This window comes from Sphingomonas sp. (assembly GCF_035910975.1).
Classification (GTDB): Bacteria; Pseudomonadota; Alphaproteobacteria; order Sphingomonadales; family Sphingomonadaceae; genus Sphingomonas.
The window spans coordinates 1-115,343 of record NZ_JAMHWM010000007.1; the positions used below are offsets into that span (position 1 = coordinate 1).

General features: G+C 67.1%; 97 protein-coding genes and 3 pseudogenes (1 of these 100 running past the window's edge). 42 read left to right on the forward strand and 58 right to left on the reverse strand.

All coding sequences use genetic code 11. The annotated features are described in order from the left end of the window. Positions 1-59: 59 nt before the first annotated feature. Positions 60-1,180, forward strand: a protein-coding gene (locus tag VYI76_RS01665; RefSeq protein ID WP_168845128.1) for an IS3 family transposase whose coding sequence is annotated in 2 segments (ribosomal slippage) — positions 60-309 and positions 309-1,180 — 1,122 coding nt in all. Because the reading frame shifts where the segments join, the coding sequence is not laid out codon by codon here. Here the strand turns inward: VYI76_RS01665 and VYI76_RS01670 are convergent. Then, complete coding sequence (locus VYI76_RS01670; protein WP_326523037.1) at positions 1,161-3,992, reverse strand: TonB-dependent receptor plug domain-containing protein; 2,832 nt, start codon at positions 3,990-3,992, stop codon at positions 1,161-1,163. The genes VYI76_RS01665 and VYI76_RS01670 overlap by 20 nt on opposite strands. A gap of 456 nt (positions 3,993-4,448) precedes the next feature. On the opposite strand from VYI76_RS01670, the pseudogene VYI76_RS01675 reads away from it, so the two are divergent. Then, positions 4,449-4,690, forward strand: a pseudogene (locus VYI76_RS01675) (IS481 family transposase); the annotation flags it as partial. 80 nt (positions 4,691-4,770) lie between these two features. Then, a pseudogene (locus VYI76_RS01680) lies at positions 4,771-5,523 on the forward strand (IS5 family transposase). A gap of 75 nt (positions 5,524-5,598) precedes the next feature. On the opposite strand, the gene VYI76_RS01685 reads toward VYI76_RS01680, so the two are convergent. The 4 genes from VYI76_RS01685 to VYI76_RS01700 form a co-directional block, all read right to left on the reverse strand. Then, entirely contained in the window at positions 5,599-8,355 is a 2,757-nt protein-coding gene (locus VYI76_RS01685) for a TonB-dependent receptor domain-containing protein (protein WP_326523038.1), read from the reverse strand. Between the two features lie 230 nt (positions 8,356-8,585). Continuing rightward, positions 8,586-9,335 carry an SDR family oxidoreductase gene (locus VYI76_RS01690; RefSeq protein ID WP_326523039.1) on the reverse strand — a complete coding sequence of 250 codons (750 nt, stop codon included), beginning with the start codon at positions 9,333-9,335 and terminating at the stop codon, positions 8,586-8,588. 2 nt (positions 9,336-9,337) lie between these two features. Beyond that, positions 9,338-10,297 carry a 2-hydroxyacid dehydrogenase gene (locus VYI76_RS01695; protein WP_326523040.1) on the reverse strand — a complete coding sequence of 320 codons (960 nt, stop codon included), beginning with the start codon at positions 10,295-10,297 and terminating at the stop codon, positions 9,338-9,340. Between the two features lie 4 nt (positions 10,298-10,301). Further along, positions 10,302-11,024 (reverse strand): SDR family oxidoreductase, encoded by a 723-nt coding sequence (locus tag VYI76_RS01700; protein WP_326523041.1) that lies wholly within the window; start codon positions 11,022-11,024, stop codon positions 10,302-10,304. A gap of 216 nt (positions 11,025-11,240) precedes the next feature. On the opposite strand from VYI76_RS01700, the gene VYI76_RS01705 reads away from it, so the two are divergent. The 6 genes from VYI76_RS01705 to VYI76_RS01730 all read left to right on the forward strand — a co-directional run bounded on the left by VYI76_RS01705 (position 11,241) and on the right by VYI76_RS01730 (position 16,721). Then, positions 11,241-12,287 carry an L-idonate 5-dehydrogenase gene (locus VYI76_RS01705; RefSeq protein WP_326523042.1) on the forward strand — a complete coding sequence of 349 codons (1,047 nt, stop codon included), beginning with the start codon at positions 11,241-11,243 and terminating at the stop codon, positions 12,285-12,287. Beyond that, complete coding sequence (locus tag VYI76_RS01710; protein WP_326523043.1) at positions 12,284-12,619, forward strand: hypothetical protein; 336 nt, start codon at positions 12,284-12,286, stop codon at positions 12,617-12,619. The genes VYI76_RS01705 and VYI76_RS01710 overlap by 4 nt, the downstream gene beginning before the upstream one ends. Positions 12,620-12,659: 40 nt before the next feature. After that, complete coding sequence (locus tag VYI76_RS01715; protein ID WP_326523044.1) at positions 12,660-13,751, forward strand: LacI family DNA-binding transcriptional regulator; 1,092 nt, start codon at positions 12,660-12,662, stop codon at positions 13,749-13,751. After that, positions 13,748-14,629 (forward strand): NAD(P)-dependent oxidoreductase, encoded by an 882-nt coding sequence (locus VYI76_RS01720; protein ID WP_326523045.1) that lies wholly within the window; start codon positions 13,748-13,750, stop codon positions 14,627-14,629. The genes VYI76_RS01715 and VYI76_RS01720 overlap by 4 nt, the downstream gene beginning before the upstream one ends. A 14-nt stretch (positions 14,630-14,643) precedes the next feature. Further along, positions 14,644-15,126, forward strand: a complete 483-nt coding sequence (locus VYI76_RS01725; protein WP_326523046.1) for a gluconokinase — start codon at positions 14,644-14,646, stop codon at positions 15,124-15,126. A gap of 260 nt (positions 15,127-15,386) precedes the next feature. Further along, complete coding sequence (locus VYI76_RS01730) at positions 15,387-16,721, forward strand: spinster family MFS transporter (protein WP_326523047.1); 1,335 nt, start codon at positions 15,387-15,389, stop codon at positions 16,719-16,721. Positions 16,722-17,104: 383 nt separating this feature from the next. Here the strand turns inward: VYI76_RS01730 and VYI76_RS01735 are convergent, their stop codons facing one another. Together VYI76_RS01735 and VYI76_RS01740 are read right to left on the reverse strand one after the other, a co-directional pair. Then, entirely contained in the window at positions 17,105-18,133 is a 1,029-nt protein-coding gene (locus tag VYI76_RS01735; protein ID WP_326523048.1) for an isocitrate lyase/PEP mutase family protein, read from the reverse strand. 138 nt (positions 18,134-18,271) lie between these two features. Continuing rightward, positions 18,272-19,972: a carboxylesterase/lipase family protein gene (locus VYI76_RS01740; RefSeq protein ID WP_326523049.1), complete on the reverse strand. Its 1,701-nt coding sequence runs from the start codon at positions 19,970-19,972 to the stop codon at positions 18,272-18,274. A gap of 459 nt (positions 19,973-20,431) precedes the next feature. On the opposite strand from VYI76_RS01740, the pseudogene VYI76_RS16790 reads away from it, so the two are divergent. Continuing rightward, positions 20,432-20,779: pseudogene (locus VYI76_RS16790) on the forward strand (hypothetical protein). 225 nt (positions 20,780-21,004) lie between these two features. Here the strand turns inward: VYI76_RS16790 and VYI76_RS01750 are convergent. The 3 genes from VYI76_RS01750 to VYI76_RS01760 form a co-directional block, all read right to left on the reverse strand. Next, positions 21,005-21,907, reverse strand: coding sequence for an ROK family protein (locus VYI76_RS01750; protein WP_326523050.1), 903 nt, complete (start codon positions 21,905-21,907; stop codon positions 21,005-21,007). A 212-nt stretch (positions 21,908-22,119) separates the two neighbouring features. Further along, positions 22,120-23,673, reverse strand: coding sequence for an alkaline phosphatase D family protein (locus tag VYI76_RS01755; RefSeq protein ID WP_326523051.1), 1,554 nt, complete (start codon positions 23,671-23,673; stop codon positions 22,120-22,122). A gap of 33 nt (positions 23,674-23,706) precedes the next feature. After that, positions 23,707-26,895, reverse strand: a complete 3,189-nt coding sequence (locus tag VYI76_RS01760; protein ID WP_326523052.1) for a TonB-dependent receptor — start codon at positions 26,893-26,895, stop codon at positions 23,707-23,709. A 447-nt stretch (positions 26,896-27,342) separates the two neighbouring features. Here VYI76_RS01760 and VYI76_RS01765 point away from each other — a divergent pair, with 447 nt between their 5' ends. The 6 genes from VYI76_RS01765 (at position 27,343) to VYI76_RS01790 (ending at position 34,524) form a co-directional block, all read left to right on the forward strand. Further along, positions 27,343-28,536 carry a mandelate racemase/muconate lactonizing enzyme family protein gene (locus tag VYI76_RS01765; RefSeq protein ID WP_326523053.1) on the forward strand — a complete coding sequence of 398 codons (1,194 nt, stop codon included), beginning with the start codon at positions 27,343-27,345 and terminating at the stop codon, positions 28,534-28,536. A 52-nt stretch (positions 28,537-28,588) separates the two neighbouring features. After that, positions 28,589-29,041 (forward strand): GlcG/HbpS family heme-binding protein, encoded by a 453-nt coding sequence (locus VYI76_RS01770; RefSeq protein WP_326523054.1) that lies wholly within the window; start codon positions 28,589-28,591, stop codon positions 29,039-29,041. Beyond that, positions 29,038-30,336: an MFS transporter gene (locus VYI76_RS01775; RefSeq protein WP_326523055.1), complete on the forward strand. Its 1,299-nt coding sequence runs from the start codon at positions 29,038-29,040 to the stop codon at positions 30,334-30,336. The genes VYI76_RS01770 and VYI76_RS01775 overlap by 4 nt, the downstream gene beginning before the upstream one ends. Before the next feature lie 31 nt (positions 30,337-30,367). Next, positions 30,368-31,120, forward strand: coding sequence for an SDR family NAD(P)-dependent oxidoreductase (locus VYI76_RS01780; protein WP_326523056.1), 753 nt, complete (start codon positions 30,368-30,370; stop codon positions 31,118-31,120). Then, complete coding sequence (locus VYI76_RS01785) at positions 31,120-32,832, forward strand: GMC family oxidoreductase (protein WP_326523057.1); 1,713 nt, start codon at positions 31,120-31,122, stop codon at positions 32,830-32,832. Before VYI76_RS01780 ends, VYI76_RS01785 begins: the two co-directional genes overlap by 1 nt. A 108-nt stretch (positions 32,833-32,940) precedes the next feature. Further along, on the forward strand, positions 32,941-34,524 hold the full coding sequence (locus VYI76_RS01790; RefSeq protein ID WP_326523058.1) for an SMP-30/gluconolactonase/LRE family protein: 1,584 nt from the start codon (positions 32,941-32,943) through the stop codon (positions 34,522-34,524). Between the two features lie 5 nt (positions 34,525-34,529). Here VYI76_RS01790 and VYI76_RS01795 read toward each other — a convergent pair whose 3' ends face one another. Further along, positions 34,530-35,576: a LacI family DNA-binding transcriptional regulator gene (locus VYI76_RS01795; RefSeq protein WP_326523059.1), complete on the reverse strand. Its 1,047-nt coding sequence runs from the start codon at positions 35,574-35,576 to the stop codon at positions 34,530-34,532. Between the two features lie 288 nt (positions 35,577-35,864). Between VYI76_RS01795 and VYI76_RS01800 the strand changes: the two genes are divergently transcribed. The 5 genes from VYI76_RS01800 to VYI76_RS01820 all read left to right on the forward strand — a co-directional run bounded on the left by VYI76_RS01800 (position 35,865) and on the right by VYI76_RS01820 (position 42,543). Further along, a complete protein-coding gene (locus VYI76_RS01800; RefSeq protein ID WP_326523060.1) occupies positions 35,865-37,253 on the forward strand; it encodes an FAD-dependent oxidoreductase in 1,389 nt (462 codons plus the stop codon). Between the two features lie 250 nt (positions 37,254-37,503). After that, the gene (locus tag VYI76_RS01805) at positions 37,504-38,658 is read left to right on the forward strand and encodes a hypothetical protein (RefSeq protein WP_326523061.1); all 1,155 of its coding nucleotides are present in this window, start codon (positions 37,504-37,506) and stop codon (positions 38,656-38,658) included. An 89-nt stretch (positions 38,659-38,747) separates the two neighbouring features. Then, positions 38,748-41,018 (forward strand): TonB-dependent receptor, encoded by a 2,271-nt coding sequence (locus tag VYI76_RS01810; protein WP_326523062.1) that lies wholly within the window; start codon positions 38,748-38,750, stop codon positions 41,016-41,018. Further along, positions 41,015-41,815, forward strand: a complete 801-nt coding sequence (locus VYI76_RS01815; protein WP_326523063.1) for a hypothetical protein — start codon at positions 41,015-41,017, stop codon at positions 41,813-41,815. Before VYI76_RS01810 ends, VYI76_RS01815 begins: the two co-directional genes overlap by 4 nt. Positions 41,816-41,829: 14 nt before the next feature. Continuing rightward, on the forward strand, positions 41,830-42,543 hold the full coding sequence (locus tag VYI76_RS01820; RefSeq protein WP_326523064.1) for a VOC family protein: 714 nt from the start codon (positions 41,830-41,832) through the stop codon (positions 42,541-42,543). A 3-nt stretch (positions 42,544-42,546) separates the two neighbouring features. On the opposite strand, the gene VYI76_RS01825 is transcribed toward VYI76_RS01820, so the two are convergent. Both VYI76_RS01825 and VYI76_RS01830 read right to left on the reverse strand, forming a co-directional pair. Next, on the reverse strand, positions 42,547-42,996 hold the full coding sequence (locus VYI76_RS01825) for a MarR family winged helix-turn-helix transcriptional regulator (protein WP_326523065.1): 450 nt from the start codon (positions 42,994-42,996) through the stop codon (positions 42,547-42,549). Between the two features lie 53 nt (positions 42,997-43,049). Further along, the gene (locus tag VYI76_RS01830) at positions 43,050-44,675 is read right to left on the reverse strand and encodes a carboxylesterase/lipase family protein (protein ID WP_326523066.1); all 1,626 of its coding nucleotides are present in this window, start codon (positions 44,673-44,675) and stop codon (positions 43,050-43,052) included. A 78-nt stretch (positions 44,676-44,753) separates the two neighbouring features. Here VYI76_RS01830 and VYI76_RS01835 point away from each other — a divergent pair, with 78 nt between their 5' ends. Next, on the forward strand, positions 44,754-46,058 hold the full coding sequence (locus tag VYI76_RS01835; RefSeq protein WP_326523067.1) for a hypothetical protein: 1,305 nt from the start codon (positions 44,754-44,756) through the stop codon (positions 46,056-46,058). A gap of 11 nt (positions 46,059-46,069) precedes the next feature. Here VYI76_RS01835 and VYI76_RS01840 read toward each other — a convergent pair whose 3' ends face one another. The 6 genes from VYI76_RS01840 to ypfJ all read right to left on the reverse strand — a co-directional run bounded on the left by VYI76_RS01840 (position 46,070) and on the right by ypfJ (position 54,774). After that, positions 46,070-46,753, reverse strand: coding sequence for a TetR/AcrR family transcriptional regulator (locus VYI76_RS01840; RefSeq protein WP_326523068.1), 684 nt, complete (start codon positions 46,751-46,753; stop codon positions 46,070-46,072). Between the two features lie 44 nt (positions 46,754-46,797). Further along, positions 46,798-48,363: an AMP-binding protein gene (locus VYI76_RS01845; protein ID WP_443018886.1), complete on the reverse strand. Its 1,566-nt coding sequence runs from the start codon at positions 48,361-48,363 to the stop codon at positions 46,798-46,800. Next, the gene (locus VYI76_RS01850; protein ID WP_326523070.1) at positions 48,360-49,991 is read right to left on the reverse strand and encodes a carboxylesterase/lipase family protein; all 1,632 of its coding nucleotides are present in this window, start codon (positions 49,989-49,991) and stop codon (positions 48,360-48,362) included. Before VYI76_RS01850 ends, VYI76_RS01845 begins: the two co-directional genes overlap by 4 nt. Next, a complete protein-coding gene (locus VYI76_RS01855) occupies positions 49,988-51,319 on the reverse strand; it encodes a spinster family MFS transporter (RefSeq protein WP_326523071.1) in 1,332 nt (443 codons plus the stop codon). Before VYI76_RS01855 ends, VYI76_RS01850 begins: the two co-directional genes overlap by 4 nt. 4 nt (positions 51,320-51,323) lie before the next feature. After that, positions 51,324-53,624: a TonB-dependent receptor gene (locus VYI76_RS01860; protein ID WP_326523072.1), complete on the reverse strand. Its 2,301-nt coding sequence runs from the start codon at positions 53,622-53,624 to the stop codon at positions 51,324-51,326. A gap of 244 nt (positions 53,625-53,868) precedes the next feature. Further along, positions 53,869-54,774 carry a KPN_02809 family neutral zinc metallopeptidase gene (gene ypfJ / locus VYI76_RS01865; protein ID WP_326523073.1) on the reverse strand — a complete coding sequence of 302 codons (906 nt, stop codon included), beginning with the start codon at positions 54,772-54,774 and terminating at the stop codon, positions 53,869-53,871. An 88-nt stretch (positions 54,775-54,862) separates the two neighbouring features. Here ypfJ and VYI76_RS01870 point away from each other — a divergent pair, with 88 nt between their 5' ends. The 3 genes from VYI76_RS01870 to VYI76_RS01880 all read left to right on the forward strand — a co-directional run bounded on the left by VYI76_RS01870 (position 54,863) and on the right by VYI76_RS01880 (position 57,660). Further along, positions 54,863-56,008: a patatin-like phospholipase family protein gene (locus VYI76_RS01870; RefSeq protein WP_326523074.1), complete on the forward strand. Its 1,146-nt coding sequence runs from the start codon at positions 54,863-54,865 to the stop codon at positions 56,006-56,008. Between the two features lie 168 nt (positions 56,009-56,176). Further along, positions 56,177-56,962 (forward strand): 3-hydroxybutyrate dehydrogenase, encoded by a 786-nt coding sequence (locus VYI76_RS01875; protein WP_326523075.1) that lies wholly within the window; start codon positions 56,177-56,179, stop codon positions 56,960-56,962. A gap of 68 nt (positions 56,963-57,030) precedes the next feature. Continuing rightward, positions 57,031-57,660, forward strand: coding sequence for a DUF4893 domain-containing protein (locus VYI76_RS01880; protein ID WP_326523076.1), 630 nt, complete (start codon positions 57,031-57,033; stop codon positions 57,658-57,660). Between the two features lie 116 nt (positions 57,661-57,776). On the opposite strand, the gene pdeM is transcribed toward VYI76_RS01880, so the two are convergent. From pdeM to VYI76_RS01895, 3 genes are all read right to left on the reverse strand, one after another. Next, positions 57,777-58,445 (reverse strand): ligase-associated DNA damage response endonuclease PdeM, encoded by a 669-nt coding sequence (gene pdeM / locus VYI76_RS01885; RefSeq protein WP_326523077.1) that lies wholly within the window; start codon positions 58,443-58,445, stop codon positions 57,777-57,779. 52 nt (positions 58,446-58,497) lie between these two features. Beyond that, positions 58,498-59,454 carry an aspartyl protease family protein gene (locus tag VYI76_RS01890; protein ID WP_326523078.1) on the reverse strand — a complete coding sequence of 319 codons (957 nt, stop codon included), beginning with the start codon at positions 59,452-59,454 and terminating at the stop codon, positions 58,498-58,500. Between the two features lie 231 nt (positions 59,455-59,685). After that, positions 59,686-62,019: a ligase-associated DNA damage response DEXH box helicase gene (locus VYI76_RS01895; RefSeq protein ID WP_443018887.1), complete on the reverse strand. Its 2,334-nt coding sequence runs from the start codon at positions 62,017-62,019 to the stop codon at positions 59,686-59,688. A 277-nt stretch (positions 62,020-62,296) separates the two neighbouring features. Between VYI76_RS01895 and VYI76_RS01900 the strand changes: the two genes are divergently transcribed. After that, entirely contained in the window at positions 62,297-63,295 is a 999-nt protein-coding gene (locus VYI76_RS01900; protein WP_326523079.1) for a ligase-associated DNA damage response exonuclease, read from the forward strand. A 401-nt stretch (positions 63,296-63,696) separates the two neighbouring features. On the opposite strand, the gene VYI76_RS01905 is transcribed toward VYI76_RS01900, so the two are convergent. The 7 genes from VYI76_RS01905 to VYI76_RS01935 all read right to left on the reverse strand — a co-directional run bounded on the left by VYI76_RS01905 (position 63,697) and on the right by VYI76_RS01935 (position 69,324). Then, entirely contained in the window at positions 63,697-64,080 is a 384-nt protein-coding gene (locus VYI76_RS01905; protein WP_326523080.1) for a hypothetical protein, read from the reverse strand. Between the two features lie 43 nt (positions 64,081-64,123). Then, complete coding sequence (gene rpoN, locus VYI76_RS01910) at positions 64,124-65,587, reverse strand: RNA polymerase factor sigma-54 (RefSeq protein ID WP_326523081.1); 1,464 nt, start codon at positions 65,585-65,587, stop codon at positions 64,124-64,126. A 99-nt stretch (positions 65,588-65,686) separates the two neighbouring features. Next, a complete protein-coding gene (lptB, locus tag VYI76_RS01915) occupies positions 65,687-66,463 on the reverse strand; it encodes an LPS export ABC transporter ATP-binding protein (RefSeq protein WP_326523082.1) in 777 nt (258 codons plus the stop codon). A gap of 139 nt (positions 66,464-66,602) precedes the next feature. After that, positions 66,603-67,130, reverse strand: a complete 528-nt coding sequence (locus VYI76_RS01920) for an LptA/OstA family protein (protein WP_326523206.1) — start codon at positions 67,128-67,130, stop codon at positions 66,603-66,605. Continuing rightward, the gene (gene lptC / locus VYI76_RS01925) at positions 67,130-67,774 is read right to left on the reverse strand and encodes an LPS export ABC transporter periplasmic protein LptC (RefSeq protein ID WP_326523083.1); all 645 of its coding nucleotides are present in this window, start codon (positions 67,772-67,774) and stop codon (positions 67,130-67,132) included. The genes VYI76_RS01920 and lptC overlap by 1 nt, the downstream gene beginning before the upstream one ends. Next, on the reverse strand, positions 67,774-68,394 hold the full coding sequence (locus VYI76_RS01930; protein ID WP_326523084.1) for a ribonuclease D: 621 nt from the start codon (positions 68,392-68,394) through the stop codon (positions 67,774-67,776). Before VYI76_RS01930 ends, lptC begins: the two co-directional genes overlap by 1 nt. Positions 68,395-68,535: 141 nt before the next feature. Continuing rightward, positions 68,536-69,324: a TerC family protein gene (locus tag VYI76_RS01935; RefSeq protein WP_326523085.1), complete on the reverse strand. Its 789-nt coding sequence runs from the start codon at positions 69,322-69,324 to the stop codon at positions 68,536-68,538. A gap of 208 nt (positions 69,325-69,532) precedes the next feature. Between VYI76_RS01935 and VYI76_RS01940 the strand changes: the two genes are divergently transcribed. The 3 genes from VYI76_RS01940 (at position 69,533) to VYI76_RS01950 (ending at position 74,122) form a co-directional block, all read left to right on the forward strand. After that, positions 69,533-70,351, forward strand: coding sequence for a cold-shock protein (locus tag VYI76_RS01940; protein WP_326523086.1), 819 nt, complete (start codon positions 69,533-69,535; stop codon positions 70,349-70,351). A gap of 72 nt (positions 70,352-70,423) precedes the next feature. After that, a complete protein-coding gene (locus tag VYI76_RS01945; RefSeq protein ID WP_326523087.1) occupies positions 70,424-71,254 on the forward strand; it encodes a glutaminyl-peptide cyclotransferase in 831 nt (276 codons plus the stop codon). A 138-nt stretch (positions 71,255-71,392) separates the two neighbouring features. Further along, positions 71,393-74,122: a TonB-dependent receptor domain-containing protein gene (locus tag VYI76_RS01950; RefSeq protein WP_326523088.1), complete on the forward strand. Its 2,730-nt coding sequence runs from the start codon at positions 71,393-71,395 to the stop codon at positions 74,120-74,122. An 84-nt stretch (positions 74,123-74,206) separates the two neighbouring features. On the opposite strand, the gene VYI76_RS01955 is transcribed toward VYI76_RS01950, so the two are convergent. The 16 genes from VYI76_RS01955 to VYI76_RS02030 all read right to left on the reverse strand — a co-directional run bounded on the left by VYI76_RS01955 (position 74,207) and on the right by VYI76_RS02030 (position 91,278). Continuing rightward, positions 74,207-75,787, reverse strand: a complete 1,581-nt coding sequence (locus tag VYI76_RS01955) for a serine hydrolase domain-containing protein (protein WP_326523089.1) — start codon at positions 75,785-75,787, stop codon at positions 74,207-74,209. Between the two features lie 11 nt (positions 75,788-75,798). Further along, positions 75,799-77,337: an amidohydrolase family protein gene (locus VYI76_RS01960; protein WP_326523090.1), complete on the reverse strand. Its 1,539-nt coding sequence runs from the start codon at positions 77,335-77,337 to the stop codon at positions 75,799-75,801. A 96-nt stretch (positions 77,338-77,433) separates the two neighbouring features. Further along, entirely contained in the window at positions 77,434-78,324 is an 891-nt protein-coding gene (locus VYI76_RS01965) for a LysR family transcriptional regulator (RefSeq protein ID WP_326523091.1), read from the reverse strand. 46 nt (positions 78,325-78,370) lie between these two features. Beyond that, the gene (gene dgcA / locus VYI76_RS01970) at positions 78,371-79,321 is read right to left on the reverse strand and encodes an N-acetyl-D-Glu racemase DgcA (RefSeq protein ID WP_326523092.1); all 951 of its coding nucleotides are present in this window, start codon (positions 79,319-79,321) and stop codon (positions 78,371-78,373) included. An 8-nt stretch (positions 79,322-79,329) separates the two neighbouring features. Continuing rightward, complete coding sequence (gene dgcN, locus VYI76_RS01975) at positions 79,330-80,349, reverse strand: N-acetyltransferase DgcN (RefSeq protein ID WP_326523093.1); 1,020 nt, start codon at positions 80,347-80,349, stop codon at positions 79,330-79,332. A 120-nt stretch (positions 80,350-80,469) separates the two neighbouring features. After that, complete coding sequence (locus VYI76_RS01980) at positions 80,470-80,847, reverse strand: hypothetical protein (RefSeq protein WP_326523094.1); 378 nt, start codon at positions 80,845-80,847, stop codon at positions 80,470-80,472. An 82-nt stretch (positions 80,848-80,929) separates the two neighbouring features. Continuing rightward, on the reverse strand, positions 80,930-82,891 hold the full coding sequence (gene ftsH, locus VYI76_RS01985) for an ATP-dependent zinc metalloprotease FtsH (RefSeq protein ID WP_326523095.1): 1,962 nt from the start codon (positions 82,889-82,891) through the stop codon (positions 80,930-80,932). Positions 82,892-82,999: 108 nt separating this feature from the next. Continuing rightward, a complete protein-coding gene (locus VYI76_RS01990) occupies positions 83,000-83,368 on the reverse strand; it encodes a hypothetical protein (RefSeq protein WP_326523096.1) in 369 nt (122 codons plus the stop codon). A gap of 7 nt (positions 83,369-83,375) precedes the next feature. Continuing rightward, complete coding sequence (tilS, locus tag VYI76_RS01995) at positions 83,376-84,401, reverse strand: tRNA lysidine(34) synthetase TilS (RefSeq protein ID WP_326523097.1); 1,026 nt, start codon at positions 84,399-84,401, stop codon at positions 83,376-83,378. After that, positions 84,379-85,332 (reverse strand): tetratricopeptide repeat protein, encoded by a 954-nt coding sequence (locus VYI76_RS02000; protein WP_326523098.1) that lies wholly within the window; start codon positions 85,330-85,332, stop codon positions 84,379-84,381. The genes tilS and VYI76_RS02000 overlap by 23 nt, the downstream gene beginning before the upstream one ends. 94 nt (positions 85,333-85,426) lie before the next feature. Next, positions 85,427-86,407, reverse strand: coding sequence for a helix-turn-helix domain-containing protein (locus tag VYI76_RS02005; protein ID WP_326523099.1), 981 nt, complete (start codon positions 86,405-86,407; stop codon positions 85,427-85,429). A gap of 97 nt (positions 86,408-86,504) precedes the next feature. After that, positions 86,505-88,781: a phosphoenolpyruvate--protein phosphotransferase gene (gene ptsP, locus VYI76_RS02010; RefSeq protein ID WP_326523100.1), complete on the reverse strand. Its 2,277-nt coding sequence runs from the start codon at positions 88,779-88,781 to the stop codon at positions 86,505-86,507. A gap of 50 nt (positions 88,782-88,831) precedes the next feature. Next, on the reverse strand, positions 88,832-89,527 hold the full coding sequence (locus VYI76_RS02015) for a hypothetical protein (protein ID WP_326523101.1): 696 nt from the start codon (positions 89,525-89,527) through the stop codon (positions 88,832-88,834). Positions 89,528-89,595: 68 nt separating this feature from the next. Next, positions 89,596-90,027 (reverse strand): type II toxin-antitoxin system VapC family toxin, encoded by a 432-nt coding sequence (locus VYI76_RS02020; RefSeq protein ID WP_326523102.1) that lies wholly within the window; start codon positions 90,025-90,027, stop codon positions 89,596-89,598. Further along, positions 90,024-90,251, reverse strand: a complete 228-nt coding sequence (locus tag VYI76_RS02025; protein WP_326523103.1) for a FitA-like ribbon-helix-helix domain-containing protein — start codon at positions 90,249-90,251, stop codon at positions 90,024-90,026. Before VYI76_RS02025 ends, VYI76_RS02020 begins: the two co-directional genes overlap by 4 nt. Positions 90,252-90,291: 40 nt before the next feature. Beyond that, positions 90,292-91,278, reverse strand: a complete 987-nt coding sequence (locus VYI76_RS02030; RefSeq protein WP_326523207.1) for an NAD(P)H-dependent flavin oxidoreductase — start codon at positions 91,276-91,278, stop codon at positions 90,292-90,294. An 81-nt stretch (positions 91,279-91,359) separates the two neighbouring features. Between VYI76_RS02030 and VYI76_RS02035 the strand changes: the two genes are divergently transcribed. Then, positions 91,360-91,776, forward strand: coding sequence for a secondary thiamine-phosphate synthase enzyme YjbQ (locus VYI76_RS02035; protein ID WP_326523104.1), 417 nt, complete (start codon positions 91,360-91,362; stop codon positions 91,774-91,776). Between the two features lie 66 nt (positions 91,777-91,842). Next, positions 91,843-92,247, forward strand: coding sequence for a hypothetical protein (locus VYI76_RS02040; protein ID WP_326523105.1), 405 nt, complete (start codon positions 91,843-91,845; stop codon positions 92,245-92,247). A gap of 50 nt (positions 92,248-92,297) precedes the next feature. On the opposite strand, the gene VYI76_RS02045 is transcribed toward VYI76_RS02040, so the two are convergent. Then, positions 92,298-93,572 carry an aspartate kinase gene (locus VYI76_RS02045; RefSeq protein WP_326523106.1) on the reverse strand — a complete coding sequence of 425 codons (1,275 nt, stop codon included), beginning with the start codon at positions 93,570-93,572 and terminating at the stop codon, positions 92,298-92,300. A gap of 56 nt (positions 93,573-93,628) precedes the next feature. Here VYI76_RS02045 and ubiG point away from each other — a divergent pair, with 56 nt between their 5' ends. Next, on the forward strand, positions 93,629-94,378 hold the full coding sequence (ubiG, locus tag VYI76_RS02050; RefSeq protein ID WP_326523107.1) for a bifunctional 2-polyprenyl-6-hydroxyphenol methylase/3-demethylubiquinol 3-O-methyltransferase UbiG: 750 nt from the start codon (positions 93,629-93,631) through the stop codon (positions 94,376-94,378). Positions 94,379-94,519: 141 nt separating this feature from the next. Here the strand turns inward: ubiG and VYI76_RS02055 are convergent, their stop codons facing one another. Continuing rightward, on the reverse strand, positions 94,520-94,891 hold the full coding sequence (locus VYI76_RS02055; RefSeq protein WP_326523108.1) for a tRNA-binding protein: 372 nt from the start codon (positions 94,889-94,891) through the stop codon (positions 94,520-94,522). A 111-nt stretch (positions 94,892-95,002) separates the two neighbouring features. On the opposite strand from VYI76_RS02055, the gene VYI76_RS02060 reads away from it, so the two are divergent. From VYI76_RS02060 to VYI76_RS02075, 4 genes are all read left to right on the forward strand, one after another. Beyond that, on the forward strand, positions 95,003-95,824 hold the full coding sequence (locus VYI76_RS02060; RefSeq protein WP_326523109.1) for a hypothetical protein: 822 nt from the start codon (positions 95,003-95,005) through the stop codon (positions 95,822-95,824). A 32-nt stretch (positions 95,825-95,856) separates the two neighbouring features. After that, positions 95,857-96,540 (forward strand): uracil-DNA glycosylase, encoded by a 684-nt coding sequence (ung, locus tag VYI76_RS02065; protein WP_326523110.1) that lies wholly within the window; start codon positions 95,857-95,859, stop codon positions 96,538-96,540. A 104-nt stretch (positions 96,541-96,644) separates the two neighbouring features. Further along, entirely contained in the window at positions 96,645-98,111 is a 1,467-nt protein-coding gene (locus VYI76_RS02070) for a S41 family peptidase (protein ID WP_326523111.1), read from the forward strand. A gap of 141 nt (positions 98,112-98,252) precedes the next feature. Then, complete coding sequence (locus VYI76_RS02075) at positions 98,253-98,723, forward strand: vgr related protein (protein ID WP_326523112.1); 471 nt, start codon at positions 98,253-98,255, stop codon at positions 98,721-98,723. Here the strand turns inward: VYI76_RS02075 and VYI76_RS02080 are convergent. From VYI76_RS02080 to VYI76_RS02090, 3 genes are read right to left on the reverse strand one after another with little or no spacing between them, the layout of a single operon-like run. Continuing rightward, the gene (locus VYI76_RS02080) at positions 98,698-99,558 is read right to left on the reverse strand and encodes an energy transducer TonB (RefSeq protein ID WP_326523113.1); all 861 of its coding nucleotides are present in this window, start codon (positions 99,556-99,558) and stop codon (positions 98,698-98,700) included. The two genes, VYI76_RS02075 and VYI76_RS02080, sit on opposite strands and share 26 nt — an antisense overlap. Positions 99,559-99,603: 45 nt before the next feature. Next, the gene (locus VYI76_RS02085) at positions 99,604-100,035 is read right to left on the reverse strand and encodes a hypothetical protein (protein ID WP_326523114.1); all 432 of its coding nucleotides are present in this window, start codon (positions 100,033-100,035) and stop codon (positions 99,604-99,606) included. Between the two features lie 46 nt (positions 100,036-100,081). Next, positions 100,082-102,901 carry a M10 family metallopeptidase C-terminal domain-containing protein gene (locus VYI76_RS02090; RefSeq protein ID WP_326523115.1) on the reverse strand — a complete coding sequence of 940 codons (2,820 nt, stop codon included), beginning with the start codon at positions 102,899-102,901 and terminating at the stop codon, positions 100,082-100,084. A 289-nt stretch (positions 102,902-103,190) separates the two neighbouring features. On the opposite strand from VYI76_RS02090, the gene uvrA reads away from it, so the two are divergent. Then, positions 103,191-106,208: an excinuclease ABC subunit UvrA gene (gene uvrA / locus VYI76_RS02095; protein WP_326523116.1), complete on the forward strand. Its 3,018-nt coding sequence runs from the start codon at positions 103,191-103,193 to the stop codon at positions 106,206-106,208. Positions 106,209-106,329: 121 nt separating this feature from the next. On the opposite strand, the gene VYI76_RS02100 is transcribed toward uvrA, so the two are convergent. The 5 genes from VYI76_RS02100 to VYI76_RS02120 all read right to left on the reverse strand — a co-directional run bounded on the left by VYI76_RS02100 (position 106,330) and on the right by VYI76_RS02120 (position 108,261). Further along, on the reverse strand, positions 106,330-106,944 hold the full coding sequence (locus tag VYI76_RS02100; RefSeq protein ID WP_326523117.1) for an RDD family protein: 615 nt from the start codon (positions 106,942-106,944) through the stop codon (positions 106,330-106,332). A 90-nt stretch (positions 106,945-107,034) separates the two neighbouring features. After that, a complete protein-coding gene (locus VYI76_RS02105) occupies positions 107,035-107,358 on the reverse strand; it encodes a DUF5615 family PIN-like protein (RefSeq protein WP_326523118.1) in 324 nt (107 codons plus the stop codon). Further along, the gene (locus VYI76_RS02110) at positions 107,355-107,588 is read right to left on the reverse strand and encodes a DUF433 domain-containing protein (protein WP_326523119.1); all 234 of its coding nucleotides are present in this window, start codon (positions 107,586-107,588) and stop codon (positions 107,355-107,357) included. The genes VYI76_RS02105 and VYI76_RS02110 overlap by 4 nt, the downstream gene beginning before the upstream one ends. 135 nt (positions 107,589-107,723) lie before the next feature. After that, a complete protein-coding gene (locus VYI76_RS02115; protein ID WP_326523120.1) occupies positions 107,724-108,029 on the reverse strand; it encodes a BrnA antitoxin family protein in 306 nt (101 codons plus the stop codon). Further along, positions 107,989-108,261 carry a BrnT family toxin gene (locus VYI76_RS02120; protein WP_326523121.1) on the reverse strand — a complete coding sequence of 91 codons (273 nt, stop codon included), beginning with the start codon at positions 108,259-108,261 and terminating at the stop codon, positions 107,989-107,991. Before VYI76_RS02120 ends, VYI76_RS02115 begins: the two co-directional genes overlap by 41 nt. A 173-nt stretch (positions 108,262-108,434) precedes the next feature. Between VYI76_RS02120 and VYI76_RS16795 the strand changes: the two genes are divergently transcribed. Next, on the forward strand, positions 108,435-108,668 hold the full coding sequence (locus VYI76_RS16795) for a DCL family protein (protein WP_443018884.1): 234 nt from the start codon (positions 108,435-108,437) through the stop codon (positions 108,666-108,668). Between the two features lie 513 nt (positions 108,669-109,181). Here the strand turns inward: VYI76_RS16795 and VYI76_RS02125 are convergent. From VYI76_RS02125 to VYI76_RS02135, 3 genes are all read right to left on the reverse strand, one after another. Next, positions 109,182-110,150, reverse strand: a complete 969-nt coding sequence (locus tag VYI76_RS02125) for a tyrosine-type recombinase/integrase (RefSeq protein ID WP_326523122.1) — start codon at positions 110,148-110,150, stop codon at positions 109,182-109,184. Between the two features lie 329 nt (positions 110,151-110,479). Further along, positions 110,480-111,445: a nucleotidyl transferase AbiEii/AbiGii toxin family protein gene (locus tag VYI76_RS02130; RefSeq protein ID WP_326523208.1), complete on the reverse strand. Its 966-nt coding sequence runs from the start codon at positions 111,443-111,445 to the stop codon at positions 110,480-110,482. Then, entirely contained in the window at positions 111,393-112,163 is a 771-nt protein-coding gene (locus tag VYI76_RS02135) for a type IV toxin-antitoxin system AbiEi family antitoxin domain-containing protein (protein ID WP_326523123.1), read from the reverse strand. The genes VYI76_RS02130 and VYI76_RS02135 overlap by 53 nt, the downstream gene beginning before the upstream one ends. A gap of 259 nt (positions 112,164-112,422) precedes the next feature. Between VYI76_RS02135 and VYI76_RS02140 the strand changes: the two genes are divergently transcribed. The 4 genes from VYI76_RS02140 to VYI76_RS02155 all read left to right on the forward strand — a co-directional run. Next, positions 112,423-112,680 carry a hypothetical protein gene (locus VYI76_RS02140; protein WP_326523124.1) on the forward strand — a complete coding sequence of 86 codons (258 nt, stop codon included), beginning with the start codon at positions 112,423-112,425 and terminating at the stop codon, positions 112,678-112,680. Between the two features lie 18 nt (positions 112,681-112,698). After that, positions 112,699-114,315, forward strand: a complete 1,617-nt coding sequence (locus VYI76_RS02145) for a hypothetical protein (protein ID WP_326523125.1) — start codon at positions 112,699-112,701, stop codon at positions 114,313-114,315. Between the two features lie 108 nt (positions 114,316-114,423). Beyond that, entirely contained in the window at positions 114,424-115,161 is a 738-nt protein-coding gene (locus VYI76_RS02150) for a hypothetical protein (protein ID WP_326523126.1), read from the forward strand. A 116-nt stretch (positions 115,162-115,277) separates the two neighbouring features. Beyond that, on the forward strand, positions 115,278-115,343 hold the beginning of the coding sequence (locus tag VYI76_RS02155; RefSeq protein WP_326523127.1) for a hypothetical protein. The gene runs 471 nt beyond the window's last position; the window shows 66 of its 537 coding nt (coding positions 1-66); its start codon is at positions 115,278-115,280; its stop codon lies off the right edge, out of view.

Genomic DNA, 115,343 nt, shown 5'->3' on the forward strand with positions numbered 1-115,343 from the left:
TGACCTGCTCCCCAGAATTCATGCCATTGGTAAGTTAGCTCGTCAGATGGAGACGAGCGATGCGGCGAAGCCGATTTACCGAGGATCAGATCATTGGGGTGCTGCGGGAGCATGAGGCTGGCGTGAAGACGCCGGACCTTTGCCGAAAGCACGGGATCAGCGATGCGACCTTCTACAACTGGAAGTCGAAGTACGGCGGGCTGACGGTGTCCGACGCTGCGCGGTTGCGAGCGCTCGAGGATGAGAACCGACGGCTGAAGAAGCTGCTGGCGGAGTCGATGCTCGACGTGTCGGCGCTGAAGGATCTGCTGGGAAAAAACTGACCCGGTCTGCGGAGCGCTACGCTGCGGTGGAGAAGCTGATGGCCGATCACGGCTTCTCCGAGCGTCGCGCCTGCAGGCTGGTCGGGGTCAACCGGTCGGCATGGCAATATGAGCCGCTTCGCGGGCAGGACGATGTTGTCCGCGTTCGGATGCGTGAGATCGCGAACGAGCGCCGTCGGTTCGGCTATCGGCGACTGGCGATCCTGCTCAAGCGTGAGGGGAAAGGCATGAACCTGAAGAAGGTCTATCGGCTGTATCGCGAGGAACGGCTGACGGTGCGCAAGCGTGGCGGCCGGAAGCGCGCGCTGGGAACGCGAGCGCCGATGGCGATCCCGCAAGAACCCAACCAGCGCTGGTCGCTCGACTTCGTATCGGACTCGTTGGCCTGCGGCCGGCGGTTCCGCATGCTCAATGTGATCGACGATTACAGCCGGGAGTGCCTGGCCTGCATCATCGATACCTCGCTGTCCGGTCGGCGGGTCGTTCGCGAGTTGAGCGCCATCGCCGAACGTCGCGGGCTGCCATGCATAGTGGTCAGCGACAACGGGACCGAGCTGACCAGTCACGCGGTGCTGGCGTGGTGCCAGGACACCGGGGTCGAGTGGCATTACATCGCGCCGGGCAAGCCGCAGCAAAACGGCTTTGTGGAATCGTTCAATGGTCGCTTGCGCGACGAGTGCTTGAACGAGCACCTGTTCCCATCGCTGGCTGTAGCGAGACGGATCATCGAGGCATGGCGGACGGACTACAATACCGTGCGTCCGCATAGCAGTCTTGGCGGGTTGGCACCCGCCGAGTTTACGAACCGCCCCCGCCAAGGGCATATGGACACCGAAGCTAAGTTATCAACGGCCTGAAAATGGGGAGCAGGTCACGTCCTACGATGCCATATACAGTGTCATCCCTGTAAATTCCCGGCATATAGGTCGGCATTACGTTGAGAATGTTATTTATGCCAAATCCGACCTGATATTGATCTCCGATGTCGTATTGAAAAACAATATCGTTGTAGATTTTTGATGGAATGCGATTTCGTGGATAGGCTTCATCGGAATCGATGTTCAGATCGAACGTGGCGGCGCTGATGAAACGCGTGTCGAACGATATGTTGACGTCGTCGATCTTGTAGCTCGCGACCAGGTTCCCCTTGAAGCGCGGGTTCTGCCAGCCGCCGTCTGACACGATGTCGCCCTGCGAAATGCCCGGCGTGGTTTCGGTCACCATCTTCAGCAGATAGCTTCCCTTGAACGAAAGCTGCATCGTCCCCTTGCCCACCGGCCGCTTGTAGGACGCGCCGATATCGATCCCGCGAGCATAGAGGCGGGCGGCATTCAACTGGTTCGATTCCACGCGCGTCGCGTAGAAGGTGGCAGGATCGCGGGTGACGCGCGCGCAATAGGGATTGTCGATCGTCGGCGCATCGACGCACAGCCGGATCAACTGGAGGTAGCTGAACTGGGTGATGACGTCCGCGATGTCGATGTCCCAATAATCCACCGTCAGGTCGAGGCCTGGCAGGAAGCGCGGCTGGAAGACCGCGCCGAGTGTCAGGCTATCCGACGTCTCCGGCCGCAGATCGGGGTTGCCGCCGGTGACGACGACCGGCCCCACCCGCGGCACCACGAACGGCGTAACGATGCCCAGCGCGCGACAGTTCGCCGCCCGCGTTTCCGACGCATAATAGAATGCCGCCGAGCACGCGTCGTCATAGGCGCCGGTAAGGGTTTCGATCCTCGCTTCGTAGAGCTCGCCGAAATTGGGGGTGCGAACGCTGCGTGAAAGGACGCCGCGGAAGCTGAGGCCGTCGAACGGCGACCACATGGCCCCCACCTTCCAGGTGTCGGTGGCGCCGACCGTGCTGTAATCCGAATAGCGATAGGCGCCCTCGATTTCGAGGCGGCGGATGAGGGGCAGGTCGCGCAGAAGCGGGACGACCACTTCGCCGTACACCTCGCTCACGCTGAACGAGACATCCAGTTCCGGGTGCGCGGCGGGACCGCCGCCATAGACAAGCTCTCCGGCCAGAGCGAGCGGATCGTCCCGCGTCTTCAGCGTTTCCCTGCGATGTTCCGCACCGATCGCGATGGCGACATCGCCATAGGGAAGCGAGAACAGGCTGCCGTTGACGTTCGCGCCATAGACCTGCTGCGAATTCACGCGACGTTCGCGGCGATCGGCCATCGCCCATTTGATCTGGGCCGCGGTCGCCGGTGCGGTGCTGAAGATGTCGAACGGAACACAGCCCGCCGCGCGCGCCACCGCATCGCGGCAGATGGGGGCGCCGGTCACCGGATCCGCGATGGCATCGCGTGCCGCGATCCAGTGCGACTTCCAGGGAACATTCGCCTGCGTGTAATTGTCCGTTACCCGGCCATATTGCCAGAACGCCTGCCATTTGAGCGCGCCGCCGAGCCGCCCGCCCAGCGATGTGCCGATCGTGTAGCTTTCCCGGTCATGGTTCTCCTCGCGCTCCGGGAAATTGCCATAGGTCCGGTCGATGTACATCGACGTCAGATTGTTATCGATCATCACCCGCCGGAGAGCGGCGGGCAGATAGGGGTTGTCCAACTGTGCCAAGGGCGCCCGCGAACCGGGGACCGGTCCGGAAAAATAGGTTGCCCGACTATCGTCGCGCCAATAGTTGGATGTCCCCGCGTACTTCTGTCGGGAATAGGAAAAATAGCTGCCGAATTCCAGGCCGGGGGCGAGTTCATAGTCCGCTCTGCCCATCAGGGCCAGCGACTTGAGCCCGCCACGGAACTGATCGCGATCGCTCAGGTTTCGTCCATCGCCCCCGTCACAGACCGCGTACTGGCCGGGGTCGTAGGTGACATCGCAGCGGGACTCGCGGACATTCCCCCCTTCGATCATCCAGCGCTTGCCGCCTAGCCAGTAGGTCGGAACATAATCGTAATAGAGCTGCCGGGTGTGTAGCGACAGCACACGGTCGGGCACGCCGTCGCTGACGCCCCGATTGGCCGGATTCGCGCGCCATGTCACCCAGTCCCGCCAGTCAAAACGATCAGTGTAGATCAGCGGGTTGGACTGCGAATAGGTGCCGCCGATCGCGACCGACCCGCGACCATCGGCGAACTTCGCGCCTGTCGCTGCGGAAAACAGATATTGGGCGGCATCGCCCTGCTGCGAGATGCCGCCCATGCCGGAAAGGCGTAGCCCTTCGATATCCCGCTTGGTGATGATGTTCACCGCGCCCGTCACGGCATCCGCCCCATAGATGGCTGCCGCGCCACCCGTCACGACTTCCATTCGCTCGATCATGCTCACCGGGATCATGCCGATATCGACGGCGGAGGAACGCGCCGAGCCGGAAACCCGCCGCTGTCCGTCGATAAGCGTGAGGCTGCGATTGGAGCCGAGGTTGCGTAGGTTGATCGCGGCGATTCCGGCGTCCCAGCCGGTGACGGCACTGCTGAGGCCCTGGCTGATGCCCAGCGCGGGGTCGCGCTGCAGCGCTTCGATGGCACTGTTGCGGCCCATGTCGAGCGACTGCTGCATGTTAACGACGCTGACGGGCATCGGCGATTCGAGCTCCGGCCGGGCAATGCGCGAGCCTGTCACGACGATTGTTTCCCCGGCATCATCCGCCGGGCTGACGGTCGGGGATGATGACGCCTGCTGGGCGAGTGCGGGCGCGGTGACGGCGATCAATGTCGATATGGCCGACGTTGCGACGAGCAGCTTTGTCTTCGACTTCACCCAATCCTCCCATCAAATCATTATTATTACTGCGTAATCTGCGTCACGCTCGGGCAGGCCAACGCCTGTGTGGGGACATCTCGATCGGCAACGCGATCCAGCCCGGCTTGCAGCTTTATAAATAACGATAATGTATCGTAGCACGCGCTTAGGTTGCGGTCAATCCGCATCTATAATGTTGATTATGCGTCATAATATGGAACACTTCGGCCAAATTTTTTGATCCTTGGGGGGAGTTCAGTAGCACATTAAATATCGATAATGTCAAATTTGGGCTATACGACAGCCTGCCTCACGCCTTGTTCTTGAACGTGCGAGACCGGACGGCGACCGTCCTCGATCGTGGGAACTGTTTGATCCCCGGGGGTTTGATGGTGCGATCCTTTCGTTGGAAAGAAAGGAAGCCGTGTGGGGCAGGTACGTCACGGCAGCGCCACGACGACGCACGCCGTCCGAGCGGCGATACAGCGATCGCAGGCTTCGCTCGCGACGTTGAGCCGGGAACTGGCGGCAACCCCGAGACCGTAGTGAAGTGGCGTAAGTGAGCGAGGGTCGGGGATCTGAAGACCGGACCGAGGGCCCCTTATTCCACCAGCCTGACCGAAGCCGAGAAGGCGATGGCTGTCGCGTTCCGCCGTCACACGCTGGTGCACTCCATGCTCGGGACCTGTTAGATCGCTTGTGACGGTGGCGATGGTTTGCTTCGATGGCGCCGCGAGGAGGCGATGCCATGAGCGATCTGGTCGTGTTGCCGGAAGCGCAGATGCGTCGGATCGAGCCGCATTTTCCGCCGTCGCACGGTGTACCGAGGGTCGATGACCGGCGGATTGTCGGCGGCATCATCTTCCTGATCCGTAGCGGCCTATGGTGGCGGGACGCGCCCAAGGAGTACGGCGCGCGCAAAACGATCTACAACCGCTTCATTCGCTGGAGCCGGCTCGGGGTGTTCAACCGCATCTTCGCAGCTCCGGCGGCGAAGGGCGGCAAGTCCGATCAGGTGATGATCGACGCCACTCACCTCAAGGCACACCGGACGGCAGCCGGCCTGGTTAAAAAGGGGATGTACCCCGACGTATCGGACGCACCAGAGGTGGCCTGAACTCCAAGCTCCACGCCGTCTGCGATGGCCAGGGCCGGCCGCGCGGATGCTGCCGAGCGAGGGCCAGATGAGCGACTACAAGGGCGCAGCGCTGATCCTCCACGCCTTGCCAGGAGTAAAGTCCCGCTCGGCGATCGTGGCTACGATGCCGGCTGGTTCTGTCAGGCCCTCGCTGATCGCGGCACCGCTGCCTCTGCCCCGTCCAAAACCAACCGCAAGCTGACCATCCCACCCGACAAGACGCTCTACCGCCAACGCCATCGCATCGAAAACATGTTCGGCAAGCTCAAGGGCTGAAGGCGAAACCACACCCGATACGATCGCTGCGCCCTCACCTTCTTGTCCGCCATCGCCCTCGCCGCAACCGTCCTCCTCCGGCTCTGATCAATGCGTCCCGAGCCTGTACTATCACTGGCACGGCACAGCCCGATCGCGGCCGCCACTACACCCGCAGAGCGTTCAGAATTTCCTGGACAGCTGGAACGCGACCATCCGTCCAATCGCACTGGCGTTCTGCGAGTCAAAGCCAAGCGTGCCATTGAGAACCGGCGGCGGCGCACGATCAAACAGATTTTGTCCCGACACGGACAAGGTCGTGCCGTTCAGCCACGCGTGACTGGTACCATCGATGGCATAGGTCAGCGTTGCGTCGATTGTCGTAAAGGACGACACCGGCTGCTTCGGCGACACCAGATTGTTGCTATAACCGGCCAGGTAGTTGGCGAACACATTGCCCGAAAAGCCGCCCGATTTCCAGGATGCGGTTCCACGAACGCGCAGATCGACAGGGTAATTGATGTTGCCCAGTTGGTCGATATAGGTCGCTCCGGGTGCCGCGGACCGGGTATAGTTATCGATCAGCGTGACGTCCGCACCGATACCGAACGTGCCGGCGCTGTCCGTCTCCAGAGAGTAATGGCCCGAAATGTCGAGCCCGCTCTGCTTGACGCCGCCGACGTTCGACTTTCGCAAGTCAACGTACAGCTTGATATTGGTCGGGTCTTCCTGAGCACCGGCGAAATATGGGCTCGCATACAACGCCTGGACCTGGGCGACGGTCGGATTGCGGATCAACAGGCTCGCCAGCGTGGCAGAATTGAGCAGGATCGTGTCCGACGACGGCGTTTCGATCCGATTGGTATAGTCGATCGAATAATAGGTAGCCGACAGGTTCAGTCCCGGCACCGCAACCGGATGAAGATCAAATCCGATGGTGAAGGTCTTGGCGGTTTCGGCGGAGATGCCCGGCCTGCCGCCCAACTGGGTGATCGTGCGGACCTGCAGGCGCGTCGTCGGATCGACGACGTTACTGATCGAAATGGTCGGGCCGGACAGCGGATCGCCGTCAGCCAGCGTCGGCGCGCGGAACGACGTGCCGTAGCTGGCACGCAGGGTCAGGTCACGCGCCGGATCCCAGCGGATGCCGAACTTGGGGTTGGTGGTCCGGCCGAAATCGGAATAATCCTCGGTACGGATCGCAGCGGTCAGGTCCAGCCGCTGCACGAACGGCAGGCTGTTGGCGGCGCCGACCAGCGGCACGAACAGTTCAGCGAACCCGGCCTTGACGTTGCGATGCCGGGTGCTCTGGTTCCGCACCACGAAATCGGCGGTGGTGGTGTTCCGGGTGTCGATCTGGAACAGCGTCGATGCGGTATATTCTCCGCCGACGGCCAGCTTCACGCTGCCCCCGGGCAGGTCGAACAGCGGCCCGCTGGCTTTTGCCTGATAATCCCACAGCTTGAAGACCGAATGGAACAGCGTCGTGCCGTTGAGCGCCGCCAGTGTGGTCGGATTGTTGCAGACGAACGCACGGCCATCGCAAAAGGCATTGAACGCCGTCGCCGGATTGGTGTCCGCAAGCGCCGCGGCCAGGTTCACGGTCCGCAATATTCCATAGGTGTTGCGCTGTGAGAAATTGCTGCCGAACGATGCATAGGCATCCAGCGTCCAGGATCCGACGTCAGCCTTGACCGATGGCGATACCATCCAACTGCGTTCGGTGCCGATCGAATAGGTCTTGAAGTCGTTCTCAAAACTATAGTTGACCGTCACGCTGGTCGCGGCAGGATTGGCCGGGTTGACGAAGAACGGATTCGCCCGCGGCACCGCCAGCGCGGCGGAGGTGCCGACGTTGCCCACGCTGGATCCCTGGAACCGAGCGACCCGGTTGGTGAAATAGCCGTCGACGCCGAACTGGACCGCGCCGAACCTCTGCTCGATCCGGCCCAGCACCGAATCCCGCTTCTGCCTTGGCAAAAAATCGCGCTGGATGTCGTTGTCGCGGCGATTGGTCGTGCCAAGCACGAAATTGGCGGCGGTCAGGCCTCGCCCGTTCTGGTTGCCGGGGACGGCATAGGTCGCGCCGCCGGAAACGATCGTGCCGGGGTTGGCAAACAGGCTGCGCTGGTCGGTGCCGCCGATCGAACGAAGGTCCGATGTGAAGAAACTGCGCTCGCTGCCGTCGAGCTGGCCCCGCTCGTAATGCTCATAGGCCACCATGACGCCGCCGCCGGACCAGGTGCGGCCCGCAACGCCGGAGGCCTGCCACTGGTCGAAGCCCTTGGCCAAGCCATATCGACCGGACACTTCCAGGCCATCGAACGGGCGGCGCAGAATGAAATTGACCACGCCCGCCACCGCATCGGCGCCATAAATGGCGGATGCGCCGTCCGCGACCACCTCGACCCGCTCCAAAGCGATCGGGATGAATGGCGACACATCGGTGAACTGGGCCTGGAAACCATTCGGCGGCACGCGGCGACCGCCCAGCAGGACCAGCGTCGATTCGGTGCCCAGCCCGCGAAGATTGACGCCGGTGCCTTGCGTGACGTTTGCCGCAGCGTTCTGGACGGTGCCGCCGCGCCCTTCGTCGGCGCCCAGATTCACAACCTGCGGCAACGACCGGATGATCTCGCTGCTGGTCCCCAGGCCCTGCGCCTTGATCTCCTCAAGCCCCAGCGCGCGTACCGGCGCACCCACCGGCGCGACGCCGCGAATGCTGGTGCCGGTGACGATGATGTCGCTCGCCGTCGCATCGGCAGTGCCGTCGCTCGACTGTGCGTCAGCCTGAGCACCGCCTGTGGACCGGGCGGCAACGGACGGAGGAGCGGCTTCCTGCGCCAGGGCGACACCCGACCAGGCGGTGACCGTCGTCGCTATCGTCAGCGCGGCCGCGCCGTGCAGAAGCTGGCTACGATTTAGAAACCCTTTGGCCATCTCACTCTCCCTGGTGCCGGGACTCCGCCTGCGTTGGCAAGCCGATCGCGGTTATTCTCTGAATGTGACCGATCACATATAATCGCGACATACGGCTGTCAATTGCAGCAACGCTATCTTGGCCATTCAAATTTTCGGTCGGCGAATGCCGCATGCGCCGTATGGGACCGATAACAGTATGCAGAGCCGGTGGTGGGCGTCGTGGCAACGCCTCCTCGGCTCCCCGCAACTCAGCCCCGTCCGATGAACGGCATCGCCGTCGCCATGACCGTCATGAACTGGACGTTCGCCTGGATCGGCAGGCTGTCCATATAGGCAACCGCCTCACCCGCTTGCGCGACATCGATGACAGGCTCGGCACGAAGCGATCCATCCGCCTGGAGCGCCCCTTCGACCACGCCGCCGCCCATGTCGGTAGAAGCGTTGCCGACGTCGATCTGGCCGCAGGCAATCGCAAATCGCCGTCCATCGAGCGATGCCGCCTTGGTCAGGCCGGTCACCGCATGCTTTGTCGCGGTATAGGCGGCGGAAAACAGGCGCGGCGCGTGAGCGGACAGCGATCCGTTGTTGATGATCCGGCCACCCTGGGGATGCTGAGCCTTCATGACGCGAAAGGCGGCACGCAAGGCCAGGAACGCGCCGGTCAGATTGACCTGGACCAGACGCTGCCAGTCGATCAGATCGAGATCCTCGATCGGTGTCGCCGGCAACGACAGGCCGGCGTTGTTGAACAACAGGTCGACGCGACCGAAATGCGCGACGGCGTTATCAAATATGGTCTGGATCGCGATCTCGTCACACACATCGCCCGGCGCGATCAGGCATTCGGCGGGTGCGGCGAGCGCCTCCGTATGCTCGAGCATTTCACGGCGTCGACCGACGAGGACAAGACCATAGCCTCGCGCCGCGAGGCTCAGTGCCGCCGCCCTGCCGATGCCGCTGCCTGCTCCGGTGATGACGGCGATACGACGCGGCGCCACCTTCAGTCCGCCGGGCTCAAGCACCGCCCGCCGGCGAGGAAGGCGTCGATATTCGCGACGACCATCTCGGCCATTGCCGCCCGTGTCTCGACAGTGGCGCTGGCGACATGTGGCGTCAGCACGGTTCTGCCCGCGGCGCGCAGTGCATCGGGCACATGCGGTTCATTTGCAAAGACGTCGAGCGCGGCCCCCGCGATGCCCCCGCGCTCCAGCGCGTCGATCAGCGCCGCTTCATCCACGACCGACCCGCGCGAGACATTCACCAGCTTGCCGTCGGGGCCGAGCGCCGACAGAATATCGCGATCGACCAGCCCGACGGTCTCCGGCGTGGCAGCGCAGGCGACAATCAGGACGTCGCACCAGTCTGCGAGTTCGCGCGCACCTGCGAATGCCCGGTGCTCGACGGGCTTGACGGTTCGCGCAACATACCCGACCTCGCCAAAAGCGATCAGCCGATCGGCGATCGCCGCGCCGATGCGGCCCAGCCCAAGGATGCCAAACCGCGATCCGCTGACCTTCCGGCCCAGGCCGAGATCCTTTTCGGCCCAGCGTCCCGACCGCACATAGGCGTCGCCGACCGGGATTTGCCGCATCAGCGCGATCGTCAGCCCGACCGCGAGATCGGCGACATCGTCGGTCAGGACGCCTGGCGTGTTGGTCACGGCGATCCCAAGCCCGGCCGCCAGCGCGAGCGGCACCTTGTCCAGTCCAACGCCGTTGACCGCGACAAGCCCGAGCGCCGGTAACGCCTGCATCAGTTCGGCATCGCATCCGATATGCCCCCCGGTGACGACCACCCGGATCTGCGCGGACTGCCGCGCGAGCACATCCGCTCGCGCCGCTTCGTCGAGATCAAACCAGCGCACGACCCGCAGTCGCGCCGCCAGCTCCGCCTCAAGCTCGGGCGAAAAGGAGCAAAGTTGGAGTGCGACAGCCTGGTCGTCGATGTGCGCGTGCGCCATGGAATCAGATTACCGTGGTGATGCCGCCATCGATGAAGATCGTCTGTCCATTGACGAAATCCGATGCGGACGATGCTAGGAAAATGGCGACGCCGTGCAGGTCGGAAAGCCTGCCCCAGCGTCCGGCGGGCGTGCGCTTCCTGATCCAGCCGTCGAAGTCGGGATCGGCCACGAGCGCGGCATTGAGCGGCGTGTCGAAATATCCCGGCGCGATCGCATTGGCCTGCAGGCCGAGGCCGGCCCAGTCGGCGCACATGCCGCGGGTCAGGTTGCGCACCGCGCCCTTCGCGGCCGTATAGGGCGCGATCGACGGCCGCGCGAGTTCGCTCTGAACGCTGGCGATATTGATGATCTTGCCATGGCCGCGCGAGATCATGCCGCGGGCGACGCGCTTGCTGGTGAAATAGACGCCATCGAGGTTGATCGCCATCAGCTCGCGCCAGTCGGCGTCGTCGAATTCGTGCAGCGGCGCGCGACGCTGGATGCCGGCGTTGTTGACCAAGACATCGATCGGCCGCTCGGCCTCGATTCGAGCGATGGCAGAATCGATCGCTTCGGGATCAGTGACGTCGAACGCGCAGATTCCGGCACTGCCCCCGGCGTGCGCTATCGTATCGACGGCGCGAGCCAGAGCCGCCTCGTCGCGCCCGTTCAGCAACACATGGGCGCCAGCGCCGGCGAGCGCCTGCGCCAGTGCGAACCCAATCCCGCGCGAAGAGCCGGTCACCAGCGCGGTGCGCCCTGCAAGGCTGAAAAGTTCGAGAATATGCCCCTCCGGAAATCTACGACCGCGATATACGAAGTGATCGTTACCATGACAAGGTCCGACGTTCGCCTACTTCGCGCACTTCCCAAATCAGCCTGATCTTTCATCAACTTTGGGTCGTCGCGGTTGCAGTATACAGCGTTGAATGATATCGGTCCCATAAAAGGGGACGAGTGAATGCTGGCTGCGGTCTGTCATGGTGCGAAGGATTTGCGGATCGAAACGCTGGACGAGTCCGCCCTGGCGCCTGACGAAGTGCGGGTCGCGATCGCCTATGGCGGCATATGCGGGTCCGACATGCACTATTTCCATCGCGGCGCGGTGGGCGACTTCGCCCTGCGCGAACCGATGATCCTGGGGCACGAGATTTCCGGCCGGGTGGTCGAATGCGGCTCCGCTGTGCGTGGTATCGCGCCGGGCATGAAGGCTGCCCTGGACCCCAGCCGGGGTTGCCGGACCTGTCGTTACTGCAAGGCAGGTCGCAGCAATCTGTGCGCCAATATGCGGTTCCTCGGCAGCGCGGGCCGGTATCCGCATGTCCAGGGCGGGTTCTGCGAACGGCTGGTGTTGCGGCAGGACCAGGTCATTCCCGTCGCACCCGACACCGATCTGCTCGCGCTATCTGTCGCCGAGCCACTCTCGGTGGGACTGCATGCCGTCAACCGAGCCGGATCGCTCGTCGGCAAAAGGGTGATCGTCACCGGGTCCGGCCCGATCGGCCTGCTAACGGCGCGAGCCGCCATATTTGCCGGCGCGGCAGAGGTCGTCTCCACCGACATTGAGGATGCCGCGCTTCGGGTCGCATCGGAAGGTGTCGGCGTGACCGACACCGTCAACGTCCGCACGGATCCCGACGGACTGCAACGCTTCGTCGACGACGATCTGGCGTTCGACGTCGCATTCGAAGCGTCGGGATCTGCAGACGCCCTGCGCTCGCTCTTTCGGATCGTGCGACGTGGCGGGCGGATCGTCCAACTCGGGATGCTGCCGCCGGGCGAAGTGTCGTTGCCGATCAACCTGCTCCAAGCACGCGAGATTGATCTCGTCGGCGCGTTTCGCGCGCATGACGAGTTCGCGCTCGCGGTGCAGTTGATCATCAGCGGCACGATCGACGTTTCATCGATCCTGTCGGGCACGTATCCGCTGGCGGACGCGGTCTCGGCATTCGAACATGCCGGTGATCGCAGCATGGTCGTCAAACTGCACCTCGAAATCGCGCCATGATCACCCGCACGGCAATTTTCGAAGGCCGGATACATCGCGGTCATGAGGATGCGTTCTTCACCGCCGTCAAGGAACGGCTGGCGCCGCTGTGGCGGGCCTTTCCCGGGGCGGTCGATGTCCGCTTCTACGCCGTCGACGAATGCGACGACCCGGAACGACCGGTCTTCATGATCCAGCAGATCGACTACCCGTCCATCGCGGCGATGGAACACGCCATCACCTCTCCCGAGCGAGACGCGGCACGTGCAGTCACTATGGAGTTGATGACGCTGGTCGACGGACGCCTTTATCATGTTATCACGGGCCGGCACCATTTGATCCCCGGTCCTTAGACGGGACGGGACGGTGATACAGAGATCTGGAAAGGCGGCGATGCAGGAAAGCAAGGAAGGGGGGAGCGCAGGCTCGCCCGCCACGGCGGACGCAAAGCCCTCACGACGGGTCCGCCGCCCGACGATCCGTGAAGTCGCGCAATTGGCAGGCGTGTCGCGCATGACGGTGTCGCGCGTTGTAAGCGAACCCAATCTCGTCCTGCCAGGCACGCGCGAGCGCGTGCAGAAGGCGATCGCCGATCTCGACTATGTGCCCGATCGTGCCGCCGGCAGCCTGTCCAGCCGGCGCACCGGATTCATAGCCCTGATGCTGCCCACGCTGACGAACGCCAACTTCGCCGCAGTTGCGCACGGCCTGACCGAGGCGCTGCGCGAGGCGAACTACCACCTCCTCATCGTGTACACCGAATACGACATGGTCGAAGAGGAGCGGCAGCTGCGAAACCTGCTGGCCCGCCGTCCCGAGGCGATCGTCCTGACCGGCGCCACCCATAATCGCAACAGCAGCAAACTGTTGCTGACCGCCGATATTCCGATTGTCGAGATTGCCGATCTGCCGAGTCGCCCGATCGAGCATGTGATCGGTTTTTCCAACTATCAGGCGGGTCGTACCGCCGCGCGCTATCTCATCGACAAGGGGTTCAGGAACATCGGCGCGGTGGGTGGATCATATGAGGGTGATGTCGTCGATCATCGCGGCGAAGAACGTATTCGGGGCTTCGAGGACGAACTGCGTCATGGCGGTATGTCGACCGACGCCGTGATACGCTATGGTGTCGCTCCGCTTAGCTACGATCACGGCGCCAGCGCGATTGTGGAGTTGCTGCAGCGGTGCCCGGATACCGATGCCGTCTTCGCCGTGTCGGACCTGTCCGCCGTCGGGATCGTCATGGAGTGCCAGCGGCGCGGCATTTCGGTGCCCGACCAGATATCGGTCATGGGCTTCGGCAATTTCGAGATCGGAGGGGAAATCAACCCGCCCCTGACGACGATCCACGTCGATTTCAACGCGTTGGGCCAGTTGACGGGCGAATTGCTGATCGACCTGCTTGCGAGCAAGGGCCCCGCCGCGATGCACCGGCGCGATGTCGGACTGGACGTGATCGAGCGCAAATCGGTTCGGATGTCATGATGCGCGTCGCGCTGATCGGCGCCGGCGTGATGGGCTCGGCGATCGGCGCTCGCCTGCTGGCCCAGCGTTGCGGCCTCACCTTTTACGATCCCGCGCCTGCGGCCGGCCAGGAACTGCTCGGCAGCGGCGCAGCGCGCGCGGCATCGCCGTCAGAAGCGGCGATCGACGCGCATTTCGTCGTCACCAGCCTGAACAGCAGCGACGTGGTCGAGAGCGCCGTCTTTGGACCGGACGGTGTCGCGCGGTTCGGAAATACGGATCGCCTACTGATAGACATGTCGAGCATCGATCCGGGCCGGACCGCGCGGATGGCGGAGCGGCTGCGAAGCGCATGCGGCATGGGCTGGGTCGATGCGCCGCTTTCGGGCGGCGCGCCGGCGGCGCACACCGGCAGCCTGACGCTGATGATCGGCGGCGACGCAGCGGACGTGGCGGCGGCGGATCCGCTGCTTGCCCTGCTGTCTCGTCGCCGGACGCACCTGGGCCCCGCCGGCGCCGGCCAGACGGTCAAGCTGGTCAACCAGATTCTCTGCGCAGCCAATTTCCTGTCGGTGGCCGAAGCCGTCCGCTTTGCCGAGGCCAACGGCATCGACGCGACCCGCATACCCGAGGCCCTTGCCGGCGGGCGAGCGGACTCGCGCATCCTGCAGGAGTATATGGAGAAGATGGCGCAGCGCGACTATTCTCCGACCGGTCGGATCGACAATATGCTGAAGGACCTTGAAACCGTTCAGGCCTCGTCGATGGCCAATCGTACGCCGATGCCGTTGACGGGGCTCATCACCGATCTGCACCGGATGGCCGTTGCGGGCGGTCTGGGCCCCGCAGACAGCGCCGAATATATGAGGGTGTTCGATCTCGGATCGGGCGGCAGATGACCCGTGCGATCGTCGTGATCGGACCGGCCGGCAACGGAAAATCCACCCTCGCCGAATTGATCGCCAACCGGATGAACTGGCGCTTTGTCGAAGGCGACGAGCATCATCCGCCCGCCAATATCGCCAAGATGGCTCGCGGGGAGCCGCTGTCCGACGAAGATCGCATGCCATTTCTCGAATCCGTGGCGCGAACGCTGTCCGCGTCTTCGGGAGGCGCGGTCGCGGCCTGTTCTGCGCTCAAGCGCGAATATCGCGACGTTTTGCGCCGCCATGCCGGCGATCTGGTCCTCATTCTGGCGGAGGTCGGGCGTGAAGAGTTGCACCGGCGCATGTCGCAACGCGACACGCATTTCATGCCCGCCAGCCTGCTCGACAGCCAGCTGGCCGAATTCGAAATTCCCGACGACGACGAATCCTGCATTCGGATCGACGGCACCTTGCCGCTGAACCAGCAGGCCGACCTGGTCATCCAGCGGCTGACCGTCGGTCAGGAGTAGACGGGGGACGCACATGGGAGCGATTTCCGATCGATCACATCTTTAGATCGACCGCGGAATTGGTTTGGCGATCTCGGCTCCTGCGCTCGAATTTGCGCAATTTTTCAATTGCGGATGAGTCCCCAGCGTCACCGCTTGGCGGCCAGGATACCGCGCTGTCGGATACCGATTGACATTCACATGAAAAAGGCATGTGACCGTTATCATAGAGATGGGTCGTGCGATACGTCACGCCCCGCGATCCAAGTGGAGAACTTCCGATGAGCGCCCCAGTCGATGGCAACGAAGAGGGTACCGAAATGCCATGGCCGGCGCCGTGGCGCGGATGGCTCCTGGTCCTGTTGCTCGCCGCTACATCCTTGGTATCGCAATTCGACCGCACCGTGATCAACCTGATGGTCGAACCGATAAAGGCCGAGTTCGGGCTCAACGATACGGCTTTCGGTGCGCTTCAGGGCGTCGCGTTTGGTATCTTCTATGTCATTGCCTGCGTCCCGCTGGGGCGGATGGCCGATAATTACAGCCGGAAATGGCTGATCACGACCTGCCTTTTCTTCTGGAGCCTGTTCGCGATGGCGTCTGGCCTCGCCCGTAGCTATGCGGAGCTGTTCCTGACCCGAATCGGGGTGGCCGTAGGAGAGGCCAGCCTGACGCCAGCGGGTCTGTCGATGCTGAGTGACCAATTCCCGCCGGCGCGCCTCGGGCGGCCGGTCTCGGGCTTTCTGATGAGCGCGCCTGTCGGGCAGGGCCTGGCCTTTATCGCGGGCGGCAGCTTGCTGACATCGCTCACGGGATCGCATTTGATCGACGAAGGCCTGCTCGCGGGCTTCGAACCCTGGCAAGCTGCTTTCCTGATCGTCGGCGCGCCCGGCCTCCTGCTCGTCCCGCTCTTCCTATTGAGCCGCGAGCCGGTGCGGCGTGGCGCAGGCGCCAAGTCGCCACTTCCGCTCGCGGAAGTGATCGCGGTAGTACGCGGGCGCTGGCGGGCCCTTGTACCGATGTTCATCGGCTTCTCGATGGTGAAGCTCGTGATCTATTCCATTAGTATATGGTCTCCCGCGCTACTCCAGCGCACCTATGGCTGGAACACCGCAGAAGTGGGCTTGGGCTTCGGCCTAGTGCTCATCATCGCGGGAACTTCGGGAGTGTATTGCGGCGGGTTGTTCTCCGACATTCTCGCCAAACGCGGCCACCTCGACGCGACGCTCAAGGTGTCGGCCTCCGGTTTTGCGGTTGCCGGCATCTGCGGGGCGCTGGCGCCGTTGATGAACGATTCGCTGACGGCGCTCGGATTTTTTGCCGGCGCGATTTTCTTTGGCAACATGCCTTTCTCCTGCGCCGCCACCGCGCTGCAGTTGATAGTGCCCAATCGTACGCGCGGGCAGGTCAGCGCCTTGTACGTAACGTTCACGACACTGGTTGGATTGGCCATCGGACCCACCACGATCGGCGCGATCACGGACTTCGTCTTTCAGGATCCCTCGGCCATCCGATATTCCATGTCGCTAGCCATAGCGGTCGCAACCCCGGTGATGATCATCATGATCGTGCTGGCGATGGCGCCCTATCGCCGCTTCCGGTCGGCGGCCGTCTGAATTCGATAATCGCCGACCGTACCGGGTGCCGCCGTGGCACCCGGTACGGTCGGCCATCCGATATTCCATGTCGCTTGTCGTAGCGGTCGCAACGCCAGTGATGATCACCATGATCGTGCTGGCGATGGCGCTCTATCGCCGTTTCCGGTCGGTCGCCGTCTGAATTCGATAACCGGCAGCGTACCGGGTGCCGCCGGGGCACCTGGTACGGTCGGCCATTCGATATTCCATGTCGCTTGTGGTAGCGGTCGCAACGCCGGTGATGATCGTCATGACCGTGCTGGCGATGGCGCCCTATCGCCGCTTCCGGTCGGCGGCCGTCTGAATTCGATAACCGGCGGCGTACCGGGTGCCGTCGTGGCACCCGGTACGGATCGCGCGCCTCAGAGGCGGTCTTCGATCTTCGCGCGTACGAACCCCGCCGGGAACGCATCGACCGCTCCGCCAACGATCGTATAGGCTTTTTCTTCGCCGCCGAACCGGCTTTCGAGTTCCATATAGCTCTGCGGATCGAACAGCGGCGTCGCGCTCATGCCTGTGATGCCGGTCGCATCCGCCTTCTGGCAGGTATAGTGGCAACCCTGCTGCGCGAAGTTCCGGATGCCGTGTTCCAGCATGCCGTCCATCGCCGCCTTAAGGGTATAATGCATCGTCATGAAGTTGAAGCCGAGCGGGTAGATTTCGTCCACCGTCACGCCAGGCTTTCCGTCGATGTCGCGCACGTCTGGGAACATCTTCCAGCCGGGAACCAGCCCGGCGACCCGCCTGGCATGGTCCAGCGTGGTAATCCGCACAACTGTGGTCATCCGCGCGCCCATTTCAGCGGCCGCACGCATGCGTTCGCATCCTTCGTCCATATCGGTCGCGGGGTTCGCGTTGGTTCGGGCGATCAGAAAACAATCCGTCCCTTCCATCGCGGCGAGCGCCGCACGCACCTTTTCATAATATTTCTCGCGGGGAAGGAGCGCGGTCGTGTTGTCCTTGGAACACGCGTCTTCAAGCTGCAGAGCCCCCGCGCCGGCCGCGATCATCCGCTTCGTACTGCGATAGACCGCCAGCGGACCGCCAAACCCGTCCTCGATATCCGCAGCCAGCGGGATCGACGTCGTCTGCGTGATCCGGCTCGTGATCCATTCGGTGTCGGTGATGTTGGTGAAGCCGTAATCGACAACCCCGTTCATCGCCAGGGACACTTCGCCGCCACTCAGCATCATCGCCCGGAACCCGACCATCTCGACCGCGCGCGCAGAGGCACAATCATATACGCATGGAGCCACCACGCAGCGATCCGCGGTTTCAAGAACCCGGCGTAGAGAAGTTTTGGTCATCGTCGCATGTTCCTCGCATTTGAGTACTGTCGTCGCGCTGGCTGGAACAACCTCTGGTTTGAGACCAGCGACCGCGGCCGCCATACCGGCTCGATTGCGATGCGGCACGACGCTGCACATAAATCGCGACCACGCTTACGGCCATCGTCCAGCTTGACATGGGACCGATAACATTGGTTCGATTGCTGTCAACCTGCGTGGCCCACGCAGGCTATCATGGGGTCATGTCACGATCGGCCCGTCGAGTTCCCGCCAGAAGCGGCGTTCGTTGGGATAGGGGTCGACAGTCAGTTCGCATCGCGCACCGACGTTCATGGTGGCGCGGCTCTTCACGGTGTAAGGTGGCCAAGCCAATCCACCGGGCACCGTCGGCGCTCCTGTCCGCGCGAAGCTGACCAGCGCCTCGCTCATGTTTCGCGCGGCCTCATCCTGTCCGGGGCCGGTGCCGATCTGTTGCGCTCTCCCGCGCTTTTCCACCGGCATGGCGCGAATCTTGTCAAGATTGTCGAACGCGTAGGCGACATCCATCGAATGCGGCGCACGATAGGGATAGTTTGTGCCGGGGATGATCGCGTTTGACTGATAATCGAATGTATAAAGATACGTGGATGCTCCGCCCAGCGCCTGCCGACGCTCCGCCATTTCGATCGCACCCGACCATTTGGTACGCCCCGTCGTGATCGCGACATAAAGGTCGGTCGGGGTCTCGCTCGGTCGACTGCGCCGGTATTCGGCGATGACCTGTTCGGTGTCGCCGCCGAAGAACCGACGCAATCGCGTCACCAGCCTAGCTTCGTCCAGCGAGAACAACTCTTTGTCGTCGGCGTAGAAGAAGGTTGTTTCCTGCGCGGTGGTCCCGATCATAAGCGGCTTGTCGCGCGCGAAGCTTGGCGGCTTTGGATAAAAGGGATGGTTCGCAAAAATCTTGCCGTCCAGCACCGGACCGTAGCCCAGGAAAACGTCGCCCCGCTGGTTTTCCGGACGCGGCGGACCGGATACGCCGGTGGCCTCGCAGGCCTCTACGATCGAGGATGCGGGTATGTCCGCCAGCTTCCTTACGTCACGTTCGCTGGCGCCGAGCCCAAGATGCGTCAGGAAGGCCCGCGTGGTCGATGTCGCCGAATCACGGTCAATCGCCCGCAGCATGGGATTGCTCTGCACCACAGCCTTGTGAAACAGGTCCTTCGCCGGGGCGAAGCCATATAAGGCAGCGGACTTTGCGCCACCGCCCGACTGGCCAAAGATCGTGACGTTGTCGGGATCACCCCCGAACTGCCCTATATTGTCCTTAACCCACTGCAATGCAGCCGTTATGTCCAGCAAGCCCAGCGACCCGGAAGCCGCGTAATCAGGAGACAATAGGTCCCCGAGATACAAAAAGCCGAATGCCCCCAGGCGATGATTTTGCGTCACCACAACCACATCACGACGGCGCGCCAGATTCGCGCCGTCGGTGCGACCCTCGACACACGAACCGCCGATGAACCCGCCACCGTGATTGTAGAACAGAACCGGACGCCGTCGGCCATCGGCCGCCGGGCTCCATATGTTCAGTTTCAGGCAATTCTCTGATACACCGCCGACGCGATCACGGAGTCCGACGACGCCCGTTTGCGGACATGTCGGACCAAAGGCCAGCGCATCGCGCACACCGGTCCAGGATCGAACAAGAGGCGCGGGCCGGAAGCGAGCGGCCCCCGAAACCTCGCCGGCGTAAGGCACGCCAAGAAATGCGCAGTGATCCTCGAAACGCCGCCCCCTCAGCCGACCATATGTCGTTTCCACGGTAGCAAAGCCTGTGGGCACCGGCTCCGAAGCTGAAGCGATACGCGGCAGCAGCCCGAGCCCGGCCACGCCCAATCCGGCACCAATGAGGCGGCGGCGATCGACCCTCCATGGTCGGCCAAAGTCAAAATCATTCATCGCCGAACCTCCTTAGGGATGACACTCACCGATCCATTGATCTGGACAGCCGGCATTTGCGGACGCCAGCTCCGGCCGCAAATGTTCAGACACTGGTCCCACACGCTCCAAATGTAAGGCCACTGGCTACTGGAACAGGTTCTCGTCACATCAACGAGTGGGGCAACGACGAGAAATCCCTGAACAAGGAGCGCAGGGAAGCATATCGATGTTATCGGTCCCATTAACATGGCGCCAGATCGGTGACAAGGGGGCACTGCATGCCGGCGGATGGCGGTCAGCGAGCTAACAGCGCGAGGAATATGGGGGGCCTGAAGACCGATCAGACGCGCCGGATTTAGCATCTGGAGCAGGAGAAATTGCGGCTTTGACGCTGGGCCTCGGCGCTACGCCGTAGCGACATTGCGGGATCCACGGCGGCGCGGATATCGGGTTCAACGCTGGCTTTAGGAGGTTGGCGTGGAAGGCGCGTTGCTTCGAGACGGTTGGTGGGAACGGCCGCGAGAGTGTGTGCCGGGCGGTCGCGAGGGCAAGCCTGAGCCGCGCAGTGATGGCCGCTGCTGTGGCTGGCACGTTCGGCATGCCAGACCGCCAAGCGGCGCTACCATGCTGGATCGAGCAAGGCGTGGTGGATCGGATATTCGCGGCGGTGTCGAACGATCCGGACATGGCAAGCAGCGCCGGGGCATCGAAGGCTTCCCCGCCAAGCTCAAACAATGGCGCCGCGTCGTAACGACCTACGACAAGCTCGCCGCAAACTTCCTCGGCTTCATCAAACTCGTCACCATCAGGCGATGGCTCAGATGACTAAATCGTCACTACAGCCAGGGTCAGGCCCCATTAATTGCGACGGGCGGAGCAGGCCAAGGCTCCGACGAGGCGCAGCATCGTCGGACAGGCTGCGGAGGGGGATTTAGGCCCAGGGCGTCGTCGCTCGTCGGTCACGATGCACAAGCATCGCTCCCCTCCTCTCTCCTGGCCCTGAACCAAAATCCGCTCCGTCACGACCGTCGCAATTAATGCGGCCTGACCCTAGCCTCCGGAGCCGGAAAGCGCCGCCATCGCGACGGCGACGGCCCCGAGCGGGCCGGCCTTGTCCCCCAACGTCGCGACATCGACGATCGCATCGATGTCGCCGGGCACGTCGGGCAGATAACTGCCCAGCGAGGCGACCGCCGCCCGCCGCGACCGCGCGACCAGCCACGGTCGCGCACACGCGATGCCACCGCCCAGCGCGATTCGCTCGGGTGATACCGCCAGGATCAGCGCGGCCAGCAGCTCGCCCAGATCATGGGCCACCCCGTCCCACATCGGATGATCGTCGGGCACCATTTCACCGCGCATGCCGCCACGCGCGGCAAGCGCGGGACCGGAGATCAACCCCTCGATACAATCGCCATGGAACGCGCAGGCGCCGGGGAAACGATCGCCCGCCATGCGCCGCGCCTTCAGATGGCCGAACTCGGGGTGCATCCGCCCGTGGACCGGCGCGCCGTTGACGACCAGCCCCACCCCGATGCCGGTGCCCAGCGTGATATAGGCATTGCACGACGTCCCCGCCGCGCCGCCCCAGAGCGCCTCCGCCAGCGCGGCGGCGTTGACGTCGGTATCGAAGCCGGTCGGCACGTCCAGCAGCCGGCGATAGCGCCCGGCGATGTCGGTGCCGGCCCAGCCTGGTTTGGGCGTCGTCAGGACGAAGCCCCAGTCAGATCGCCCCCGATCGACCGCGATCGGCCCGAAGCTGGCGATGCCCAGCGCCGCCGGCACGCGTTCCCGCCGCCAGCCGTCGAACACGGCATCGACCGCGTCGAGGGTCGTCCCGGGATCGTCGGTCGGAATCCGGACACTTTCGAGGATCGCGTCCCCGTCCGCGCGCAGGGCGACGCATTTGGTGCCACCGAGTTCCAACCCGAAGACGTGAGGCGCGATCGTCATGGTTCAGCCTGCGCGCCCAAGGGCCATGGGTCGCACCGCGACCGGCGCGCATCCACCGGGCTGCGACATCATCGTGGACATTACGCTTTCCCTTCGCTTCACCCGGCTCCGCCGCCGCCGGCGGACGATATCCCCGTTGCCCCCGTCAGGCGACCGCGACGATCGCGTTAGGCACCCAGCCTTGCGCAATCCTGACCGGCAGCAACGCCGGGTCAGGCCCTGACGACCTGCGGACGCCCCGGTTCGACGGCGAAGCGCGCGGCTGTGCCGAGGATGCCACCCGGCGTGAACGCCTGGTCGATCACCCGCACATCCGAATGGACAACGCCGGGGCGCACGTCGAACGACAGATAGCCGCGCTGATCGTGGATCATCGCCATGTGCGGGTTCGACGCGGCGCGCGGATCGGCGCCGATGGGCAGGCCGTTGCCGCTGTTCGAACTGATCGAGGTCGCGTGGAATTCGGCTGCGACCGGCGCGCTTTCCAGATCGTCGCGGCGCGACGGCAGGTTGCCGACGAAGAACATGTGGCTGTCGCCGCCGGTGATGACGACATTCTTCAGCCCGCGATCGCGGATCATGCCGACCAGCCGCTCACGCGCGTCGGGGAAGCCGGTCCAATTGTCATAGCCGTTGGACGGCACCTTCTGGAGCGATCGGTCGAACGGCATGACTATGCCGCCGAGCGCGAGCAGGTTCCAGGCCCGCTCGCCGCCCAGCCCGTCGCCCAGCCAGCGTTCCTGCACGTCGCCGAGCATCGAATCGGGCGTATCGCGGCGATCGACGCAATTGCCGTCGCCCGGCTTCTCGCACAGCCGGATGCTGCGATAGCTGCGCTTGTCGAGCAGATGCACGCGCATCAGCCGACCATAGTCGAGCCGCCGGTACGCCAGCGGGGCGCCGCGGTGCGGAAACTGGGCGATCCGCACCGGCATATGTTCGTACCACGCCTGCATCGCGGCGGCGCGGCGCAGCAGGAACACCTCGGGCGGCGTCGTATTCTCGTCCAGGTCGGCCGCCCAGTTGTTCTCGACCTCATGGTCGTCGAACGACGACAGGAACGCGGCGGCGGCATGGGCCGCGCGCAGATCCGGATCAGCCTTGTACGTCGCATAGCGCCGTCGATAGTCGTCGAGGCTGTAGATCTCGTCGCCGACATGGCGGCGGACGATCGGCACCCGGCCGGTCGCTACCGCCGGCGCGGCCTTCCCCTCGTAGATATAGTCGCCATAGTGATAGACGAAGTCGAGATCGGCTTCGGCCGCGATATGGCGCCACGCGGTGAACAGGCCGCGCTCATAATGCTGGCAGCCCGCGACGGCGAAGCGCAGCCGGTCGGGCATCGCGCCGGCGGCGGGCGCGGTGCGGACCGTACCTACGTCGCTGCGCACGCCATCGACCTGAAAGCGATACCAGTAGCGGCGATGGCTGCGCAGCCCGGCAACCTCGACGTGGACCGAATGTGCCAGTTCGGGCCGGGCCAGCGCCTTCCCCGCCTTGACGATCCTGCGGAATCCTTCGTCCTCGGCGACTTCCCAGTCGACCGCCACGCCGGTGGCCGCCATGCCGCCGCCGGGTTCGAACGGCTGCGGCGCCAGGCGGGTCCACAGCACGAAGCCGTCGGGCGCCGGATCGCCAGAGGCGACGCCCAGCGAGAACGGGTCCGCGAGGAAGCGCTGCACCGCCAGCGCCGGCGTGACGGCGAGCGCGGCGAGCAGCGCGGCCTGCCCGCCCGCGGCGATCATCGTACGGCGATCGAAACCCATCGGCCCCCTCCTCGCTACTCCGTCAGCCGCGCCCTAGAAGCGCGCCCGGAACCCGAAGGTGCCGGTCCGCCCGTTCTGGACATAGATCGCGCTGTGCGAGCCAGTCCCCGCCGCCGCGGTGGACGGGTTGGAACTGCCGGGCACCATCACATTGTACGGCGAAGCGAGCAGGTTGTTGACCGTGAAATAGGTCTCGAGCTGCTTGGTCAGCTTGAGCCGGCCCGAAATGGTGAGGTCCGTGCGCGCCTGGAACCAGGTGGGCGTGTCCGAACGATATTTGTCGTCGTTCCACAGCAGGTTGGCGAACAGCCGCACGGGCCCCTTTTCGTAGATCAGGCCGAGCGACCCGATGTTATTGCCGACGCGCGGGATCTTCTGGTTTGGTTCGTTGTGCATGAACGCACCACGGATCGAGAAGCCATCGAACGGCCCCGGCAGCCAGGTGAAGCTGTGCTGCATCGCCACTTCGATGCCCTTGATCGTTATGATGTCGCGCTGTGCATAGGTGGCGAAGGAATAGCCGGCATAGGTCGGATCGGACGCGTACGGCGCGAGCGCCGCGATCGATGCCGCCTCGGTCGGCGAATATTCGCGCACCACCGTCAGGCCGTCGATCCGGTTGTAGTAGAAGCCGGCGTTGAGCATGCCCACGCCCTTGAGGTAGCGCGAGAAGCGTGCGGAGAAATTGTCCGAGAACGCCGGGGTGAGGCCCGGGTTCGGCACGGTCAGCAGCGGACCGCCGACCGAACTGCCGGACAGGTTCTCAATGGGCGACGTGCCCGTCGTATCGACACCGGGCCGCAGGATCGTGCGGCTGTAGCCAAGCTGGAGATCGCTGCGGCGGCCGAAGGTGAACTTGGCCGACGCGCTGGGGAACAGCGTGAAATAGGTGCCGCGCACCTGCGTCGGGCCGTTGGCGAACTGATAGTCGACGCAGGGGACGGTGGTGGCGATGCCGGTCGAGGCCGTGACAGCGCACGGCGCCGTCGCCCCGGCCGGCGTATGGGCCCGGACCTGCGCCGCCGGGCGCGACTGGAACACGTTGGCGGTGGTGGTGGTCCATTCGCCGCGGAGGCCCGCGCGCAGTTGGATGTCCGGCGTCACGTCGGCGGTCACCATGCCGTAGAGCGCCTTGATCTCTTCATCGACATCCGTGCTGCGATAGTTGGTGGTCGCATATTGGGCGGCCGTCGTCGTGCTGGTCCACTCCGCCGGGTTGCCGCGGTACATCTCGAGCAGGCGGGCGAGGTCCATCGCCGGGATGTACAGCGAACCCGACAGCGACCGGATCGAGAAATTGCTCTTGTTGGTGACCCCGCTGATGCCCGGATTGACCGCCTGGGTAATGAACTGCGCGGTGGTCAGCGGGCCGGTGTACTGATAATTGTAGATGGCGTCGTTGCCGAACAGATAGCTGGTATCGGTGATCTTCGCGCCGAACTTGAAGCTGATCGGGACATTGCCCCAGTCGACCGAGTAGCGGGCGTTGATACCGCCCGACTTGGCCGCGATCTTGGCATAGATGCCGTTGCTCACCACGATCGCCGGGCGACCGGTGAAGTTGTAGGATGCGGGATTCGACCAGTCGGGCCCGCTGATCTGGGTGATCGACCAGTCGACCAGCGCGAGATCGGGCGTCGCCTTCACGAATTCTGCGTTACCGGTCGAATTGAGCGTCGGGGCCGACTGGATCTGGCCGGCGCTGGGCGAATCGTAATAGGAGTCGCTCTTAGAATAGGCGAAATAGCCGTCGATATCCCAGTCGCCCGGCCGCCACTGGAAGTTGGCGGCATAGATGTTGCCGTTGTTGTATTTGTACTGATCGTTCGCGAGCGAGGTGATCGAGGTGGTCGTCGCCGGCAGGCGCCCGCGGAAGCCCGACAGCGCATCGGCGGCGGTCGCCGGCTGGCCGGCGAGGTTCAGCAGGCCGTTGGCGCCGGTCGAGGTGTCGGCCGAGACTGTCGTGATCTGATTGTGCAACTGGATGTTGCCGCGATAGCCCGTGCCGAGCAGCGAGAAGTTGAGCCGGTCGTTCGCCTTGAAATCGAGCACCAGCGAGCCCGTGCGACGGATCGTCCGCCGCGCGCCCGTCTGCCCCTGCATGCTGTAGAATTCGAGCGGATAGGGCGAGGCCGCCGCCTGCCGATAGTTCCGGTTCATCGTGATCTGTTCGCGCTCGATATACTGATCGTTGTAGCCGAGCGAGAACATGACGCCGAGGCGCCGGTTGAAGAAGCTGTTCGAATAGAACAAGGACGCATTGGGCAGGAACTTCTTGTTCCCCCAGCCGCCGGTATCGGGGCCGACGTTCTTGTAGTCGTCCCACATGTTCTGATGGGTGAACCCCTCGATCGAGACGACGAACAGCGACTTCTTGCGGTCATAGGCGCGCTTGGTGCGCAGGTCGATGATCCCGGCCGGCGCGTCGGCGTTCTGATCGGCGCCGGTGGTCTTGTAGGTCGTCACCGCCTCGATCGCCGACATCGACAGGGTTTCGTAGTTGAAGATGCGCGCGGCGGCGGCGGCGCTGGAATAGCCGGTGGCGGTCGCGGCGTTGGCCGAGACCACGTCCATCCCGTTCAGCTGCGTCCGCGTGAACTCCGCCGGCAGGCCGCGCAGATACGCATAGACCGAGGTGCCGTTGGAGCCGTCGACATCGACGCCGGGCATGTACTTCAGGAATTCGGCCGGATTGCCGCCGGCGATGTCGCCATAGGCTTCGGTGTGGAGCATGTCGGCGATCTGGAGCTCCTGGCGCTGCGACATCAGTTCGCGCGCGCCGGCGTCGCGGATACCGCTGACGACCACTTCGTTGCCGGCGGCCCGCCCGTCGCGGCCGCTGCGCTGCAGATTGAGATCGAGCGTGGCGGTCTCACCGGCGCGGATCACGATCTCCTGCGTCTGGGACAGATAGCCGACGAAGCTGGCCGTCACCCTGGCGGTTCCGGCGGGCAGGCTGGCGATGCGGAAGCTGCCGCCATCGCCGGCGGTGACGCTGCGCTTCTGCCCGTCGGCGGTCTCCACCTCGATCGCCGCGTCGCGCAGATAGGTGCCGGCGGCGGGATCGAACACCTGGCCCGACAGGCCGCCCTGCCCGTCGCGATCGATCGTCGGCGCGCCCGCGGCGGGCGACGCGGCGTTCTGCGCCCATGCGGGAACAGCCGCGGCAAACATCATCGACACGCCGGATACCGCGACGAGCAACCTGGTCTTCCTGCTCATTTCCATCCTCCCCATGGCGGGATCACTTCTGACTGTCGCGGCCGACTCGACGATTCTTGCGCGGCCGCACAGCTTTCCGCGCCCCTGATATCAATATCGCTAATGGCATTTTGCATGGACAGATTTTCCAGTCAACGCCATGTAATCTACTGAATTAAAATAGATGTAGGTCATGTCATAACGCGCTTTGCCGCGATCGACAAAGCGGTGCTCAATCAATACAATATCGATAATGTTACCAACAACCTCTCGCTCCGGCTTTGCCGTTTACGAAATTCTGTCGTTGACATCACCATCGCGCAACCCGTAAGTCCATATTATGGATCATGATCCACATATGACGGAGAGAATTTGGATGTCAAACGGATTCCGCCCGACCCCCGGCGCCGGGCTGTTTGCGCCCGCCCCCTCCGGCGCAGTCGCGCCCCATGCGGGGGAGGCGGCGTGATGCTGCGGATCGCTTCCGTCACAGCGACCGAGATGCGCTATCCGTTCTCGCGGATTTACGGCGAGGGCCGGGTTCCTGCCGGCCTGCTTTCGCCCGCCGCGCACTTCCAGCGGATCAAGCGCACCGGCCAGACAGCGACCCTGGTCGTCGTGACGGATACCGACGGCGTGACGGGCGTGGGCGAGTGTTTCGGGTTGCCGAGCCCCGGGCCCAGCCGCGCGATCATCGAGGAGATCATCGCGCCTGCGCTCGCGGGTGCCGAGGTCGCGTCGCCCGAGGAGGCGATGGACGAATTCTACCGCTTCTTCCTCGCGCTGGGGAACAGCCGGGGGCCGGCGATGGAGGCACTTGCCGGGCTGGATATCGCGCTGTGGGATCTCCTGTCGAAGCGCGCCGGGAAGCCGCTTGCCAAGATGCTGGGCGGGGGAGTCGCCCCGGTGCCGGTCTATGCCAGCCCGGTCCCGTTCCTCGCCGACCCCGCCGCCAGTGCCGCCAAGGCGCTGGCGTTCCTCGACCAGGGCTATGTCGCGGTGAAGCTGAAGATCGGACGCGGCGTGGCGACCGATCTGGCGCATGTCAGCGCTGTGCGCGACGCGCTGCCGCGGGATACGGCGCTGATGCTCGACGCCAACTGCGCCTATGATCGCGACGAGGCGCTGGCGCTGGTCGATGCGCTTGCCCCTCTCGACATCGCCTGGCTGGAGGAACCGGTGGAGCCGGAGGATTTCGAGGCACTGCGGCTGCTCTGCGAACGGGCACCGTTCGCGATCGGCGGCGGCGAGAACGACTTCACGCTGGGCGCGTTCGAGCGGCTGGTCGATCTGGGCGTGACCTATCTCCAGCCCAACGTCACCCGCGCCCTGGGGGTGACGGGCATGCGGCGGCTCGACGCGCTGGCGGAGCGCACGGGTGTGAAGGTGGCGCTGCACGGCGTCGGCACCAGCATCGGCGTCGCCACCGCGCTCCACTGCTGCGCCGGCTTGCCCAGGCTGACCCTGTTCGAGCGCAACCACCTCATCAACCCGATGCGCGACGACGTCGGCGTCGCCCTGACGGTCGGCAGCGACGGCACCATCCCGTGCCCGGTCGGCGACGGCCATGGCGGCACGCCGGATGCCGCCGCCGCCCGCGACGTGCTCGATCCCGCCGTCCAACGCGCGCTGGCGCCGGCGCCGATCGGGATGGTCGGATGAGCCTGCTCGCCAGTCCCGGCCCGGTCCTGGCCCACCCCCGGGCGTTCGCCCGATGAGGCCGGCCCTGGTGCTCGAGGCCGCCGATGCGCGCGTCCTGGTCGATCTCGCGATCGACGCCGCGACGGCGATGGGCGTGCCGCAGAATATCGCGGTGGTCGATGCCGGCGGCGCGCTGCTGGCCTTTCACCGGATGGACGGTGCGAAATCCTACACAGCCGATTTCGCGATCGCCAAGGCGCGCACCGCCGCCGGCCTGCGCACGGCCACCCGGGCGCTGGCCGAGGTCGCGCTGCCCGGCCAGCGGGGATATGGCCTCAACACCCTGTGCGGCGGCGACGTCGCGATCCTGGGCGGCGGCGTGCCGGTGACGGTGGCGGGGGCGGTCGTCGGCGCGATCGGCATCAGCTCAGGCTCGGTGCATCAGGACGCCGACGTCGCGGATCGCGCGGCGCAGGGGTTTCAGGCTTATACGCAACAGTCTCAAGCGACAGGATCGGTCTCATGACGCACGCAGAAACCCCGGCCGGCACGCCACCGGTCCGCAGGATGCCGATCAAGGTCTGGATCATCCTCGGCCTGCTGATGTCGCTGCTGGTGCTCAACTACTTCGACCGGCAGACGCTCTCGATCCTGAAGCCGGTGGTCAAGACCGCGCTCGATTTCGACGACGAAGCCTATTCGCTGCTCACCTTCGCTTTCATGCTGCCCTATATCGTGATGTACGTGGTCAGCGGCCGGATGATCGACCGGTTCGGCACGCGGATATCGATGACCGTCTTCGCGATCGGCTGGTCGGTCGCGAACATCGCGTCGGGCCTGTCGCACAGCTTCGGGCATCTCGCCGCCTCGCGCGCGCTCCTCGGCGCGGCCGAACCCGGCGTGTTCCCCGCCCTCCAGCGGGCGATCCTGACCTGGGTGCCGATCGAGCGCCGCACGCTGGCGATCAGCATCGTGCTGCCGGCGGGCAATCTCGGCGCTATCCTGGCGCCGCCGCTGGTCGCGCTGCTGGCGACGGCGTTCGACTGGCGGATGGCGTTCATCATCCCCGGCGCGATCGGCATCGCCGTCGCGATCATCTGGTGGTTCACCGACACGAAGAAGCCGGACGCCGAGCCTGTGCCCGAGCCGACAGCATCGGCCGCGATCCCGGAAGCCGCGGCGGTCGTCGAGGAATCGACCTCGGCCACCTCGCTGCTGAAGGATCGCCGCTTCCAAGCGATCATCGCGGTGCGGATGATCAGCGATCCGGTCTGGTATTTCTATCTGTTCTGGATCCCCGGCTATCTGCAGGAGCGCGTCGGCCTGTCGCTGGGCGAACTGGGCCTGGTCGGCGGTATCCCCTACATCACCGCGATGCTGATGTGCGTCGTGCTCGGCCGGACGGTCGATCGCTACCGGGCGCGCGGCTTTGATCCGATCCGGGTTCAGCTCTGGATCTTCGGTCTTACGGCCGCGCTGATGCCGCTCGGCGGGTTCATCACGATGACGTCGAGCGCCGCCGTTGCGCTGCTCATCATCACCATCGTGGTGACGATCTGCCAGATCTTCTTCGTCGGCTTCAATGTGCTGCTGGCCGGGCTGTTCCCGGTGAAGGTCAACGCATCGGCGGTGGGGATGCTGGGCGCGGTGGGCGCCAGCACCTCGCTGGTGCTCAACCTCGCGGCGGGCTCGATCCTGGCGCAGTTCGACTATGTCGCGATCTTTGCCGGGCTCGCGCTGCTGCATCCGATCTCGGCGGTGATCCTGATCGCGGTGATCGGGCGCGGCCGGGCGAAGCGCACGGTGGCCGCCGATGCCTGATCCGCGACCCTCGCAAGGAAAGGCCCAGACCATGTCCGTCCCCCAGCCCCTGGCCGGCCGCGTCGCGCTCGTCACCGGCGGCGGCAACGGCATCGGCGCCGCGATCGCCGGCACGCTCGCGGCACGCGGTGCGAACGTCGTCGTCAACGATATCGATGCCGACCGGGCCCATCGCAAGGCGGCGGAGATCGGCCCGCGCGCGATCGCCGCGCCCGGCGACGCCTCTTCCTCCGCTGACGTCTCGGCGGCCGTCGCGCTGGCGCTTTCGGCGTTCGGCAGGATCGACATCCTCGTCAACAACGCGGGAATGGACCAGGCGGTGTCGATCCTCGACCTGGAGGAAGCGAACTGGGACCGGCTGATCGCGGTCAACCTGAAGAGCGCCTTCCTGTTTTCCAAGGCGGTGCTGCCGGGCATGATCGAACGCGGCCACGGCCGCATCATCTGCACCTCGTCGGTGGTCGCGCATCGCGGCGCGATGAACGGCGGCATTCACTACGGAACGACCAAGGGCGGGATGCTCGGCTTCGCCCGCACCCTGGCGCGACAGATGGCGAAGACGGGTGTGACGGTGAACGCGATCGCGCCGGGCGTCGTCGATACCGATCTGATCCGCACCCACATGAAGCCGGAAGTGCGCGAGATGGTCGAGGCGGAAATTCCGCTCGGCCGGCTGGCCGATCCGGCGGAGATCGGCGGCGCGGTCGCCTTCCTCGCCTCCGACGACGCAAGCTATATCACCGGCGCGACGCTCGACGTGAACGGCGGCTTCTGGATCGGGTGATGGAGGGCGCCGACTATATCATCATCGGCGGCGGCAGCGCGGGCTGTGTGCTGGCGGGCAGACTGAGCGAGGATCTCGGCCGTATTGTCGTACTGATCGAAGCGGGCCGCGATCTGGAGCCGGGCCGTGAACCGGCCGGGTTCCTCGACATGTATCCCGGCATCGTCGCGTTCGATTCGGCGAACCACTGGCCGCACATCCGTGCACGGTCGCTGCCTGTGACCGGCAACGACCCCTCCTCCGCCCCCGCACCGAAACGTTACGACCAGCCCCGGATCATGGGCGGGGGATCGAGCATCAACGGCCAGGCCGCCAATCGCGGCACGCCCGCCGACTATGACGAATGGTCGGACAGGGGCGCGACCGGTTGGGACTGGAACTCCGTCCTCCCCTATTTCCGCAAGTTGGAACGCGACCTCGATTTCACCGGCCCGCTCCACGGCGCGGACGGGCCGATCCCGATCCATCGCATCCCGCGCGACCGCTGGCCCGAATTCACCCTGGCCGCCGAACGCGCGCTGCTGGCGAAGGGCTTCGCGGCGATCGCCGACCAGAATGGCGAGTTCGGCGACGGCGTGTTCCCGCTCGCCCTGTCCAACGACGGCCGCCACCGCGTATCGACCGCGCGCGGATATCTGACGGCGGAGGTGCGCCGCCGTCCCAACCTGCGCATCCTGTCCAGCACGGAGATTTCCGGGCTGGTCCACCGCGACGGCGCGGTGCGCGGCGTGCGGATCGGCACCGGCGACGGCGCCACCGAAATGCTGGCGCGCGAGACGATCCTGTGCGCCGGCGCGCTGCAATCGCCGGCGATCCTGATGCGCGCGGGGATCGGCGCGGCCCCCCGCCTCCATGCGCTGGGGATCGGGATCGTCGCCGACCGGCCCGGCGTCGGACAGAATCTGCAGGAACATCCCGGCATCTCGCTGTCGGCGTTCCTTCGGCCCCATGCGCGGATCGGCGGGCGGACCCGCCGGCACAGCCACATCGGCCTGCGCTATTCGTCGGGGCTCGCGGGATGCGAGACGGGCGACATGTTCGCGATGGTCGCGGCCAAATCCGCCTGGCACCCGCTGGGCGACCGCATCGGCACGCTCCTGTTCTGGATCAACAAGCCCTATTCGACCGGGCACGTCGATATCGAGGACGCTTCCCCGGCGCGCGGTCCAGTCGCCAACTTCAACTGGTTCTCCGACCCCCGCGATCTCGATCGCCTGGTCGATTCCGCGGTGACGATGGCGGCGGTCGCGGCCTCGCCTGAACTCGCTCCCCATGTCGTGACACCGTCGCCGTCGAGCTACAGCGGCTGGGCGAAGCTGCTGGGGCGGCGCAGCCTGGCCAATTATCTGATGACCGCTCCGGTCGCGGCGGTACTCGACCTGATCCCCGCGCTGCAGCCGGCGTTCGTAAAGGCGTTCATTGCCGGCGGCCGCACGCTCGACGGCTGGGTGCGGGATCGCGGCGCGATCGAGGCGTTCGTGCGCGGCGGCGTGTTCGGGCAATGGCACCCGTCGGGAACCTGCCGCATGGGCGCCGCATCCGATCGCTACGCCGTCACCGCGCCGGAGGACGGGCGGGTCCATGGGGTGGCCGGGCTGCGCGTCGTCGATGCGTCGGTGATGCCGACCATCCCGCGCGCCAACCTGAACCTGCCGGTCATCATGATCGCCGAGCGGATGGCCGACGCCATCCGACGGACGGACGCAAGTTGACGCTTCCCGCGCCGGCCGGTCGCGAACAGAAAATGATTGACGCTGCGGCCGATGGCCGGAACGACGGGCCATGAGGTGGAATCGTCCGCCCGTCCGACCGGTGCGAACATGAGTGATCCCGACGAAAAGCTTACCGGCGGCGCCAATGCGGTCCGCCGCAGCCTGGCCGTGCTGCGCGCGGTCGGCCAGGCGGGGACGGACGTCACCGTCGCCGAACTCGCCGCGCGGCTCGACCTCAAGAAGCCGACCGTGCACCGGCTGGTGTCGGCGCTGATCGAGGAGGAGTTCCTACAGGCCGAATCCTCGCCCCAGCGGCTGCGGCTGGGGCCGGTGTTCCTAGAGCTTGCGCATTCGGTGTGGAAGGATTTCGACATCCGCGGCGCGGCGGCGCCCGAACTCGAACGACTGGCTGCGGCGACCGGCTTTTCCGCCCGTCTGCTGACGAGCAGCGGCGACCGGATGGTCTGCGTCGAGGCGGCCCATCCGGGCGAGCGCGTCCGCGCGCTCGACGTCGGCTCGATGGAGCCGTTGCGCGGATCGGCCGCCGGGCGCGCTATCTCCGCCTTCTCGTCCGACGGCCCGGCGGACCCCGACCCTGAGGAAGCGCTGACCAAGGCACGCTATTATGCGATCGACGACGACGATCCGCAGTCGCCGTGGCGATCGGTCGCCGCCCCGGTGTTCGATGAGCGGCGGGAGCCGACCGCCGCGCTGGTGGTAACCGGCCCCGCCCACCTGCTCACCCGCGAACGGCTCCACGGCTTCGCACCGCACCTGCTGGAGGCCGCGCGCAAGACGTCGCGCGCGGCGGGCGGCTATCCCTTCGCCATCTCTCCCGACGAGCCGGGCACCGCCGGCCGCGCCGCCGCCGTCAGCCCGCTCACCCGCACGACCAATCTGATCGGCGATTCCCCGGTCTGGGTGGGCGACGACGACACGCTCTACTGGATCGACATCCTGGCGCCCGCGATCCTGCGGCTGGACGCCGGCGGGGCGACGCGATCGCTCGCGATGCCGGACGTGATCGGCGCGCTGGTTCCCGGTCTCGACGGACGGCTGACCGCCGCTTTTTCCGACAGCATCGCCGTGTTCGATCCGTCGACCGATACGCTGGGCGATCGCATGCGCGTCGACGGCGTGCATTTCGGTTACCGGTTCAACGACGGCGCGATCGACCGTCGCGGCCGACTGTGGCTGGGTTGCGCCGATCCCTCGCGCGAGGGCGCGCACGGCCGGCTGCTCCAGGTCGATCCCGACGGCGCGGTCCGCGCCGAGCTGTCCGGCCTCGGCCTGCCCAACGGCCTGGTATGGTCCGCCGCCGGCGACCGCGTGTACCTGATCGATTCGGCGATGCGCCAGTTGCGGGCCTATGGATATGACGAGCGGCACGGCCGGTTCGGCGACTTCGACGTGCTCCATCAGTTTCCCGCCGGAGGCCCCCGCCCGGCGGGGCTGGCGATGTCGCCGGACGGAAATCTCTGGACGGCGATCTGGGACGGATGGGAGCTTGTCGAACTCGCCCCCGACGGCGCGGTGCTCGATCGTGTCGGGCTGCCCGTGCCGCGCCCGTCCGGCCTGCGCTTCAGCCGCGATGGTGCGCGTCTGATCGTGACCACCGCATCGGTCCGGCTGAGCCCCGGGCAGTTGCAGCGGGCGCCGCTATCGGGAAGCGTGCTGAGCTGTCGGCTGTAGCGCCGTCAACGCTCGCTCGACGCGCGGATCACCAGTTCGGGGGCGATACGTTCGGTAACCACCCCCGTCTCGCCGATGCCCTGAATGCGGTCCAGCAGGCGGCGCGTCGCCCGCCGCGCCACCTCCTCGAACGGCAGCAGCAGGGTCGAGAGCGGCGGTTCCATGAAGCGCGTGAACGGGTGGTTGCCCCAACCCATCACCATCACGTCGTCCGGCACCCGCAACTGGCGCTCACGCAACGCCCGGTACAGGCCAAGCGCGTAATAATCGTCGCCCACCACGAACGCGTCCGGGCGGCGGCCGCGATCGAGCAAGTCGCTCGCGACGCGATAGGCGTCGTCGGCGTGCCAGGACTGCGAGACACGGAAGGATCGCGCCGGCGGCACGAGCGCGAGATTCTGCCGCGCGTCGAACGGCAGCCCCGCCCGCTCGAGCGACTGGCGAAACCCCTCGATCCGCAACCGAATCGTCGAGAAGGGCATGTCCTCATCGACCAGCACGACATCACGCGCACCGCGGGCCAGCACGGCATCGGTAGTCAGGCGGATACCGGCGGCATTGTCGTTCGAGAAGAAGTCGACCCCTAGGTCCGGCATCTCGCGACTGACCAGCACCAGCGGAATACCCGCCTTGATGACCGGCGCCCATGCCGCCGATCGTTCCTGCACCGGCGCGGCGATCACGCCGTCGAGGCCGGATCGGAGCGCCCGGTCGATCGCGTCGCGCTCGCGATCCGCCGATTCGTAGGAGAGCAGCAACAGCACGGTGTAGCCGGCGTGCTGCGCCTGAAGTTCGACCTCGCTGACCAGATCGGCGAAGAACGGGTTGGAAATGTTGCTGACGATCACGCCGATCGTCCGGCGTGATCCCAGCACCAGCGAACGGGCGTGGACATTGGGCACATAGCCGAGCCGTTCGGCCTCTGCCTTGATGCGCGCGCGGGTGGCGGCATTCACCCCAGATTTGTCGTTCAGCGCACGGGAGATCGTGTTGGCTGTCAACCCCAGTGCTGTCGCTACATCCTGCAATGTGGGCGGACGACGTCCCGCCATTTCATCCGCCATCTACTACGCCCCCTGTCCAAGCGACCAGATGTAGCGCGGGACGCGCCACCGGCCAACCGGGCGCAGAACCGGCGGGCAATCACATTATCGTTATTATTTTTTGCGCACCCCCTTCAAAGTCCTCCGTCATTTTTATAGCAAAATATCCATTTAATCAGTTATATAACACCGTTATTGACCGCGCCGCAGGGCTGTGTCACAAGCCATTATCGATATTCAATTGGTCGAGCCAACTCCCTTGGGCAAGGTATCGACATGCGAACCTCAGGAACCCTTGTGTCAATATCAGAACCCGCATCGTCGATCGCCATCCCGAGCCAGACCGTGACGGTCGTCGGCAGTTACGATGTAATCGTGTGCGGCGGCGGGCCGGCGGGGCTGATCGCAGCGGTCGCCGCCGCGCGCGGCGGGGCGCGGACGCTGCTGATCGAGCGTTATGGCTTCGTCGGCGGCATGTCGACGGCCGCGCTGGTCACGCCGATCAGCGAGTTCCGCCACTTCGGCAAGCAGCATATCGGCGGCATCCCGTTCGAACTGCTGCGCAAGGCGGCCGAACTCGGCGGCGCCAACATCACCCTCGAAAGCGGCAACTTCCCGGTCAACGACGAGATATTGAAGCTCGCCGCGCAACGCCTGCTGCTCGAAAGCGGCGTGACCCTGCTCTACCATAGCTGGTTCTCGGATTGCGTGATGGACGGCGAGCGTGTCAGCCACGTCATCGTCCAGAACAAGACCGGCCGGGTCGCGTACGAAGGCCGGGTGTTCATCGACTGTACCGGGGACGCCGATCTGGTCCGCGCAGCGGGCCTGCCCACCACCAAGGGCGACGTGCTGCAGCCGGCGACACTGTGGTTCCAGCTCGGCGGCGTCGATACCGACGCGCTCGACTATCTGTTCCGCGATGCGGTGGACGGGATGCTGCCGGTATCCGACGCGATTCGCGGGCGATTGATGGAACTCAACGCGGCGGGCGAGATTCCGATCTTCGGCGGGCCGTGGATCAACAAGTTCTTCCATGACGGCATGGTCAGCATCAACGTGCTGCGCGAGGCGACCGACGCCAGCGATCCCGAACGCTTTACTCGCACCGAATGCAGCCTGCGCGAGAATCTGCAACTCATCATCGAGGTTCTGCGCCGCGAATTCCCCGAATTCCGCGACTGCTGGCTCGCCAAATCCGGTATCCAGACCGGGGTGCGCGAATCCTATCACATCGTCGGCCTCTACGAGCTGCAACGCGACGACATCCTGACGCCCAAGGCCTTCCCGGACACGATCGCAAAGGGTGCGCACGTTATCGACATCCACGCCAGCGACAGCAACGAACAGAACGGCCTCGTCATCCCGCGCCAGGAATACAACATCCCGTTCCGCTGCCTCGTCCCGCAGGGCAGCGTCAATCTGGTCACCGCCGGACGCTGCCTCAGCGCCGACGGCCCGGGCTTCGGATCGGTTCGCGTGATGGCGACCTGCATGGCGATGGGCGAGGGCGCGGGCACCGCGGCCGCGCTGGCGGTCGCCCACGGCTATTCCATGTCCGACATGAACTTCGCGCAACTGCGGGAAACGCTGATCGAACAAGGCGCGGTGGTCGATTTCGACAATGTCGTCGATCCCAAGGCCCCGATCGAACTGACCGTCTATCCCGGCGTCCGCGCGGCCTGAGCCGCGCACGCCCCTGCCCCGCCCGCGCGAAACTGTTCCGATATCGCCGGCCGGGCTGAGCGCGGCTTCACGCGGGTAGCGTCCTGTCATTCCCCGGTCGATCGGGCTATCCTCCCGAAATCAGGGGGATGTGCGTGGAAACATCGACGGGGACAGCCCGGGTGAAGCCTGTCCATGCGTTGCGCGTGCCCCTGTTCGGGCGGGCGCGGACGGCATCGAGATCGCCATTTCCAGCCGCCGGGCGCGGGCGATGCTGGCGATGCTGTGCCTTGCGCCGGGCGAGCCGCTCGAACGTGGCCATGTCAGCAGGCTGTTGTGGCCCGGCCGGTTCCAGCCGCAAGCGCGCGCGCGCCTGCGACGGTGCCTGCTCCGCCTCGACAGGCTGCTGACCCCGATCGCGGGTCGCGTGCTGGATGTGACGCGCGATCGCATCGCGATCGACCCGGCGGCGATCGGGAGTGACCTCGCCGATCTGGAAATCGCGCTTGCCGGCGTCCACGTCGCCGAAGCCCTGCGCCTGCTAGCCGATATCGGCGACCGCTCGCTTCTCGACGGGATGGAGGCGGGACACGTCTTTCACAACTGGCTGCCCGCCCGGCGCGAGCAGGTAGAGCGACGACTGACATCCGGGACAGAACGCGCGCTGGCAGCGCTTGGAGACAGCGGCGACGCACAGGATCATGCGCGGCTCGCCGACGCCTGGCGATCCTGCGGCAGGGGAGCCCTGTCGGCCCGCGGCCCCCGCCCGCGCCTCGCCATCCTGCCGTTCGAACAGCATGACGCGATCGGCGAACCGTTCTTCCTCGCGGATGGCGTGGTCGATGAATTGAGCTTCCGGCTGGGCGGCATCGGCGCGCCGGCGCTCGTCGGCCGGACGTCCGTCGTCAATGTGGTCGGCGGCGGGCGGACACTGCCTGAAATCGGCGCGGCGCTGGGCGTCTCGCACCTGATCGAGGGCGAGGTGCATCGCTTCGTCAACGGCATCCGCGTCAGCGTCAGCGTCAGGCTGATTGACGCGCGCTCGGACACGGAAATCTGGTCCGATCGCTACGACGGCACGATCGCCGACGCGATGAGTTCGCGCCACGTGATCGGCAGCCACCTCCTGGCCGGGCTGTGCACCGCCTTGGGCATCGAGGCGCCACCCGTTCCCCGGCGCCGGATGACCACCGATCGCGGCGCCTATGCGCTCTATCTCCAGGGTCGGGCGCTGACGATGCGGACGATCGGCGACGACGTGATCGCCAAGGCGATCGACCGGCTGGAACGGGCGTTGCGGATAGATCCCGATTTCGCGGAATGCTGGGCCGCCCTCGCCGAGGCGCACCTCTATTCGGCCACCTTCACGCCCGCGGCGGGCAGCCCCGCCGCCGCATCGTGTTGGTCGCCCTCCAGCGGACGTTGAGCAGCGATTTTGTTCGTTTGCCGAACAAAATATTTGACTCGTGATTTCATACTTGCATAATCAGACCGACAACGATCGGGGAGAGGGTTATGCGACGCTATGCAAGCGCGATCGCCGTTGCGTGGGCGCTGTGTTCCAGCGGCACCGCGCAGGGCAGCACGCAGGTTCGGAATGATAGCCAACAGAGCCAGCCAGCCGCGCCCGAAGGCGCGCTGGAAGAGGTCGTGGTGACCGCGCAGAAGCGTGCGCAGGGCCTCGCCGAGGTGCCGATCTCGATCTCTGTCGTGACTGCCGACCAGCTTTCGCGCGCCGGCGTCAACCGGGTCGAGGACCTGTTCAACATCGCGCCGTCGCTGTCTTTCTCTCCGGCGCAATCGTCGTCAGGTGCGGGCCTGCGCATCCGCGGCGTCGGCAGCGCGGCCTTCGGTTCGGCGACCGAGCCCAGCGTCTCGACGATCGTCGACGGCATGGTTTCGGGTCCCGGCGGTTCGGCGCTGGTCGACCTGTTCGACGTCGAACGTGTCGAGGTGCTGCGCGGGCCGCAGGGCACATTGTTCGGTAAGAACAGCTCCGCCGGCGCAGTCAACATCGTCAGCCGTGCGCCCACCGACACCTTCCAGGTCAATTCGACACTGCGCTACGCGGGCCGGCTCCACGAAATGCGGGCAGAGGCCGGCGTCAGCGGCCCCATCAGCGACACGATGCGCATCCGCATCGCGGGCTTCAAGCTCGCGCAGGGGCGCGGCCAGATCTATAACCCGGTCAAGCGCAACGACGAGAACAAGCGCGAACGCGGCGGCATCCGCCTGCGCACCGACTGGAAGAGCGGCGGCACCACGATCGACGCGATCCTCCAGTATGAGGAACAGGACAATGCCTGTTGCCGCACGTCCTTCTACGGACTGGAGCCCCGCGCCTATGGCACGCTGACGCGGCTCTACCTGTTGCCGCGCCAGGCCGCCAACGGCGTCGTGCCCGGCCCGAACAACCGGCTGTCGATCGCCGACGGCCCGCTGCGCGAGCAGACCAAGACGTTCCAGGCGACGCTGAACGTCGCGCAGGAAGTGGGCGACGGCTATCTGCTGCGCTCGATCAGCGGCTATCGGCGCTGGAAGGAACTCGACACGATCGACGTCGACGGCGTCGATGTGAACATCGGCAACGATCCCCGCCAGCAGCGCGACCTGAAGGTCTACAGCCAGGAACTACAGCTGGTGTCGCCCGATGATCGCGCGTTCCGCTGGGTGCTCGGCGCCTATTATTATCACCACACGCTCGACACGAACACGATCACTGCGGGCGGCGGCGGCACCGTGCTCGGCCAGTCATCGACCACCGGGATCGGTCACACCACCACGTCGAACTATGCGCTGTTCGCCGACGGGACGCTGCGGGTCGCGCCGCAATGGGAAGTCTTCGCCGGCGTCCGCGGCCTTCACGAAACGCTGGCGGTCGATGCCTATCGCAGCGGCAATTACTTCGCTTTCACGCCCGGCACCTTCCAGGGCTCGATCTCGACCGACGACACCAACTGGGTCGGGCGTGCCGGCATCCGGTTCGCGCCGTCGCGCAGCAACAGCCTCTATCTGTCGGTGTCGCGCGGCTACAAGGGCAAGGCGATCGACAACAACACCGGCAACGTGTTCTTCACCCAACCGGCGCGCGCGGTGCTCGATCCGGAAACCGTCACCTCGTTCGAACTGGGTGCGCGTACCAGCTGGTTCGACCGGCGCCTGACGATCAACGCCACGGCCTTCTATTCGAAGTTCCGCGACTATCAGGCGTCGTCGTTCGACAACGTCACCTCGTCGCAGATTTTGCGCAACGCGGGCAAGCTGCGCAGCCAGGGCGTCGAGGTCGATTTCGCAGCGGCGCCGTGGCGGGGCATGCACCTGTCGGGCGGGCTCGCCTATGTCGATGCGATCTTCGAGGAATATCTGGGCGCGCCCTGCACCTCGGTGCAGACGGCGACGGCGACCTGTCCGGTCGGCGGGCAGAATCTGTCGGGCCAGCCGCTCAGCAACAATCCGCGCTGGCAGTACAACCTGCGCGCGCAACAGAACGTCACGCTGGCGTCGGGCATAGAACTGTACGGCCGCGCCGACTATGCGTGGCGCGACGACGTGATCTACGGCGGGGACCTGAACCCCGCGACGCGCCAGGCGGCGTGGGGCATCGCCGGTTTCCGCATCGGCGCGGTGATCGCCGACGGCAAGGTCGATATCTCGGGCTTCGTCGAGAACGCCTTCGACAAGAGCTATGCGCTGCGCATCTACGATTCGCCGGGATTCACCGGCTCCTACTCCGCCTTCTTCGGGCCGGCGCGCACCTATGGCGTCGAGCTGAGGACGCGGCTGTGAGCGGCGGGATGGACCGGCGCGGCTTCTGCGCCGCGGCCGCCGGGATGATCGCGGCCGGTCCGGCGACGGCCGCCGTGCTGGCGGGGGCCGAGCGCCCCTGCCGCATCCGCCACTATGTGCTGGCGACGCACGACCTGAATTTCGTGTGCGACCAGCTCTATGAATTCCTCGGCATGGCGGCACTGCCCAAGCCGCCGGGGCCGGGCGTTACCGAGGCCTATGGCTTCTACAGCACGATGATGAAGATCGGCTCGACGATGCTCGAGATCGTCCAGCCGATCAAGCCCGATCATCACCTGAACAAATGGTTCGACGAACGCGGCGGCGACGGCGGCTACATGGTCGTGATGCAGGCGTTCGACGACGCCGCGCTGGTCGCCCGCGCCAAGGGCGAGGGGCTGACGCTGACCCGCGACATGATGTTCAAGGGCCAGCACATGATGCAGTTCGACTATCGCCGCTTCGGCACGCATTTCGAGCTGTACCGCTATTCGCCCGAGGAGGACTGGTGGGGCGATCCCAATGGCCGTCCCTATCCGCCGTCGCGCGTCGCCAGCGAGATGCTGGGATGCGACGTCGCGGTCGAGAACCCGGGCGAGATCGCCGATCAGATCGCCCGCCTGTTCCTGGGCACGCGCGAAGACGGCAACCGCGTGCGGTTCGACAACCGCAGCGTCACCTTCGTCCCGGTCAAGGGCAAGGCGCGCGGCCTGACCGCGATCGACATCAAGGCGCGGCAGGACAACCGGGTCGGCGACTGGGCACGCATCGGCGGCGTCCAGTTCCGGCTGGTGTGAGGGGGAGAACAGGCATGATCGAAACCACCGCCGCCCGCCCGCACCTGTGGCGCCACGTCGTGCTCGCCACGCCAGACCTTGAACGTGTTTCAAGCGAGTTGCAGGCCTTCCTGCAGATCGCACCGGGCGTTCGCCACGACATGGGCGACATATTGGGCTTCCGCAACGAGATGATGATGGTCGGCACGACGATGCTGGAGATCGTCCAGCCGACCAAGCCTGACCACCGCCTCCACCGCTGGTTCGCAGAACATGGCGGCGAGGGCGGCTACATGCTGGTCTTCCAGACCTTCGACGCCGACGCCTTCCGCGCCCGCGCGGAGGCCGAGAAGCTGCGGCTGACGCGCGACATGCTGTTCCGCGGGCAGGATATGATCCAGTTCGATCCGGCGCGCTTCGGCACCCATCTGGAAACCTACCGCTATTCGCTGCCCAACGGCTGGTGGGGCGATCCGGTCGGGCGCGACTATGCGAAGAGCGCGGCGGCGAGCGAGATCGTCGCGGCGGACATCGCGGTGGCCGCACCACCGGCGGAGATCGCCGCGCAGGTCGGCCGGCTCTTCGAGGCGAAAGTGCGCGGCACCGCCGTCAGCTTCGGCGACAAGACGGTGCGGTTCGCCTCGGCGACGGCGCACCAGGGCCTGACCGGCATCGACCTGCGCGCGCGGACCGCCAGACTGCGGGGCCGCGAGGCGACGATCGGCCGGATGCGCTGGCGACTCGTCTGAAGCTCAGCCGCCCAGAACCTTGATGAGGAGCGCGCGCAACTGCTCGCGCTCCTCGCCCGAAAGTGCGGCGAAATAGGCCGCCTCATGCGCCCGCGCCTCCGCGCCGATCGCGGCATGGAGCGTCTGGCCCGCCTCGGTGAGATACAGGGCGTTGTTGCGCGCATTGCCGTTGGCCTTGCGTCGCTCGACCGCGCCGACTCGTTCGAGATCGTCGACCGCACTCACCGTGCTCGCCCGGTTGATCCGGAGCGCGTCACCCAAGGCGGCCTGCGAACAGCCCGGATTATGTTCGATGAACAAAAGCGCCGCCGCACGCGCGGCGGTGACGTCGAGCGGGGCCAGCCGCTCGTTGAGCGAGTGGAGCCAGCGCACGTCGGCCTGTCGCAGCGGAAACCCCAGCAGGTTGCCGAGCGCCCCGAACCGGGACCGGAAGGCGCGCGCGTCGTCTGGCATGCCTGCGGCCTATGGGCTTGTCCGCTGGCGCGCAAGGCCGGGCATATCGGCGTTCATGATCCCCGTTTTGGCCGCAAGGGGATGCCGGGGCTCCACGGTGCGTCCGCGCGTCGGCGTGATTCGGCCCAGCCGTCATGGAACGCGAACATCCCGGGCAGCATGCCGGTGGCGGTGACCGGGCCGCCGTCGAACCGCATGTAGCTGCGCTGCGCGCCATAGGGTTTCCACGCCGGCTGCCCCGCCGCCGCAGGCACCCCGCCCCGCGCGAACCCTGCCCAGTAATCGAGCATCGCGTCGGACAATGCGCGGTCGCCCGCTCCCTCGGGTCGCGGCCAGTTGGGCGGCAGATCGGCACCGGCACCGATCTGGCCGAAGACATAGGGGAGTTCGCTGGCATGGAACGCGCACAGTCCCCGTGCCCGCGACGCCGCGTCGCAATGGTCGAACAGATAGAACCACGCGGGCAGGCCTGCGGCCGTGAAGCGGCGCACCAGCCGCTCGCTCGACCAGCCGAACACCGCGTCGCGCCAGGCCGCGAGCAGGCTGTCGCGTGCGTCGTCGGGCGGATAGAGCGCGAGAAAGCCGGCCGAGTGATCGCCGTACAACCCGCGCACGAGCGCGCGATAACCGTCCGCATCCGCCGGCACGGGGGGAATCGGTACCAGCCCGGCGCGCATCTCTCCCCCGGTGAAACCGGTGAGGATCGGCACCCGCGCGAAGGCCCCGGCATCGAACAGGTCGAGCAACTGTCCGGGCAGTACGACGCCATCCATCGTCCCCTCCGCGGTGAAGCGCGCCGCAAAGCCCGCGCGCGCCAGCGCGTCGGCGTCCATGGCGCGCAACGCCGCCAGGTCGCGCGCACCGGCCGCACGAGCGAGGTCGAGGCCAGTTTCCTCGGCGGATCGAAGGCCGAACCGCGCCGTCTTCAGTTCGGGCAGCGGGCGCAGGTTGGTACTCTGCAGGATTGCGCGCGCGAACAGGCCGCGTGCGGGCGGGCTGACCAGCAGATAAGTCGCGCTGAGCGCTCCGGCGGATTCGCCCATGATGGTGACGTTGCCCGGATCGCCGCCTAACCGCGCGATGTTGGTGCGTACCCAGCGCAGCGCGGCGATCTGGTCGAGCAGGCCGTAGTTGCCCGATACGCCGCGCGGCGTCTCCGCGCCGAGTTCGGGATGCGCGAGCCAGCCGAGCACCCCGAGCCGGTAATTGATCGACACGAACACGATGCCGCGCCGCGCGAACGCCCCGCCGTCGTACATCGGCTCCGCGCTGCCGCCCATGCGCAGCGACCCGCCGTGGATCCAGACGATCACCGGCGCGCGCCGGGCACCCGCCGGCGCCCAGACGTTGAGCGTCAGGCAATCCTCGCTCGTCGCCGCCGGCGGGTTGTAATAGACGCTATGCTGCGGGATCGGCGGCTGGATGCAGCTTGGACCGAACGCGGTCGCGTCGCGGGTGCCGCGCCAGCGTGCCGGCGGCGCCGGGGCGCGCCAGCGGCCAGAGCCTACCGGCGGCGCAACATAGGGGATGCCCTTGAACACGCGCAGCCCATCCGTCACGCGCCCCGCCAGGCGCCCCTCTGCGACCTCGATTACGGTCGAATCCGCCGCACGCGTCGCCCCCGGCCAGATCGCGACCAGGACCGCGATCAGCATCGTCCAGGCCAATGCGCGCATCATATCCTCTCCCCCCGGCCGTTGCCGTCGCTGCCGCGCGAGGATACGTTCACTCTCGCGTGAATGTAAATGGAGCGGGAAATGATCGGCAATCCGACGCGGCGGCACCTGTTGGGCGGCGCGCTGACCTTGCCCGCAAGCGCCGCGCTCGCCGCCACGCCTGACGGACCGGACGCATCTCGATCGATAGCTGCCGACCTCGACCGCTACATCGGCTTCGGCGTGAAACAGTCGGGCGGCGCGGGCGACACCGCGTGCGGGGATTGGCTGGACGCCGAACTGCGCGCCGCCGGCTTCGCCGTCGAGCGCCAGCCGATCTCCGTCCCCTGGTTCGCGCCCGAACGCTGCGAGCTGATCGCCGGCCCCGCCCGCGCGCCGGTCTGGCCGCAGCCGATCGTCGTGCCGACGCCGCGCGACGGGCTCACCGCGCGTCTGGTGCGCGTCGCGCCCGACGGCACGAGCGCCACGCCACCCGCCGGAGCGATCGCGCTGGTCGAGCTGCCGTTCGCACGCTGGTCATCAGTGCTGACGAAGGCCGCGCGGTCACCGATCGACGCGGCGTTCGCGGGCGGCGCCCGCGCCGTCGTGGCGGTCACCCACGGCCCCACCGGCGGGATGATCGCGCTCAACACCGATGGCCGCAAGCCGCTGTTCCCCGGCCCTCTCGCGCTGCTCGCCCCTAACGATGCCGCGCCGTTGCTGGCGGCAGCAAGCCGGGGCGAGACCGCGACCCTGCACCTGTCGGGCCGGGGCGGGCGACGGACGGCGTTCAACCTGGTCGGGCGAATCGATCGCGGGATAGGCACGTGGCTGGTCGTCTCAACGCCGCGATCGGGCTGGTTTACCTGCGCGGGCGAGCGCGGCGGGGGGATCGCGGCGTGGCTGGCGCTGATGCGCTGGGCCGGAAAGGCCCTGCCGGGCCTCGACCTCGCCTTCATCTGCAACAGCGGGCATGAATATGAGCATCTCGGCGCGGAAGAGATGCTGCGCGCGGTCGCGCCGCCGCCGGCCGCGACGCGTTTCTGGCTGCATCTCGGTGCCAATCTGGCGGCGCGCGACTGGCACGAAGGGATCGGCGCGCCGCGCCCGCTGCCCAGCGCCGATCCGCAGCGCTACCTGTCGGTCAGCCGCGCGCTGCTGCCAGCCGCGCGGCGTGTGTTCGCGGGCCGAGCCGGGCTGGAGGCGCCCTATGCCAGCGACACGCTGTCGGCGGGCGAGCTCAACAATATCATTGCCGCGGGCTATCCGATGGTCGCCGGCGTGTTCGGCCTCCACCGCTATCACCACGTCGCCGAGGACGACGCGCGCTGCATCGATGCGGAAGAGGTCGCACGGACGGCGGCGGCATTCCGCGCGCTGCTGGTCGATGCGGTGAAACCCGGCTGAGCCGGCCCCGGTCACCCCGCGCGGCGCTCGCAGATTTCGACGAAGCCGGCGGCCATGAAGGCGGCCATGCGGCGCTTGACCGCGTCGAAATCCTCCGACTTGCACAGCCCGCCGGACAGCCGGTCGATACGGCCGGTGCGCGCCAGCGTCAGCATCAGCGCGCCGGTGACGAAATGATAGCCCCAGAACAAATCCTCGTCCGCCGCATCGGGCAGCGCCTGGCGCAGGATTTCGATCAGCCGCAGCACGACGGGATCGAAATGCTTGTTCATCAGCTGCGCGCCGCCCTCCGCCGAATTCGACATCAGCGCGCCCAGCGCGGCATAGTTCATCCACCCTTCGCCGCCCTCGACATAAAGGTCGAGATCGGTGTCGAGGAAGGCGTGGAGCGCGCCCTCGACGGTTGGCTTTCCGCCGCTCGCCGCCTCGTAATCGTCGAGCGCCTTCATCCGCCGTTCCACCGTCACCGTGGCGCGCCGGCCGGAAACTTCGGCGAACAGCGTCTCCTTGTCGTCGAAATAATAATTGACCAGCGTGTGGTGCACCCCGACGCGCTTGGCGACGTCCTTCAGCGTGACGCCGTGCATGCCGTGGCGCGAGAACAGATATTCCGCCGCGTCGAGGATCTGCTCCATCGTCTCGGCGCGCTGTTCGGCCTTGGAGGGACGCGATCGGCGGGGGGCAGTGGCGGACAAGACGCGGGTTTCCTCGCAAAAAACTCTGGAAGTCTGGGCGCGGCTTAGCCGCTCCCGTATTCGGAACGAAGCCTGATCTTGTCGATCTTGCCGGTCGGCGCCAGGGGCAGGCTGGGCAGGCGGACGACGGCGTCGGGAATCCACCACGGCGCGACCCGGCCGCGCAACGGTGCCAGCAGCGCGTCGTCGCTGGTCGCCGCCCCCTCCTGCATCTCGACCAGCAGGATCGGGCGCTCGCCCCATTTGGGATCGGTCCGCCCGATCACCGCCACCAGCGCGACGTCGGGATTGGCGCCCACCACCGCCTCGATCTCGGCCGGGTTGATCCATTCGCCGCCCGACTTGATGAGATCCTTGGCGCGACCGGTGATGTACAGGTTGCCGCGGGGATCGATCCGCGCGAGATCGCCGGTCGCGAACCAGCCGTCCGCGTCGGTGGCGCGCTCCTCATGCCCGAAATAGCGTTCGACCACCGCCGCGCCGCGCACGCGCAGATGCCCTTCGACATCGCGCTGCTCGGTCAGCGGCGCACCCGCAGCGTCGGTCAGCAGCAGGTCGATGCCGATCGCCGGGCGGCCCGACGCCGCGGCGCTGCGTCCGGGGTCGTCGGGCGGGGCGACGGTGCCCGACGGCGACAATTCGGTCATCCCCCAGCTGGTCTGGACGGTCACGCCCAGCCGCTCCTCGATCCGCGCCATCAGCGCGGGCGCCATCGGCATGCCGCCGACGACGATGCGGCGCAGCGAGGGCAGGTCGCCGCCGACCGCGTCGAGATGCTCGACCAGCCCCAGCCACACGGTCGGCACCCCGACGCCCACCGTGACGCCTTCATCGGCGATCAGCCGCGCCAGGCTGGCGCCGTCGGACTGGCGGCCGGGCAGCACCAGCTTGCCCCCGACCGCCGGCACCGCGAAGGGCAGGCCCCAGGCGTTGGCGTGGAACATCGGGACGACCGCCAGCACCGCGTCGCTGCTGCGGAATGCCATCACATCGGCCTGCAGCGCGCGCAGCGTGTGGAGATAGCTGGCGCGGTGGGTATAGGTGACCCCCTTGGGCGCCCCGGTGGTGCCCGAGGTGAAGCACAGGCCGCACGGCAGCGTCTCGTCGAACCCTCCCCAGATCGCGTCGCCGCTGCCTTCGCGCGACAGCGCGTCGAGCGGGTCGCAGCCGGGCACCGCGCCGTCGATCACCAGCAGTCGCCCCAGACCCGGCGCGGCAGCGGCGATCGCCTGTGCAAGCGGTGCCAGATCAGCGCTGGCGATCAGCACCCGCGCGCCCGACTGGCGCACCATGTCGGCAAGCTGGTCTGCGGTCAGGCGCGGGTTCAGCGTGTGGCACACCGCGCCCATGCCCATGATGGCGTACCACGCCTCGACATGCGCCTGGCTGTTCCACGCGAGCGTCGCGACACGATCGCCCCGGCCGATGCCCAGGCCGGCGAGCGCGTGCGACGTCCGCAGTGCGCGCGCCATCAGCCCGGCATAGCCGATCCGCACCGTCTCACCGCCGGGCTGCGCCGTCACCACCTCCGCGCGCGGATGCCAGCGCGCGGCGTGGCGGAGGAACTGGTCGAGCGTCAGCGCATGGAACTGCATCGAGCCGTCGATCATCGGCACGGCGGCACTCCGGCAGGGATCGGCGGGGATATGATGCCGACGTTCCAGTGCCATGGGATGCCACCCGCCGCGCGGCGGCGACAGACGACGGTCTCGTTGAACTCGAACATGCCGGGCATCAGCCGGGTGCCGGGGCGCGGCTCGCCGGAAAAGGCCATATAGGCGCGCGCGGCGCCATAGGGCTGCCACGCCGGGGCGCCGGTCGCGCGGGGGCTGCCGTCGCGCGCGAAGCTTGCCCAGTAATCGAGCATCGCCTGCGACAGCCGCCGTTCCTGCGCGGTGTCGGGGATGCGCGGCCAGAACTCCGGCGTCAGCGCGATATTGCCGAACATGTACGGAATCTCGGCCGCATGGAAGCCGCGCAGGTTGAACGCGTCGGCCGCCGGATAGCTATGGTCAAAATAATAGAGATAGCCGGGTACGCCCGCGCGCGTCTGGCTGCGGGCCAGGCGCTCCGCCGTCCAGCCGTACAGCGCGTCGCGCGGCGGCAGCAGCACCGCTTCGGCCAGGTCGTTGCCCGGATAGAGGCGCAGGAAGGCGTCGGCGAGATCGCCGTAGCGTTCGCGAACCGCCGCGTCATAGGCGGCGCGGCTGGCCGGCGCGGGCGGCGCGAGATAGCGCAGCGAGCGGATCTCACCGCTGTTGAACCCCGCCAGCACCGGCACCCGCGCCTGCTCGCCGCGATCGAAAATGGCGACGAGCTGGTCGGGCACGTGCCGGCCGTCGACCGTCGGGAACGGGAAATAGGCCGCGCGCGCGGCGCCCTCGACCAGCTCCTGCGCGTCCTTCGCCCGCATCGCCGCGACGTCGGCGGCGCCCAGCTTGCCCATCAGCGTTGCGCCGATCGCCTCCGCCGGCAGGTCGCCATGGCGGGTGCCGCGCAGTTCGGGGGCGGAGACCATATAGCCGCTCTGCACGATGGCGCGGGCGAACAGGCCGCGCGCCTCGGGCGCAGCCAGCAGGTACATCACGCTTAACGCACCCGCCGACTCTCCGGCGATGGTGACGTTGGCGGGATCGCCGCCGAACGCCGCCGCATTGTCCTTCACCCAGCGCAGCGCGGCGATCTGGTCGAGCAGGCCATAGTTGCCCGAAACCTTGTCGGCCGATTCGGTGCTTAGACCGGGGTGGGCGAGATAGCCGAGCACGCCCAGCCGGTAATTGATCGTGACGACGACCATCCCCGCGCGCTTCGCCATTGCCGCGCCGTCGTACATCGATTGCCGACCCGAGCCGGAGACGAGCGCGCCGCCGTGGATCCACACGAACACCGGCGCGCCCTTCGCCTGCGCTGGCGCCCAGATGTTGAGCGACAGGCAGTCCTCGCTCATCGCCGGCAGATTTTCCGAATAGATGCTACGTTGGCGCTGGGCGGGCTGATGGCAGACGGGGCCGAACTTCGCCGCGTCGCGCACGCCGTCCCACCGCGCGGCGGGGGCCGGCGGCTGCCAGCGACGCGCGCCGGCCGGTGCGGCGGCATAGGGGATGCCGCGAAAGACGTTGACCGCGCCGTCGCGCGTGCCGCGCAGCGCGCCCGCCGGGGCCTCGACGGTCGGCGCCTTCTGAGCCTGCGCGGTCGTCGGAATCGCCAGCGCGGCGGCCAGGAGGAAACGGATCATCATGCCTGCCCTCGTTGTTCCGCCCGGATCGCGCGCGCCAGCAGCAGGAACAGCAGCACCGCCGCGACGTAGAAGGGCACCAGTGTGTAGAGCGCCATCTGGAGCGAGTTTTCCGGATGGCCGGCGCGGAACCAGTCGCTCATCGCGCCGAGGTAGGTCGGCCCCAACCCCAGCCCGATCAGGTTCATCACCAGCAGCAGCAGCGCGCCCGACATCACCCGCTGGTCGGGCCGCACTTCGGCCTGGACCAGCGCGACCGCCGGGGACAGGTAGGAATAATTGAGGCACATCGGCACGACGAACAGCGCGAGCGCGAGCGGCCAGCCGGGCGCCCAGACGAAGCCGACGAAGAACGGGATCGCCAGCGACAGGCCGATCGCCGGGATATAGGCATAGGCGGTCTTCGATCGCGGGGCGAGCCGATCGACCAGCCAGCCGGCGAGGTAGATGCCGACGCCCGCCCCCACGCCGACGACCAGCGCATACCACAGCGCCACGTCCTGCAGCGTCATCCCCTTTTCACGCATCAGGAACAGCGTCGCGAAGTTCAGCGTGGCGTAGGTGACGATCTGGGTCACGCCGCTGGCCAGCGCGACCAGCCACAGGACGCGGCGCGAGAAGAACATCCGCCACGTCGACCAGAAGCCGCTCGCCGGCGGCGGCGCACCCTCGGCCGGGACCGGCGGGGGGGCGTCGAAACGGCCGCGCGGCGGTTCCTTGACGACCAGATAAACGATCACCGCCGTCACCACGCCGATGACGCCGATCGAGATGAACGCGTCGCGCCAGCTGTAGGCGGCGGCGACCGTCGCGCCGAACGCCACGCCCAGCGCCTGCCCGATCGGCGGGCCGAGGTTGAACAGCCCGAGCGCGGCGCCGCGACGATGCGGCGGGAAATAATCGGAGATGATGGCATAGGACGGCGGCACGCCGCCCGCCTCGCCGATGCCCACCGTCATCCGCGCCAGCACCAACTGCGGATAGCTGTTCGCCATGCCGCACGCTGCAGTCGCGGCGCTCCACAGCGCGCAGGCGACCGACAGCACGCGCACGCGGTTGGTGCGGTCGGCCAGCCAGCCGACCGGCACCGCCAGCGTGCAGTAGAACAGCGCGAAGTACAGCCCGCCGATCAGCCCCAATTGCCCGTCGGTGACGCCCAGATCATCCTGGATCGGCTTGGCCAGGATCGACAGCAGCTGGCGGTCGAGGAAGTTCAGGACATAAACGAAGCACAGTATCCCGAGCACCAGCCAGGCGCCCGGCGCCGGCCGCGGCAAGGCATCGGGCGATGCGGCGCCGGCAACCGGCGACGGGGGCGACAGGACGGTCACCGGATCAGAAGCTGTAGCCGGCGCGCAGCCCCACGGTGCGCGGGCGCATCCGGGCGAAACGGCCGTCCAGGAAAGCTTCCGGGTGGATGTAGGTGATCGAATCGTCGCCCAGCAGATTCTCGACATAGGCGGTCAGGTTGAGCCGCCCGAAGGTGCCGCCGGCATAGAAATTCACGTTGGTCCACGCATCGGTGAAGCCATAGGTCGGGCTGACCACGCCGGGCCGGCCGGGGACATTGGGGAACTGGTTGGGGAAGGCGCCGGCGTGCGAGACGTTGAGAGCGGCATAGCCGTTGCCGTTGCCGCTGCCGACGGTCGTATCGTAGCGGACCGTCGCCGAGCCCTGGAAATGCGGCGACGCAAGCCTGGTATCGAGCACGGCGCCGGATATCGCCGCCTCGGCCGCCGTCAGATCGGTGACCTTGGCCTGGTTGTACGATCCGTTGAGCATCAGGCCCAGCCCGCCGACCGGCCGCGCGGCGATCTCGAATTCCAGGCCATAGCTTTCGGCCCCGCCGATGTTGGTCGCGAACTGAATCTGGTCGGACAGGCGGTCGGCCTGCACCTGGATGTCGCGCCACGAGATGTAATAGCCCGCCAGGTTGGCGGTCAGCCGACCGTCGAGCCAGCGCCCCTTCAGCCCGACCTCGTAGTTGGTGACCTTGTCCGACGTCGCGCCGGGCGGGATGATGATGTCTGCCGGGTTGACGGTGCTGACCGCGCCCGCCCGCGCATTGACCACCGGCGGGCGGAAACCGGTAGAGACCGTCGCATAGGTGGTGACCGACGCCGTTGGCCGCCACGATACGCTGGCCTTGAACGACATCTGGTCGTCGACCACCTTCAGCCCCGTCGCCGCCGGCACCGGCACGACGGTGAGCGGGATGTTGCGGAAGCCCCCCAGCGCGACGCCCAGATAGTTGCTGTTGTAGCCGGTCGCGCGGGTGAACGACTGCACGGTCGTGCTGCCGTAGCGCAGGCCGCCGGTAACCCAGAAATCGTCGTTGAAGCGGAAGGTCGCCTCGCCGAAGCCGGCGATCTCGCTGATGTCGGTATAGGCGTTGAACCGCTGGTAATATTCGTCGGGCAGGCCGGTCAGGCCCCGCGCGCTGAGGAATTCCGGCGTCGAACGATAAGCGAAATCGACGTCGCGGCGCTTGTCGTAATAGAAGAAGCCCGCGGTCCATTCGAACTTGCCGCCCGATGCGGAAACCAATCGCGCCTCCTGCACGAACAGGTCGTCATAGCCGAAGGCGTCGAGCGCGAAGGGGAAGGCGTTGGCAAACGTGCCCTGCAGATCGACATAGAAGGACGCATCATAGGTCGACAGCGTCGTGGAGCTGATGAGCCGCGCGAAATCGAAGTCGTAATCGGCGGTGACGTTGAAATTGGTCAACTCGCCCTGGAACAGGTCGGGGCGATCCGACCGCCGCACATATTTGCCCAGCGTGGGATTGGTCAGCCCGGAATCGGCGGGGTCGCTTCTCTCATAGGATGCCAGCAGCTTGACCGAGAAGCGGTCGGTCGGCCGCGCCAGCAGCACGGCGCGTCCGCCGAAGCTCTCCAGGCTGTTCGAATCCTTCACGCCGGTGCCGATATTATCGACCCACCCGTCCTCGTTTCGGTAGAAGCCGACGACGCGCAGCGCGAGCTCGTCATCGATCAGCGGCACGTTGACCATCGCATTGTAGCGCTGGCGCACCGAATCCGAACCGGTCAGGCCGAAATCGACCAGCCCCGACGCCTCGAACCGGCGCAGGTTGGGCGCCTTGGTGATGATCCGCATCGCGCCCGCCATCGAGCTCGATCCGAACAGCGTACCCTGTGGCCCGCGCAGGAATTCGACGCGCTCGACATCGTACAGGCTGGGATCGAGGATCGTCGAGTTGCCGTTGGCGGAGATCGGCAGTTCGTCGACGTAGATCGCGACCGCGCTTTGCAGGCCCGCGCTGTAGCCGTTGGTGTTGATGCCGCGCGTGGTGAAGTTGTTGAAATTCTGGGTCGGCCGGTTGATCACCACGCCGGGCGTGTTCTGGGCGATTCCCTCGAAGCCGACGATGCCCTGTTCGGTCAACTGCTCCTGGGTGAAGGCCGTGACGCTGAGCGGCACGTCCTGCAGACGTTCGTCGCGGCGTGTGGCGGTGACGATGATGTCGCTGCCCGGCGCGCCCGGACGGGCACCGGCCTGATCCTCGTCACGGGCGCCGTCCCGGCTCTGCTGAGGGCCGGGGGACTGAGCGACGGCGCCGGTCGAACCGAAGGCCAGGGTGGCAGCACAGACCGACGCAAGAAGCACTGTTTTCATGGCCATCTCTCCCGCGGTGCCGGTCTCTGTCGCCGGCCCTCAGGATCGAAATCTGCGCCCTTGGAAGCCGTCTGTCAATATTCACTATCACGTGTGTGAATGAAATATTCGGACACGGCCGAGCGTTCGGTCGGTCGTCAATCCGGCTGGCAAGCGATACGGCCGCGCGGCAGGCGCAGCGGCCATCGCCAAACATGTGTGTTGGCGCGGGCCCCGATCTACGAGGCCCTGCGCCGGTCCGCGATCAGATCCCCGTCTCGCAGGCCGCCGGATCGCCGGTGTCGAGCCCGCGCTTCAGCCAGCGCATGCGATCGGCGGACGATCCGTGGGTGAAGCTGTCGGGCACCACCGTCCCCTGCCCGCCCTGCTTCTGCAGCGTGTCGTCGCCGATCGCGTTCGCGGCGGTCATCCCCTCCTCGATGTCGCCCGGCTCCAGCCGGCCGCTGCGCGCCGCCCAGACGCCGGCGTAGCAATCGGCCTGCAGCTCAAGCTTCACCGAAGCGGCGTTGCCGGCGCTGCGCCCGCCCTGCCGCGCCTGCGACGCGCGCTGCGCCGCGCCGGTCAGGTTCTGGATATGGTGCCCCACCTCGTGCCCGATGACATAGGCCGCCGCGAAATCGCCCTTGGCGCCGAAGCGGTTGGCGAGTTCGTCGAAGAAGGTCGTGTCGAGGAACACGCCCTGGTCGCTCGGGCAATAGAAGGGGCCGGCCGCCGAAGAGGCGAAGCCACAGCCCGATTGCGCGCCCTGGGTATAGAAATTGAGCGTCGGCGGCTGGTAGCGCTGGCCCTGCGCGGCGAACAGCTGCGTCCACACCTGCTCGGTCGAGCTCATCACGCGGCAGGCGAACATGCGCTCCTGCGTGTTGCACACCTGCGCGCCCTGCTGCCCGGCGGTGCCGCCCTGCTCGCGCTGCGCCGGCGCGGTCGCCGGGCCGCCGCCGGTAAGCCCGCCGAGCCCGCCCGACATCAGGAACACGCCGCCGACGATCAGCAGCAGGACGATCGTCCCGCATCCCATCTTGCCGCGGAACAGGAACGGCAGCAGCAGGCCGAGGATCGGGAGGCCGCCGCCGCCGCCACCGCCTCTGCCGCCCCCGCCCGAGCCGAGATCGCGCACATTGTTGCTGGGATCGAGATCGTCGAGCCGCATCGCCTGCCCCTTCGTTGCACAGGCGGCATGCATGCGCGGGAGCAGCCGAGGTTGCAACCATCGCGTCGCGCGCCCATTGAGGCGGGCGATGGCCGAAGCCGATCCCCGCCGCCCGCGCCGCGCCCGCCAGGCCGCGTTGCCCTTGCCCGACTGCGTAGCGCTGGTGCTCCAGGGCGGCGGCGCGCTGGGCAGCTATCAGGCCGGGGTGATAGAGGCGCTGGCGGAAGCCGGCATCGACATCGACTGGGTGGCGGGCATATCGATCGGCGCGGTGGGCGCCGCGATCGTCGCGGGCAATCCACCCGAACGCCGCGTCGAGCGGCTGCGCGCATTCTGGGACACCGCCACCTCAGCCCTCCCCAGCTTCCCGATCTTCCCGCAGGATCAGGTGCGCGAATTCGTCCACGAATGGTCAGCCTGGTCGGTGATGATGACGGGCGTGCCGGGCTTCTTTACCCCCCGCCTGCTGCCGCCCGTCATGGCCGCGCCGGGCACGCCGGAGGCGCTGAGCTTCTACGATTCGGCGCCGCTCGCGGCCACGCTCGATGCGCTGATCGACTGGGATCTGCTCAACGACGGGCCGGTGCGGCTGTCGGTCGGCGCGGTCGATGTCGAAAGCGGCAACTTCCATTATTTCGACACGCACGACTGCCGCATCGACGCGCGGCACATCCTCGCCTCCGGCGCGCTGCCGCCGGGCCTGCCGCCGGTGGAGATCGACGGGCGCCGGTACTGGGACGGCGGCATCGTGTCGAACACGCCGCTGACACATGTGCTCGATCACCAGACGGCGGAGACGCTGGTGTTCCAGGTCGACCTGTTCTCCGCCGCCGCGGAGATGCCGCGCACGATCATGGACGTGATGGCGCGGGAAAAGGAAATCCGCTTTTCCAGCCGCACCCGCCAGGTTTCCGCCGAACGGCTGAAGCTGCGGCAGGAGCGCGAGGCGATCCGCAAGGTCATCGCCAAGCTCCCCCCCGAGTTGCGCGACGACGCCGACGTGCGCGCGCTGGCGGCTGCGGCCGACGAGCTGCCGGTCAGCCTGGTCCACCTGATCTACCGCGCCAACGCCTGGGAAGGCGGCGCGCGCGACTTCGAATTCTCCGCCCGCACGATGCGCGAACACTGGGCCGCGGGCCGCGCCGCGGTCGCCGAGACGATGGCCAAATCGCGCCTCGTCGCCAGCAACATCGCCGACGGCAAGACGGCGGCGTTCGATCTGACGCGGGGGTGATGATGATTTACGCCCTACCCATCCCCCGTTCGTGCTGAGCCTGTCGAAGCACTGCCCCGCTTTCCGGCCGCGCAGCCTGCGGCGCGAAGCGAAGGACAGCCCTTCGACAAGCTCAGGGCGAAGGGGGAGAGGGCATTCCCGCTATTCCTCGGTTTACGGAGTCGTTCCATGTTCCTGAAAGGCAAGACCGCCCTCGTCACCGGCTCCACCTCGGGCATCGGCCTCGCCTATGCCAAGGCGCTGGCGGCCGAAGGCGCAAACCTCGTCATCAACGGCTTCGGCGATCCCGCCGCGATCGAGGCGGAGCGCACGTCCCTGGAGGCGACCAGTGGCGCCCGCGCGCTCTACAGCGGCCATGACCTGACCAGGGTCGATCAAATCGAGGCGATGATGGTGGAGGCGGCCGACGCGTTCGGCGGCGTCGATATCCTCATCAACAACGCCGGCATGCAGCATGTCGCCCCGGTCGAGGAATTCCCGCTCGACAAATGGGACCTCATCATCGCGCTCAACCTGAACGCCGCGTTCCACACCACACGCCTTGCGGTGCCGCATATGAAGGCGCGCAAATGGGGCCGGATCATCCAGACCGCGTCGGCACACAGCCTGGTCGCCTCGCCGTTCAAGTCGGCCTATGTCACCGCCAAGCACGGCCTCGCCGGCTTCACCAAGACGGTCGCGCTGGAAGTGGCGACGTTCGGCGTCACCGCCAACTGCATCTCGCCGGGCTATGTCTGGACGCCGCTGGTCGAAAACCAGATCCCCGACACGATGAAGGCACGGGGAATGACGCGCGAACAGGTCATCAACGACGTTCTGCTGGCCGGGCAGCCGACCAAGGAGTTCGTCACCGCGGAGCAGGTCGCCGCGATCGCGCTGTTCCTGTGCGGCGATGCGGCGTCGCAGATCACCGGAGCCAATCTGTCGGTGGACGGCGGCTGGACCGCGGCCTGAGGCTTCCCAAGCGCGCGGAAACGCCTAGGCTCGGGAGAAACAGCAAAGGTCGCGCGTTGCCCGATGTCATGAAGAAAGCGCTTGCCGCCGCGATCGTCTGTGTCTGCGTCGCGGGCTGTTCGAAGGCGGAGCGCCCCCGTGCCGAACGCCCCCCGCGCGCGGCGGCGGACTGGCGCGCGATCGCGACCGATGCCGATCGCGAACGGCTGCGCGGCTGGCGCACCGCCTGGACGAGCGCGATGGAAAAGGTGCGGGCGTCGGGCCGCGGCGGCGCGCTGGCGCCGGTCGGGGCACTGTTCGAGCCCGATCGCGCGCTGCCCGCGCCCTTGCCCCCGGTCGGCGACTATCGCTGCCGCACCTTCAAGCTGGGCGCCAGGGCGGCGGGCCTGCCCGATTACAGCATCTATCCCTGGTTCGCCTGCCGCATCGTCGCGGAGGGCGAGGTGCTGGGCTTCCACAAGGATACCGGATCGCAGCGGCCGGTCGGCTTGATCTTCCCCGACGGGGACGCGCGCGGCGTGTTCCTCGGCACGCTGATGCTCGGCGACGAGACCGCGCCGCTCCAGTACGGGCAGGACCGCGCCCGCGACATGGCCGGCATCGTCGAGCGGGTGGGCGATCGGCGCTGGCGGCTGACCTTGCCGTATCCCGCGTTCGAATCGATGCTCGACGTGATCGAACTGGTGCCTGCGGGGTGACAGCTTCCCGTTCCCCGGCGAAGGCCGGGGTCCAGTTCCGGTGAACGCGCGAGGGCTGCGATCAAACTGAATGCGCGGCGCGCTGGACCCCGGCCTTCGCCGGGGAACAATAAGGATCACGCCGCGATCGGAAACCTCAGCAACCGGTCGTCGAGCGGGACCAGCGCCTGTGCCGCCACCGCCCCGCCCACCGCGCGGACGATTTCCGGGTGATGCGCGTCGAGCCCTCCGGTCAGCGCGCCGAACGCCGGCAGGATCAGCTTGGTCGGCGTCGCCACGAAACAGCGCCGCGCCACCTGTCGTCCGCGCAGCTGCACGCGCAGCTTGGGGTGGAAATGGCCTGATAATTCGGGGCGACACTCGCCCGGATCGGCCTCGTGCCGCAGCACCAGCCCGTCGACCTCCACCTCATCGACGATTGCGCCGCCGCAATGATCGACGAAGCCCGCATCATGGTTGCCGGTGATCCACGTCCAGCGCGTGGCGCCGGTCAGCGCGCGAAGCATCGCCTGCGCGGCCTCGGGCAGCCGCTCACACCCCTTCGCATCGTGGAAGCTGTCGCCCAGGCACCAGACCTCCTCCGCCCCCGTCCGGTCGACCAGCGCGGTCAGCGCCTCCAGCGTCGCGAGCGAATCATAGGGCGGCAGGTGCTGGCCGAACGCGGCGAACCAGCTCGCCTTCTCGAAATGCAGGTCGGCGACCAGCAGTGCGCGCCGCGCCGGCCAGTAGAGCGCGCCCTCGCGCAGCGCGGCCAGCTCATATCCTGCGAACGAAAAGCGAACCATCGCGTCCAGCTATGCCGCGCAGGCCGTGCCGAATCAATGACTCCCCCGTGCGTCAGGCGTTGCAATTGCCGTTCATCGTCACCTTGCAGTCGATCACCATCTTCTCCGCCCGCGGCAACAGGAAGCGGACCTCGCGGTTGGGGAAATCGATATCGACGCGACGGAAGAACTTGAGTGAGCTCATCCCCAGCAGCATCGCCGGTTTCTTGTCGAGCCCGAAATATTTGAACGGCGGCGCGTCGGCGAAGGCGATCGGCAGGCCCTGGAACTCGACGCCGCCGAACCGCATGCGATTGGCGTAGGTATAGCTGGTCTGCAACTTGCCGCCGGTCGCGCTGGTCATCTCCAGCGGCTCCAGCCTGCCGCCCCGGCGCATGACGATGCGGCGCAGCGCATGGTTGCCGACGCTGACCGGTGATCCGGTGTCGATCACCACCCGCACCTTGTTGCCGTCCACTTCCGCGTCGGTGACGATCAGCTGGCCGAACACGGTCTTCGCGCGGACGACGACCTCGCCCGGCGCGGGCCTCTCGCCGCGTTCGCGCCTGACGGAGGGCGAGACGGCCATCGTCTGCCGCTCGAAATCGATCGTCACCTTGTGCCTCTGGAGCGTGTCGATGCCGAGCAGGCCCATCCCGCCCAGGTCGATCGCGTCGAGCGCGGGGGCGTGGATCACCCCGACCTCCGGCACCGTCGCCATGCGCAGCGACGGGATGATGACGGTGCCGACCCGCGTCCGCCCGGTCATCGCCACGACGTTGATGTCGCGACCGGCGGGCAGGCCGAGCCGGCCGGCGAGTTGGCGCGAGATGACGGTGCGTTCGGCCCCGGTATCGATGATGAAGCGGAACGGCCCGGCGCCGGCGACCTCGACCGGCACGGTCATGCGTTCCTTCTGCTCGTCGATCACGACATGGGTTTCATCGTCGGGCTTGGGCGGGACTTGGCGGATCTCGCCCGGCGCGAACAGCAGCGCGACGAGCGGCACGAACGCTGGATAGAGGCTCATGGCCAGATCCTCCCCGAAGATGTCGGAGTGGAGGCTATGCCTGTCGCCGCCGGTCGGCAAGCACCGTCTGCCGGGCAGACCGCAACATCCGATCCTCCCCTGCAAGGGGAGGTGGCAGGCCGCAGGCCTGACGGAGGGGTGTCCCGCTATCGAGGGGCTGACACCCCTCCGACGCGCTGCGCGCGCCACCTCCCCTTGCAGGGGAGAACTGCAGGAGGCGACATCCCCCCGTCAATCGAGCTGCATCGCCTCCGTAGCCAGCGCCTCGGCCTCGGTCAGCAGCGCGTCGTCTGCGGAACCCTGCGCCACGCTTTCGCGCCCGATCAGCACCAGCACGGGCACTGCCAGCGGGCTGATCCGATCGAGCCGGACGTGGAGCATCGTGCCGGCGGCGCGATCGAGCAGGTCGGCCAGCCGCCCGACGTCAGTCATCCGCGCGCGGGCATCGTCCCACGCTGCCTGGAGCAGCAGGTGGGTCGGCTCGTACCGGCGCAGCACGTCATAGATCAGGTCGGTCGAAAACGTCACCTGCTTGCCCGACTTGCGCCTGCCCGGATGCTGCCGCTCGACCAGCCCGCCGATCACCGCCACCTCGCGGAACGCGCGCTTCAGCAGGGCCGATCCCTGCACCCACTCGACGAATTCATGTTCGAGGATGTCGGGCGAGAACAGCGCGGCGGGATCGTCGATCGGCTCCAGCCCGTACACCGCCAGCGCATAGTCGTTCGACACGAAGCCGATCGGCTTCAGCCCCAGCGCCTCCATTCGCCGCGTGATGAGCATGCCGAGCGACTGGTGGGCGTTCCACCCCTCGAAGCTGTAGGCGACCAGATAGTGCCGCCCCTCGCGCTCGAACGTCTCGACCAGCAGCTGGTCGGGCGCGGGCAGAGCGGACCGGCGATCCTGCACTTCCAGCCAGTCGCGCACATCGTCGGGGAAGCGGTGCCATTCAGCGCGATCGTGCAAGAAGCCGCGTACGCGTTGCGCCAGGTTGGTCGACAACGCCATGCGCGTGCCGACATAGGTGGGAATGCGCGCCGGCCGCGTCGTCGCGCGCACCCACAGGTCGGCGATGTCGACCCGCTCGACCTCCAGGCTCAGCCCGGCGAAGAAGAAGGTATCGCCGACCGACAGGGTCGAGGCGAAATATTCCTCGACCGTCCCCAGCCTGCGACCGTTCCTGAACCGCACATCGAGCGTGACCGCATCGACGATGATCCCGGCGTTCAACCGGTGCTGGGCGATGAAACGCGGATGGCTGACCCGCCACACGCCGTCGGCATCCTTCGTCAGCCGCTTGAACCGGTCATAGGCGCGCAGGGCATAGCCGCCGTCGGCGATGAACTGCAGCACGCGCTCGAACGTCTCTTCGGACAACGCCGAATAGGGCAGCGCCGCGCGGATTTCGCCCAGCAGGTCGGCGGCGGCGAACGGCGCCGCGCACGCGACGCCCATGATATGCTGCGCCAGCACGTCGAGCGCGCCGGACCGGAAGATGTCGGGATCGAGCTCGCCCGCCTCGACCGCGTCCAGTGCCGCCCGCGCCTCCAGATATTCGAAGCGGTTGCCGGGGACGAGCACGGCTTCAGACGGTTCGTCGAGCCGGTGGTTGGCGCGGCCGATGCGCTGGAGCATCCGGCTCGATCCCTTGGGCGCGCCCATCTGGATCACGCAATCGACATTGCCCCAGTCGACGCCCAGGTCGAGGCTGGCGGTGGCGACCAGCGCGCGCAGCCGCCCGTCCGCCATCGCCCCCTCCACCTTGCGCCGCGCCTCTTTCGCGAGGCTGCCGTGATGGATGCCGATCGGCAGCGCCAGCCGGTTTTCCTTCCACAGATCCTGGAAGATCAGCTCGGCGAGGCTCCGCGTGTTGCAGAACACGATCGTCGTGCCGTGGGTCTCGATCTCGGCCATCACCTGGGGCGCGGCGTAGCGGCCCGAATGGCCCGACCACGGCACGCGCCCCTCGGGCAGCAGGATCGCGATGTCGGGCTCCGCGCCCTTCTCCCCAACCACCAGCCGCACCGCATCGATATCGCCGTCGGGCGCCAGCCAGGCGCGATAACCGTCGGGATCGGCGACGGTGGCGGACAGCGCGACGCGGCGCAGCCCCGGCGCGATCCGCTGCAACCGGGCCAGCCCCAGCGCCAGCAGGTCGCCGCGCTTGCCTGTCGCGAACGCATGAACCTCGTCGATCACCACGGTCTTCAGCGTCGCGAACATGCCGAAACTGTCGGGATAGCTGAGCAGCAGGCTGAGCGATTCCGGCGTGGTCAGCAGGATGTGCGGCGGGTTCGCGCGCTGGCGCGCCTTGCGGTCGCTCGGCGTGTCGCCGCTGCGCGCCTCGACGCTGATGTTCAGGCCCATCTGCTCGATCGGCGTCATCAGGTTACGCTGCACATCGACCGCCAGCGCCTTGAGTGGCGAGACATAGAGCGTGTGCAGCCCGCCGTGCGGGCGCTCGATCAGCTCAACCAGCGTCGGCAGGAACCCCGACAGCGTCTTGCCCGCGCCCGTCGGCGCGACGAGCAACGCGTGCTCGCCCGCACGACCGGCGGCGAGCATATCCAGCTGGTGCCGGCGCGGCGCCCATCCGCGCGTAGCGAACCAGTCGGTCAGGGCAGAGGGAAGGAAGGGCGCGTCGGTCAACGCCGGAGGATATGGGGGCGCTGACGGGGCGGGTCCAGCGGAGGAGCAAGCCAAGGATCGCCCGCCACCCGCAACCGTTCGTGCCGAGCCTGTCGAAGCACTGCCTTCCTTCGCGCCACAGGCCGAACGGGGGCATTGCTCGCTGGACATAACCCCGGATGGAACCTTCCCGCCCCCCGCCCATATAGGCAGCATGCCACGGCTCGGCGACTGGGTGGAGGCGCACCCCCACGGAATCTATCTGCCCGCCGCCGATGCGTGGATCGATCCCTCGCGCCCGGTGCCGCGCGCGCTCGTCACCCACGGCCACGCCGATCACGCGCGCGGCGGGCATGGCGAGGTGTGGGCGACGCCGGAGACGCTGGCGATCATGGAGGTCCGCTACGGCCCGCAGGCCGGGCGCCCCGTCGCCTGCGGCGAGACGCTGACGCTCGGCGGGATCGAGGTGGGGTTCGTTCCGGCCGGCCATGTGCTCGGCTCCGCCCAGATCGTACTCGATCATCGCGGCGAGCGCGTCGTCGTGTCGGGCGACTACAAGCGCCGCGCCGACCCGACCTGTGCCCGCTTCGAGCCGGTCAAGTGCGACGTGTTCGTCACCGAGGCGACGTTCGGCCTGCCCGTCTTCCGCCATCCGGAAACGCATGACGAGATGGACAAGCTGCTGACCGTGCTGCGCGCCAACCCGGATCGCTGCGTGCTGGTCGGCGCCTATGCGCTGGGCAAGGCGCAGCGGGTGATCCGCGAATTGCGCGTGATGGGGTTCGACGATCCGATCTACCTGCACGGCGCACTGCAGCGGCTGTGCGACCTCTACGTCGAACACGGCGTCGATCTCGGCGATCTCCGTCCGGCGACCGGCGCCGCGAAGGCGGAGATGCAGGGCCGCATCGTCATCGCCCCCCCTTCAGCGCTCAACGATCGCTGGTCGCGCCGCCTGCCCGATCCGATCACTGCTATGGCGAGCGGCTGGATGACGGTGCGCCAGCGCGCGCGGCAGAGGAATGTCGAACTGCCGCTGATCCTTTCCGACCACGCCGACTGGGACGAACTGACCGCGACGATCCTGGAACTGGCGCCGAAGGAAGTCTGGGTCACCCACGGCCGCGAGGACGCCCTGGTCCACTGGTGCGCGCTCCACCAGATCAGGGCCCGCGCGCTCGACCTCGTCGGGTTCGACGACGAGGATGACTAGGGTCAGGCCGCATTAATTGCGATGGACGTGACGGAGCGGATTTTGGTTCGGGGCAAGGAGAGAGGAGTGGAGCGATGCCAATGCATCGTGACCGACGATCGACGCCGCCCTGGGCCGAAATCCGCCCGCCGCTTCGCGGTTGCCCGGACGCGCCCGCCGATCGGCGTTGCGGGTCTTGCGTGTAGCTCTGCTACGCGCTGCGACCCGCTCCTTGTCGGACGAACACGTCCGGGCAATCACGACCATCGCAATTAATGCGGCCTGACCCTAGCGAGACTCCGTTCGCCCTGAGCTTGTCGAAGGGCTGCCCTTCTTACTGCGCCCGGGCAGTGAGGTCAGAAACAAGAACAGTGCTTCGACAGGCTCAGCACGAACGGTGACGGGATATGACTCAGTCGAGCTCAGGCCGCCGCGCGGTCTTCCGCCAGCAGCCACGCCAGCGCGTCGGCGCGGTTGAGGAAGGTCTGCGCATGGCGACCACCCTTGGCGCGCTCGATCTGCATGCGGGCGAGCGTCGCGCTGACGATGAAGGCAACCTTGCGCGTCGCATAGCGCGGATCGGCCATGAAGCCGGCGAACGCGGCGACGGTTTCCTGCGGCTGAATCTGCATCTCGGTGATGTCGCAGATCATCCGCTGACGCCCCGGATCGCCGCCCAGTTCCACACTCGCCGCCTCGATCGCCTGGCGATAGCCGCGCACATCGTCGGGCGTGTAGAAGCCGCCCATCCGCACGTCGAGCAGTCGCCGGGCAGGATCGACAATGATGGCGTGTTCGGCGCTCATTTCGGCAGTGGTAACCGGTGGCGGCTTGCCAAAGCGTAAAGACTCAGGCGCCTTCCAGCGCCTTTTGCCGCCGGCGCTGGACCGAACTGCCGATGCCCATCGCCTCGCGATATTTGGCGACGGTGCGACGCGCGATGTCGAATCCCTTGCCCTTGAGCATATCGACCAGCGTATCGTCGCTCAGGATCGCCTTGGGCCCTTCGGCGGAAATCAGCGCCCTGATCGCCGATTTCACCGCTTCCGCCGACACCGCCTCGCCGCCGTCGGCCGCCTGGATCGCGCTGGTGAAGAAGTATTTCATCTCGAACAGCCCGCGCTTGCAGCTGAGGTATTTGTTGCTGGTGACGCGACTGACGGTGGATTCGTGCATCTCGATCGCCTCGGCGACCTTGGCCAGGGTCAACGGGCGCAGGTGCGCGACGCCGTGGCGGAAGAATCCCTCCTGCTGCTTCACGATCTCACCGGCGACCTTCAGGATCGTGCGCTGGCGCTGGTCGAGCGCCTTCACCAGCCAGTTGGCGCTGGCCAGGCAATCGGAAAGCCACGCCTTCGATGCCTTGTCGCCGCCGCCCGCCTTCGACAGCTCGGCATAATAGCGACGGTTGACCAGCACGCGCGGCAGCGTCGCGCCATTGATCTCGATCCCCCAGCCCTCGCCGCGTTCGGCGACGAACACGTCGGGAATCACCGCCACCGCGGGCTCGCCGCCATATCGGCAGCCGGGCTTGGGATCGTAATCGCGCAGTTCGCGGATCATGTCGGACAGGTCTTCGTCATCGACGCCGCAGATACGCTTCAGCCGCGCGCGCTCGCCCCGTGCGACGAGGTCCAGGTTGTCGATCAGCGCGGCCATCGCCGGATCGTAGCGGTCGGCCTCCCTCGCCTGCAGCGCGATGCATTCGGCAAGGTTGCGCGCGCCGACGCCGGTCGGGTCGAACGTCTGGATCACGCCCAGCACCGCCTCGACCCGCGCGAGCGGCACGCCCAGCCGGTTGGCCATGTCGAGCAGCGGCGCGGTGAGGTAGCCCGCCTCGTCGATCTGGTCGATCAGATGCGCGGCGACGAACATGTCCGCACCGGGGACCGCCGTTCCCGCCTGCGCGAGCAGATGGTCCGCCAGGCTGATATCCGGATTGGCGAAACCATCGAGATCCGGCCCGTCCTCGGGGCCAGCGCCGTTCCCGGCGCCGCCCAGCCCCATGCCGCCGTCGAGCGCGCCCTGGCGGTCGGCGGGCGAATCCTCGTCGAACGCGGCCGACCGGTCGATGTCGAGCGCCGCCTCGCCGTCCCCGCCGCCCGATTCTGACGGCTCGGCCACCACCGGCTCGGGCCGATCGACCGCATCGGTCGCCCCGGCCTCCAGCAGCGGGTTCTTCTCGATCTCCTCGGCGATGAACCCCTCGATCTCGAGGTTCGACAGCGCAAGCAGGCGGATCGCCTGCTGCAGCTGCGGCGTCATCACCAGCGATTGCGACTGCCGGAGGTCGAGGCGCGGCGCGAGGCTCATGGCGCGATCGTCACCCCAGCGAAAGCTGGGGTCTCGGGCCGCAAGCGAACCGCCCGTTGCTTGAAATCCCGGCGTTCGCCGGGATGACGGCGGAAATGCTCACAGCGAGAATCCCTCGCCCAGATACAGGCGCCGGACGTTCTCGTCCGCCACCAGCGCCTCGGGCGATCCCGCGAACAGCACGCGGCCGTCGTAGATGATGTAGCCGCGATCGACGATGTCGAGCGTCTCGCGGACGTTGTGATCGGTGATGAGCACGCCGATGCCGCGGTTCTTCAGCGTCTTCACCAGATCGCGGATGTCGCTGATCGACAGCGGGTCGATGCCGGCGAACGGCTCGTCGAGCAGGATGATCGACGGGTCCGCCGCCAGCGCGCGCGCGATCTCCGCCCGTCGCCGCTCGCCGCCCGACAGCGCCATCGCCGGCGCGTCGCGCAGCCGGGTCAGGCCGAATTCGTCGAGCAGCTTGTCGAGCTTCGCCTGACGCGCGTCCTTCGCCGGTTCGGCCAGTTCGAGCACCGCCAGGATGTTCTTCTCCACGCTGAGCCCGCGGAAGATCGAGGTCTCCTGCGGCAGATAGCCGAGGCCCAGTATCGCGCGGCGGTACATCGGCAGGCCGGTGATATCCTCGCCGTCCAGCATGATGCGGCCCGAATCGGGCTTCACCAGCCCCATCACCGAATAGAAGCAGGTCGTCTTGCCCGCGCCGTTGGGGCCGAGCAGCCCGATCACCTCGCCGTGCCCTACCGTCAGCGACACGTCGGTCAGCACCGCGCGCTTGTCGTACGCCTTGGCGATCGACACGACCGCCAGGCCGTTCCGCGTCTCGACGGGGGGCACCGGCGGGGCGGCTTCGAGGGTGGCGACATCGGTCATCGATGATCCTGCTGGCACGACATGGTTAGCGAAACCTTAGCGGCGACGCGGTTGGCAGGATTCATGCATGGAAAGCGGGACGAGGGGAAGCCGAAAGCGGTGAGAAGAGCCGTTTCTCCCTCCTCCCCGAGACGAGCGGCTAGTCTCGGTTGGGCACCGAGAAGCGGCCGGTCACCCGCCCGCCCTGCTGGATGACGGTGCCGTCGGGCGCCTTGGTCGTGCCCAGCGACGATCCGTCGATCGTCGCGCGACCGGTGTCGAGGTTGATCGTCAGCCGACCGCCGTTCACCGTGTTGCCGCCCTGCATCAGGCTGACCCCGCCCAGCATCGTGATGACGCGCCGGTTGAGGTCATAGACCGCATATTGCGAGCGCGCGCGCTGGTCGGGCCGGGACACGGTTACCCCGCCCGAGGCGTCGAGCCGCGAGACCTGCGGCGATCCGTCGGTGACCTTGCCGGTGTAGTTGACCGTCATCCGCGCGGCGTCGAGCGACATGCCAGCCTGGCGTACATTGACCCCGCCCGACAGGATCGCGCGGTTCGCCCGGTCCTGCAGCTCGATCGTGCCGGCATTGAAATCGATCGGCGCGTTCGAATTGTGGCGCGTCTGCGCGCTCGCGGATGCCGCAAGCAGGGCGAACGAAAGCAGGGCGGCGGGAACGCGCATCACCGCCTATTCGCCTGACCGGGAACGATCCGCAAGCGGGCATTTCCCTCCAGCCGGACGACACGCCCCTCCAGGTCGGCGGACAGGCGGTTGGCGCTGAAATCGCCCATCGGCGTGGTGCCGGACACCGCTCCCTCGCTCGCCAGCGTGCGGGATTTGAGGTCGACCGTCGCGTCGGCGGTGCCCAGCGTATAGCCGTCGGCGGCGGAAAAGCGGATCGGGCCGTCGACCTTCACCTTCTCGTCGCGCATGTCGTAGCGTCCGCTCGGCGCGGTCAGCCGCGCGGGACCGTCACGCATCTGGAGCTGGGCGGCGAGCTTGTTCAGCTCGACCACCGGCTCCGCCGAGCTGCGCTGGAGCGCGGAACCGGCGTCGAGCGTGAACGCCTGACCCTTCGCATCCTGGCCACGATACTGCGCCGCCTCGATCTTCATCCGTTCGCGCGCGACCTCGACCTTGTTCTTGTCGAGCACGAAGCTGACGTCGCCGCCCATGAACAGCGGCGCCATCACCAGGAACGCGGCGAGGATGCCGATCCCCATCGGCAGCAGCACCTGCAGCAGCCCGATCAGCCGGTCGTGCCGACTGCCCGGCGCCGCCCATTTCTGGCGCTGGCTGCGTTCGATGACGGCGGCCTGCGACATCAGATATGCGCGAAGATGTCGGTTTCGGGCCAGCCGGCGATGTCCAGCGCGGCGCGGTGCGGCAGGAAATCGAAGCACGCCTGGGCGAGCGCGGTGCGGCCTTCGCGGGCGAGCCGGCGGTCGAGTTCCTCCTTCATGCGGTGGAGGTAGCGCACATCCGACGCGGCATAGTCCTTCTGCGCATCGCTCAGGTCCGGGCCGCCCCAGTCGGACGATTGCTGCGCCTTGGAGATTTCCTGCCCCAGCAGTTCGCGCACCAGATCCTTCAGCCCGTGGCGGTCGGTATAGGTCCGCACCAGTCGCGACGCGATCTTGGTGCAATAGACCGGCGCCGCGACCACGCCGAGATAATATTGGATCGCGGCGATATCGAACCGCCCGAAGTGATAGAGCTTGGTGCGCGACGTATCGGCCAGCAGCGCCTTCAGGTTGGGCGCGGCATAGTCGCTGCCCGGCGAAAAGCGGACGAGGTGCTCGTCCGGCCCGCCGTCCGAAAGCTGGACGACGCACAGCCGGTCGCGCGGGGTGATCAGCCCCATAGTCTCGGTATCGACGGCGATCGACGCGCCGGGCGCGAACAGGCCGGCGGGGATGTCTTCTTCGTGCAGGTGTACGGTCATGCCCCGGCACATAGGCGTCGATCGATGAACGGACAACAACCTAGCCCGTCACCGTATTCGCCAGCAGCCTCCCGACATCCGCCGGGCCGGCCGGCGCGCGCAGCGCGTCCGACGACGCGGCTTCGCCGCATCGTCCCAGCCCTATTCGGCCGCCGCCTCCTTCTTCACACGGCGGCGCCGCGCGAAGATGTTGAGGATCTCGACCCCGGCGGAAAACGCCATGGCGGTGTAGATATAGCCCTTGGGCACATGCGCGCCGAAGCCCTCGGCGATCAGCACCATGCCGATCATCAGCAGGAAGCCCAGCGCCAGCATCACGACCGTCGGGTTCCTGTTGATGAAGTTCGCCAGCGGATCGGCCGCCAGCAGCATCACCAGCACCGCGAACACGACCGCCGTCACCATGATCGGCAGATGTTCGGTCATGCCCACCGCGGTCAGGATCGAATCGATTGAGAAGACCATGTCGAGCAGCAGGATCTGGACGATCGCCGAGCCGAAGCTCATCGCCACCTTGCCCGACTTGTCGAGCGTCTCGCCCGATTCCTCATGGTCGATCGAATGGTGGATTTCCTTGGTCGCCTTCCAGACCAGGAACAGGCCGCCGGCGATCAGGATGATGTCGCGCCACGAGAATTCGGTTTCGTAGAGCACGTGGCCGGTCGTATCGACCGCGCTCCACCCCAGATCGAACACCGGCGCGGTCAGCCCGACGATCCACGCGATCATCGACAGCAGCGCGAGTCGCATCACCAGCGCCAGCCCGATGCCGATGCGCCGCGCCTTTTGCCGCTGCCCCTCGGGCAGCTTGTTCGACAGGATCGAGATGAAGATGAGGTTGTCGATCCCCAGCACCACCTCCATCACGATCAGGGTGATGAGGGCGGCCCAGGCAGCGGGGTCCGACAGCAGCGGCGTTATGGAGTCCATAGACGGCTAGATGTGCCGAAAGCGCCACAGATGCGCAAGGATCAGTCGACGAACCGCCACAAAAGCGTCGAATTCGTTCGCGGGCGCCTGCGATTTCGTCTATGCCTGCGAGTCTCTAACGTGCGCGTGCAGCGTGCGGGAACCTGCGTCCGTCGTCCGGCGCATCGGTTTTGACGGTTTCGGACGGCCCGGGAAGACGAACAGGGTTATGAGTTTCAATAAAGGTGGCCGCGGGGATCGCGGTGGTCGCGGTCGCGACAAGCGCGACGGTTTCGGTGGCGACGAAGGCGGTTTCGGCGGCGGTGATCGCGGCGGCTTCGGCGGCGGCGGCTTCGGCGGCGGCGGTGGCTTCGGCGGCGGCGGCGGTTATGGCGGCGGTGATCGCGGCGGCTTCGGCGGCGGTGGCGGCGGCTTCCGTGGCGGCGGCGGTGGCGGCTTCGGCGGCGGCGGTGGTGGTGGCGGCTTCGGCGGCGGCCGCGGCATGCCCCCCCAGGTGATCGGCGAAGGCACCGGCGTCGTTAAGTTCTTCAACGGCCAGAAGGGCTTCGGCTTCGTCGTCCGTGATGACGGCGGCGAGGACGTGTTCGTCCATATCTCGGCCGTCGAGCAGGCGGGCCTGACCGGCCTGGCCGAGGGTCAGCCGCTCGGCTTCACCCTGGTCGATCGCGGTGGCCGCATCTCGGCGACCGAACTCAAGATCGACGGAGAGCCGATGCCGGTCGAGGACCGCGGCCCTCCGCGTGACCGCGCTCCGCGCGAAGGCGGCGGCTTCGGTGGCGGTGATCGCGGCGGCGCGCCGCAGCGGCAGCTGACCGGCGAGAAGGCCAGCGGCACGGTCAAGTTCTTCAACGCGATGAAGGGCTTCGGCTTCATCCAGCGCGATGACGGACAGCCCGACGCGTTCGTCCACATCTCCGCCGTCGAGCGCGCCGGCCTGCCGACGCTGAACGAGGGCGACCGGCTCGATTTCGAGCTTGAGGTCGATCGTCGCGGCAAGCACGCCGCGGTGAACCTCAACAAGCAGTAAGCGAAACTCGTTTCGTCCAGAACGGGCGGTGCCGGATGCGGCGCCGCCCGTTTTGCTTTATGCGCAGCGGCGATGATCGCTTTCCGTCCGTTGCGCGCGGCCCTCGCGCTCGCGCTTCCCGCCGCCCTGCTCGGCGCCGCAGCGCCCCAGGCCGTTCAGCCCGCACCGACGCCGCAGACCGCGCCTGCCCCGCAAGCGGCCCCCGTCCCGCTCTACCGCATCGAGGTCGTCGCGCGCTTCCCGCACGATCCCCGCGCCTTCACCCAGGGGCTGCTGTGGCACGCCGGGCACCTCTACGAGAGTACCGGCAAGGAGGGCCGGTCCGAAGTGCGCCGCGTCGCGCTGGCGGACGGTCGCGTGCTCGCGCGCCGCGCGATTCCCGCCGACCAGTTCGGCGAAGGGCTGGCGCTGTGGAAGACGACGCTGGTCAGCCTGACCTGGACGCACGGCATCGCCCACCGGTGGAACGTCGCCAGCCTGAAGCCAGAGGGCGCGCGCCGCTACCCCGGCGAAGGCTGGGGCCTCACGACGCTGGACGATTCGCTGGTGCTGTCGGACGGCACGTCGGCGCTGCGCTTCCTCGATCCCGACACGCTCGCCGAGCGCCGCCGCGTTTCGGTGACGGTGCGCGGCCGCCCGCTCGACCAGCTCAACGAGCTGGAGGTGATCGACGGCCAGGTCTATGCCAACGTCTGGCAGACCGATTATATCGTCGCGATCGATCCCGCCGACGGCCGCGTCACCCGGATCATCGACGCCGGCGCACTCCGCGGCGAAGTCGCCCCGACCGACAGCGACGCGGTGCTCAACGGCATCGCCTGGGACGCGAAGGCGCGCCGGATGTTTGTCACCGGCAAGCTGTGGCCGACCCTGTTCGAGGTGAAGCTGGTTCCGGCCGTCTGATCCGGCGCGCGCGGCTGGCGCGCGTCGGCGGTCTTACGCCCCAACCTGCGGTTATAGCGGCTGCACATCCTTTGGCTGGTGCTGCATTGCAATGAAATGAAATCGTCATGCTTCGATCAGGGAGCTTGGGGAACAACGATGCGATACGGAAATCTTCGTCGCGGCGGCAGCCGCGCCGCGATGGCGGCGGCACTGGCCTGCGGCGCGATCTGGGCGATGCCCGCCACCGCCCAGACCGTCACGACGCCGCCGGCCGCCGACACCGCGTCCGATGGCGGGCAGGACGTCGTCGTTACCGGGTCGCGCATCGATATCGGTGGCTTCGACGCGCCGACCCCCACCACCGTCGTCGGCGCGACCGAACTGCGGCTGGGCAATCGCCCGAGCATCGGCCAGGTGCTGAACGACCTGCCCCAGTTCCGCGCGACCACCACGCCGCAATCGACCGTCGCCAACACCAGTTCGGGCACCACCACCGCCGATCTGCGCGGGCTCGGCTCGGTGCGCACGCTGGTCCTGCTCAACGGTCGCCGCTCGGTCGGCGTCGGCGACCTCAACGTCATCCCGCTACCGCTGGTCGAACGCGTCGAGATCGTCACCGGGGGCGCCGCCGCCGCCTATGGCTCAGGCGCGGTGTCCGGCGTCGTCAACATCCTGCTCGATCGCAAGGCCAAGGGCCTGACGCTCGACGCCCAGGCCGGCATCTCCAGCCGGGGTGACGCCGCGCGCTACAGCGCCGATGCCAGCTGGGGCACCAGCTTTGCCGACGGCCGCGGCCATTTCGCGATCGGCGGCAGCTTCACCAAGGAATTGGGCGCGTTCAATCGCGACAGCCGGCCCAACATCGGCAGCACCGCAGTCTACGCCAACCCGACCTACACCGCGACCAACGGCCAGTCCGCCTTCATCCTGATGCGCGACGTCAACTTCTCCAACGCCAGCCCCGGCGGCCTGATCGTCAGCGGCGCGCTGGCGGGCCAGACGTTCAACCCCGACGGCACGCTGCGCCCGTTCATCTTCGGCAGCCCGCGTACGTCGCAGGTGATGGTCGGCGGCGAAGGCATCAGCAGCACCGACGAATATCCGATGTCGGCGCCTTACGAACGCTACAACAGCTATGGCCGCCTGTCGTTCGACGTGGCCGACGACACGACCTTGTGGGTCGATGGACTCTACAACAACATCTCCGCGCAATATCTGTTCTATTCGGAAGTCGCGCGCGGCAACCTGACTTTCTCGCGCGACAACCCCTTCCTGCGCACTGACATCCGCAACCAGCTGGTCGCGGCGGGCCAGACGACCTTTTCGCTCGGCCGCATCTTCACCGACTATGGCCAGCGCGTCTTCGGCTACCGCCGCTCCACCTGGGAAGGCGGCATCGGTATCGACGGATCGTTCAGCGACGGCCGGTGGAAATACAGCGCCTTCTACAGCCACGGCGAGTCGCGCGACGCGCGCAGCTACCAGAACCAGCGCATCACCACCAACCTGGCCAACGCGCTTGACGCGGTGCGCGATACCAGCGGCAACATCGTCTGCCGCGTCGCGCTGACCACGCCGAACACGCCGTGCCGTCCGCTCGACGTGTTCGGATCGGGCCGCGCGTCGAAGGAGGCGATCGCCTACGCCTTCACCGAAGCTTACGGCGGCACCAACGAAACGCTCGACAGCGGCGGCTTCAGCCTGCGCGGCGAGGCGCTGTCGCTGTGGGCGGGTCCGCTGGCCGTCGCGATCGGCGCCGAGGCGCGGCGCGAGGGGATCACCTCGCTCGATATCGATCCGGTGTCGCGCGTGCGCGGCTTCACCCAGCTCAACTTCGCGCCGCTCGACGGTTCGTTCAGCGTGAAGGAGGGCTTCGGCGAAGTCAGCCTGCCGCTGCTCGATGCCAAGGGCACGGCGGAGATCGCGGTCAACGCCGGCGCACGCTACTCCGACTACAGCAACACCGGCGGAATCTGGTCGTGGAAGGTGGGCGGCACCGCGCGGCTGTTCGACGACCTGCTGCTGCGCGTCACCCGCTCGCGCGATATCCGCTCGGCCGGCCTGTCGGAACTCTACACCACGCTGACGACGACGTTCAACACGGTCGCCGATCCTTTCACCGGCAACACCGCCTCGACCGTGCGCTACGGCGGCGGCAACGTGAACCTGACCCCGGAAGTCGCACAGACCTTCACGGCGGGCGTCACCTGGTCGCCGGGCTTCATCCCGCGCCTGAAGCTGTCGGCCGACTATTACAGCATCGACATCGACGACATCATCGTCGCGCCGACCGCGCAGGACATCGTCACCCGCTGCTTCAACGGCCAGACGTCGATGTGCGGGCAGATCGAACGCAATTCGGCGAACGCGATCACCGCGATCTACGCGACCTTCGTCAACTATGCCCGGCTGAAGACCAAGGGCATCGATTTCGAGGCGAGCTATGTCCTGCCGATGTCGGACCTGTCCTCGAACGCCAGCGGCCAGCTGCGTTTCCGCGCGCTGGGCACCTACACCGACACCCGCACCTCCGACGACGGCATCACGGTGCTGGAGACGGTCGGCACCGTCGGCGACGGCGCGGCGGGCGTGCCGCGCTGGCGCGCCAACGCCAGCGTCACCTATGAAAGCACCGGCGGCAGCGTCGACCTGCGGCTGCGGCATGTCGGCGGCGGCGTGTACAATGCCGCGGTCGATATCTCGAACAACGCGATCTCGGCCAAGACCTATGTCGATCTGGGCGCGCGGGTGAACGTCGGGCCGTTCACGCTCTACGGCACGGTCAACAACCTGTTCGATCTCGATCCGCCGCTCACCACCTACGGCCAGATCCATTACGACCAGATCGGCCGCTATTATTCGATCGGCACCTCGCTGAAATTCTGACGGCGAGGGCTCACGAAAAAGGGCGGGAGCGTTCCAACGCTCCCGCCCTTTTTTTGTTGTCCGCCTTCCAGCGGCGACGGGAGCTTATTTCGCCCGCGCGAACTCTACGCCGTACGCGCGATCGTCGTGGTAACGCAGCCCGGTCACCCGCCCCGCGCCATCGCGCTGGAACCGCAGCACATTCCGGTTCCCAGCCGCGAAGCCATCCGCGAACAGCGGGGTCAGCGGCTGTGCCGCCATGCCGGGCCGCGACGACGGGATGAAAGACAGCGCACCCGTCTCGTCCCACGTCACGATCAGGCAGAAATCATTATCCACCCCGCAATAGCGGCCGGCGAACCCCTCCAGGTTGGCGGCGGACGGCGGGGTGGCGCGGACGTAGCGCACGCGATCCCCGACCGCCTCGACCGTCAGCCCGTCCTTCGCGTCGAACACATAGGTCGCGTCGCCGCGCTGCCAGCGGCCCGCTCCGGCTGGGGTCAGCGTCGCACCGTCGGCCGTCAGCGTGGCGCCGCGCACCGCTATCTCCACCGGCAGGCCGGTCAGGCCGCTCAGATAGACGCCGCCGGTCGGCAGCGGCCCCGCCGCCCGCGCCACCGCCGCTGTCTTCGGCAGGAAGGCGTCTGCGACCCGGCGGCCGCTATCGACTGGGTTCGCGTCGGATGCGTTGCACAGCAACGCCACCGACAGCTTTTCCGCCGGATAGCGCCCCAGCCATGCGCGATAGCCGCCGGTCGATCCCGAATGCGCCACCTCGCGCCGCCCGTCGCGCTGCGTCACTCGCAGGCCCGCAGCATATTCGATCTTCGTGCCCGTGGAGAGGACGCCCACCTTCTCCATCTCCGCCGTGAAGCCCGGCCCCAGCGTGTCGGCGTCGAGCGCCGCGTTCCAGCGGATCATGTCCGCAGTGGTGGTCAGCAACCCGCCGTTGCCATGCGCGTCCTCGATCGGCTGGTCGATGACATAGGCGCCGCCGTCACGCGCATAGGCGGTGGCGCGACCGGGCACGACGCGTGCATAATTCTCGCGCCAGCTGCTGTCCTTCATCCCCAGCGGGCGCAGGATTCGGGCATCGGTGAACGCCGCGAACGACTGGCCGGAAACCCGCGCGACGATGATCGCCGCCAGATTGAAGTTGGTGTTGCTGTAAGTGTAGTGCGCGCCCGGCGGATAGTTCAGCCCGCGCTGCTGCGCCGCGAGCGCCAGCACGTCGGCATTGTCCGCCACGCGCGAATTGCGCGGCCAGCCGGACATCGCCGCCACCGCGCCCCAGTCGCGCAGGCCGCTGGTGTGGTGGATCAGCTGCCCCACCGTGACCGGCGCGCCGTAATCCGGCATCTCGGGCAGGTATTTGCGGATATCGTCGTCGAGGCGCAGCTTGCCGTCGCGCGCCAGCAGCAGGATCGCGGCGGCGGTGAACTGCTTCGATACCGATCCCGATTCATAGATGCTCGCGGGCGTCGCGCGCGTGCCCGTCTCCAGATCGGCCATGCCATATGCGCGGTCGAGGATCGTCCGCCCGTCCTTCGCCACCGCCACCGCGCATCCGGGAACGGCAGTGCCGGCATAGCGTGCGAACACCGCGTCGACCGCCTGCGACTGCGCGTCGCTCACCTGCGCGCCGGCCGCGCCCGCGGTCATCGCCGCCAGCACGGCGAGGCTCATGCCCGCGCCCCTCACTTCGCGATGCTCCCGCGCACCGGCTTGCCGGGGCGCGCGTCGGGCAACAGCTTGCCGTCGCGGATCACGAAGCTGCCGCCGACCAGCACGTAGCGCATGCCGCGCGACGGCAGCGTCGGCTTGGCATAGGTCGCCGCCGCGCCGACGGTGGCGGGATCGAACACGACGATGTCGGCGTCCGACCCCATGTTGATCCGCCCCTTGCGCTTCATCCCCGGCGCGACAGGCTCCATCAGCTTGGCCGGCAGCAGGGTTGATCGCCGGATCGCATCGGTCAGGCTCAGCAGCCGGCGGTCGCGGACATATTCGCCCAGCACCTTGGTGAAGGTCGCGGCGGTGCGCGGGTGGCCGGCGGCGTTCGCCGGCAGCGGCCATGTCGCCTTTTCCAGATCCTGCGTGCCGATCGAATAATTCACCGCGTCGCTCGCGATCAGGCCGTCGTCGAGCAGCACCGCCTGTTCGATCAGCCGCCGGTCGACCTCCACCGCCTCGTTCAGATAATGGACGATGATTCGCGCATTGGGGTTCTGGCGTTGCAGCTCGGCCAGCCGCTCGTCGGTAGCGGGGCGCTCGCCGGTCGCCACCACCTCGATATTGCTCGATTTGATATCGACCAGCGGCAGGTTCTTCGGCTGGAGGAACGGCGCGTTGATCGAGGTAGATCCCGCACCCCAGGGATAGGCCTCGCTGGTCACCGGCACGCCGTACGACCGCGCCTTGGCGATCATCCGGTTGAGCCGGGGGATGTCGCGCAGGCCGGAACTGTTGATGTGGCACAGGTGCATGTGTGCGCCGGTCGTCGCGGCGGTGGCGATCACCTCGCCGAACGCCTCGACCGCGCTGTGCGGGTCGCGCGCGTTCTTGCTGCGCACATGGGTGAACATCGGCACGTTGCGCTTCGCCGCCAGCGCCGCGACGTCCCAATATTCGGTGCGGTTGGTCTCGGTCCAGTAGCCGACCGGCGTGCCGACCCCCAGCCCGCCGGCATCGAGCCCCTCGGTGACCTTCGCCAGCACCTGCTTTATCTCGGCATCGGTCGCCAGGCCCTTGGCGCGGGCGCCCATCAGCTCGCTGCGCAGGCCACCCCAGGATACCGAATAGCCGTAGTTGATCGGCCGCCCTTCCGCCGCCGCCGCGCGGTAGTTGGCGTCGATCGGCCAGCGCCCGGTCTCCAGCTCCAGCGCGGTCGTCACGCCGTCGAACGCCTGCATCCAGCCGCCGGGGATGGTCTGGGCATGCGAATGGACGTCGATGAAGCCCGGCGCCACCACCAGCCCGCGCGCGTCGATCCGCGCCTTGCCGGCCAGTGTCGCGTCCGAGATCGCAACCACCCGCCCGTCGCGGATGCCGATCGATCGTACCGCGTCGAGCCCGCTCTCGGGGTCGATCACCCGTCCGCCCTCGATCACCAGGTCATAGGCCGGGGCAGCGGCAGGCGCCTGGCCCAGCGTCGCCCACCCCGCCGTCGCGGCGAGCCCCGTCGATACCAGCGCCGCCGCGATCGCGATGCCCAGCCGCTGTTTCCGCTTGTCCATGCCACGCCCCCGAATGATGCCTGTTGTCAGGGCATGATCCTATGCGACGCGCCGCGCGATCGGCACATCAAATCGCGCGTCGATCATAGCCGGTCGTTATGCCCGCGGTTCGGCCAGCACCTTGCGCACGCTGTCGAGGAACTGGCGCGACACCGTGGACAGCGGCTGGTCCTCCAGGTGCGAGGCGACCACGTCGAACCGCATCGGATCGTCGAGCGGGCGCAGGTCCATGGCAGGCGTCAGGCAGGCGCGCGCGGTGAATTCGTCCATCACGGCGAAACCCATGCCCTGTTCGACCAGCGCCGCCGCGACGAAATAGGTCTTGGCCGCGATCGTCGCGCGATCGTCCTCCCGGTGCGCCATGCGCCACGCCAGCAGGCCGCCGATTGTCCCGTCGTTGATGAGTTCGACCATGCGCAGGTGATGCAGCGTCTCGACCGCGATGCGCGGCGGCGGATCGGGCAAATCCTGTCGCCGGAACAGCACGACCAGTTCGCCCGATCCCAGCACGACGTTGGCCAGGCGGGGGTGGCGGGCGATGTCGTATCCGATCGACAGGTCGCAGGTGCGGCTGTGCAGCGTCTCGGCCAGCCCCTCGGTGTGGAAGGTCCGCACGTCGAACGACACCTGCGGATAGCGCGCGGCGAAGACGGCGATCGCGCGTGGCACGATGCGCAGGCCAAGCGAATGGATCGTCGCGACGCGCAAGCGGCCGTGATCGGCGCGGCGCAGGTTGCGCGCCGCCTCGTACAACGTCGCCACCCGTTCCTGCACGGCGGCCGCTTCCTCGAACAGCCGGTGCGCTTCGTCGGTCGCCACCAGCCGCCCCTTCACCACGCGGAACAGCGCCAGCCCGAGCTGCGATTCGGCATGGCGCAGCACCTTGCTGACCGACGGCTGCGACACGCCCAGCAGCCGCGCCGCGCCGCTCAGCGATCCGGTCTGGTAGACCGCGTGGAAGATCTCGATGTGCCGGAGCGTTATCACACGCGCCGGTCTGTCGGAGAACCGCCCCGCCTGCAAGCGGCAGAGGTCACGCGCCTTGCCGGCACGCCCACAGATCGTCCGAAGGCGCCCCGATCGAACCGTCCTCGGCGAAGCTCAGCCCGCCCACGCGGTCCTCGCGCAGCCACCATGGCCCGTCCAGATCGGCGAAGTCCGCGTGCGCGGCGACGCGCAGCGCCGGCGCCATCGCCAGCGACGTGCCGATCATGCAGCCGACCATCACCCCCATGCCGGCGCCCCGCGCTGTGGCGAGCAGGTCGAGCGCCTCGGTCAGCCCGCCGGTCTTGTCGAGCTTGATGTTGACGAAGCCATAGCGGTCGCGCAGCCCGGCTACATCGGCGGCGACATGGCAGGATTCGTCGGCGCAGATCGGGATGCGCGACACGAAACCGGCCAGCGCGCTGTCCTCCGCGGCGGGCAACGGCTGTTCGACCAGCTTGACGTCGCATTCGACCAGCACGTCCTGCATCGCCGCGAGCAGATCGATCGACCAGCCCTCGTTGGCGTCGATCACCAATGTCGCGGCCGGCGCATTGGCGCGCACCGCGCGCAGCCGGGCGGCAGGATCGTCGCCGGCCAGCTTCACCTTGATGAGCCGCGCATCGGCCACCGCGCGCGCCGCCGCGCCCATCGCCTCGGGCGTGTCGATGGAGATCGTCCGCGCGCTGACCAGCCCCGTCACCGGCGGCGCGTAAGGCGCACCCGCCAGCCGCGCCTCCAGATCCCACAATGCGCAATCGATCGCGTTGCGCGCCGCGCCGGGCGGCATCAGCATGCGCAGCGCCTGGCGGTCGGCACCCCGCGCGACCGCGTCCACCGCCGTGCCGACCTGGTCGAATACGCCCTCAGGCGTCTCGCCATAGCGCGCGGTGGGCGTCCCCTCGCCGCGCCCCGTCACGCCGTCCTGATCGATCTCGACCACGACGACATCGACGCTCTCGCGCACGCCCCGCGCGATGCGGAACGGCGCGCGCAGCATGTGCCGCTCTAGGCGGGAACGGACGGTGCGAAGCATGCGATCAGATTGTCCACGATGCGATCGGTGCCCATCGCCACCGGATCCTGGCACGGCAGGCCCAGCCGGTCCTCCACCGCCAGGCAGTACGCCTGCGCGGCATCGCCCTGCAGGCGCGAGGTGTTGACCGCGACGCCGACCGCGCGGACGTTGGGGCTGGTCAGCCGCCCGGCCTCCAGGTTGCGTTCCAGGCACAACGCCAGATCGGGCACCGGATATATCTCGGTATGGCGGATAGTTTCGCGCCCCGCCTCATGGCACAGCACCAGCGCGTCGGGCTGCGATCCGTGCAGCAGGCCCAGCGACACGCCCGCGAACGACGGGTGGAACAGCGATCCCTGCCCCTCGATCAGATCCCAGCCGTCGTCGTCACGTGCGGGCGTCAGCCATTCGGCCGCGCCTGACAGGAAATCGGACACGACGGCGTCGATCGGAACGCCCGATCCGGCGATCATGATGCCGGTCTGGCCGGTCGCGCGGAAATCGGCGGCGATGCCGCGTGCGCGCATCTCCTTCTCCAGCGCCAGCGTGGTGTACATCTTGCCCACCGCGCAATCGGTGCCGACGGTCAGCAGCCGGCGGCCGGCGCGGCGATCGCCCGTGCCTACGGGCAGCGGCGGTGGCGTGCGCACGTCGATCAGTTGCACCTTGGCCCGCGCCGCCGCGGCGGCGATCTCCGGCACGTCGCACAGCCGCGCATGGAGGCCCGACGCGACATTCAGCCCGGCCCCGATCGCCTCCAGCACGCGGGCGACCGTCACCGCATCCATCGTTCCGCCCGCGTTGGCAAAGCCCAGCACCAGCGTCCGCGCACCTCCCGCCACGCTGTCGGCGATGGTCATGCGCGGCAGGCCGACGCTGACGGTGCAGCCGGGCTCGGCGATCTCGCCGATCGCGGCACCCGGACGCCACACCGCGATGCCCCGCGCGGTCTTGGCCGACAGCGGCTCGTTCGCGCTGCCCAGATACAGAAGATATGGCCCCGGAATCATCTACCCCTCGTTCACCCGTGTTCGATGGGCGGACTCTGTTCCGGTTACGCCCGCGCCGCCAACGCCAAAGGATGCCGCAATCTATAACTCTTGGTAAAGTCTCCAGCAGCGCCCAGACCGTTACGACTTCGGACAAGGCCAGCGGCTGCGCGCGACGCGGTAGAAGGCAGCCTTCACCGACATGCCCCGCTCGCCCGGCGGGATGGCCTCGAACGCCTTCATCAGCTCGGCGCGCGACATCTTCGTCCCCTGCGGCGCGCAGACGAACGGGCGGCCCGCCTTCTCGCTGGCGGTCTTGTCGGCCTGATAGTCGCGCATCACCGCCGTCATCTCGTCGCTGAGCAGGGCGACGTCGGGCGATCCCATCGCGAAGATGCCCCTGGCCTCCAGCGCCTTGGCCTTGGTCAGGAAGCTGTGCAGCGTCATCGCCTGCGCGTGCGCCGGGTGCGAAAGCAGAACGAGCGTACACGCCGTCGCCGCGATGATCGCGAACCGCATCGAAAAAGCCCTCCCGCACTGGTGGTGCGAGAGGGCTATGGATCGCGCGGCCCGCGGTCAACGGGCGCGATCTGTCGACCGGTCAGGCGCCCTGCGGCGCCGGATTGCCAAACGGGCCGCTCGGCCGCTTGGTCTTGGGAATGGAGGTGCCGCCCGCAGGCACATTGCCCGCCCTGGCGCCCGGATCGTCACGGTCGATCGCCTCGCCCGCGCACAGCCGCTTGATCTCCTCGCCGGTGAGCGTCTCGAACTCCAGCAACGCCTTGGCGACGGTGTGGAGCTGGTCGATATGGTCGCTCAACACCTGCGTCGCGCGGGCATAGCCGCCGTCGACCAGCGTGCGGATCTCGCTGTCGATCGCCAGCGCGGTCTCGTTCGAGATATTGTGCCGCTGGGTCTGCGAATAGCCCAGGAACGTCTCGCCCTGCTGCTCCTCATACATCAGCATGCCCAGCTTGTCGGACATGCCCCACTGGGTCACCATCGCGCGGGCGAGCTTGGTCGCCTGCTTGATGTCGCCGCTGGCACCCGACGACACCTTGTCGCGGCCGAAGATCAACTCTTCCGCCACGCGGCCGCCCATCACGGTCGCCAGGTCGGCGAACATCTTGTCGCGGTGGTACGAATAATTGTCGCGCTCCGGCATCGACACGACCATGCCCAGCGCGCCGCCGCGCGGGATGATCGTCGCCTTGTGGATGGGGTCGGACGCCGGCTCATGGACGCGCACCACGGCGTGACCGGCCTCGTGATAGGCGGTCATCCTTTTCTCGTCCTCGGTCATCACCAGCGATTTCCACTCGGTGCCCATGATGACGCGGTCCTTGGCCAGCTCGAACTGCGCCATCGCGACCAGCCTCTTGCCCAGCCGCGCGGCCATCAGCGCCGCTTCGTTGACCAGGTTGGCCAGGTCCGCGCCCGACATGCCCGGCGTGCCGCGCGCCAGCGTGCGCGAATCGACGTCGGGCGCCATCGGCACCTTCTTCATATGGACTTCGAGGATCTTCAGCCGCCCCTCGATATCGGGCAGCGGCACCGTCACCCGGCGATCGAAGCGGCCGGGACGCAACAGCGCGGGGTCGAGCACGTCGGGACGGTTGGTCGCCGCGATGATGATGATGCCCTCGTTCGCCTCGAACCCGTCCATCTCGACCAGCAGCTGGTTCAGCGTCTGCTCACGCTCGTCGTTGCCGTTGCCCAGCCCCGCGCCGCGATGCCGGCCGACCGCGTCGATCTCGTCGATGAAGACGATGCACGGCGCCGATTTCTTGGCCTGTTCGAACATGTCGCGCACGCGGCTGGCGCCGACGCCGACGAACATCTCGACGAAGTCCGAGCCGGAAATGGTGAAGAACGGCACGCCCGCCTCGCCCGCGATCGCGCGGGCCAGCAGCGTCTTGCCGGTGCCGGGGCTGCCGACCAGCAGCGCGCCCTTGGGAATTTTGCCGCCCAGCCGCGCGAATTTCGACGGGTCCTTCAGGAACTCGACGATCTCCTGCAGTTCCTCGCGTGCCTCGTCGATGCCGGCGACGTCGTCGAAGGTCACGCGGCCTTCCTTCTGCGTCAGCATCCGCGCGCGCGACTTGCCGAAGCCCATCGCGCCGCCGCCCGAATTCTTCTGCATCTGGCGCACCACGAAGAACGCGATGCCCAGGAACAGCAGGAACGGCAGCGACTGGACGAGCAGCACGTACCAGATCGACGATCCTTCCTCGGCGCGCGCCGACACTTCGACGCCCTTGGCGCGCAGCGTCTGCATCAGCGTGGGATCGGGCACGGGCAGCGGCCGGGTGCGGAACGCCTCGCCCGCGGTCGTCTTGCCGACGATCGCCTCGCGGCTGATCGCCACTTCCTTGACGGTGCCTTCGTCGACGCGGTCAAGGAAGGTCGAATAGGCGATCTCGCTGCCCGCCGCCGGGCCGGACTTGGTGTCGAACAATTGGACGAACAGCGCCAGCGCCAGCAGGATGCCGACCCAGATCATCAGGCTCTTCATCCAGGGATTGCCGCCGCCGTTGCCGGGCTGCTTGTCGTTGTCGTTCATCGCGCGTGGAAAACCTTCATGCTAGCGCCGCCAAGATAGGCACGCGGATATTAATGGCAATGGAACGATGCGCGCTTTGGGTCGATCAGTGTGATCGGCGCGCCGGTCTCAGCGGCGTTTCTTCGTGGCGCGCGGCGGCCGGGGAATCCAGATGCTGCACGAAAGCCCCGACGTGGCCTCCGCCCCGTCCGAATCGCGCAGTTTCTTGAAGCAGCCGCCGAGCGGAAAGGCGCGGCTCAGCCATACGCCTTCCGCCCCGGTATCCTGTTCCCAGGCTTCCACCTTTGCCTGTTCGAGGAACGCCCAGAGCTGCGCCGCTGACTCATCGACGCACATGAACTTGGTGCCCCTGTCCGTATCGCCGACCTCGCCGGCTTCGGCCGCGCTTTGCAGGCATGCCTGAATCAACCCGGGCGAGCGTTCGGGGAACGGATCGCCGGTCTGCGCGAGCAACAAAGACGCGATGATCGCAAGCATCGAACCGTCATTCCCCTTCGGACAAGCCATCATCCCGACGACGCGGGGGCGCGCGGCGGAACACCCATCGCATCGACGGCGCATCCGTGTTCACGACTGTGACCAGTACGTCGCCCAGCATGGAAACGCGCCCTGCCCCCAGCGCGGCGATCAGCCGCGCGATGCCCGGTCCGTCTGCATCCATGGCCGGATCGATCTCGGTCAGGCAGCGGACGACGACGCGGCGGACGATCTCTGCGGGAAGGTCCGCTGCGGCAAAGCTGCGCTGGTCGGGCGCCACCGCCACCCGCTCGTCAAAGGCTCGCTCCGCGGTCCACCGCAGTGCCGCGTCGGCCTCGCCCAGCGCGGCCATGCTGTCGCCGATCCGCGCCGCGTCGAGCCAGTCGACCTCCGCCAGCACCTTGCGCAGCCGGGCGCGATCGAAACGATCGTCGGAATTGGACGGATCGTCCACCGGCACGACATCTTCGTGCAGCATGATTTCGGCGAGCCGGTTGCGCCGCCACCCCAGCACCGGCCGGATGATATGCGCGCTCCTGCGCCTGATCCCGGCAAGGCCCCCCACACCCGCGCCCCTGTTCGCGCGCATCACAAAGGTTTCGAGCTGATCGTCGGCATGATGCGCGGTCGCCAGCCATCGCGCGCCGCGCGCGACCCGCCATTCCTCCAGCAGCCGATATCGCAGCGCGCGGGCGCGCGCCGACAGGTTCGCCGTCCGCCCGACGCGATCCGGCAGCACCCCGGTCAGGATATCGTGGCGGATGCCGCGCGTGCGACACACCGCGCCGACGAACAGGGCTTCGGAGGCCGACGCCTCGCGCAGCCGGTGATCGACGGTCGCCGCGATGCACCGCTCGCCGATGACGGCATGGGTCAGCAGCAGCAACGCGATGCTGTCGGCGCCGCCCGAAACCGCGACCAGTACCTTGTCGCGCTCAAGATCGATCAGGCTGCCGAGGTCGTTCCGGAAACGTGCCAGCGCCTGCGCGGCGGGATCGCCCGGATCGACCTCACCGGCATTTCTGCGCGACACGGCCCTTCTCGACGCCCGCCTTCATGGTCGCGGACAATCTGGTGCCGTAGACGTCGGTCAGTTCGCTATAGACCTTGCACACGTCCGCGGCGGGCTTCTTCAGCTTCACCAGCGCGTCGGCCAGATAGAACAGGCTGTCGGGCGCGCGCTCGCCGTCGGGGAACTTCTTGTAGCTGTCGTAGAACGCCAGGCTGGCGAGGCTCGGCTTGCCCTCGTCGAGATAGGCGCGGCCGAGCAGGTTCTGCGCATAGCTGGCACGCCGGTGCTTCGGATATTTGTCGGCGGTTTCCTTCAGCGCGGCCTGCGCCTCGGGATAGAGCTTCGCCTCCCACAGGCGGAAGCCATAGGTGTAGCCGTCCTCGGCCGGGTCGCTGGTCTTCGGCCGCTGCACCGCCGCCAGCGCCTGGGTGCGTGCCGCATCGGCTGCGGGGCGCGTCGCGGCGGGGGTGGGCGTCGGTGCGGGGGTGGTCGGGCGCGTCGTCGGGCGCGTGGCCGGCGCGGTGTCGCCCGCCGCCGCGATCGCCGGCGGCGCGGCGCCGGCGGTACCATCCTCCAGCGCCTTCAGCCGTGCGTCGGTCGCCCGCTTGTAGGCGTTGAACGATTCTTCCAGCTGGCGCACGCGATAGCCGGTCTGCTCGACCTGGCCGGTCACGCTGCGCACGCTTTCCTCCAGTGCGCTGACCCGCGCCGTCAGGTCGGTCAGCGCCGACGACGACGGCACGCCCGGCAGGCCCTGGCTGGTCTGCGGCGCGGTGATCTGCGGCTCCACCGTCATACCCGCGCCGCCGGGAAACACCTTGCGCTGGACTGCGCGCATCTCGCGCTCGAGCCGGTCGACACGGCCCTCGACGGCGGTCTGCGCCGCTGCGGGAACGCCGAAACTGGTGAGGACGGTGGCGGCGGCGAGCGCCGCCCGGATGGTCATACGCATGTCACACCCCCCGGTGCAGGAAAGAACTCTGGGCACCGTATCGCAGCTTTGCCGTCATGCCGCCAGCCTCGCGACGGCTCAATCCCGCCACTGCTCAATCCGGCGTCGCGCTGTTGCCGAACGCCGGCTCGAACGCCCGCGTCGTCGGCGCGGGCGTCGGTGTCTCGCGCGGCACGGTGCGCGGCGACGGGCTGGCTGCGGACGCCGGCGTCGACGTCGACGTCGATGTCCGCGCAGGCGTGGACGTAGACGTGGCCGTGGACGGGGACGTGGCGGCGGGGGAAGCGGCGGCCGCCGGCCTGCCCCGCGCCAGCAGCGCCTCGGCGTTGATCGGCACGTCGCGGATCGCGACGCGGCCGTCGCCCAGCGGCGGCACCGCCGACCCGTTGATCGTCACCGCCAGCTTGTCGGGGCGGCCGACGTTTATCATCGGGCCATTGGCGTCGGCCGGCACCTCGAAGCGCTCGCCCGGCGCCATCGTGCGCTGCGCCAGCGTGGTCCCGGCGGCGTCATAGATGCGCACCCACACCTCGTCGGTGGCGGTCAGTACCACCTGCCCCGCGCGCGGGGCGGGCGGCGGGGCGACCGTCTCGGGAATGGCGACGGTCACGCCCTCGCCCGGCTCCGTCGCGGCCGGCGTCGCGATGCGCCCGCGTAACAGGTCCGTGCCGTACCACAGGCCCACGCCCAGCAGCAGCAGGAGTGCGACGATCACGCCGCCCCACACGATCCGCCGCGGGGGCGTGCGGTCCACGTCGCCGACGTCATAGGGTGCGGCCGGACGCGGCCGATCCCAGCTCCGCGACAGCTCGGCGCGCACGTCGGCGGCCAGCGACGTCTCCTCCACGTCGACCGCGCGGGCATAGGCACGGGCGAACCCTATCGCATAGGTGGTCGACGGCAGGCTCGAATAGCTGCCGTTCTCGATCGATTCGAGGTGGCGCTGCGGGATTCTGGTCCGCGCGGCGATATCGGCCAGTTCCAGCCCCTGTTCGATCCGCGCGGCGCGCAGGCGCTCGCCCGGCTTCGTCGCCACTGGGGTCTGAAAGGTCTCGGCATCGCCGTCGGTCATCATGGTCTCCGTGGCAAGGCCGCGCCGTCTCGCCGCGCCAAGCTCTCCCATCCCGCGTGCGTCGCTGTCAACGATTGCGATGCCTCCGCCCGTCGCGCGGTCAATCCAGTTCGACGCCCTGCGCCTGCGCCCACTCGGTCAGCGCGACGCGCATGTCGGCGGGCGGGGTCGCCAGCCACGCCTGCATCTGCCCGGCGATCGCGACGCGATCCAGGCCGCGCAACATCGCCTTGATGGGTCCCACCGCCGCCGGGGTGATCGACAGCCGGTCGATGCCGATGCCCAGCAGCGCAGCCGCCTCCAGCGGGCGTCCGCCCATCTCGCCGCACACCGCCACCGGCACGTCCGCGGCGGCGCACGCGCGCTGGACGCGGGCCAGGAAGCGCAGGATCGCCGGGCTCAGCCAGTCGTAGCGCACCGCCAGCTTGGGATGCGCGCGATCGGCCGCGAACAGGAACTGGGTCAGGTCGTTGGTGCCGATCGACAGGAAATCGAGCCTCGGCAACAGCAGGTCGAGCACTTCGGCCAGCGCCGGCACCTCCAGCATCGCGCCATAGCGGATCTGGGTCGGCAGCTTCTTTCCGCGCTCGGCCAGCCACGCGCGCTGCGCCTCGAAGATGGCACGCGCCTGATCGAACTCCCACGGTTCGCTGACCATCGGGAACATGACGTTCAGGGTGCGCCCCGCGCCCGCCTCGATCAGCGCGCGCGCCTGCGCCTTCATCAGACCTTCGCGGTCGAGCGCCAGGCGCAGCGCGCGCCAGCCCATCGCCGGGTTCTCCTCGTCGCCATTCTCGTCATGGTCGAGATAGGGCAGCGCCTTGTCGCCGCCGATGTCCACGGTGCGGAAGATGACCGGCCGGTCGCCGGCGGCGTCCAGCACGTCGCGGTACAGCCTTTGCTGCCGCTCGCGCGCGGGCATCGTCGCGGAGACGAGGAACTGGAATTCGGTGCGGAACAGCCCGATCCCGTCCGCTCCGGTCAGGTCGAGCGCGGACACGTCGTCGCGCAGGCCGGCGTTGACCATCACCGTCACGCGGTGGCCGTCCTTGGTGATTGGCTTCTCGGTCTTCAGCGCGGCAAAGGCGGCACGGCGCTTCTGGCTCAGCGCCAGCTTGGCCTCGAACGCTTCCTGCATCGCCTGGGTCGGCCGCACGAACACCGTCTCGCTGCCGACATCGAGCAGCAGCTCGTCGCCCTCCGCCACCAGCTTGCGGATGTCCTTCGCGCGGCCCAGCACCGGCACGCCCATCGCCCGCGCGACGATGATGACGTGGGCGGTCAGCGATCCTTCCTCCAGCACCACGCCCTTCAGCCGCCGCCGGTCGTATTCGAGCAGCTCGGCCGGGCCCATGTTCTTGGCGATCAGGATCGAATCCTCGCGCAGCCCCATCTGCGCGGCGGTGCCCAGCCGTCCGCTGACGATGCGGATCAGCCGGTTCGACAGGTCTTCCAGGTCGTGCATGCGGTCGCGCAGCAACGGATCGTCGATCTCGCGCATCCGCATCCGGGTGCGCTGCTGGACGCGCTCGATCGCCGCTTCGGCGGTCAGCCCGCTGTCGATCGCCTCGTTGATGCGGCGGCTCCACCCCTCGTCGTACGCGAACATCCGGTACATCTCGAGCACTTCGTCATGCTCGCCGCCGACGCCGAATTCGGCCTGCTGCTGCATCCGCTCGATCTGGTCGCGCATCTTGTCGAACGCGGTGTAGACGCGCCGCCGTTCGGCCTCGGTGTCCTCGGCGACGGTATGCTCGATATGGATGCGCGGCTGGTGATAGACGGCGACGCCCGCCCCCATTCCGTCGACCAGCTTGAAGCCCTGGATGCGCGCCGTCGCGGTCGATTGCGTGCGCGTCGTCGCGGCGGCAGACGCATCGATCAGCCCGGCGTTGGCGATCAGCTCGCTCAGCACCATCGCCACCGTCTGCAGCGCCTCGATCTCGATATCGTCGTAGCGGCGCGGCTCGACATGCTGGACCGCGAGCACGCCGACCGCCTGCTCGCGACGGATGATCGGCACCCCGGCGAAACTGTGGAACTTGTCCTCGCCCGTCTCGGGCCGATAGGCGAAATCGGGATGCGCGGTCGCCTCGTCGAGGTTCAGCGTCTCGACATTCTGGGCGATCGTGCCGACCAGGCCCTCGCCCATCGCCAGCGTGGTGACGTGGACCGCCGCCTGGTCCAGCCCGTGCGTCGCGAACAGCTCCAGCACGCCCTCGCGCAGCAGGTAGATCGACGCCACCTCGCTGTCGAGCGAGTCGGCTATGATGTCGGCGACCTGGTTGAGCTTGGCTTGGGCGCTGGTGCGCGCCGCCATCACGTCGTGGAGGCGGACGAGGATCTCGCGGGCGGAAGCGGCGGCGGACAAAGGCATCAAACGAGACCGCTACCAGATGCCGCGCCTCCGCGCGAGACGGCTGCTGTCTATCGCGCCGCCAACATTATCCTTCGCGGCGGTCCCTCGGCGGTCAGCACGGCCAGGTCATAGGTCAGGCGCGGCGCGGACGCGGCGGCTACCTGTCCGGCCTGCCACCGCGCCAGCGCGACCCGATAATCGCGATATTCGGCGAAGAAGGCGGTGAACGGCGCGTCGATCACCGGCAGGCCCAGCGTGGCCAGCCGCTCGAACCCGGCGGCGGGCGTCGCCGCCGCCTCGGCCGCGATCGTTGCCGCGGCGGCGCAGAACGACGCCTGCACCGGCGGCAGCGCGAAATAATTGTACAGCTTCGTCATCCGCGCGTCGAACGCCGCCTCGCCGCCGGCTTCGCGCATCGCGGCGGCATGGGCACGGGCCAGCGCCGCCTTATGGCTCGTGACGAAGCGATTATAGTCGGCGACCACCGCGCCGTCGTTGCAACGCAGCGCCGCGACATTGAGCGCCGCGCGCAAATGCCACGCGGTCGCCGCCGGGGTCAGCGCCCGGTTGGGCGTCGCGAAGCTGCCGTCGGGCAGTTCGGGCGGCAGCGCCACGTTGGTCGCTGCCCCGCCCGGCGGCACCGGCCTGGGTTTTGGAGTCGAAACAACAGCGGGCGGAGCAGGCGCCACGGCAACCGGCGCGACACCGCGAGCACACCCGGCCAGAAGGACGGCCACCACCGCCAGCGAAACACGGACACGCATCCTCGATACCTCGCGCTAGGCCCCCCGGCCCGGCAGGGGTCATGCGCGCAAGATGGTGAAGATCGGGTTTAGGATGCGACGTAATCGGCCAGCAGCCTTATGTCCGGGTAAACCTCGACCGCGCGGCGCTGGAACCTTGCGTCGCATGTCACGAGCGTGCCTCGGTGCTCGATCGCCAGCGCCAGATAGACGCAGTCCCGCACAGGATGGCCGATCTGCATCGCGATCAGGGCCGCTTCCTCAACCTGGCCAGGGGTCGTCCGGACGAGGGCCACGGAGCCGTTCGCCAGTAGATCATGCCAGCCGCCCAGGGCCCTCTCGCCCTCGCCCACCGTGGCCCGGCGGTCGTTTACGCGCCGGACGATCGCCTGGGCAACCTCGATCGCCACCAGGTCGGGGGCGCTCACGTCCACCGTGCACCGCATCCATGCGTCGGCCATCCCGCTATCCGGCTCGGGCACGAGCAATTTGACCAGCAGGCTGGCGTCGACGACGATCATTCCTCGTCGCGGATCGAGCGGATCAGCGCGACGCTGCCCTCATAGTCCGGATCGTAGGGAAGGCGCACGTCGCGCAGCCGGTCGAACGCCTCTTCGCGAGACATCCGCGCCGCGCCCAGACGCGACCGCGCCTCCGCTTCGAGCGAACGATGGTTGGACTTGGCATCCCGCTTGAGCCGTTCGTAAACGGCCTCGTCGACATTGCGGATGGTGATCGTCGCCATACCCATATGCTAGCAAAACGCTAGCAAAATGCAAGCATCGCTACGCCGCCCGCGCCTCCAGCGCGCCGGCCGCCTCGGCCAGAAGCGTGGCGAGGATGTCCGCGAGCGGCTCTTCCTTCGTCACCATGCCGACCGACTGGCCCGCCATCAGGCTGCCATTTTCGACATCGCCGTCGATCACCGCGCGGCGCAGCGCGCCGGCCCAGTAATGCTCGATCTGCAGCTGCGCTTCCATCATCTCGACCTTGCCGTCGTCGAGCAGCTGCGCGACCTCGCGCTGCTTGGCGGTGAACAGCTCCGACGACGCATTCTTCAGCGCCCGGACCGGGATGACCGGCAGGCGCGGGTCGATCTGCACGCTTGCCACCGCGTCCCGGGCGCTGGCGCGGATGAACGCCTTCTTGAAATTGGCGTGCGCGATGCTCTCCGTCGCGCAGACGAAGCGGGTGCCGAGCTGGACCCCCGCCGCGCCCATGTCGAGATAGCCGGCCATCGCCTCGCCGCGGCCGATGCCTCCGGCGACGAACACCGGCACCTGATCGGCCACCTCGGGTAGTATTTCCTGCGCCAGCACGCTGGTGGAGACCGGGCCGATATGGCCGCCAGCCTCCATTCCCTCGACCACCAGCGCATCGACGCCCGACCGGATCAGCTTCTTCGCGAGCGCCAGCGCCGGGGCGAAGCAGATCACCTTCGCGCCCGTCGCCTTGATCGCCTCCAGCGATCCCTTGGGCGGCAGCCCGCCCGCCAGCACGACATGGGTGACGCCGTGGCGTCCGCACACGTCGATCAGCTCGAACAGCATCGGGTGCATGGTGATCAGGTTCACGCCGAACGGCCGCTGCGTCAGCGTCTTCGTGCCCGCGATTTCGGCGTCGAGCAGTTCGGGCGTCATCGCGCCGCACGCGATCAGCCCGAAGCCACCGGCGTTGGACATCGCCGCCACCAGATTGCGCTCGCTGACCCATGACATCGCGCCGCACATCACCGCGGTCTCGCTGCCCAGGAATGCGGCGCCGCGCGCCATGCGGCGCGTCAGCCGCTCGTGTCCGATGCTCGTCATCGGGCAGGCCTAGCCTTGGGCGAGGCGATCGGGCAAGCCCGACGCATGCGACAGGCGATCGACGAACTGGTTGTGGCGACGCCGGGGCAGGGACTGCACGAATTCACCCGCGCGGTGACCGGCTGGGTCGCACAGACCGGGATCGCCGCCGGCCTGCTCACCCTGTTCGTGCGCCACACCTCCTGTTCGCTGCTCGTACAGGAAAACGCCGCCCCCGCCGCGCGCCGTGACCTTGAGCGATGGTTTGCGAGGCTCGCCCCCGAATCGCGCGACTACGAGCATGACGACGAAGGCCCCGACGACATGCCCGCCCACCTGCGCGCCGCGATCACCGCGACCGGCCTGTCGATCCCCGTCGCCGACGCCCGCCCGATGCTGGGCACGTGGCAAGGCATCTACCTGTTCGAACACCGCACCGCGCCCCACCGGCGGCAGGTCGCGGTGCATCTGATCGGGAAATGACGTCTACAGAATTGCCTGCGGCCGGCTTCCGGGTAGAAATCGGTCCAGAAAATCGTAGCTTGTGGCATGCGATCGCACGTTGAATTTCGTTCACCGTCCCTGCTGGACGCGCGCGCCGACGACGACGCACCTCGCGGCAAGAGTGTCGCGGCGCTGCTGGCGGAACGTTTACCCGCGCGAGGCTATCAAATTATCCGGGTCGAGCCCGAGGATTGGGGTTGGCGGATCGATCTGGCTAACGCGGCCTTCCCCCTGTGGATCGGCTGCGGACATTATGCGGAGTATCCGGACTGCCACCTGTGCTTCATCGAACCGTCACAGCCTCACATCCGTCGCTGGCTTAAGCGTGTGGCGACCAGCGATGTGGTAGAACCGCTCGCGACGGCAATCGAGGCGGTGCTGCTGGACGACGCGCAGGTGTCCGATCTTCGATGGTGGACCGACGCCGAGATCGAATTGGGCACGCGGTAGGTTTTCCCAGTCGAAAAGCATCCTTATACCGAACCCGACGCCCGAAGGGCTTACGCCGCCTCATCCTCCGCGTCCAGCCCATAGGCCGTATGCAGCACGCGCACCGCAAGCTCGGTCTCGTCCTCGTGGATCAGCACGCTCACCTTGATTTCCGACGTGGTGATCGCCTGGATGTTGATGCCGCGCTCGCCCAGCGTGGTGAACATCTTCGACGCGACGCCGGCGTGGCTGCGCATCCCGACGCCGACGACGCTGATCTTCGCGACGCGGGTGTCGTGGACCAGGGTGTCGTACCCGATGTCGCCGCGCGCGCGGCCCAGCACGTCCAGGCTCTTGGCGAGGTCGGCCGACGGCACGGTGAACGTCACGTCGGTCGACGCCGAATTCTGGCCGGTCGAATGCGCGATGTTCTGGACGATCATGTCGACGTTGATGTTCGCTTCCGCCAGCGGCGCGAACACCGATGCGACCGCGCCGGGCTTGTCGGGCACGGCGGTCAGCGTGATCTTCGCCTCGTTCTTGTCGTGGGCGATACCGGTGATGAGCTGGCGTTCCATGGCTTCCACTTCCTCTTCGCCGACGATCATCGTCCCCGGCAGCGTATCGGCGGCGGGCGCATCGTCGTCGACGAACGACGACAGCACCTGCACGCGCACATTCTCCTTCATCGCCAGCCCGACCGAGCGGGTCTGGAGCACCTTCGCCCCCACGCTCGCCAGCTCCAGCATCTCCTCGTACGTCACGCGCTTCAGCTTGCGCGCCCTCGGCACGATGCGCGGGTCGGTGGTGTAGACGCCGTCGACATCGGTGTAGATGTCGCAGCGGTCGGCCTTCATCGCCGCGGCCATCGCCACCGCCGACGTGTCCGATCCGCCGCGCCCCAGCGTCGTCACCCGCTCGCCCGCCGCCAGCCCCTGGAAACCCGGGATCACCGCGACCTCGCGGTTCGCCATCGACGCCAGCACGCCGCCCGTCTCGATCTCGCCGATCCGCGCCGAGGCATGGCCGTCCGACGTGCGGATCGGCAGCTGCCAGCCCAGCCACGACCGCGCCGGCACGCCGATCGCCTGGAGCGCGATCGCCAGCAGGCCCGACGTCACCTGCTCGCCGCTGGAGACCACCACGTCATATTCGCGCGAATCATACAGCGCGCTCGCCTCGCGGCAGAAATTGACCAGTCGGTCGGTCTCGCCCGACATGGCGGAGACGACCACCGCCACCTCGTTGCCGGCGTCCCATTCGCGCTTCACGCGTTTCGCGACGCTGCGGATGCGCTCGATCCCGGCCATGGAGGTGCCGCCGAACTTCATCACGATACGTGCCATGCGCGGAGCCGATCTTGTCCCTTGGGGTCAACCGGCCGGGCTGATAGGAGGGGCGGATGCCGGACGCAACCGTAACGACAGATATCTTCACGACGATGATCGATCCGGGCGAAGCCGCGCATTTCGGAAAGCTCGCCGCCGACTGGTGGGATCCGAAGGGCTCGTCGGCGATGCTCCACCGCCTCAACCCGCCCCGGCTGCGCTACCTGCGCGAGCAGATCGACGCGCATTGGGGCGGCGATCCGCAGGGCTTCGCGCCGCTCGCGGGCAAGCGCGCGCTCGACATGGGCTGCGGCGCAGGGCTGCTCGCCGAACCGCTCGCGCGGCTGGGCGCGACGGTGACCGCGGTCGATGCCGCGCCGGAGAATATCGGCGCCGCGCGCGCCCACGCCGCCGCCGTCGGGCTGGCGATCGATTACCGCGCCGGCACGACCGATGCGGTGGCGGGCGAGGCGTTCGACCTGGTGGTCAGCTTCGAGGTGATCGAGCATGTCCCCGATCCCGCCGCCTTCGTGCGCGCGCTGGCGGCGGTGCTCGCGCCGGGCGGGCTGATGCTGCTCTCCACCCCCAACCGCACGCCGCTTTCGCGCCTCGCGATGATAACGATCGGCGAGGGGACGGGCCAGATTCCGCGCGGCACGCACGACTGGGACAAATTCCTGACCCCCGACGAACTGACCGCGCTGATCGAGGACGCCGGCCTCACCGTCGCCGGCACGCGCGGCCTCGCCTTCTCGCCGGGCGCCGGTTTCCACCTGAGCGAGACGACCGCCCTCGACTATTTCGTCGCCGCGGTGCGGGCCTAGGGCCGATCGACATTCAGGTCAGACCGAGGCGAAAATGGTGGTTTTGCGTGACCCGGAGCGCAGCGTACTTACGGTACGTGAGCACCGGAAGCACGTGAAACCGCCATTTGCAGGCCGGTATGGGCTGAGTGTCGATCGGTCCTAGAACAGTCGCCCGCCGTCCGGCACCGGCACGCTCGGCGACACCAGCACCACCTTGCCGTCGGCGTCGGGAAAGCCCAGCGTCAGCACCTCGCTCCTCACCGGCCCGATCTGGCGCGGCGGGAAATTGACCACCGCCGCCACCTGCCGCCCGACGAGTTCCTCCAGCGTATAATGTTCGGTGATCTGCGCCGACGACGTCTTGCGCCCGATCGCGCCGCCGAAATCGATCGTCAGGCGGTAGGCGGGCTTGCGCGCTTCGGGAAAGGGCCGCGCCTCCACGATCGTGCCGACGCGGATATCGACCGCCAGGAACTGGTCGAGGGTAATGTTATCCTGCGCTGGCGCGCCGGGTTGCGGAACGAGATGCATTTTTGCCAGCCTCGGCCTTTGGGGGAACTGCGAACCAGTTAACCTTTCGCCTTAATCCGCGCCAGAGAGCGCATTGCTATGTCCTCCGTCATAACCGCGGGAGATGGGCATATGTGGAAGATCGGGGCCGCGGGGGCGGCGATCGCCGCCGCGGGAGTGCTCGGCTTCCAGGCTGCGGAGCCCGTGACGGGATTCGAAACTACCGTTGCCGCTCCGCGCGAAACGGTCGAGCGCGCGCTGCTCGATCTCGATGTTCCCGATCAGGCCGACCAGCACCTGTCCTTCTCGAACGAGACCTGGCCCAGCCGAACACCGACCGGCCTGCAGTGGCGGGTGATAAGCGGTGGCGCCTACACGATTACCACCCTGGCGGTCGATCTCGAATCGATCGAGGGGGGCAAGGCCACCCGGCTGGTCGCACGGATCATCCCCGGCGACGCGCCGGCCGAGCGGCTCGACCAGGCGTGGCGCGCACCGGGGACCACCGCAGCCCTGTTCCGCACCCTCGTCGATGGCGAGCTGGGCGATATCGGGGTCGATCATGCCCGCTGCCGCGCGATCGTGGCCGCGAATACGCCTGATCGCCGCTCTGCGTTGTCGCAGCCCGACTTCCCTTTGCCGGATGCGGCGCTGCGGCATCCCAAGGTCAGATCCATCATGACCGACCTGGACGAGAGGTTCGCCGGCACCGGCTGCCGCGCCGATCGCTACGTGCGCGGCGCCTATTCCGAAAGGCGCATGGGTCGCGCACTGGCGCGGTTCGAGGCCAACGACGTTGTCGGGCCGGAAGCCACCGCGCGGCGCGCCGCGGCCGCGGCGGAACGCGCAGCCGCGCGCACGGGGCAACCGGCGACACCGCCCAGCGTCACGATCATGCCCGGTGAACCGATGCTCGATCCCAACCCCAAGCCGCTCCGACCTACCATGCCTTGAGCCATGCCCGCGCCGAATCTACAAAAGGTTCGATGGTCCAGAATATTCGCCTCCACCCCAGCTGGCTCGATCCGCTGCGCGGCGAGTTCGACCAGCCCTATATGGCCGACCTGCGCGAATTCCTTCGCGCGGAGCGGGCATCGGGCGCGCGCGTCTTCCCGCCGCCCGCCGAATGGTTCGCCGCCCTCGACCAGACCCCGCTTGACCGGGTGCGCGTCGTCATCCTCGGCCAGGACCCCTATCACGGCGAAGGACAGGCGCACGGCCTGTGCTTTTCGGTCCGCCCCGGCGTGCGCGTGCCGCCCAGCCTGCAGAACATCTACAAGGAACTGGAAAGCGACCTCGGCATCCCCCGCGCGTCGCACGGCCACCTCGCCCGATGGGCGGAACAGGGCGTGCTGCTGCTCAACACGACGCTGACCGTGCGGTCGGGCAGCCCGACCTCGCATGCCGGGCGCGGCTGGGAACGCTTCACCGACGCCGTCATCCGCCTGGTCAGCGACCGCGCCGGCCCGTCGGTGTTCCTGCTGTGGGGCAGCCATGCGCAGAAGAAGGCGGCGCTGGTCGACGCCGCGCGGCACTGCGTGCTCAGGAGCGTCCACCCCTCGCCGCTTTCCGCGCACGGCGGCTTCTTCGGCTGCCGTCATTTCTCGCAGGCCAACGCCTTCCTCGACCGCCACGGGCGCGGCGCGATCGACTGGGCGCTGCCCGCCTGAGCCCCCTCGCCAGACGGTCGGGAACATGCGATATCCATCATCGCTCTTTTCGCCTGACGCAGCCCTTGCCTTCTGCTAAGGCCTTGAGAGAAGGGACGTAATCGATGAAGTTCAGGCGTATCACAGGGCTGGCCTCGGCTATCGCATTGCTTGCCGGCTGCGGCGGCGGCGGCAGCGGCAGCGTCTCCACCCCGATCGCGACGGCGCCCACGCCCACGCCGACGCCGGTCCCCACGCCCAGCCCGACCCCGACGGTCGCCGGCTGCTCGCTGCGCGAACGCCAGGACTGGGTCTCCGCCCAGCTTCGCGAATGGTATCTGTTCCCCGAAACCCTGCCCGCGGTGCTCGATCCGGCGCCCTACGCCTCGGTCGATACCTATGTCGACGCGCTGACCGCCACCGCGCGCGGCCAGCGCCGCGACCGCTATTTCACCTACGTCACCTCGATCGCGGCGGAAAACGCCTATTACGCCTCGGGCGAGACGGCCGGCTTCGGCTTCCGCCTGACCACCAATTCCTCCGCGCGCACGGTGTTCGTGGCCGAAGCGTTCGAGGGCACGCCCGCGCTCGCCGCCGGGGTCGATCGCGGCACCCAGATCGTGGCGATCGGCACCTCCGCCGCCACCTTGCGCAACGTGAGCGACATCATCGCGGCCGAGGGGTCGGGCGGCGTCACCGCCGCGCTCGGCGCGAACTTCGCCGGCACCACCCGCACCTTCCGCATCCGCAGCCAGGCCGGCGTCACCTCCGACGTGACGATCGCCAAGGCCGATTACGAGCTCACGCCAGTCTCCAGCCGCTACGGCTACAAGGTGATCGACGATGCGGGCAGGAAGGTCGGCTATCTCAACCTGCGCACCTTCATCTCGACCGCCGACGCCGGGCTGCGCACCGCCTTCGCCGCCTTCCGCGCGGCGGGCGTGACGGAGGTGATCGTCGACCTGCGCTACAACGGCGGCGGTCTCGTCTCGATCGCCGAGCTGTTCGGCGACCTCCTGGGCGCCAACCGCTCCACGTCGGACGTGCTCAGCTACACCACCTTCCGCGCGGAGAAATCGTCGAACAATTCGACCCGCCTGTTCCGCACCCAGCCACAGGCGATCGGCGCCACGAAGATCGCGTTCATCGGGATGAGCGGCACGGCGTCCGCCAGCGAACTCGTCATCAACGCCTTCCTGCCGTATCTCGGCCGCAACGTCGCGCTGGTCGGCACCAACACCTATGGCAAGCCGGTCGGCCAGATCGCGCTCGACAAGGCGGCGTGCGACGACCGGCTGCGCGTCGTCGCCTTCGCGACCCAGAACCGCGATCGCTCCGCCGCCTATTTCGACGGCCTCGCCAGCGTCGTCCAGTCGACCTGTCAGGCGGGCGACGACGTCACCTATCCGCTCGGTGACGCGCGCGAGGCCTCGATCGCCGCCGCGCTCAACTTCCTGGGCGGCCGAAGCTGCGCACCGATCTCCAGCGCCACCCAATCCTTCGCCGCGCGCAGCCTGTCGTCGGGCACCAACGAACTGCTCGTCCCCGACCGCCCCGACACCGTCCAGCGCGAGGTGCCGGGCGCGTTCTAGGGGGTGGGTGAATCTGGCGAGCACGTCGCGTCCCTGATCCCGAAACCGACACCTAAGCCGGAGACGCGCTCCCCGCCCGTCGCCGTGCCGGACGCGCAAGCCGCTTGTCGCCGGCGGCGCGGCGTGGGAAGCCGTCGGGCGATGACCGCCCGCCCGCTCACTCCCGGAGAGACCGCGCTCGCCGCGCGCATGTTCGGCGACGCGATCGATTATGGCGCGGTGCGGATCGCCAACCGCAAATGGGCCTTTTTCCAGCCGCGTCACGTGACGATGGCGCCGCGCGGCTGCATCCATTTCCACCCCCGGGGCGGGCTCTATTGCGACGATTTCGCCTGTGCGCCGGCCGACCTGCAGGGGCTGTTCATCCACGAGATGACGCATGTCTGGCAGCATCAGAAGGGCATCTTCCTGCCGATCGCGCGCCATCCCTTCTGCCGCTATGCCTACAGCCTGAAACCCGGCTGGCCGCTGGCACGCTACGGCATCGAGCAGCAGGCCGAGATCCTCCGCCACGCCTTCCTGCTCCGCGCCGGCCGCGTGGTGCCCGGCGCGCCCGAGCTGCGGCAATATGAGACGGTACTGCCGTTCAGGGGGTCGTCGATATCCGCGTGATCGGGATACCCCATTCGACGGGCAGCGCCGCCTGCGACGCGACAGGCGAGCCGTCCGGGCCACGCGCCGGCGCATAGCGCGCCCGCGCCACGATCAGCCGGCACGCCCGCGCCTCCAGCCTGGGTATCTTGGCCGAAACCGCCATCCGGCAGTCAGTTATGCGGCCGTCGACGCCGACCTCCAGGAGAGCGACCATCACCGTCTTGTTGACGGCGGCGGCGCGCAGGTCCGGGTCGGACGGCTCGAGGCGAAAGTCGATCGGCGCTCCCGTGGGCTGGGCCGGAACGGTGACCGCTGCAAGGCGCTCCGCATCGAAACCCCACGTCTTCGCAAGGTCGCGCTCACAGGCCTCGAGCGCCTTGATTGCCGCCGCCGCCCCGGTAGGCGCAATGGACAAGGCGTGCTTGCCATTGAGTTCGACCGCGATCGTCCCGGCCGTTGCGAGCGCAGGCACGTCGGCCCGGCTCAAATGGATATCGACCGTCCGGTCCATACCGGCGATCCGCTCGAAATTCGAATAGAGCGCCGCAATCGGAGCCCCTGATGCCGGGATTACCCGCGCGCGGCCCTGGATACGATCGCCCCGCGCCCATTGCGCAGAACTGTTGATTACCAGGTCCACCGGGCCGAACACCGTCGTGGGCCGCACCGTGACAACGGCGAGCCCATTCCCGATCCCGAAGTGGCGACTGAGCGCGCATCCCGCCGGCTGGTAATCGATCCGCCACTGACTCGACGGCGCGAGCGGCTCCGCCTGCTGCATGGCAAGGGCACCCGGCACCCACGCCAGCGAAAGCAACAGAGTGACAAGAGCAAGATATCGGAGGGCTTTCACCGCGCCATCGCTACGCCCCGTAGCGGATGACGTCGAGTCCCACCCTTACCGCCGCCGCCCGAACAGCCCGTCGAAGAACGCCGTCGCCGCCTTGCCGAACGCGTCGGCGATCTCCTGCGGGTCGATCTGCGGCCGGCCCATGCCGTCGGGCGGCGGCGCAGGAGGGACTGGGGGCACGGGCGGCACCGGCGGGACGGGTGGAACCGGCGGCTGCGGCGGCACCGGAGGAACCGGCGGCACCGGAGGGCGCGGGGCGTTGGCCTTGGCCGCCACCGCGCTCGCCGCCATCGCCAGGCCGGCGGCGATCATCCGCCGGCCTTCCGCCGTCTGCACCCGCGCAATCACCTTCTCGGCCGATTTGCGTACCGGCTTCGACAGTTTCATGCCGCCGATCGTCTTGGGCAGCTTGCCGGGCTTCGCAGCCTTGCTCTTCTTCTTCGCCGCCGAATCCTTCTTCGCCATCGCCGCGTGCCTCATCAAAGTGTACGAATAAGATAATACACTTCGCGCGGTTGCCAAGGGGTTACACGAACAGCCCGAATCCCGCCGCGGCCTCGGCGCTGGCGCGGTCGTGGATGTAGGCGGCCGGATCGGCGATGCCGGTCAGCGTGGTGGTCGCCAGCGTGCCGTCGGCGCGGACGTAGCTGATCGTCACGTCGCCACCCTGCCCGGCGAAGACATAGCGCGCCGCCTCGCCCGACAGCGCCAGGCTGTCGCCGCGCCCGAAGCCGGCGATCGTCCCGCCCTGCGCCGCATCGCCGGCATGGGTGTAGCGATAGTCGCCGTCCGCCGCATTCTGGCTGCCGCCGATCGCGACGCCGGTCGCAGTTCCCGCCGCCGCCACCTGCACCCCCGCCGCCGTCACCGCCTGCCCGCCCAGCCGCATCGTCTGGGTCGCGGTGTCGAACACCAGCACCCGCTCGGCATCGTCGAAGCGGATCGTCGCGCCGGTGACGCCGACCGGGATCGTCACCCGCTCGCTGCCCGACGTCAGTACGATCGTGCTGCCGTTGCGCACCGCGCTGTACGTCGCCGCGTCGCCCGACAGGTCGATGCGGTCGCGTCCGGCGTTGAACGACGGGTCGAACGCCACGCTCGCGCCCTTCGCCACCGCGACCGTCTCCACCCCGTCGCGCGCGCCCAGCACCGTCACCGTGCCGTGCGCGGTCGCCGATCCGTCCTTTATCATCTGGAGCAGCGCCGGCGCCGCGCCCGCGCTGCCCGACACGCTCGCCGTGCCGGGCGCGGCCGTGACGATCGCGGCGCTGGTCCCGATCACCTGCCCGCCCAGCTTCGCCGCGCCCGCCGCCGTGTCGAGGATCAGCGTGCGCACCCCGTCGGCGAAATGGATGTCGACCGCCGCCGGCCCGACCGGAATCGCGATCGCGCTGTCGCCGTCGTTGAGCAGCACCGTCGATCCGCTGCGCGACACGGTATAATCGCCCGCCGCCCCCGCCAGCCGCACCCGGTCGCCCCCGCCGTTGAACGACGGGTCGAACGTCACCTGCCCCGGCGTATCGAGCACCGTCACGTCCTGCAGGCTCCCCCGGATGCCGAACACCGTCCCGCTGCCCGAAACCGTCGCGGCATCGGTCACCAGCAGCTGGAACCGCGCGGCGACGGGTGGCGATGCGGCCGTCGCAAACTCATAGTTGCTGATCGCCGCCGCGGCGACGCCGCCCACCGTCACCGCCCCTGCGGTCATCGATACGACGTAGTTCACCCCGGCCACGAGAGGGCGCGCCGGATCGATCGTCACGACATTGCCCGCGATCGTGACGCGGGAGCCCGCGATGTCGAAGGTTTCGATCGGGGTGCCGTCGCCCGAGCGCAGCGCGATCGTGCCAGATCCGCGCGCCACCGCGGCAGCAAAGACGATGCGGATGTCGGCCACCGGCGACACCCCCGCGTCACCGTCGGCGGGCCATAGCGCGATCGGGGCGGGGCCTGCCGGCACCGGGGTGACGAGCCGCGCGTTGACCTCGGCGAGCGTATATCCGCTGACGCCGTCCAGTCGCAGCAGGCCACCGTTATATTGCATGACCAAGCCACTCGGCCCATAGGTCAGCGTGGTGAACTGTCGTCCGTCGAGGTCGATGAAATCCTCGGACATCGAGAAATCGGTGATGACGTCGCCGTCGCGCGCTTCGCGGAACACGAAGATGTCGGCGCCCGCGCCGCCGGTCAGCCGGTCGCCGCCCGCGCCGCCTTCGATCACGTCGTCTCCGTCGCCGCCTTCGATCACGTCGCCGCCGTTGCCGCCGTAGAGCCAGTCGTCGCCCGCGCCGCCCATCAGTGTGTCGTCGCCGTCCATCCCCATCAGCCGGTTGGCGGCGTCATTGCCGGTAATGCGGTCCGCCGCCGATCCGCCGGTCACATTCTCGATCAACGTGCCCAGCGCGATGCCCAGATTGTCGGTACGGGTGAAGGTGTCGGGCGCCTGCAGGGTCGACTGGATGAACGCCTGGAACGACGGGAAGCGCGCCACCCAATAGGCGGTCTGCGCCTCGATGCTCCACAGCCCGATCGTCGAATAGCCGCCGGGCGTCAGGTCGACGATGTTGGGCCGGGTGAAGTTCGACAGGTCGATCGTGTCGATGCCCCCGGCGTCGTAGATCGACTGGAACGTCGCCGCATCCTGATCGAAACGGTAGACGGTGTCGCCGCTGCGGGTCTTGGTGTCGGCGCCATAGATCGCCTGCACCGCCGCGATATCGAGCACCATCGGCGTGATCGCCACCGCCTGGATGAAGTCGGCGCGGATCGAATTGCCCACGGCGCGGAACGTCACCACGATGCTCGCCGCCGCCTCGGTATAGGACATCACGGTATAGCGCGTGTTCTCGAACGGCGCGGGGATCGGCGGCGTGCCGAAACTGTGCGTCAGGCCCATCACATGGCCCAGTTCGTGCACCAGCACTTCGTAATTGTAGGTGCCGGTCGCGAAGCTTTCGCCGCGCATGTCGGCGTTGATCCACACGTCGCCGGTCTTGCCGCCGGGCGCCTGCGGGCTGCCCGAATAGGCATAGGCGGCGGTGTCGTTCGCCATGTCGTGGCTGGTGAAGGCGACGCGCACCTCGCCCCGGCCGGCGGCATTGTCGGCCACTTCGGTGAAATCGGGCGCGATCAGCTCGTCCCACGCCGCCAGCGCCGCGCGGAACGCCGCCGCCTGCTCGGGCGTGACGATGCTGTAGGTCGAAAACGGCTCGGTCCCCGCCGCATAGCCCGGCCACAGGCTCGCCGCGGTCGGCAGCGAAAAGGTGAACTGCGAACCGCCCAGCCGGATCCCCGCGCGCGTCAGCGCCGCGGTGATCTCGGCGAGCGAGAGCGTTACGTTTGCCATGCCGACCCACCCCGCGACTGAACGGTCCCGCCCCTGCGCGCAAACTCCTTACCCGATCGTGAACGGGTTGAGAAGATTGGGGAAATGCTGGCCCGGATTTCATCCGGCCGCAGTGGCCTTCGGCAAGCCTTCGCGCGAAATTCTATGCGACGCCGCGTGTCCATGCCGAGCCGCCGCGGAACCATCGTCACCCAACCCACCTTGCCGCCCGCGTCACCCTTTCCCATCTGGCGCGTTGCACCGCCGTCCTCGCTTGCCCCATCCGAACAAATATGGAACATGCCGCCCCATGAGCCTCACCCACATCTCCGTGCGCGGCGCGCGCGAGCATAATCTCAAGGGCGTCGATATCGACATTCCGCGCGATACGCTGACGGTCATCACCGGGCTGTCCGGGTCGGGCAAGTCCAGCCTCGCGTTCGACACCATCTATGCCGAGGGGCAGCGCCGCTATGTCGAGAGCCTGTCGGCCTATGCCCGCCAGTTCCTGGAACTGATGCAGAAGCCCGACGTCGATCATATCGAGGGGCTGTCCCCCGCCATCTCGATCGAACAGAAGACCACCAGCCGCAACCCGCGTTCCACCGTCGCGACGGTCACCGAGATCTACGATTACATGCGGCTGCTGTGGGCGCGCGTCGGCGTACCCTATTCGCCCGTGACGGGGGAACCGATCAGTGCGCAGACGGTCAGCCAGATGGTCGACCGCGTGATGGCGCTGCCGGAAGGGACCCGCCTCTACCTGCTCGCCCCCGTCGTGCGCGGGCGCAAGGGCGAGTATCGCAAGGAACTCGCCGAATGGCAGAAGGCCGGCTTCAGCCGCGTGCGCGTCAACGGCGAACTCCACGACATCGACGAGGCGCCCGCGCTCGACAAGAAGTACAGGCACGACATCGAAGTCGTCGTCGATCGCATCGTCGTCAACGCCGACCAGGCCACCCGCCTCGCCGAAAGCTTCGAGACCGCGCTGAAGCTCGCCGAGGGGCTCGCCTATGTCGATCTGGTCGACACCACGGTGGCGGAGGCGCTTTCTCTCTCCCTCTCCCCTTCAGGGGAGAGGGTCGGGGAGAGGGGGCGGGGTCTCACCGAGACCAATGCCCGCGGCACCGCCCCTCTCCCAACCCTCTCCCCTGAAGGGGAGAGGGCTAGCGGAATGAAAGGCGCTTCCGTCCCCGCGAACCGTATCGTCTTCTCCGAAAAATTCGCCTGCCCCGTCTCGGGCTTCACCATTCCCGAGATCGAACCGCGCCTGTTCTCGTTCAACGCCCCCCAGGGTGCCTGCCCGGCCTGCGACGGGCTAGGCGAAAAACTGGTGTTCGACGAGGATCTCGTCGTCCCCAACCACGCGCTCAGCATCAAGAAGGGCGCGGTCGTCCCCTGGGCGAAATCCAATCCGCCCAGCCCCTATTACATGCAGGTACTGGGCAGCCTCGCGCGCGAGTTCGGCTTCAGCCTGGAAACGCCGTGGAGCGACCTGCCCGGCGAGGTGCGACTGATCGTCCTGCACGGCACCGGCGGCAAGCCCGTCACGCTCACCTTCGTCGACGGCCGCAAGTCCTATGACGTGAAGAAGCCGTTCGAGGGCGTGATCGGCAACCTCAATCGCCGCATGCTCTCCACGGAAAGCGCGTGGATGCGCGAGGAGCTGTCCAAATACCAGTCGTCGCAACCCTGCGAGACCTGCCACGGCGCCCGCCTCAAGCCCGAGGCGCGCGCGGTCAAGATCGCCGGCCAGGACATCAGCCACGCCACCCGCCTGTCGGTCGTCGACGCGCTCGCCTGGTTCAAGTCGATCCCCGCCAGCTTCACGCCGCAACAGGCGGAGATCGCCCGCGCGATCCTCAAGGAAATCGACGAGCGGCTCGGCTTCCTCAACAACGTCGGCCTCGACTACCTCAACCTCGATCGCACCTCCGGCACCCTCTCCGGCGGCGAATCGCAGCGCATCCGCCTCGCCTCGCAGATCGGCTCGGGCCTCTCAGGCGTGCTCTACGTCCTCGACGAGCCCTCGATCGGCCTCCACCAGCGCGACAACGACATGCTGCTCAAGACGCTGCGGCGCCTGCGCGATCTCGGCAACACCGTGCTGGTCGTCGAACATGACGAGGACGCGATCCGTACCGCCGACTACGTCATCGACATGGGCCCCGGCGCCGGCGTCCACGGCGGTGAAATCGTCGCCCACGGGACGTTCGATCAGGTGCTGGCCAGCCCCGACAGCATCACCGCCGATTATCTCGCCGGCCGCCGCCAGGTCCCGCTCCCCGCCGCCCGCCGCAAGGGCAACGGCCGCAAGCTCACGGTCGAGAACGCCACCGCCAACAATCTGAAGGGCGTCACCGCGTCGCTCCCGCTCGGCACCTTTACCTGCATCACGGGCGTGTCGGGCTCAGGCAAGTCGAGCTTCACCATCGACACGCTCTACGCCGCCGCCGCGCGCGAACTGAACGGCGCGCGCATCCTCTCGGGCAAGCATGACCGCATCACCGGCCTCCAGCATCTCGACAAGGTGATCGACATCGATCAGTCGCCGATCGGCCGCACCCCGCGCTCGAACCCCGCGACCTACACCGGCGCCTTCACCCAGATCCGCGACTGGTTCGCCGGCCTGCCCGAGGCGCAGGCGCGCGGCTACAAGCCCGGCCGCTTCAGCTTCAACGTCAAGGGTGGCCGGTGCGAGGCGTGCCAGGGCGACGGCGTGCTCAAGATCGAGATGCACTTCCTCCCCGACGTCTACGTCCAGTGCGACGTCTGCCACGGCGCCCGCTACAACCGCGAGACGCTGGAGGTGAAGTTCAAGGGCCGCTCGATCGCCGACGTGCTCGACATGACGGTCGAGGACGCGGTCGAGTTCTTCAAGGCCGTGCCGCCGATCCGCGACAAGATGGCGATGCTGGCGGAGGTCGGCCTGGGCTACGTCAAGGTCGGCCAGCAGGCGACGACGCTGTCGGGCGGCGAGGCGCAGCGCGTGAAGCTCGCCAAGGAACTCTCCCGCCGCGCGACCGGCAACACGCTCTACATCCTCGACGAGCCGACTACCGGCCTCCACTTCGAGGACGTCCGCAAGCTGCTGGAAGTCCTCCACGCGCTGGTCGAGCAGGGAAATACGGTCGTCGTGATCGAGCACAATCTCGACGTCATCAAGACGGCCGACTGGGTGCTCGACCTGGGGCCGGAGGGCGGCGTCAAGGGCGGGGAGATCGTGGCGCAGGGGACGCCGGAGGAGGTGGTGAAGGCGGAAGGGAGCTTTACCGGGCGGTATCTGGCGGGGTTGTTGAAGGCGGTGGACGTGGTCGCGGCCGAATGAGCGGCTACCGCCCCGAGTTCGAAGCCGGCCTGCGCTTTTTCGCGCGTCTCAGCGACGCGATGTCCGCCCGCGACCAAAAAGCTGGTCGCCGGCAAGACGACCTTCCCGCCGAGCATCAGGTTCACGGCCCCAGGTTCAGGTCCGCGAACGATCCCATAATTCGCGACACCAAGCCCCAGGTCAGCCAGCCCAGTACCACCGTCCCGCCAACAATCACGCCGATCCACCCCGCCCCCCGGATTGCGCGTGCTTCCACCACCAGATCGGTTTTTTCATCCCAGGTCGATCGCTCGCCCGTCTCGATTTCCTGATAGCTACGAATCAGCGCCGCGAGACTAAGCAAAGGGATTGCCAGCGCGATGCCCCAGATCAACAGCCAGCCTTCGCGGCGCAAGGCCCGTCCGTAGCTTGTCGGAACGCCGTCGTTCGGGACCACGCGCAGACCGAACATCCACTTGCCGATTGTCCTGCCGCGCCACGCGATCAGCGCAGCCGTGCTGAGAATCGACAACGCCCACATAAGCGGGCCGTAGATCAGCATGCTCTTCCAGCGCGATTCCTCGACAACGAATTCGAACACCGGGTCCGGCGCAAAGATACCGACCAGTAAAGCGACCACCATCAGCGGGATTTGCCCGAAGACCATCACGTCGATCATCCGCGCGCCATAGCGCCGCCACGGATGGCTATCGCGGTCCCATTCCGCCCTTGCGGCATCCGAGATTTCGCCGTCCACGGCTCTCCCCTTCTTACGCCGACTCTAATCGAAAGCATTGCGTCGGGAAGTGCGTTCGCTTCCCGATCACGTCAGGATCGAACCGCAGCGTCATCGCACCTCCACGAACCGCTCACCCGCCGCCAGCAGCCGCTCAATCTGCTCCCATCTTGACTCCAGCCACGCCGCCAATGCGCGGTTGGTCGTATTCCCGCACCGCAGCCACCGCAGCGCGAAGCGATCAGGCAGCCGCAGCGTCACGAAATCCTCGTCATTGCTGACCAGGATCGCACCGTCCGCCTCCACGCGCGTTGCGATCGCGCTGTCGCTCGCCGAGACCATTCCGATATCCACGACATGCGCCGCCTCATGCCCGCGCTCGCGCACACACGGCACCAGCGCCAGCGACAGTTGCGCGTCGATCAGGAAGTTCATTCGGCGGCGATGACGACCGGGTGATCAGCCAGCCCGGCCGCATAGGCCAGCACCGCGCGCACGTCGGCTTCGCTGACATAGGGGAAGTCGGCGGCGATCTCCTGCGCGCTCGCGCCGCCCGCCAGCGCTTCCAGCACATCGCTGATCCGCATCCGCGTCCCCGCCACGGTCGGCCGGCCGCCGCAGATCGCTGGGTCGATCGAGATGCGTGGGTGGCCGTCGAGCGTCATATCGGCGGGATGGGGCGATTCTCCGTTTCGGTCAATTTCCGTGAGCGAGCGGGTACTTTAATCGCCCGCCGCGACAAAGCCGCGAGCCTGCCCCGGCGCAGGCCGGAGTTGCTGGGAATTTACGGTGACAGCGCCCTAACCCGCCAACCCCACCGCCTTCCGCAGCGCCTCGTTGATCCGCCCCTGCCACCCCGGCCCGTCCTCCCGGAACTTCGCGATCACGTCCGGGTCGAGCCGCAGCGTCACCTGCTGCTTGGCGCGTCCGCGCATCGGCGGGCGGCCGCGCACCACGCCGTTGGGGCCGAGATAGCCGGTCGCCGGCCGGATGACCTTCCCGCCGATCGAGAACTCGGCGATGTCGAGCATCTCGTCGGTCAGTTCGGGCGCATCGTCCGCCGGATCAAGCCAGGCGCCCCCGGTATTTGGCGTATTCTCGGTCATTGGCCTTCCTCATCGAAATCACCCGACGACCCATCGTCGTCTCGGTCCAGATCACCGCCACCAACCGTTCGCCGAGCAAGCCATAGGTGATGATTCGCGGCTCCGGATATACCGTCCGGTCATCCTCGAACTCGAATACCGGCCCGTCGAACACCTTCGCGGCGTCGGCGAAATCCAGGCCGCGATCCGCCAGCGTCAGCGCCCGTTTGACCGGATCGAAGCTGATCTCCACCTTTATGGAACTCCATAAAGTGCCAAGTCAAGTGCAGCCTGCAAGCTACCACCGCTCCACGCAAGAACAAATATGGAACTTCCAAAGTTGGGCACTGATATACCTGACTCAGTAAACCTCAATCGCGTCTGCACTTCGCCAAAAAAGGCGATGCTGTTGCCCACCTTAACGCCATGCTGCACAAGTATGATGTCCGAGACAAAGTGAGCGAGGAAGACTCAAAGGTCCTGATTGCAGCGTTGGCTCCGCACCCAGAGGGCGATGAGAAGATCGGCTCAGGCATCGCTGGTTTCAGCGTTAGGACCGCTGATTATGGCACTAAGTGCTTCTGGGTGAATCGGACCGACGGAACCAGCGAAAAATTCGCTCATCGGGCTTGCGTTTGCGGCAACGTCCGCCCCAGCTGACTCTCGACATTCGGGGCTTAGCATTTAGTGCGCCGCGCTCGCTGGCCGATCACGGAATTCATGAAGCCACCCGTGATGGAATGATCGGCGATGCTGCCTCAATTCTCAACACAGCGCTGCGGGCGTTTAATACCAAAATTTGTCAGGCTGGAGGGTCCCAGCCAGAGTAGCGATTATGCCAGTTAGGATAATTTATGAGCAAATCGCCTCGAAAAAACCGGCCACGATCTCTCGCTCTCGAGCCGGTGGGCTCCCATTTTGCGTTTCCGCGACTGCATGGGTTGACCTGCTTGGTTACGGCTCGATGATCGCCGATGCCGAACTAAACCCAATCGATCCGCGTGCGAAGGCGGCAGTTACCCGGCTTCGGATGTTTCACCGGATCGTCGCTGAACATAGCGATCGCCACTACAGAACGCTTGTCATTAACGACGGCGCCATTGCGTGTAGGGACCTTTCTCTGCGCGATAACGGAGTTAAGCATGATTTTCTCCAGCGATCACACCAGCTATTTCATGCCATCTCGGATAACGAACACCGAGATGAGTGGCTAGGCGCCAGGATGGTTGTTGGGCTTGGCTTTCGTGCCCGAGGGAGCAGGCGCGGGATCGACGATGCGGAACGTCGGGTTGGCATGATCCTCGCCGAAATGGCCGCTGGCAATTCCGCCTGCCGCAACTCGCCCGGGCGAAGCAGCACGTGCGGGGAGAGACGCATTGCCATGACGGTGACCTTGTGGCCGCCGTAGCCGTCAATGGCCCGAAGCAGAGCGCCGACCTCGGACGGCCGCGTGATGGCCGCAAAATGCTTGACCTTGGGCACGGCGATCGCGCCGCGAAGGTCGGCGGCGACATCCTTGTCGCACCGAACGGTCGCCACGCCATAGCGGAACACACGGCTCAGGACGCTGCGCATGCGCCGTGCGCTCTCGTAGGCGCCGGTCGCCTCGACCTTCCGAAGTACGGCGAGCGCCTCATGCGGCGTGATCTGGGCGATTGGGATCGTGCCGATCAATGGATAGGCCTTAGCGAGCAACCAGCGGATTTTATCGACGGTCACTGGCGCGAGACCGTCCCGCTCGCATTTGACAAGCCATTCCTCGGCGACCGCCTGGAAGGTGTTGGCAGCGGCGTATTTGGCAGCGATCCGGGCGCGCTTCTTCTCCAGCGCCGGGTCGATCCCCTCGGCAATCTTCTTCTTGGCTTCGTCGCGCCGGACTCGCGCCTCCGCGAGGCTTATGGTCGGCCACCCACCAAGATGAAGCTTCTTCTGTTTGTCCAGAAAACGGTAGTTGAAGCGCCACAGCTTCGAGCCGTTGGGCTGGATGACGAGATAGAGGTTTTGAGAATCGGAAAGGTTCCCAGCCTTCGCTCTCGGCTTGGCGGCATTGATCTGAATGTAAGTCAGCATGGTCGTTTTCCCAGCAAAGCCGGGTCGATCCGAGGGCAACAAAAAGGGCAGCATTTTGTGGTCGCTGCACATGCCCTTAGCCGGATTTCGCCGGACGGTGCCTGGCGATTCTCGGTCTAAAAATGCTGTTAAACCAGTCGCTTGCTGGACTTTGCTGGACGCACTTAGCGCCAGAAAGTGGTGCCAGAAGAGCTGTCTGGAAAAGCACCTAAGCGATTGATTTCTCAATCAAATCATAGACTTGAGAAGTCGCCGGAGCCATCAATAGCACGATCTGGATTCGTGGAAAAGGCTGGACGTAAATGGACGGGTCGGTTCGAGTCCTTCTGGGCATCCGGCTGATTGGTGCTTTGTCCGAAATACACCTACAAGTTTCGGACAGATAAGCGGGCAGGCAGGCACTATGTCAGCGCCTTCTCCAGCGCGCCTAGGCCCGCCTTGTGGCGCTCCGGGCTGGCTTCGCGAAATTTGCGGATGTTCATCAGTTTGAACTGCGGCGCGGGCAACTCGGCCAGCGCTGCGATCGGAAAGCGGCTCCAGTCCGGATCGCCGGCCTCGAAGGTCAGAAGAAAGGCGCGATCGTTATCGGTGAACGATCCGCTAAGCGCGCTGATCAGTCGCTCGAGCGTTGCCTGGTGATCGTCGTAGGTGAAAGGCTCGAACGGCATGCCTGCGAACTGGGACCGAAAGGCTTCACGCTGATCCTTGCGCACAGGATCGACGAGTTCGGCGATGGGGCGGCCGTGGCTGACGAAGCCGGCGATCGCGCCCAGGCGAACCTCGTCCGTCAGGCCTTCCCTGTCGAGCAGACGCCTGACGTCGAACAGGTCGCGGGGATGCTGTCGATCAAGCGCCGCGCAGATCTTTCCGCCGAACAACTCGCCGTGTGACACGCACCGCGCCTCTACAAAGGCTTCGAATTGTTCCTGCACCTTGTCGGAGCAGGCTAGGTCGCGCACCGGGAACAGGTAACCCCGGAGCGATGGATTGACCTCGATCTTCACCTGCGTGCGGACGCGCTGGCAATTGAGCTTCACCTCCATGCGCTCGTCGCCCTGTCGCGCCTGGGTGACACGGGTCGGCGGCAACCGATGCTCGATCTCCGCACCTATGCGCGCCAAGGCTTCGCCGATCGCGGCGAGCGACTCCTTGCGGTCGTTGTTGGGGAGATAAGTCAGGTCGATATCGACCGACAGGCGCGGTAGATCCCATTCAAACAGATTGATGGCGGTGCCGCCCTTAAGCGCGAAGGCCGGCTCCGCCATCACCAGCGGCAGGATATCGAGAAGTAACCGGACTTGGTCGCGATAAGGCTCAGCCATGATCGACCAAATCCTTTGGAAGCAGAAGCTGGTATTTCGCGACATAGCGCCCGTTCGGCACGAGGCTGCGGTCGCCAGTCCCAAGATCGATCCGGTCAAGGTCGAGATGCCGCATCACCGGCAAGTTGGCCCGCTCTGCAAGGTAGAGGAACAGCCTGCATACCTTGATGGAGGCGCATTGCTCCAGCAGGCTCTGCATGAGCTTAGGCCGTATCGAGGTCATGCTCTCGATGATCATTCCGGCCTCGACGAGGTCGAACTCTTTCGGGGCGAGATGCAGCAGCTCCAGGGCCGCGCGTTCCACGCCGGATGTTTTCAACGCAAAGCCTTCGGACACCTGCTGCTCTGTTAGCCCAAGGCCGGGAGGCAGAAGCTTGGTCTGAACATGCCGGACATCATCGCCCCAGTGGGTTCTGAACCAGAGCGGCAGCGCGACGTTGAGCGGTGAGAACAGATAGACCTTGGTGTTAGCGAACCGGACATAATGGCTGTTGCCCGACATCTCGAGCGCGGTCAGCGCCCCTACATGGACCGGCAGCCGTAGCTGGGTCTGCAGGCTGTGCAGCGCGCCCTGCCAAGCCACCGTCTCCGCCGGACGTTTAAAGGCGCCGCGGCCGAGCGACGTCAGCCAGCGCGATGACGTATAATTCTGAATGTCTTGCGACGTTATTCCGAGGGTCTTGAGATAGGCGCTGGTCGCGACGCTGCGTGGCTCCCACGCATCGAGCATCGACCTTAATTTTTCTGACCGTGGTAGGCTCATAGCATATTTCTGGCATAATTTTCAATGAAAGTCAAGGTTAGCCTCGAAATCCGTGCCTCATCAATGCCCATGATATATTACAGGTATATATTTCAATGTCCCACGCGCGAGAAACAGATCCCTTAGGCGCACAGGACTCGCCACATGGCGGCCGGCTTTGTGAGTGCGCATGGTCGGCTGAGACCGCGCCTGTCGAGTCTCTTCCGCCTTCACTTCGTTCGATTTATGTTCTACTAAGTGAGCTTGATGGAGAACACAAATGTACGAAGGTTTCGACAGTTTCTGCAAATTGCCGACCTGGGACACATCACACGCACTCGATGAGCGGCGATTCCGGGCTGCTCTCAGTGAGGTCGTGCATCTTCCGGACTTTTCTCCTGAAGAGATGGGCCGGTACATCCAGCTGAATCATGCAGAGCCAATCTGGCCGAAGACCGCCGCGCAGCTCGACACGGTCATCGATCGTCTCGTGGAACATGCGACGGTCGAGCAGAATCGTACCCACTGCCGCGTCTAGCCAGCTATTGGCTGCGTGATGAGTTCGTCCATCTTGGATGCCAGGGAGGCAAGCCTCTACCTCAAGATCACGCCCGAGTTGCTGTTCTATTACGTCAGATACGGCGCAAAGGGACGTGACGGCGGAACGCTTCCGACCGCCGACGGCTTGGCCGCTACGCGATTCAGCAGGGACGAGCTCGAAGCTTACGACACCTACCTCCGGGAGCCATGGCCCTCACCTGACGGCACTCGGGCGCCGATACCGAAGGGCGTGCGTGATTATCTCAAGATCGAAGCGGGCGGAATGTGCGCGCGCTGCGGAGAAGGCGCGCCGCTGCACGACGCGCACATAGTCGGCTGGGAAACCAGTCGATCGAACCACCATCACAACTTGCTTCGGTTGTGCGGCAACTGCCACGGAAAATACGATACCGGCGCCATCCTGCGCAGCGAGATCCAGCGCATCAAGGCGGGTGCGGTGGACCGCGTGCAAAGACGAATAGCCGGGACGCGCAAATCCTATTGGCCCATTGCTGCTGCGCCGCCGATGACGCCGCAGTTCCTCGGTCGCGACGCGGAACTGTCGGAAGCGATCGACGCTCTCCGCTCGGGTGAAAGCCTGTCGATCTTGGGCATGGGCGGCATTGGGAAGACACAGCTCGCCCTGCATGCTCTGCGGACTGCCATTGACGAGCGCCCCATCGTCTGGATCGGCGTGGATATCCTCAGCGGCTCGTCCACAGTGGCAGATGCGCTCGTTGCCCAAGCCCGAGGAGCCGGCATCGCGTTCGAGGATGGGAGACCTCTTCTCGACGAGGCACGCGCGTGCGTGGTGTTCGATGGAATCGAGCGGCTTGGCCGAGATCAGGACGAGGTGGCTGATCTACTTGAGCGCCTGCTCGCGGACTGCACCGATACACTGATCCTTGTCACCTCGCAGGTGAGCGTTCCTTGGCTACGATTCGATCGGGAGCTGCGGCTCGGCCCGCTGGACGACCAAGCTTCGATCGGTCTGCTTGAGGCTCACGCCGGCGACAGTTCACTTCAACCGGCTACCACGAAATTGCTGCAGTTCGCAGACGGGCATCCGCTAACGCTTCGTATCCTGGCTGCCTTGATCCGTCATTTCGGCAACGCCGACGGTGTTGTCGAACGGCTGGACCGTCTCGGCGCCGAGGCCGTTTCCGTGCCGCGGCGTCGGCAGCATTCGGAACGGTCGTCGCTGGTTCACTGTCTTGACCTGGCCTATTCGCTCTTGAGCGTCGCGGAACGTCGGTTGCTGTGGATGGTGGCTTTGAGCCCGGGGGGCTTACGGCCAGGATTCCACGATATGGATCGACTCGTCAGGAGCGAGCCCGTCGAGGCCGAGATGCGCCGGCAGGGTATTCCTACCACCAAGGAGGCGATCCAGCGCGAGATCCGCAATCTGATCGAGGTCGGCAATGGCGGCACTCAGCTCAAAGAGGAAGGCACCAAGCTCCTCAGCCGCTACGCGGTCCGGGGCTTCGAACTGATCCGCGAGGAGATTCCCAAGCCCCGCACGCTCGAGGATTTTCTGGTGGCCTATTACCAGCGGTGGAAGCTGGCCGAAGACAGCACGGAACAGCCAGCGAGCGACGAGGACGAGACGACTGCGGCACCGCCGGCTTCATAGGGGATGAAATGCGCGCGTCGTGCATTCAACGCGATGGTCACCGCGCGCGTTCTTCATCTGGCATGAGCTGTCGCGCCCGGCATCCAGACCGGCGCACACCATAGAGCAATGGCGAAGATCTGTGCCTATTGCGACGCGCCGCCGCCGCTCACCAAGGAACATATCTGGCCGAACGGCTTCCTGAGGCGCGGCGATTTCGGGGTCAAATTCTCGGCCAAGGCAAACAAAACTTTTGCCGGCGATCTCACCATTTCGGACGTATGCGCCAAGTGCAACAACGGCCCGCTGAGCGCGCTCGATGCGCATGCCTGCGAACTGTTCGATCGGCGCTTCTCCAAGTTCGTCGAGGTCGGCGCCACCGTCCCCTTCACCTACGACTATGGCCTGCTGATGCGCTGGCTGTTGAAGATCTCGTTCAATTCCGCGCGGTCGACTGGCCAGGACGTCGCGCTCCTCGGCCGCTATCGCGAGACGATCCTGACCGAATATCCGTGCTCGCCGGCGTTCGTAGCTGCCTATGTAGCGACGATCTCGCCATCGCTTATGATGAACCCGGAAACTGGCACCACAAAAAAGGTCTATCCGCATATGGCGCGGTGCGGGCCACTGCAGATTCCCGGCGTCGACGTCAGCGACCTCCTCGTCACGCGCTGCGTGATGATCAATTCCTTCATGTTCAGCTTGCTCATCACCCGGACGAGCGGGATTCGGACGAGCCGCGTAGCAGCGCTGCTGCCGCACATCCCAGGCGTACCGCTGGGGTTCGACGGTCGCATGCGGATTGGCCCGCCCTCATTGCCCGCGCATGTCGCATTGGGTGGCGTGGAGGCTTGGCCCAGGATGTAGAGCCCGCGATGATCGGCCGTTGCCACCTAAAGTCCGATCTTTTCGGAGTCGTTTCAATTACCCGACAAGTCGGCTAGCTTTGACGCCAAGTGCGGGGGCGAGAATGGGAGGGGCCTTTGGAAGAGGATGTCGATCGCGGGATATCGGTTCCGCCCGCTTGGCAAGTGCTGTATCGACGTTGG

Bases quoted from the DNA above. Each gene is read 5' to 3' on its own strand.
- VYI76_RS01935 (WP_326523085.1), bottom strand. From the start codon at position 69,324: ATGGACTCCATAACGCCGCTGCTGTCGGACCCCGCTGCCTGGGCCGCC.
- VYI76_RS01920 (WP_326523206.1), bottom strand. From the start codon at position 67,130: ATGCGCGTTCCCGCCGCCCTGCTTTCGTTCGCCCTGCTTGCGGCATCC.
- VYI76_RS01805 (WP_326523061.1), top strand. From the start codon at position 37,504: ATGCTGGCGATGCTGTGCCTTGCGCCGGGCGAGCCGCTCGAACGTGGC.
- VYI76_RS02070 (WP_326523111.1), top strand. From the start codon at position 96,645: ATGAAGTTCAGGCGTATCACAGGGCTGGCCTCGGCTATCGCATTGCTT.
- lptB (WP_326523082.1), bottom strand. From the start codon at position 66,463: ATGACCGATGTCGCCACCCTCGAAGCCGCCCCGCCGGTGCCCCCCGTC.
- VYI76_RS02110 (WP_326523119.1), bottom strand. From the start codon at position 107,588: ATGACGCTCGACGGCCACCCACGCATCTCGATCGACCCAGCGATCTGC.
- dgcN (WP_326523093.1), bottom strand. From the start codon at position 80,349: ATGATTCCGGGGCCATATCTTCTGTATCTGGGCAGCGCGAACGAGCCG.
- VYI76_RS01770 (WP_326523054.1), top strand. From the start codon at position 28,589: ATGAGGCCGGCCCTGGTGCTCGAGGCCGCCGATGCGCGCGTCCTGGTC.
- ung (WP_326523110.1), top strand. From the start codon at position 95,857: ATGGTCCAGAATATTCGCCTCCACCCCAGCTGGCTCGATCCGCTGCGC.
- lptC (WP_326523083.1), bottom strand. From the start codon at position 67,774: ATGTCGCAGGCCGCCGTCATCGAACGCAGCCAGCGCCAGAAATGGGCG.
- VYI76_RS01740 (WP_326523049.1), bottom strand. From the start codon at position 19,972: ATGAATGATTTTGACTTTGGCCGACCATGGAGGGTCGATCGCCGCCGC.
- VYI76_RS02005 (WP_326523099.1), bottom strand. From the start codon at position 86,407: ATGATGACCGACGGCGATGCCGAGACCTTTCAGACCCCAGTGGCGACG.
- VYI76_RS01905 (WP_326523080.1), bottom strand. From the start codon at position 64,080: ATGAGCGCCGAACACGCCATCATTGTCGATCCTGCCCGGCGACTGCTC.
- VYI76_RS01845 (WP_443018886.1), bottom strand. From the start codon at position 48,363: ATGATCGACGGCTCGATGCAGTTCCATGCGCTGACGCTCGACCAGTTC.
- VYI76_RS01720 (WP_326523045.1), top strand. From the start codon at position 13,748: ATGATGCGCGTCGCGCTGATCGGCGCCGGCGTGATGGGCTCGGCGATC.
- VYI76_RS02150 (WP_326523126.1), top strand. From the start codon at position 114,424: ATGGCGAAGATCTGTGCCTATTGCGACGCGCCGCCGCCGCTCACCAAG.
- VYI76_RS02025 (WP_326523103.1), bottom strand. From the start codon at position 90,251: ATGGCGACGATCACCATCCGCAATGTCGACGAGGCCGTTTACGAACGG.
- ftsH (WP_326523095.1), bottom strand. From the start codon at position 82,891: ATGAACGACAACGACAAGCAGCCCGGCAACGGCGGCGGCAATCCCTGG.
- VYI76_RS01880 (WP_326523076.1), top strand. From the start codon at position 57,031: ATGAAGAAAGCGCTTGCCGCCGCGATCGTCTGTGTCTGCGTCGCGGGC.
- VYI76_RS01730 (WP_326523047.1), top strand. From the start codon at position 15,387: ATGAGCGCCCCAGTCGATGGCAACGAAGAGGGTACCGAAATGCCATGG.
- VYI76_RS01705 (WP_326523042.1), top strand. From the start codon at position 11,241: ATGCTGGCTGCGGTCTGTCATGGTGCGAAGGATTTGCGGATCGAAACG.
- VYI76_RS01735 (WP_326523048.1), bottom strand. From the start codon at position 18,133: ATGGCGGCCGCGGTCGCTGGTCTCAAACCAGAGGTTGTTCCAGCCAGC.
- VYI76_RS02055 (WP_326523108.1), bottom strand. From the start codon at position 94,891: ATGCATCTCGTTCCGCAACCCGGCGCGCCAGCGCAGGATAACATTACC.
- VYI76_RS02105 (WP_326523118.1), bottom strand. From the start codon at position 107,358: ATGAACTTCCTGATCGACGCGCAACTGTCGCTGGCGCTGGTGCCGTGT.
- VYI76_RS01750 (WP_326523050.1), bottom strand. From the start codon at position 21,907: ATGACGATCGCGCCTCACGTCTTCGGGTTGGAACTCGGTGGCACCAAA.
- VYI76_RS01950 (WP_326523088.1), top strand. From the start codon at position 71,393: ATGCGATACGGAAATCTTCGTCGCGGCGGCAGCCGCGCCGCGATGGCG.
- VYI76_RS01850 (WP_326523070.1), bottom strand. From the start codon at position 49,991: ATGATGATCCGTTTCCTCCTGGCCGCCGCGCTGGCGATTCCGACGACC.
- VYI76_RS02085 (WP_326523114.1), bottom strand. From the start codon at position 100,035: ATGAGGCACGCGGCGATGGCGAAGAAGGATTCGGCGGCGAAGAAGAAG.
- VYI76_RS02020 (WP_326523102.1), bottom strand. From the start codon at position 90,027: ATGATCGTCGTCGACGCCAGCCTGCTGGTCAAATTGCTCGTGCCCGAG.
- VYI76_RS02040 (WP_326523105.1), top strand. From the start codon at position 91,843: ATGCGATCGCACGTTGAATTTCGTTCACCGTCCCTGCTGGACGCGCGC.
- ypfJ (WP_326523073.1), bottom strand. From the start codon at position 54,774: ATGCGGCTCGACGATCTCGATCCCAGCAACAATGTGCGCGATCTCGGC.
- VYI76_RS02130 (WP_326523208.1), bottom strand. From the start codon at position 111,445: ATGTCGCGAAATACCAGCTTCTGCTTCCAAAGGATTTGGTCGATCATG.
- ptsP (WP_326523100.1), bottom strand. From the start codon at position 88,781: ATGCCTTTGTCCGCCGCCGCTTCCGCCCGCGAGATCCTCGTCCGCCTC.
- VYI76_RS01955 (WP_326523089.1), bottom strand. From the start codon at position 75,787: ATGAGCCTCGCCGTGCTGGCGGCGATGACCGCGGGCGCGGCCGGCGCG.
- VYI76_RS01960 (WP_326523090.1), bottom strand. From the start codon at position 77,337: ATGGACAAGCGGAAACAGCGGCTGGGCATCGCGATCGCGGCGGCGCTG.
- VYI76_RS01890 (WP_326523078.1), bottom strand. From the start codon at position 59,454: ATGAGCCTCTATCCAGCGTTCGTGCCGCTCGTCGCGCTGCTGTTCGCG.
- VYI76_RS02015 (WP_326523101.1), bottom strand. From the start codon at position 89,527: ATGCGTGTCCGTGTTTCGCTGGCGGTGGTGGCCGTCCTTCTGGCCGGG.
- VYI76_RS01830 (WP_326523066.1), bottom strand. From the start codon at position 44,675: ATGATGCGCGCATTGGCCTGGACGATGCTGATCGCGGTCCTGGTCGCG.
- VYI76_RS01875 (WP_326523075.1), top strand. From the start codon at position 56,177: ATGTTCCTGAAAGGCAAGACCGCCCTCGTCACCGGCTCCACCTCGGGC.
- VYI76_RS01715 (WP_326523044.1), top strand. From the start codon at position 12,660: ATGCAGGAAAGCAAGGAAGGGGGGAGCGCAGGCTCGCCCGCCACGGCG.
- VYI76_RS01775 (WP_326523055.1), top strand. From the start codon at position 29,038: ATGACGCACGCAGAAACCCCGGCCGGCACGCCACCGGTCCGCAGGATG.
- VYI76_RS02075 (WP_326523112.1), top strand. From the start codon at position 98,253: ATGACCGCCCGCCCGCTCACTCCCGGAGAGACCGCGCTCGCCGCGCGC.
- VYI76_RS02135 (WP_326523123.1), bottom strand. From the start codon at position 112,163: ATGAGCCTACCACGGTCAGAAAAATTAAGGTCGATGCTCGATGCGTGG.
- VYI76_RS01860 (WP_326523072.1), bottom strand. From the start codon at position 53,624: ATGAAAACAGTGCTTCTTGCGTCGGTCTGTGCTGCCACCCTGGCCTTC.
- VYI76_RS16795 (WP_443018884.1), top strand. From the start codon at position 108,435: ATGCTGCACAAGTATGATGTCCGAGACAAAGTGAGCGAGGAAGACTCA.
- VYI76_RS02125 (WP_326523122.1), bottom strand. From the start codon at position 110,150: ATGTGCAGCGACCACAAAATGCTGCCCTTTTTGTTGCCCTCGGATCGA.
- ubiG (WP_326523107.1), top strand. From the start codon at position 93,629: ATGCCGGACGCAACCGTAACGACAGATATCTTCACGACGATGATCGAT.
- VYI76_RS02145 (WP_326523125.1), top strand. From the start codon at position 112,699: ATGAGTTCGTCCATCTTGGATGCCAGGGAGGCAAGCCTCTACCTCAAG.
- VYI76_RS01760 (WP_326523052.1), bottom strand. From the start codon at position 26,895: ATGAGCAGGAAGACCAGGTTGCTCGTCGCGGTATCCGGCGTGTCGATG.
- dgcA (WP_326523092.1), bottom strand. From the start codon at position 79,321: ATGCTGCGCGCGCCGTTCCGCATCGCGCGGGGCGTGCGCGAGAGCGTC.
- VYI76_RS01785 (WP_326523057.1), top strand. From the start codon at position 31,120: ATGGAGGGCGCCGACTATATCATCATCGGCGGCGGCAGCGCGGGCTGT.
- VYI76_RS02000 (WP_326523098.1), bottom strand. From the start codon at position 85,332: ATGCGTATGACCATCCGGGCGGCGCTCGCCGCCGCCACCGTCCTCACC.
- VYI76_RS01795 (WP_326523059.1), bottom strand. From the start codon at position 35,576: ATGGCGGGACGTCGTCCGCCCACATTGCAGGATGTAGCGACAGCACTG.
- VYI76_RS02090 (WP_326523115.1), bottom strand. From the start codon at position 102,901: ATGGCAAACGTAACGCTCTCGCTCGCCGAGATCACCGCGGCGCTGACG.
- VYI76_RS01755 (WP_326523051.1), bottom strand. From the start codon at position 23,673: ATGGGTTTCGATCGCCGTACGATGATCGCCGCGGGCGGGCAGGCCGCG.
- VYI76_RS01945 (WP_326523087.1), top strand. From the start codon at position 70,424: ATGATCGCTTTCCGTCCGTTGCGCGCGGCCCTCGCGCTCGCGCTTCCC.
- VYI76_RS01940 (WP_326523086.1), top strand. From the start codon at position 69,533: ATGAGTTTCAATAAAGGTGGCCGCGGGGATCGCGGTGGTCGCGGTCGC.
- uvrA (WP_326523116.1), top strand. From the start codon at position 103,191: ATGAGCCTCACCCACATCTCCGTGCGCGGCGCGCGCGAGCATAATCTC.
- VYI76_RS01825 (WP_326523065.1), bottom strand. From the start codon at position 42,996: ATGCCAGACGACGCGCGCGCCTTCCGGTCCCGGTTCGGGGCGCTCGGC.
- rpoN (WP_326523081.1), bottom strand. From the start codon at position 65,587: ATGAGCCTCGCGCCGCGCCTCGACCTCCGGCAGTCGCAATCGCTGGTG.
- VYI76_RS01930 (WP_326523084.1), bottom strand. From the start codon at position 68,394: ATGACCGTACACCTGCACGAAGAAGACATCCCCGCCGGCCTGTTCGCG.
- VYI76_RS01990 (WP_326523096.1), bottom strand. From the start codon at position 83,368: ATGCTTGCGATCATCGCGTCTTTGTTGCTCGCGCAGACCGGCGATCCG.
- VYI76_RS01835 (WP_326523067.1), top strand. From the start codon at position 44,754: ATGATCGGCAATCCGACGCGGCGGCACCTGTTGGGCGGCGCGCTGACC.
- VYI76_RS02115 (WP_326523120.1), bottom strand. From the start codon at position 108,029: ATGACCGAGAATACGCCAAATACCGGGGGCGCCTGGCTTGATCCGGCG.
- VYI76_RS01900 (WP_326523079.1), top strand. From the start codon at position 62,297: ATGCCACGGCTCGGCGACTGGGTGGAGGCGCACCCCCACGGAATCTAT.
- VYI76_RS01980 (WP_326523094.1), bottom strand. From the start codon at position 80,847: ATGCGGTTCGCGATCATCGCGGCGACGGCGTGTACGCTCGTTCTGCTT.
- VYI76_RS02045 (WP_326523106.1), bottom strand. From the start codon at position 93,572: ATGGCACGTATCGTGATGAAGTTCGGCGGCACCTCCATGGCCGGGATC.
- VYI76_RS01895 (WP_443018887.1), bottom strand. From the start codon at position 62,019: ATGCTCGCCGCCGGTCGTGCGGGCGAGCACGCGTTGCTCGTCGCGCCG.
- VYI76_RS01780 (WP_326523056.1), top strand. From the start codon at position 30,368: ATGTCCGTCCCCCAGCCCCTGGCCGGCCGCGTCGCGCTCGTCACCGGC.
- VYI76_RS02140 (WP_326523124.1), top strand. From the start codon at position 112,423: ATGTACGAAGGTTTCGACAGTTTCTGCAAATTGCCGACCTGGGACACA.
- VYI76_RS01790 (WP_326523058.1), top strand. From the start codon at position 32,941: ATGAGTGATCCCGACGAAAAGCTTACCGGCGGCGCCAATGCGGTCCGC.
- VYI76_RS01870 (WP_326523074.1), top strand. From the start codon at position 54,863: ATGGCCGAAGCCGATCCCCGCCGCCCGCGCCGCGCCCGCCAGGCCGCG.
- VYI76_RS01820 (WP_326523064.1), top strand. From the start codon at position 41,830: ATGATCGAAACCACCGCCGCCCGCCCGCACCTGTGGCGCCACGTCGTG.
- pdeM (WP_326523077.1), bottom strand. From the start codon at position 58,445: ATGGTTCGCTTTTCGTTCGCAGGATATGAGCTGGCCGCGCTGCGCGAG.
- VYI76_RS01685 (WP_326523038.1), bottom strand. From the start codon at position 8,355: ATGGCCAAAGGGTTTCTAAATCGTAGCCAGCTTCTGCACGGCGCGGCC.
- VYI76_RS01765 (WP_326523053.1), top strand. From the start codon at position 27,343: ATGCTGCGGATCGCTTCCGTCACAGCGACCGAGATGCGCTATCCGTTC.
- VYI76_RS01710 (WP_326523043.1), top strand. From the start codon at position 12,284: ATGATCACCCGCACGGCAATTTTCGAAGGCCGGATACATCGCGGTCAT.
- VYI76_RS02060 (WP_326523109.1), top strand. From the start codon at position 95,003: ATGTGGAAGATCGGGGCCGCGGGGGCGGCGATCGCCGCCGCGGGAGTG.
- VYI76_RS02030 (WP_326523207.1), bottom strand. From the start codon at position 91,278: ATGGCGCGCGGCGCCGCATTCCTGGGCAGCGAGACCGCGGTGATGTGC.
- VYI76_RS02035 (WP_326523104.1), top strand. From the start codon at position 91,360: ATGCGACAGGCGATCGACGAACTGGTTGTGGCGACGCCGGGGCAGGGA.
- VYI76_RS01695 (WP_326523040.1), bottom strand. From the start codon at position 10,297: ATGGCGCACGCGCACATCGACGACCAGGCTGTCGCACTCCAACTTTGC.
- VYI76_RS01810 (WP_326523062.1), top strand. From the start codon at position 38,748: ATGCGACGCTATGCAAGCGCGATCGCCGTTGCGTGGGCGCTGTGTTCC.